This is a genomic window from Ralstonia pickettii, from assembly GCF_001699815.1.
GTDB lineage: Bacteria > Pseudomonadota > Gammaproteobacteria > Burkholderiales > Burkholderiaceae > Ralstonia > Ralstonia thomasii.
In genome coordinates this window covers 1-113,790 of sequence record NZ_MCGB01000086.1, presented here as the reverse complement: position 1 = coordinate 113,790, position 113,790 = coordinate 1, and the positions used below count along the sequence as shown (strand labels likewise).

At 65.3% G+C, this 113,790-nt stretch carries 102 protein-coding genes, 1 tRNA gene, 4 pseudogenes and 2 riboswitches (1 of these 109 only partly in view); of the genes and pseudogenes, 47 read left to right on the top strand and 60 right to left on the bottom strand.

Annotation, left to right across the window (positions count from 1 at the left end):
• From metX to gabT, 3 genes are all read right to left on the bottom strand, one after another.
• Window positions 1-838, bottom strand: partial view of a homoserine O-succinyltransferase MetX gene (metX, locus tag BEK68_RS18015; RefSeq protein WP_009239375.1) — the 5' portion only. It extends 377 nt beyond the left edge of the window; only the first 838 of its 1,215 coding nucleotides appear in the window; it begins with the start codon at window positions 836-838; the stop codon falls past the left edge of the window.
• A gap of 278 nt (window positions 839-1,116) precedes the next feature.
• Window positions 1,117-2,619 carry an NAD-dependent succinate-semialdehyde dehydrogenase gene (locus BEK68_RS18010; RefSeq protein WP_009239376.1) on the bottom strand — a complete coding sequence of 501 codons (1,503 nt, stop codon included), beginning with the start codon at window positions 2,617-2,619 and terminating at the stop codon, window positions 1,117-1,119.
• A gap of 4 nt (window positions 2,620-2,623) precedes the next feature.
• Window positions 2,624-3,904 (bottom strand): 4-aminobutyrate--2-oxoglutarate transaminase, encoded by a 1,281-nt coding sequence (gene gabT / locus BEK68_RS18005; protein WP_009239377.1) that lies wholly within the window; start codon window positions 3,902-3,904, stop codon window positions 2,624-2,626.
• 153 nt (window positions 3,905-4,057) lie between these two features.
• Between gabT and BEK68_RS18000 the strand changes: the two genes are divergently transcribed.
• Window positions 4,058-5,581 (top strand): PLP-dependent aminotransferase family protein, encoded by a 1,524-nt coding sequence (locus BEK68_RS18000; RefSeq protein ID WP_009239378.1) that lies wholly within the window; start codon window positions 4,058-4,060, stop codon window positions 5,579-5,581.
• Between the two features lie 62 nt (window positions 5,582-5,643).
• Here BEK68_RS18000 and slmA read toward each other — a convergent pair whose 3' ends face one another.
• From slmA to argB, 3 genes are read right to left on the bottom strand one after another with little or no spacing between them, the layout of a single operon-like run.
• A complete protein-coding gene (gene slmA, locus BEK68_RS17995) occupies window positions 5,644-6,294 on the bottom strand; it encodes a nucleoid occlusion factor SlmA (protein ID WP_004628236.1) in 651 nt (216 codons plus the stop codon).
• 45 nt (window positions 6,295-6,339) lie between these two features.
• Window positions 6,340-7,197 (bottom strand): HAD-IA family hydrolase, encoded by an 858-nt coding sequence (locus tag BEK68_RS17990; protein ID WP_009239379.1) that lies wholly within the window; start codon window positions 7,195-7,197, stop codon window positions 6,340-6,342.
• Window positions 7,197-8,123 (bottom strand): acetylglutamate kinase, encoded by a 927-nt coding sequence (gene argB, locus BEK68_RS17985; RefSeq protein WP_004628239.1) that lies wholly within the window; start codon window positions 8,121-8,123, stop codon window positions 7,197-7,199. Before argB ends, BEK68_RS17990 begins: the two co-directional genes overlap by 1 nt.
• 175 nt (window positions 8,124-8,298) lie before the next feature.
• On the opposite strand from argB, the gene BEK68_RS17980 reads away from it, so the two are divergent.
• Window positions 8,299-8,892 carry a sigma-70 family RNA polymerase sigma factor gene (locus BEK68_RS17980; protein WP_004628241.1) on the top strand — a complete coding sequence of 198 codons (594 nt, stop codon included), beginning with the start codon at window positions 8,299-8,301 and terminating at the stop codon, window positions 8,890-8,892.
• 34 nt (window positions 8,893-8,926) lie between these two features.
• Entirely contained in the window at window positions 8,927-9,139 is a 213-nt protein-coding gene (locus BEK68_RS17975) for a zf-HC2 domain-containing protein (RefSeq protein WP_004628245.1), read from the top strand.
• Between the two features lie 216 nt (window positions 9,140-9,355).
• Here the strand turns inward: BEK68_RS17975 and BEK68_RS17970 are convergent, their stop codons facing one another.
• The gene (locus BEK68_RS17970; protein WP_004628246.1) at window positions 9,356-9,577 is read right to left on the bottom strand and encodes a hypothetical protein; all 222 of its coding nucleotides are present in this window, start codon (window positions 9,575-9,577) and stop codon (window positions 9,356-9,358) included.
• Between the two features lie 46 nt (window positions 9,578-9,623).
• Window positions 9,624-10,118, bottom strand: coding sequence for a copper chaperone PCu(A)C (locus tag BEK68_RS17965; protein ID WP_009239380.1), 495 nt, complete (start codon window positions 10,116-10,118; stop codon window positions 9,624-9,626).
• Between the two features lie 141 nt (window positions 10,119-10,259).
• On the opposite strand from BEK68_RS17965, the gene BEK68_RS17960 reads away from it, so the two are divergent.
• Together BEK68_RS17960 and BEK68_RS17955 are read left to right on the top strand one after the other, a co-directional pair.
• The gene (locus BEK68_RS17960; RefSeq protein ID WP_009239381.1) at window positions 10,260-11,606 is read left to right on the top strand and encodes an ATP-binding protein; all 1,347 of its coding nucleotides are present in this window, start codon (window positions 10,260-10,262) and stop codon (window positions 11,604-11,606) included.
• A gap of 48 nt (window positions 11,607-11,654) precedes the next feature.
• The gene (locus BEK68_RS17955; protein WP_004628252.1) at window positions 11,655-12,233 is read left to right on the top strand and encodes a response regulator transcription factor; all 579 of its coding nucleotides are present in this window, start codon (window positions 11,655-11,657) and stop codon (window positions 12,231-12,233) included.
• Between the two features lie 33 nt (window positions 12,234-12,266).
• On the opposite strand, the gene BEK68_RS17950 is transcribed toward BEK68_RS17955, so the two are convergent.
• From BEK68_RS17950 to gatC, 20 genes are all read right to left on the bottom strand, one after another.
• Window positions 12,267-12,470, bottom strand: a complete 204-nt coding sequence (locus BEK68_RS17950; protein WP_004628255.1) for a CsbD family protein — start codon at window positions 12,468-12,470, stop codon at window positions 12,267-12,269.
• Between the two features lie 78 nt (window positions 12,471-12,548).
• A complete protein-coding gene (locus BEK68_RS17945) occupies window positions 12,549-13,163 on the bottom strand; it encodes a hypothetical protein (protein WP_009239382.1) in 615 nt (204 codons plus the stop codon).
• A 216-nt stretch (window positions 13,164-13,379) separates the two neighbouring features.
• Entirely contained in the window at window positions 13,380-14,711 is a 1,332-nt protein-coding gene (gene hslU / locus BEK68_RS17940) for an ATP-dependent protease ATPase subunit HslU (protein ID WP_004628260.1), read from the bottom strand.
• 26 nt (window positions 14,712-14,737) lie between these two features.
• On the bottom strand, window positions 14,738-15,274 hold the full coding sequence (gene hslV / locus BEK68_RS17935) for an ATP-dependent protease subunit HslV (protein ID WP_004628261.1): 537 nt from the start codon (window positions 15,272-15,274) through the stop codon (window positions 14,738-14,740).
• A gap of 157 nt (window positions 15,275-15,431) precedes the next feature.
• On the bottom strand, window positions 15,432-17,033 hold the full coding sequence (locus BEK68_RS17930; protein ID WP_009239383.1) for an ABC transporter substrate-binding protein: 1,602 nt from the start codon (window positions 17,031-17,033) through the stop codon (window positions 15,432-15,434).
• Window positions 17,034-17,133: 100 nt separating this feature from the next.
• Window positions 17,134-18,441 carry a zinc metallochaperone GTPase ZigA gene (gene zigA, locus BEK68_RS17925; RefSeq protein ID WP_009239384.1) on the bottom strand — a complete coding sequence of 436 codons (1,308 nt, stop codon included), beginning with the start codon at window positions 18,439-18,441 and terminating at the stop codon, window positions 17,134-17,136.
• A gap of 100 nt (window positions 18,442-18,541) precedes the next feature.
• A complete protein-coding gene (gene dksA, locus BEK68_RS17920) occupies window positions 18,542-18,961 on the bottom strand; it encodes an RNA polymerase-binding protein DksA (RefSeq protein ID WP_009277214.1) in 420 nt (139 codons plus the stop codon).
• 421 nt (window positions 18,962-19,382) lie between these two features.
• Entirely contained in the window at window positions 19,383-20,471 is a 1,089-nt protein-coding gene (locus tag BEK68_RS17915; protein ID WP_012436846.1) for a CobW family GTP-binding protein, read from the bottom strand.
• Window positions 20,459-20,986: a Fur family transcriptional regulator gene (locus BEK68_RS17910; RefSeq protein ID WP_004628269.1), complete on the bottom strand. Its 528-nt coding sequence runs from the start codon at window positions 20,984-20,986 to the stop codon at window positions 20,459-20,461. Before BEK68_RS17910 ends, BEK68_RS17915 begins: the two co-directional genes overlap by 13 nt.
• Before the next feature lie 96 nt (window positions 20,987-21,082).
• Entirely contained in the window at window positions 21,083-22,321 is a 1,239-nt protein-coding gene (locus BEK68_RS17905; RefSeq protein WP_012436845.1) for a lactonase family protein, read from the bottom strand.
• A gap of 12 nt (window positions 22,322-22,333) precedes the next feature.
• Window positions 22,334-23,860 (bottom strand): FAD-dependent oxidoreductase, encoded by a 1,527-nt coding sequence (locus BEK68_RS17900; RefSeq protein WP_012436844.1) that lies wholly within the window; start codon window positions 23,858-23,860, stop codon window positions 22,334-22,336.
• 132 nt (window positions 23,861-23,992) lie between these two features.
• Entirely contained in the window at window positions 23,993-24,511 is a 519-nt protein-coding gene (locus tag BEK68_RS17895; RefSeq protein ID WP_024541963.1) for a metal-dependent hydrolase, read from the bottom strand.
• Window positions 24,512-24,589: 78 nt separating this feature from the next.
• On the bottom strand, window positions 24,590-25,792 hold the full coding sequence (locus BEK68_RS17890; protein WP_012436843.1) for a class I SAM-dependent rRNA methyltransferase: 1,203 nt from the start codon (window positions 25,790-25,792) through the stop codon (window positions 24,590-24,592).
• Between the two features lie 39 nt (window positions 25,793-25,831).
• Entirely contained in the window at window positions 25,832-26,818 is a 987-nt protein-coding gene (gene xerC / locus BEK68_RS17885; protein ID WP_004628279.1) for a tyrosine recombinase XerC, read from the bottom strand.
• Between the two features lie 14 nt (window positions 26,819-26,832).
• Window positions 26,833-27,522, bottom strand: coding sequence for a DUF484 family protein (locus BEK68_RS17880; RefSeq protein WP_012436842.1), 690 nt, complete (start codon window positions 27,520-27,522; stop codon window positions 26,833-26,835).
• A 14-nt stretch (window positions 27,523-27,536) separates the two neighbouring features.
• Complete coding sequence (gene gatB / locus BEK68_RS17875; RefSeq protein WP_009239393.1) at window positions 27,537-29,003, bottom strand: Asp-tRNA(Asn)/Glu-tRNA(Gln) amidotransferase subunit GatB; 1,467 nt, start codon at window positions 29,001-29,003, stop codon at window positions 27,537-27,539.
• Between the two features lie 85 nt (window positions 29,004-29,088).
• Window positions 29,089-30,054, bottom strand: a complete 966-nt coding sequence (locus BEK68_RS17870) for a dienelactone hydrolase family protein (protein WP_004628285.1) — start codon at window positions 30,052-30,054, stop codon at window positions 29,089-29,091.
• Entirely contained in the window at window positions 30,051-30,536 is a 486-nt protein-coding gene (locus BEK68_RS17865) for a hypothetical protein (protein WP_004628287.1), read from the bottom strand. The genes BEK68_RS17870 and BEK68_RS17865 overlap by 4 nt, the downstream gene beginning before the upstream one ends.
• 39 nt (window positions 30,537-30,575) lie before the next feature.
• The gene (gatA, locus tag BEK68_RS17860) at window positions 30,576-32,075 is read right to left on the bottom strand and encodes an Asp-tRNA(Asn)/Glu-tRNA(Gln) amidotransferase subunit GatA (protein ID WP_009239396.1); all 1,500 of its coding nucleotides are present in this window, start codon (window positions 32,073-32,075) and stop codon (window positions 30,576-30,578) included.
• A 98-nt stretch (window positions 32,076-32,173) separates the two neighbouring features.
• Entirely contained in the window at window positions 32,174-32,473 is a 300-nt protein-coding gene (gene gatC / locus BEK68_RS17855; protein ID WP_004628291.1) for an Asp-tRNA(Asn)/Glu-tRNA(Gln) amidotransferase subunit GatC, read from the bottom strand.
• A 498-nt stretch (window positions 32,474-32,971) separates the two neighbouring features.
• Here gatC and BEK68_RS17850 point away from each other — a divergent pair, with 498 nt between their 5' ends.
• The 5 genes from BEK68_RS17850 (at window position 32,972) to rodA (ending at window position 39,453) form a co-directional block, all read left to right on the top strand.
• On the top strand, window positions 32,972-34,015 hold the full coding sequence (locus BEK68_RS17850; protein WP_004628293.1) for a rod shape-determining protein: 1,044 nt from the start codon (window positions 32,972-32,974) through the stop codon (window positions 34,013-34,015).
• 239 nt (window positions 34,016-34,254) lie between these two features.
• Window positions 34,255-35,301, top strand: a complete 1,047-nt coding sequence (gene mreC / locus BEK68_RS17845) for a rod shape-determining protein MreC (RefSeq protein WP_009239397.1) — start codon at window positions 34,255-34,257, stop codon at window positions 35,299-35,301.
• A gap of 16 nt (window positions 35,302-35,317) precedes the next feature.
• Window positions 35,318-35,830, top strand: a complete 513-nt coding sequence (gene mreD, locus BEK68_RS17840) for a rod shape-determining protein MreD (protein WP_004628297.1) — start codon at window positions 35,318-35,320, stop codon at window positions 35,828-35,830.
• A 42-nt stretch (window positions 35,831-35,872) separates the two neighbouring features.
• The gene (mrdA, locus tag BEK68_RS17835; protein WP_004628300.1) at window positions 35,873-38,278 is read left to right on the top strand and encodes a penicillin-binding protein 2; all 2,406 of its coding nucleotides are present in this window, start codon (window positions 35,873-35,875) and stop codon (window positions 38,276-38,278) included.
• Window positions 38,279-38,301: 23 nt separating this feature from the next.
• Window positions 38,302-39,453 carry a rod shape-determining protein RodA gene (rodA, locus tag BEK68_RS17830; protein WP_004628301.1) on the top strand — a complete coding sequence of 384 codons (1,152 nt, stop codon included), beginning with the start codon at window positions 38,302-38,304 and terminating at the stop codon, window positions 39,451-39,453.
• A gap of 36 nt (window positions 39,454-39,489) precedes the next feature.
• On the opposite strand, the gene BEK68_RS17825 is transcribed toward rodA, so the two are convergent.
• On the bottom strand, window positions 39,490-41,178 hold the full coding sequence (locus BEK68_RS17825) for an AMP-binding protein (RefSeq protein WP_009239398.1): 1,689 nt from the start codon (window positions 41,176-41,178) through the stop codon (window positions 39,490-39,492).
• Between the two features lie 452 nt (window positions 41,179-41,630).
• On the opposite strand from BEK68_RS17825, the gene BEK68_RS17820 reads away from it, so the two are divergent.
• Window positions 41,631-42,569 carry a LysR family transcriptional regulator gene (locus tag BEK68_RS17820; RefSeq protein ID WP_004628304.1) on the top strand — a complete coding sequence of 313 codons (939 nt, stop codon included), beginning with the start codon at window positions 41,631-41,633 and terminating at the stop codon, window positions 42,567-42,569.
• A gap of 74 nt (window positions 42,570-42,643) precedes the next feature.
• Here BEK68_RS17820 and BEK68_RS17815 read toward each other — a convergent pair whose 3' ends face one another.
• The 4 genes from BEK68_RS17815 to BEK68_RS17800 form a co-directional block, all read right to left on the bottom strand.
• A complete protein-coding gene (locus BEK68_RS17815) occupies window positions 42,644-45,274 on the bottom strand; it encodes a DNA topoisomerase III (protein ID WP_012436841.1) in 2,631 nt (876 codons plus the stop codon).
• A gap of 253 nt (window positions 45,275-45,527) precedes the next feature.
• Window positions 45,528-45,908 (bottom strand): thioredoxin family protein, encoded by a 381-nt coding sequence (locus BEK68_RS17810; RefSeq protein WP_012436840.1) that lies wholly within the window; start codon window positions 45,906-45,908, stop codon window positions 45,528-45,530.
• A 61-nt stretch (window positions 45,909-45,969) separates the two neighbouring features.
• Window positions 45,970-47,178, bottom strand: coding sequence for a DNA-processing protein DprA (dprA, locus tag BEK68_RS17805; RefSeq protein WP_065851843.1), 1,209 nt, complete (start codon window positions 47,176-47,178; stop codon window positions 45,970-45,972).
• Window positions 47,179-47,203: 25 nt separating this feature from the next.
• A complete protein-coding gene (locus tag BEK68_RS17800) occupies window positions 47,204-48,391 on the bottom strand; it encodes a LysM peptidoglycan-binding domain-containing protein (protein WP_012436838.1) in 1,188 nt (395 codons plus the stop codon).
• Between the two features lie 252 nt (window positions 48,392-48,643).
• On the opposite strand from BEK68_RS17800, the gene def reads away from it, so the two are divergent.
• The 15 genes and pseudogenes from def to BEK68_RS17725 all read left to right on the top strand — a co-directional run bounded on the left by def (window position 48,644) and on the right by BEK68_RS17725 (window position 64,355).
• Window positions 48,644-49,159 carry a peptide deformylase gene (def, locus tag BEK68_RS17795; protein WP_004628316.1) on the top strand — a complete coding sequence of 172 codons (516 nt, stop codon included), beginning with the start codon at window positions 48,644-48,646 and terminating at the stop codon, window positions 49,157-49,159.
• Between the two features lie 10 nt (window positions 49,160-49,169).
• Window positions 49,170-51,194: an ArnT family glycosyltransferase gene (locus tag BEK68_RS17790; protein ID WP_012436837.1), complete on the top strand. Its 2,025-nt coding sequence runs from the start codon at window positions 49,170-49,172 to the stop codon at window positions 51,192-51,194.
• Window positions 51,195-51,251: 57 nt separating this feature from the next.
• Window positions 51,252-52,235, top strand: a complete 984-nt coding sequence (fmt, locus tag BEK68_RS17785) for a methionyl-tRNA formyltransferase (protein WP_012436836.1) — start codon at window positions 51,252-51,254, stop codon at window positions 52,233-52,235.
• A 31-nt stretch (window positions 52,236-52,266) separates the two neighbouring features.
• Window positions 52,267-52,923, top strand: coding sequence for a LysE family translocator (locus BEK68_RS17780; RefSeq protein WP_012436835.1), 657 nt, complete (start codon window positions 52,267-52,269; stop codon window positions 52,921-52,923).
• A 120-nt stretch (window positions 52,924-53,043) separates the two neighbouring features.
• On the top strand, window positions 53,044-53,904 hold the full coding sequence (gene htpX / locus BEK68_RS17775; RefSeq protein WP_012436834.1) for a zinc metalloprotease HtpX: 861 nt from the start codon (window positions 53,044-53,046) through the stop codon (window positions 53,902-53,904).
• Window positions 53,905-54,007: 103 nt separating this feature from the next.
• Window positions 54,008-55,339 carry a 16S rRNA (cytosine(967)-C(5))-methyltransferase RsmB gene (rsmB, locus tag BEK68_RS17770; protein WP_012436833.1) on the top strand — a complete coding sequence of 444 codons (1,332 nt, stop codon included), beginning with the start codon at window positions 54,008-54,010 and terminating at the stop codon, window positions 55,337-55,339.
• A 13-nt stretch (window positions 55,340-55,352) separates the two neighbouring features.
• A complete protein-coding gene (locus BEK68_RS17765) occupies window positions 55,353-56,123 on the top strand; it encodes a DUF4390 domain-containing protein (RefSeq protein ID WP_012436832.1) in 771 nt (256 codons plus the stop codon).
• Window positions 56,120-58,590: pseudogene (locus tag BEK68_RS17760) on the top strand (sensor histidine kinase). The gene BEK68_RS17765 and the pseudogene BEK68_RS17760 overlap by 4 nt, the downstream one beginning before the upstream one ends.
• Before the next feature lie 36 nt (window positions 58,591-58,626).
• Window positions 58,627-59,337 carry a response regulator gene (locus BEK68_RS17755; RefSeq protein WP_004628331.1) on the top strand — a complete coding sequence of 237 codons (711 nt, stop codon included), beginning with the start codon at window positions 58,627-58,629 and terminating at the stop codon, window positions 59,335-59,337.
• 67 nt (window positions 59,338-59,404) lie between these two features.
• Window positions 59,405-59,480 (top strand) — tRNA-Phe (locus tag BEK68_RS17750).
• 286 nt (window positions 59,481-59,766) lie between these two features.
• The gene (locus BEK68_RS17745) at window positions 59,767-60,072 is read left to right on the top strand and encodes a hypothetical protein (protein ID WP_004628332.1); all 306 of its coding nucleotides are present in this window, start codon (window positions 59,767-59,769) and stop codon (window positions 60,070-60,072) included.
• Window positions 60,073-60,255: 183 nt separating this feature from the next.
• Window positions 60,256-61,164, top strand: a complete 909-nt coding sequence (locus tag BEK68_RS17740; RefSeq protein ID WP_012436830.1) for a MurR/RpiR family transcriptional regulator — start codon at window positions 60,256-60,258, stop codon at window positions 61,162-61,164.
• Window positions 61,165-61,180: 16 nt separating this feature from the next.
• Window positions 61,181-62,536: an aspartate aminotransferase family protein gene (locus BEK68_RS17735; RefSeq protein WP_012436829.1), complete on the top strand. Its 1,356-nt coding sequence runs from the start codon at window positions 61,181-61,183 to the stop codon at window positions 62,534-62,536.
• The gene (locus BEK68_RS17730; RefSeq protein WP_024542034.1) at window positions 62,533-63,366 is read left to right on the top strand and encodes a 3-keto-5-aminohexanoate cleavage protein; all 834 of its coding nucleotides are present in this window, start codon (window positions 62,533-62,535) and stop codon (window positions 63,364-63,366) included. Before BEK68_RS17735 ends, BEK68_RS17730 begins: the two co-directional genes overlap by 4 nt.
• Before the next feature lie 83 nt (window positions 63,367-63,449).
• Window positions 63,450-64,355 (top strand): glutamate/aspartate ABC transporter substrate-binding protein, encoded by a 906-nt coding sequence (locus BEK68_RS17725; RefSeq protein ID WP_012436827.1) that lies wholly within the window; start codon window positions 63,450-63,452, stop codon window positions 64,353-64,355.
• Between the two features lie 30 nt (window positions 64,356-64,385).
• On the opposite strand, the gene BEK68_RS17720 is transcribed toward BEK68_RS17725, so the two are convergent.
• The 4 genes from BEK68_RS17720 to BEK68_RS17705 all read right to left on the bottom strand — a co-directional run bounded on the left by BEK68_RS17720 (window position 64,386) and on the right by BEK68_RS17705 (window position 69,723).
• On the bottom strand, window positions 64,386-65,618 hold the full coding sequence (locus BEK68_RS17720; RefSeq protein WP_137910862.1) for a multifunctional CCA addition/repair protein: 1,233 nt from the start codon (window positions 65,616-65,618) through the stop codon (window positions 64,386-64,388).
• A 50-nt stretch (window positions 65,619-65,668) separates the two neighbouring features.
• On the bottom strand, window positions 65,669-66,358 hold the full coding sequence (locus BEK68_RS17715; protein ID WP_004628344.1) for a glutathione S-transferase family protein: 690 nt from the start codon (window positions 66,356-66,358) through the stop codon (window positions 65,669-65,671).
• Between the two features lie 224 nt (window positions 66,359-66,582).
• Window positions 66,583-67,587, bottom strand: coding sequence for a complex I NDUFA9 subunit family protein (locus tag BEK68_RS17710; protein WP_004628346.1), 1,005 nt, complete (start codon window positions 67,585-67,587; stop codon window positions 66,583-66,585).
• Between the two features lie 183 nt (window positions 67,588-67,770).
• Window positions 67,771-69,723: a lytic transglycosylase domain-containing protein gene (locus BEK68_RS17705; RefSeq protein WP_004628348.1), complete on the bottom strand. Its 1,953-nt coding sequence runs from the start codon at window positions 69,721-69,723 to the stop codon at window positions 67,771-67,773.
• Window positions 69,724-69,766: 43 nt separating this feature from the next.
• Between BEK68_RS17705 and BEK68_RS17700 the strand changes: the two genes are divergently transcribed.
• Together BEK68_RS17700 and BEK68_RS17695 are read left to right on the top strand one after the other, a co-directional pair.
• Entirely contained in the window at window positions 69,767-70,372 is a 606-nt protein-coding gene (locus BEK68_RS17700) for a 5-formyltetrahydrofolate cyclo-ligase (protein ID WP_012436825.1), read from the top strand.
• A gap of 17 nt (window positions 70,373-70,389) precedes the next feature.
• Entirely contained in the window at window positions 70,390-71,004 is a 615-nt protein-coding gene (locus tag BEK68_RS17695) for a pyridoxamine 5'-phosphate oxidase family protein (protein ID WP_012436824.1), read from the top strand.
• 4 nt (window positions 71,005-71,008) lie between these two features.
• Here the strand turns inward: BEK68_RS17695 and BEK68_RS17690 are convergent, their stop codons facing one another.
• From BEK68_RS17690 to BEK68_RS17670, 5 genes and pseudogenes are all read right to left on the bottom strand, one after another.
• Window positions 71,009-71,476 carry a TfoX/Sxy family protein gene (locus BEK68_RS17690; protein WP_012436823.1) on the bottom strand — a complete coding sequence of 156 codons (468 nt, stop codon included), beginning with the start codon at window positions 71,474-71,476 and terminating at the stop codon, window positions 71,009-71,011.
• A gap of 29 nt (window positions 71,477-71,505) precedes the next feature.
• Entirely contained in the window at window positions 71,506-72,336 is an 831-nt protein-coding gene (gene metF, locus BEK68_RS17685) for a methylenetetrahydrofolate reductase [NAD(P)H] (protein ID WP_004628355.1), read from the bottom strand.
• A gap of 10 nt (window positions 72,337-72,346) precedes the next feature.
• The gene (locus BEK68_RS17680; RefSeq protein WP_004628357.1) at window positions 72,347-72,691 is read right to left on the bottom strand and encodes a phage holin family protein; all 345 of its coding nucleotides are present in this window, start codon (window positions 72,689-72,691) and stop codon (window positions 72,347-72,349) included.
• A 54-nt stretch (window positions 72,692-72,745) separates the two neighbouring features.
• Window positions 72,746-74,170 carry an adenosylhomocysteinase gene (ahcY, locus tag BEK68_RS17675; RefSeq protein ID WP_004628358.1) on the bottom strand — a complete coding sequence of 475 codons (1,425 nt, stop codon included), beginning with the start codon at window positions 74,168-74,170 and terminating at the stop codon, window positions 72,746-72,748.
• 108 nt (window positions 74,171-74,278) lie between these two features.
• Window positions 74,279-74,362: riboswitch (S-adenosyl-L-homocysteine riboswitch) on the bottom strand.
• A gap of 42 nt (window positions 74,363-74,404) precedes the next feature.
• Window positions 74,405-75,150: pseudogene (locus BEK68_RS17670) on the bottom strand (AAA family ATPase).
• A 225-nt stretch (window positions 75,151-75,375) separates the two neighbouring features.
• Here BEK68_RS17670 and BEK68_RS17665 point away from each other — a divergent pair.
• The 5 genes from BEK68_RS17665 (at window position 75,376) to BEK68_RS17640 (ending at window position 80,565) form a co-directional block, all read left to right on the top strand.
• Window positions 75,376-76,833 carry an alkaline phosphatase gene (locus BEK68_RS17665; protein WP_012436822.1) on the top strand — a complete coding sequence of 486 codons (1,458 nt, stop codon included), beginning with the start codon at window positions 75,376-75,378 and terminating at the stop codon, window positions 76,831-76,833.
• Between the two features lie 16 nt (window positions 76,834-76,849).
• Window positions 76,850-78,244: an alkaline phosphatase gene (locus BEK68_RS17660; RefSeq protein WP_012436821.1), complete on the top strand. Its 1,395-nt coding sequence runs from the start codon at window positions 76,850-76,852 to the stop codon at window positions 78,242-78,244.
• Between the two features lie 75 nt (window positions 78,245-78,319).
• A complete protein-coding gene (locus tag BEK68_RS17655) occupies window positions 78,320-79,015 on the top strand; it encodes a hypothetical protein (RefSeq protein ID WP_012436820.1) in 696 nt (231 codons plus the stop codon).
• 264 nt (window positions 79,016-79,279) lie between these two features.
• Window positions 79,280-80,191, top strand: a complete 912-nt coding sequence (gene thiD / locus BEK68_RS17645; RefSeq protein WP_012436819.1) for a bifunctional hydroxymethylpyrimidine kinase/phosphomethylpyrimidine kinase — start codon at window positions 79,280-79,282, stop codon at window positions 80,189-80,191.
• 14 nt (window positions 80,192-80,205) lie between these two features.
• Window positions 80,206-80,565, top strand: a complete 360-nt coding sequence (locus BEK68_RS17640) for a DUF4369 domain-containing protein (RefSeq protein ID WP_012436818.1) — start codon at window positions 80,206-80,208, stop codon at window positions 80,563-80,565.
• 18 nt (window positions 80,566-80,583) lie between these two features.
• Here the strand turns inward: BEK68_RS17640 and BEK68_RS17635 are convergent, their stop codons facing one another.
• The 8 genes and pseudogenes from BEK68_RS17635 to thiC form a co-directional block, all read right to left on the bottom strand.
• Complete coding sequence (locus BEK68_RS17635) at window positions 80,584-82,182, bottom strand: hypothetical protein (RefSeq protein ID WP_024542039.1); 1,599 nt, start codon at window positions 82,180-82,182, stop codon at window positions 80,584-80,586.
• A 9-nt stretch (window positions 82,183-82,191) separates the two neighbouring features.
• Window positions 82,192-84,608 (bottom strand): annotated as a pseudogene (locus BEK68_RS26480) (T6SS effector phospholipase Tle3 domain-containing protein).
• Between the two features lie 223 nt (window positions 84,609-84,831).
• Window positions 84,832-85,311 carry a VOC family protein gene (locus tag BEK68_RS17625; protein WP_012436815.1) on the bottom strand — a complete coding sequence of 160 codons (480 nt, stop codon included), beginning with the start codon at window positions 85,309-85,311 and terminating at the stop codon, window positions 84,832-84,834.
• Window positions 85,312-85,436: 125 nt separating this feature from the next.
• Window positions 85,437-86,591, bottom strand: a complete 1,155-nt coding sequence (locus BEK68_RS17620) for a thiamine phosphate synthase (RefSeq protein ID WP_012436814.1) — start codon at window positions 86,589-86,591, stop codon at window positions 85,437-85,439.
• Window positions 86,588-87,415, bottom strand: a complete 828-nt coding sequence (locus BEK68_RS17615) for a thiazole synthase (protein WP_012436813.1) — start codon at window positions 87,413-87,415, stop codon at window positions 86,588-86,590. The genes BEK68_RS17620 and BEK68_RS17615 overlap by 4 nt, the downstream gene beginning before the upstream one ends.
• 9 nt (window positions 87,416-87,424) lie before the next feature.
• Complete coding sequence (gene thiS / locus BEK68_RS17610; RefSeq protein ID WP_004628385.1) at window positions 87,425-87,640, bottom strand: sulfur carrier protein ThiS; 216 nt, start codon at window positions 87,638-87,640, stop codon at window positions 87,425-87,427.
• A complete protein-coding gene (locus BEK68_RS17605; RefSeq protein ID WP_012436812.1) occupies window positions 87,637-88,782 on the bottom strand; it encodes an FAD-dependent oxidoreductase in 1,146 nt (381 codons plus the stop codon). The genes thiS and BEK68_RS17605 overlap by 4 nt, the downstream gene beginning before the upstream one ends.
• Window positions 88,783-88,794: 12 nt before the next feature.
• Window positions 88,795-90,702 (bottom strand): phosphomethylpyrimidine synthase ThiC, encoded by a 1,908-nt coding sequence (thiC, locus tag BEK68_RS17600; protein ID WP_012436811.1) that lies wholly within the window; start codon window positions 90,700-90,702, stop codon window positions 88,795-88,797.
• A 99-nt stretch (window positions 90,703-90,801) separates the two neighbouring features.
• Window positions 90,802-90,903: riboswitch (TPP riboswitch) on the bottom strand.
• A 215-nt stretch (window positions 90,904-91,118) separates the two neighbouring features.
• Between thiC and BEK68_RS17595 the strand changes: the two genes are divergently transcribed.
• Window positions 91,119-92,279: an NAD(P)H-dependent flavin oxidoreductase gene (locus tag BEK68_RS17595; protein ID WP_004628391.1), complete on the top strand. Its 1,161-nt coding sequence runs from the start codon at window positions 91,119-91,121 to the stop codon at window positions 92,277-92,279.
• A gap of 73 nt (window positions 92,280-92,352) precedes the next feature.
• Here BEK68_RS17595 and BEK68_RS17590 read toward each other — a convergent pair whose 3' ends face one another.
• A complete protein-coding gene (locus BEK68_RS17590) occupies window positions 92,353-97,374 on the bottom strand; it encodes a putative Ig domain-containing protein (protein ID WP_012436810.1) in 5,022 nt (1,673 codons plus the stop codon).
• Between the two features lie 626 nt (window positions 97,375-98,000).
• Between BEK68_RS17590 and BEK68_RS17585 the strand changes: the two genes are divergently transcribed.
• Window positions 98,001-99,662, top strand: a complete 1,662-nt coding sequence (locus tag BEK68_RS17585) for an acyl-CoA dehydrogenase family protein (protein ID WP_012436809.1) — start codon at window positions 98,001-98,003, stop codon at window positions 99,660-99,662.
• Window positions 99,663-99,985: 323 nt separating this feature from the next.
• A complete protein-coding gene (locus BEK68_RS17580) occupies window positions 99,986-100,894 on the top strand; it encodes an amino acid ABC transporter substrate-binding protein (RefSeq protein WP_012436808.1) in 909 nt (302 codons plus the stop codon).
• Window positions 100,895-101,177: 283 nt separating this feature from the next.
• Here BEK68_RS17580 and BEK68_RS17575 read toward each other — a convergent pair whose 3' ends face one another.
• The gene (locus BEK68_RS17575; RefSeq protein WP_012436807.1) at window positions 101,178-102,908 is read right to left on the bottom strand and encodes a GMC family oxidoreductase; all 1,731 of its coding nucleotides are present in this window, start codon (window positions 102,906-102,908) and stop codon (window positions 101,178-101,180) included.
• Between the two features lie 353 nt (window positions 102,909-103,261).
• Here BEK68_RS17575 and BEK68_RS17570 point away from each other — a divergent pair, with 353 nt between their 5' ends.
• On the top strand, window positions 103,262-104,149 hold the full coding sequence (locus BEK68_RS17570) for a LysR substrate-binding domain-containing protein (protein WP_012436806.1): 888 nt from the start codon (window positions 103,262-103,264) through the stop codon (window positions 104,147-104,149).
• A gap of 60 nt (window positions 104,150-104,209) precedes the next feature.
• Here the strand turns inward: BEK68_RS17570 and BEK68_RS17565 are convergent, their stop codons facing one another.
• A complete protein-coding gene (locus BEK68_RS17565; protein WP_012436805.1) occupies window positions 104,210-104,494 on the bottom strand; it encodes a hypothetical protein in 285 nt (94 codons plus the stop codon).
• A 475-nt stretch (window positions 104,495-104,969) separates the two neighbouring features.
• On the opposite strand from BEK68_RS17565, the gene BEK68_RS26225 reads away from it, so the two are divergent.
• From BEK68_RS26225 to BEK68_RS17545, 4 genes are all read left to right on the top strand, one after another.
• Window positions 104,970-105,254, top strand: coding sequence for a hypothetical protein (locus BEK68_RS26225; RefSeq protein ID WP_012436804.1), 285 nt, complete (start codon window positions 104,970-104,972; stop codon window positions 105,252-105,254).
• A 95-nt stretch (window positions 105,255-105,349) separates the two neighbouring features.
• Entirely contained in the window at window positions 105,350-105,655 is a 306-nt protein-coding gene (locus BEK68_RS17555; RefSeq protein ID WP_024542040.1) for a hypothetical protein, read from the top strand.
• Between the two features lie 28 nt (window positions 105,656-105,683).
• Window positions 105,684-105,989: a hypothetical protein gene (locus tag BEK68_RS17550; protein WP_012436802.1), complete on the top strand. Its 306-nt coding sequence runs from the start codon at window positions 105,684-105,686 to the stop codon at window positions 105,987-105,989.
• A gap of 24 nt (window positions 105,990-106,013) precedes the next feature.
• Complete coding sequence (locus tag BEK68_RS17545; protein ID WP_012436801.1) at window positions 106,014-106,613, top strand: hypothetical protein; 600 nt, start codon at window positions 106,014-106,016, stop codon at window positions 106,611-106,613.
• Window positions 106,614-106,677: 64 nt separating this feature from the next.
• On the opposite strand, the gene BEK68_RS17540 is transcribed toward BEK68_RS17545, so the two are convergent.
• Both BEK68_RS17540 and BEK68_RS17535 read right to left on the bottom strand, forming a co-directional pair.
• A complete protein-coding gene (locus BEK68_RS17540; RefSeq protein ID WP_009239453.1) occupies window positions 106,678-106,899 on the bottom strand; it encodes a hypothetical protein in 222 nt (73 codons plus the stop codon).
• Window positions 106,900-107,008: 109 nt separating this feature from the next.
• Complete coding sequence (locus BEK68_RS17535; protein ID WP_004628413.1) at window positions 107,009-107,452, bottom strand: acyl-CoA thioesterase; 444 nt, start codon at window positions 107,450-107,452, stop codon at window positions 107,009-107,011.
• Window positions 107,453-107,634: 182 nt separating this feature from the next.
• Here BEK68_RS17535 and BEK68_RS17530 point away from each other — a divergent pair, with 182 nt between their 5' ends.
• The 4 genes from BEK68_RS17530 to BEK68_RS17515 all read left to right on the top strand — a co-directional run bounded on the left by BEK68_RS17530 (window position 107,635) and on the right by BEK68_RS17515 (window position 110,693).
• Entirely contained in the window at window positions 107,635-108,072 is a 438-nt protein-coding gene (locus tag BEK68_RS17530; protein WP_012436800.1) for a universal stress protein, read from the top strand.
• A 102-nt stretch (window positions 108,073-108,174) separates the two neighbouring features.
• Window positions 108,175-108,564, top strand: coding sequence for a hypothetical protein (locus BEK68_RS17525; RefSeq protein ID WP_012436799.1), 390 nt, complete (start codon window positions 108,175-108,177; stop codon window positions 108,562-108,564).
• A 147-nt stretch (window positions 108,565-108,711) separates the two neighbouring features.
• Window positions 108,712-109,377: a response regulator transcription factor gene (locus tag BEK68_RS17520; RefSeq protein ID WP_004628419.1), complete on the top strand. Its 666-nt coding sequence runs from the start codon at window positions 108,712-108,714 to the stop codon at window positions 109,375-109,377.
• On the top strand, window positions 109,353-110,693 hold the full coding sequence (locus tag BEK68_RS17515) for an ATP-binding protein (protein WP_024542042.1): 1,341 nt from the start codon (window positions 109,353-109,355) through the stop codon (window positions 110,691-110,693). The genes BEK68_RS17520 and BEK68_RS17515 overlap by 25 nt, the downstream gene beginning before the upstream one ends.
• A gap of 18 nt (window positions 110,694-110,711) precedes the next feature.
• Here BEK68_RS17515 and BEK68_RS17510 read toward each other — a convergent pair whose 3' ends face one another.
• Window positions 110,712-111,575, bottom strand: a complete 864-nt coding sequence (locus tag BEK68_RS17510; protein WP_012436797.1) for a DMT family transporter — start codon at window positions 111,573-111,575, stop codon at window positions 110,712-110,714.
• 110 nt (window positions 111,576-111,685) lie between these two features.
• Window positions 111,686-111,841 (bottom strand): hypothetical protein, encoded by a 156-nt coding sequence (locus BEK68_RS25810; protein WP_170816395.1) that lies wholly within the window; start codon window positions 111,839-111,841, stop codon window positions 111,686-111,688.
• Window positions 111,842-112,284: 443 nt separating this feature from the next.
• Between BEK68_RS25810 and BEK68_RS17505 the strand changes: the two genes are divergently transcribed.
• A complete protein-coding gene (locus BEK68_RS17505; protein ID WP_004628426.1) occupies window positions 112,285-112,593 on the top strand; it encodes a hypothetical protein in 309 nt (102 codons plus the stop codon).
• A 55-nt stretch (window positions 112,594-112,648) separates the two neighbouring features.
• Here BEK68_RS17505 and BEK68_RS26475 read toward each other — a convergent pair whose 3' ends face one another.
• Together BEK68_RS26475 and BEK68_RS26470 are read right to left on the bottom strand one after the other, a co-directional pair.
• Window positions 112,649-112,786: a LysR family transcriptional regulator gene (locus BEK68_RS26475; protein WP_012436795.1), complete on the bottom strand. Its 138-nt coding sequence runs from the start codon at window positions 112,784-112,786 to the stop codon at window positions 112,649-112,651.
• Window positions 112,787-112,798: 12 nt separating this feature from the next.
• Entirely contained in the window at window positions 112,799-112,984 is a 186-nt protein-coding gene (locus BEK68_RS26470; RefSeq protein WP_316685374.1) for a LysR substrate-binding domain-containing protein, read from the bottom strand.
• Between BEK68_RS26470 and BEK68_RS17495 the strand changes: the two genes are divergently transcribed.
• Window positions 112,925-113,497, top strand: a complete 573-nt coding sequence (locus tag BEK68_RS17495; RefSeq protein ID WP_316685451.1) for a trans-aconitate methyltransferase — start codon at window positions 112,925-112,927, stop codon at window positions 113,495-113,497. The two genes, BEK68_RS26470 and BEK68_RS17495, sit on opposite strands and share 60 nt — an antisense overlap.
• Before the next feature lie 70 nt (window positions 113,498-113,567).
• On the opposite strand, the pseudogene BEK68_RS17490 reads toward BEK68_RS17495, so the two are convergent.
• Window positions 113,568-113,790, bottom strand: a pseudogene (locus BEK68_RS17490) (integrase core domain-containing protein); the annotation flags it as partial.

Here is a 113,790-nt window from a genome sequence, read left to right as displayed (position 1 = left end):
CGAACGAGAAGCGGATGTCTTCCGCCTTCAATTCGCGGCCGAATTTCGCGGCCATGTCTTCGTCCGACAGATACGTGATGTGGCCGATCATCCGGGCCACGCGCAAACCGCGCTTGGGCTTGACGTTGTGCGCGTAGTAATCGCCGCCGTGGAAATCGGGGTCGGACAGGATCGCGCTGCGCGCCACCTCGTTGAAGGCAATGTTCTGCGCCGACAGCTTGGGGGTGGACGCCACCACGACGCAATGCCGCAGCCGGTCCGGATACATCAGGCTCCAGGCCAGCGCCTGCATGCCGCCGAGGCTGCCGCCCATCACCGCCGCAAACTGCTCGATGCCGAAACGATCCGCCACGCGCGCCTGGGCGTTCACCCAGTCTTCCACCGTCACCACAGGGAAGCGCGCGCCATAGGGCAGGCCGGTTTCCGGATGCGGGCTCATGGGGCCCGTCGAGCCGAAACAAGACCCAAGGTTGTTCACCCCGATGACGAAGAAGCGGTTGGTGTCGACCGGCTTGCCGGGGCCGACCATGTTGTCCCACCAGCCGACTTCGCCCTCGGCGTGCACGCCCGCCACGTGGTGCGAAGCGTTGAGTGCGTGGCAGATGAGCACGGCGTTGGAACGGTCGGCATTGAGCGTGCCGTAGGTTTCGACCATCAGGTCGTAGCCGCAGATCTGCGAGCCGTTGCGCAGTTGCAGCGGCTCGGCAAAGTGCATGCGCTCGGGCACGACCAGGCCGATGGCGTTGGCCGGCTTGCCCTGGTGTGCCGTCGGAGAGGAAGTATCGGCCTGCGCCGCATCGGCTGCGGTGACCGCGGGGTCAGCCTGGATGTCTGTCATGGCACCAAATAAAAAACCCGACCGGCAACGCTGTTCACGCAACCAATCGGGTTCTCATGTGGCGCACGTGGGGCGCTTGCTTTCACCACCCCCGCTCTGACCGAACCTCTTTAGCCGCATTTGTAATGAGAGCCCAGAGCCACAATCGTGCAGCCTGGACTCCCGCGCGCCCGCAAGCCAGTCGTCAAATCGGCGCGCCAGAGAAGCGTGATTATAGAGCAAGCGGCGGCGGACGCATCATCGCAGCGTGATGCGCCCGATCCTCGCCCATACGCCGGTCAGAGGCCGGCCATGTTGATGTACTTGATCTCCAGGTACTCGTCGATGCCGTATTTGGAGCCTTCGCGGCCCAGACCCGATTGCTTGACGCCGCCAAACGGCGCTTCGGCCGTCGAGATCAGGCCCGTATTGACGCCGACCATGCCCGACTCCAGCGCATCCGAAACGCGCCACGCCCGGCCCAGATCGCGCGTGTAGAAATACGCAGCGAGACCGAACTCGGTGTCGTTGGCAGCGGCCACGGCTTCGTCTTCCGTGTCGAAGGGGATGAGCGCCGCCAGCGGGCCGAACGTTTCTTCATGCGCGACCAGCATGCCCGGCTTCGCATCGACCACGACGGTCGGCTCGAAAAACGCGCCGCCCTGCGCCGACAGGGCATGCGGCTTGCCGCCCACCAGCACGCGGGCGCCCTGGCGTACGGCGTCGTCCAGATGCTGCTGCACCTTGTCCATCGCGCGCATGTGGATCAGCGGCCCCTGCTGCACTCCGGGCTCCGTACCGTTGCCGACGCGCAGCGCACGCACGGCGTCAGCCAGCTTGGCAGCAAACGAGTCGTAGATGCCACGCTGCACGTAAAAGCGATTCGCGCACACGCAGGTTTGGCCTGCGTTGCGGTACTTGGCGATCATCGCGCCTTCCACCGCCGCATCGACGTCGGCATCATCAAACACGATGAACGGCGCGTTGCCGCCCAGTTCGAGCGACAGCTTCTTGATGTCGTCCGCGCACTGGCGCATCAGCAAGCGGCCAACGGCGGTCGAGCCCGTGAAACTCAGCTTGCGCACAATGGGGTTCGACGTCAGCTCGCCGCCAATCGCCTGAGAATCGCCGGTGACGATCGACAGCAGGCCCGCCGGCACACCGGCGCGCACTGCCAGCTCGGCAAACGCCAGCGCAGAGTAGGGCGTTTCCAGCGCGGGCTTCACCACCATCGAACAACCGGCTGCCAGCGCCGGGCCGACCTTGCGCGTCATCATCGCGATGGGGAAATTCCACGGCGTGATGGCCGCGCTCACGCCAATCGGCTCCTTCTGCACGACGATGCGGCGATCGCCCTGCGGCGAGGGAATCGTGTCGCCGTAAATGCGGCGCGCCTCTTCCGCAAACCATTCGATGAACGAGGCGGCGTAGGCAATTTCACCGGCGGCTTCCGGCAGCGGCTTGCCTTGCTCGGCCGTGAGGATCGCCGCAAGGTCCTGCTGGTGCTCGATCATCAGATCGGCCAGCTTGCGCAGAATCTTGGCGCGATCGCGTGCGCTCACCTTGCGCCAGGCACGTTGCGCAACCTGTGCGGCTTCGATGGCGCGGCGCGTTTCGGCGGCGCCCATGCCGGGCACAGTGCCGATGGTGCGGCCGGTGGCCGGGTCGGTCACGTCACGTGTGGCGCCGTCATCGGCATCGGCCCAGGTGCCGGCGACGAACGCTTGCGTGCGCCACAGGCCGGGGTCTTTCAGTGCGATCGGCGGCGTAACGGGCGCGCTCGGCAAGTCGGTGCGGGTCATGGTGTCAGCCCTCCAGTGCGCGTTGCAGGATGGCAAGGCCCTCTTCGAATACCGCGTCTTCAATCGTGAGCGGGAACAGGAAGCGGATCACGTTGCCGTACACACCGCACGACAGCAAAAGCAGGCCGGCTTCGAGCGCCCGTTGCTGCACGAGCTTGGTGAAGTCGGCGTCGGGCTTGCCGTCCGGCGTGTTGAATTCGACAGCAACCATCGCGCCCACGCCGCGCACTTCTGCAATGCGTGGCTGCTTGGCCTTGGCAGCGTTCAATGCATCGACCAGACGTGCGCCCAGGGCGGCAGAGCGCTCACAGAGTTTCTCGCCGGCAATGATGTCGAGCACCGCATGTGCGGACGCCACCGCCAGCGGGTTGCCGGCGTAGGTGCCGCCGAGCCCGCCCGGAGCAGGCGCGTCCATGATCTCTGCGCGGCCCGTGACGGCCGACAGCGGCAGGCCGCCGGCCAAGCCCTTGGCCATCGTCGTGATGTCGGGCAGCACGCCGGTGTGCTCCATGGCAAACAGCTTGCCGGTGCGGGCAAAGCCGGTTTGCACTTCGTCGGCGATCATCACGATGCCATGCTCGTCGCACAGCGCCCGGATGGCGCGCACAAAGTCGGCGGGCATCTGATAGAAGCCGCCCTCGCCCTGCACAGGCTCGAAAATGATGGCCGCCACCTGGCGCGGATCGATATCGGCCTTGAACAGGCGCTGAATGGCGTCAAGCGCATCCTGCGTGCTCACGCCGTGCAGCGCGACGGGCGCCGGCACGTGATAGATGCTACCCGGGAACGGTCCGAAGCCCGTCTTGTACGGCACCACCTTGCCCGTCAGCGACATGCCCATGAACGTACGACCGTGGAACGCGCCCGTGAGTGCGATCACACCTGGGCGGCCCGTGTGCGCCCGTGCGATCTTGATGGCGTTTTCCACTGCCTCTGCGCCAGTGGTGAAGAACGCGGTCTTCTTGGCGTGCGTGCCGGGCGTGATCGTATTCAGGCGCTCGGCCAACTCGACGTATGAGCCATACGGCACGATCTGGAAAGCGGTATGCGTGAAGTGATCCAGCTGCTCGCGCACGGCCTGCACCAGACGCGGGTGGCGATGCCCCGTGTTGACCACGGCAATGCCGGCCGCGAAGTCGACGTAGCGTCGGCCTTCCACGTCCCAGAACAGGGCGTTCTCGGCGCGCTCGGCGTAGCGATCGGTCATCACACCGACACCGCGCGGCGTAGCGGCGAGGCGGCGGGCATTCCATTGGGCGTTCTGTTGCGGGTCTCGGGCGTTCATGGCGGTCGTGTGCGTTGGGTCAAGAAAGAGGTGATGCGAGCCAGTGTGGCCTCATTGGCTCTGTACAATAAGACCCAATTAGGATTTTCTTTTGGAACCACTTTGGCTCCATCGCGCACCATGGCAGACCACTCACCCACACACCGCGCCAGTATGCTGGTCGACTACCTGCAACGCCGCTTCGACCGTGCAGAGCCGGGGGGCGAGCCCGACCACCGCCGCCTGTATCGCGTGTTGCAAGAGGGCATCCTGCGCGACGAGCTGCAGCCGGGCACGCGCCTGCCGTCGTCGCGGCAGCTGGCCACGGAGCTGGGCATCGCGCGCAACACGGTCATCCACGTCTATGAACAACTCGGCGTGGAAGGCTATGTCTCGGCGGGCGTGGGCAGCGGCACCTTCGTCGCCGATACCGCGCCGGACCGGTTGGACGCGGCGCCTGCACCGGCTGCAGCCGTGGCCGCAGTGGCAGCAGTGGCAGCAGCGCCGATAGCCGAGGCGGCCGCCCCGTCCGCGCCGATCCTTTCCACGCGCGGCCGTGCCCTGGTGCGCGATGCAGGCGCCAGTTCGCGCCAATGGGGCGCCTTCATGCCGGGCGTGCCCGAAGTGCGGATGTTTCCGGCGCGCATCTGGTCGCGCTTGCACAACCGGCTGCTGCGCAAGCCGTCGCCCGCACTGCTGACGTATCCCGTGGGCGCGGGCTACCTGCCGCTGCGCACCGCGCTGGCCGATTACCTGCGCACCGCGCGTGGCGTGCGCTGCGAGCCCGAGCAGATCATCATCACAGCCGGCATCCATCCTTCGCTCCAGCTCATCGCGCAGTTGCTGTGCGACGCCGGCGACAGCGCGTGGATCGAAGACCCGGGCTACTGGGGCGTGCGCAGCGTGCTCACCGCTGCGGGCGTGCGCACGGTGCCGCTGCCGGTGGACGACGAAGGCATGCGCTTCGACCTCCCCACGCGCGGGCGCCAGCGCAGCAAGCCGCCGAAGCTCATGGTGGTCTCGCCCTCGCACCAATATCCGCTCGGCTCGGTGATGAGCCTGGCGCGACGCCGCGCGCTGCTGGCCACCGCGCAGGCAACCGATGCGTGGATCGTCGAAGACGACTATGACAGCGAATTCCGCTACGGCAGCCGCCCGCTGCCTTCATTGCAAGGACTGGATGAGGGTGGGCGCGTGCTTTACATGGGCACGTTCTCGAAAGTGCTGTTCCCCAGCTTGCGGATTGGCTATCTGGTCGTGCCGCCGGCGCTGGCCGATGCGTTTGCGACGGGGCTGTCGGAGATGTTCCGCGGCGGCCAGATTCTCACGCAGGCCGTGCTGGCGGACTTCATTGCGGAGGGCCATTTCGTCTCCCACATCCGGCGCATGCGCGGTGTGTATGCGGAACGGCGCGAAACGCTGCTGGCTTCCATCGCCCACGAGTTTGGCGACGCACTGCCCGTGCATGACGGTGCGTCGGGCCTGCATCTCGTGCTGGGCTTGCCGGCCAGCACCAACGATGTGGCCGTTGCCGACCTGGCGCTCGCCAATGACGTCGTCACTCGCCCCCTCTCACGGTATTACCAGGACGATGCGCGTCGCCTGCCTGGGCTGCTGCTTGGCTATGGCCATGTGGAGACGGAGCAGATTGCGGCGCGCTTTCATACGTTGGCGGAGGCGGTACGCACCATCGGCTGACCCACGCGGCACACAACAAGAAAGCCCCGCATCGCGGGGCTTTTGCTTGGGGGGAAGCCCACTCAGGCCAACAGCACCCGCAACTGCGCGTCCGCGCCTTCCACCGGAGACTTCCGGAAACCGCTCTTGGCATACCGATGCCAACGCCCGAGCACCGCACACACGAGCAGGTTGGCGCGCGAAGCGATGTCGGTATCTGCCGGCCAGGCACCCTGCGTGACCGCCATGCGCAGGCTCTGCTTGAGCGATGCTTCGATGCGATCCAGGCACTGCGCCATGCGCTCGGGCAGGCGCTCGTCTTCGCCGACCAGCGCATCGCCCACCAGCACGCGTGTCATGCCCGGGTTCTTGTCGGCAAACGACAGCAGCATGTGCGCGATGGCATGCGCCTGGCGCAGGCCGTGTTCTTCACGCAGCGTGATCTGATTGATGAGGCCAAAGACGGTCTGCTCGATGAATTCGATCAACCCTTCGAACATCTGCGCCTTGCTGGCGAAGTGGCGGTACAGCGCCGCCTCGGATACGTCCAGCCGTGCCGCCAAGCCAGCGGTTGTGATCTTTTCACCACGCGGATGCTCGAGCATGCCGGCGAGCGTCTGCAGAATCTGCACACGGCGCTCGCCCGGGCGGGGGCGTTTGCGTACCGGCGGTGCTGCTATGGCGACGTCCGCGACCGGCTCGGCGGTCGGAAACTCCGTTTGCGCGTTGCTCATGACTTCCTGGCCCCTCTCCCGTTGCGAGCGCGGAGTTACCACTGCCTAGCCGCGTCGAACAAGCCTTCGTTTTAGTTGAAGCACCGATTTTACTTTCACGCTCACATAGCCGGGCCGGTTGGCGAACAAAATCGGTGTGGCGGCCGGTTGATGTGGTGAATTTGCACGCGCGCCCACGGCTGCCGCTTGCATTGGATGCAATGCATCGGCAGCGGAGGTCGGCTGGACGCCCGGCGGCACGCGCCGCAGATAGCCCGTCACCCAGACCGTGCCGATCCCCAGGCGTCGATAGCGTTTGAGGTGAGAAAGCGTGTCTTCGACGAGGATGGCGCGTGATGGCGCAATCCGTTCGCGTGCAAGCAGCAGCCGCAGCATCAGCGGATCGGGTTTCGGGCGCAGGCGCCGGTGCACCCACATGTGTTCGACGGCGATTTCGCGCAGGAATGCGCGTTTCAGGCCAATGAGGCGCAACACCTCGCGCGCGTAGGCGACGGGCGCGTTGGTCAGCAGAATCTTGCGCCCGGGCAGGGCGCGCAGCAGTTGGGCGAGGCCGCGTTCGGCGCGCACCATGGCGCGCAGGTCATCAAAGCGGTGGGCCTCGGCCAGGAAATCATCGGGGTCGACGCCGTGATGGCGCACCATGCCGAGAATCGTGGCGCCATAGCGGCGCCAATAGTCCACGCGCACTTGGCTGGCGGTGGCGTCGTCCGTGCCGAGCACGCGTGCCACGTACGCCGTCATCAGCCGGTTGATCTGCGGAAAGATCGCGTGCGATGCGTGGTGAAGGGTGTTGTCGAGGTCGAACAGCCAGACCGGCTGCCGGGCGGGCGCGGAGCCCGCCGGCACCTCGCGCGGGAAGGTGCGCGCAGCATGGCGCACGCGCACCGCCCGGGTGGTTCGCATCAGTGCGAGCGGATCATCGTGCCGAACGCCTGTTCGGTCAGGATTTCCAGCAGCAGCGAGTGCTCGATGCGGCCATCGACGATGTGCACCGAATTCACGCCGCTCTTGGCGGCATCCAGCGCCGACGAAATCTTCGGCAGCATGCCGCCCGAGATCGTGCCGTCGGCAAACAGCTCGTCGATCTCCCGCGCCGACAGGTCGGTCAGCAGGTTGCCCTGCTTGTCCATCACACCGGGAATGTTGGTCATCATGACAAGCTTCTCGGCCTTCAGGATCTCGGCCATCTTGCCGGCTACCACGTCGGCATTGATGTTGTAGGCCTGGCCTTCGTCAGAGAAACCGATGGGCGAAATGACCGGAATGAACGCGTCGTCCTGCAGCGCCTTGACCACGGCCGGGTTGATCGTCTCGATGTCGCCCACGAAACCGATGTCGATAAACTCGCCCGGCTTCTCCCGGTCCGGCATCTTCAGCTTCTTGGCGCGGATCAGACCGCCGTCCTTACCGGTCAGGCCGACTGCCTGGCCGCCGTATTGGTTGATCAGCATGACGATGTCCTGCTGGACTTCGCCGCCGAGCACCCACTCGACCACTTCCATGGTCTCTTCGTCGGTCACGCGCATGCCCTGGATGAAGGCGCCTTGCTTGCCGACCTTCTTCAGGGCTTCGTCAATTTGCGGGCCACCGCCGTGCACCACCACCGGGTTCATGCCGACCAGCTTGAGCAGGATCACGTCGCGCGCGAAGCTGTGCTTGAGCTTTTCTTCCGTCATGGCGTTGCCACCGTATTTGATGACGATGGTCTTGCCGTGGAACTTGCGAATGTAAGGCAGGGCCTGCGCAAGAATCTCAGCCTTCACCGGCGGCGCGATATGCGCGAGTTCGGGGTCGAGGCCAGCAGGGTCGGGGGCAGCAGAAGCGGTCATGACGGTGACATCCGGTTGGGCAGGTATGATGGAACGCCGAATGTCGCCTGCAACACAAAAAAACGAAGCAGCCCATTTTCGGCAGGCGCGATTTTACAAGAAAAGGCGCTACGGTCTGGTGGCGCACCTTGCGTGCCCGCCATACCGTTGCCACGAAAGAACACCCTGGGGAATCATGGCCATCGCACCCGACCAACTCGACGCGCTGCGCCCTCATCTGCTGCGCTTTGCGCAACTGCAATTGCGCGACACCGCCCTGGCTGAAGACACGGTGGCCGACACCATCCTGGCGGTGCTCGAACATCCCGAGCGCTTTGCCGGCAACGCCTCGCTCAAGACTTACGTCATCGGCATCCTTAAACACAAGATCATCGATGCGATCCGCTCGGGGCGGCGCGAAGTGCGCGTCTCGCTGCTTGCGGGCGGTGAGTCCGACGAGGCCGGCATGCGTTCCGACGAGGCCGTCTTCGACAGTCTGTTCGCCGCCGACGGCCACTACACGAGCCCACCGTCCGACTGGGGCGACCCCGATGCCGCGCTGTCACGGCGCGAGTTTTTCGACGTGCTGCAAATGTGCGTCGATCGCCTGCCGCCGCGCGTTGGGCGCGTCTTCATGATGCGTGAGTGGCTGGAGCTGGAAACCGACGAAATCTGTCAGGAATTGCAGATCACGGCGACCAATGCCTGGGCACTGCTCTACCGTGCCCGCATGCGCCTGCGCGAGTGCCTTGACCTGCACTGGTTCGGCAACCAGCCGGCCGCCGCCTGAACCGCATCGCTATCGCACCACCGAGAAAGACCACATGCCAAACCGTTGGGGAATGCTCACCTGCAAGGAAGCGCACCGCGTGCTGGTGAGCGCAATGGACCGCGACCTGCGCACCGGCGAACGCCTGCGCTTGCGCGTGCATCTGTTCGCGTGCGATGCCTGCACGCGGTTCTCACACCAGATGGGATTGCTGCGCCAGGCGATGCACAAGCTCGGGCAAGACGACGACGGGAGCAGCCAAGGGTGACCCCGTCCGCCGCCAACACCGTATGCGCGGTCTGCGGCGCGCAGATGCGCTGCGGAGCGATCGGCGACGGTAAGCAGCCCGACGCGACATGCTGGTGCACGACAGAAGAAATGCTACCTGCCAGCGCGCGGCGCCCGGGACAGGGCTGCCGCTGCCAGCGTTGCCTGCGCGAAGCGATTGCGCAGGCAAAGGCAGCGTCTGAATCCTGCTGACCGATCAGTCTTTGTCTTTGTTGTCGTCGTCCAGCGTGCGCAGTGCACGGCGGACGTCGGCCCGCCCGCGCTGGCGTTCAGCGTGGCCGCCTTCGGTGTGGGCCCCGGCCCTGCGGCCGCGGGTGAGCGGAACGAGAAAATTGCGCGGGCGCGCAGTACCGGCCTTCGTTGAAGGCTCGATGCGGAAGGTCAGTTTCTGGCGAGTGCCCAATGTCTTGTTAGCCATCGGAATGCTTCCTTACGTGGCTTGAAGCGACACTCGCCGCAAGCCATCAATGCTTGTGTTCGCCACCGTGGTTCATGGCGGGCATGTTGCCGGCGGTCAGGTCGCGCACGCGGGCCTCGACCTTCTGCTCGACGACGCGCTTGTCGGCCAGCTCCACCTTCAGCGTGAGCGGCACGGTGGCGTCCTTGGCCAGCGGCTGCTTCAGGTCCATGAGCATCACGTGGTAGCCACCCGGCTTGAGTTGCACCGTCTGGCCCTTCGGCAGCTCCAGCGACGGAACGGCGCGCATGCGCATCACGTCCCCCTCCATCTTCATCTCGTGGATCTCGGCCGTGCCCGCAACGGGCGTCGTCACACCCACCACCTTGGCGCCGTCCGCCGATTGCAGCGTCATGAACGCGCCGCTGGACGTCTGGCCCGGCACCGTGCCGCGCACCCAGGCGTCTTGCACCGTGACCTGTGCGAAAGCGGCGGCGCTGGCGAGCAGGCCAGCAGTGAGCACAGCCAGGCAAACGGAAGAACGGTTCGATCGGGACATCATCAGGGCTCCTGTCGGGGACAAACGTGCAGCGCATTAAAGCACAGCGCCTGCGGGGAGATAGGTTGGGTGCACAATTGTGCGGCCGATTGACGCATCGCCGCACGGAGAACCGCGCGGTGCGCACGTTTACACTTGTCCACCATGCTTTCCACTCTGTCTCTTGCCGCCCCGCTGCTGGACGCATCCAGTCTACGCCGCCTCTTCTGGCTGCGATGGAGCCTGCTGGCCACCCAACTGGTCCTGATGCTGCTCGCGCCGCTGGTATTTGGCGTGCAACTGCCGGTGGTGCCGCTGCTGAGCGTGATGGGCCTGCACGCGCTGTTCAACCTGCTGACCGGGTGGCGGGTGCGGCGCAACCGGCCCGTGCAGCATATCGAGATCACCGTTCAGCTACTGGTGGACCTGACCGCGCTGTCCGCCCTGTTGTATTTCACCGGCGGCGCGACCAACCCGTTCGTCTCGTTCTATCTGCCGGCGCTGGCGATCGCGGCGGCCATGCTGCCGCTCGCTCATGTGGTGGGCCTGACGCTGTACGCGCTGGCCGCCTACAGCATGATGCTCGGCAACTACATCCCGCTGAAGCTGGCGAACCCGGCAGATGCGTTGGCGTATCACCTGGCAGGCATGTGGATCGATTTCGTGGCAAGCAGCGCGATGATCGCCGGCTTTACGGCGCGCCTGTCGGCCGCACTGCGCGAGAGTGAGGCGCAGCTCACCGAAGCGCGCGAGCGGCTGCTGCGCGAGCAACGCATCGAAGCCTTGATGTCGCAAGGCGCGAGCGTGGCGCACGAGATGGGCACGCCGCTGTCTACCGTGGCCGTCATCACCGGCGAGCTGCAGCACGACGCGAAGCAGCCCGATTCACCGCTCGGCCCGTACCGTGAAGACTTGCGCGCCATCGAACAGCAACTCGAACTGTGCCGCGCCGCACTGGCGCGCCTGCAGCGCAAGCCCAACGACGGCGCACCCGAGCCGCTCGGCCAATGGCTACCGGATTTCACGCAGACTTGGCAGCTGCGGCATCCGGACATCCGCCTCCACACGGAGACGTCGCCTGCGGCACAAGCGGTGGAGCTCGATGCGGTGAACGTCGGCCAGATCCTCACGATCCTGCTGGACAACGCCGCCCGCAGCCAGCATCACGCTGGACGCGACCTGGTACCGCTGCTGCTGACCGCCAAGATCGACGCCAATCCGGATGTGCTCCGCGATATGCCGCCGCAGATCGTGCTGTCCATCGTCGATACGGGGTTGGGCTTGCCGGAAGACCTGAGGACCTCGCTCGGCCGCACGCCGGTGCCGAGCCGGCATGGCGGTCACGGCATCGGGCTGTACCTGGCCTCCACCACCGCGCGCCGCCTGGGTGGTACCGTGGTGCTACGCCCGAATCCGCCGCAAGGCGCCATTGCCGAACTCCGCCTGCCGGTTGGCGGTCCGATGGAACACGCCGCCGCCCCCATCATTGGCGCACCCACCCTCTTCACATAACGAGACGGCCTGACGCAGCCCCGTGCACGTACGGCCCCGGAGAACACCATGCAGCAGCCCGCCCCCTTTCTGATCCTCGATGACGACGACGTCTTTGCGCAGACGCTGGCGCGCGCGCTCACGCGTCGCGGCTTCGCTCCGCAGATCGCCCACACCGGCGGCGAAGCGTTGGCCCTGGCGCGCCAGACACGCTTCTCGTATGTCACTGTCGATCTACATCTGGCTGCTAGCGACAAGGGCCTCATGCCCCACGGCGGCACGGATTCCGGTCTGCACTGGATTGCCCCGCTACGTCAGGCGCTGCCCGAGGCGCGCATGCTGATCCTCACGGGCTACGCGAGCATTGCCACCGCCGTGCAGGCGGTCAAGTTGGGGGCTGACGAATACCTGGCCAAGCCGGCCAATGTCGATTCGATTCTGCTGGCGCTGCAGGTGGGCGTGTCTGAAGCCGTGGCCGAACAGACCATGGAAAACCCCGCGCCGCTGTCGGTCGCGCGCCTGGAGTGGGAACACATTCAGCGCGTGCTCGCCGAACACGGCGGCAATATCTCTGCGACCGCGCGGGCGCTCAACATGCACCGACGGACGCTGCAGCGCAAATTGGGCAAGCGGCCGGTCGCCAAATGAACGCCGGCCGCGTGAGGCTACATCAGCGCGGCATCACCAGCGGGTATCGCGCTCCCACGCCTTGAGTTCGTCTTCGGCACGTTCCTTCGTGTAGCCGTAGCGCTCCTGGATCTTGCCGGCAAGCTGGTCGCGCTTGCCGCGGATCACGGTCAGGTCATCGTCCGTGAGCTGCCCCCACTTCTCCTTGATCTTGCCCTTGGCCTGATCCCATTTACCTTCGATCTGATCCCAGTTCATACGTCCTCCGTTGCGAGTGAGAGATTGAGACAAAACAGGGGGTCCCGCAGGCCGCCCGTATGGACCCTTTCGTCCGGCTTACTTCTTGAACTTGGCTGCCACGTCGTTCTGGCACTTCGTCTTGGCATCGCCCGACATGGCGTCGCAGCGCTCCTTGGCGGCCTTGTAGTTGGCGTCGTTGGTGTCCTTGACGGCATCGCGGCGCGCTTCGCTGACGTCCTTCGCAGTGCCGGTCGCCTTGGCGTGACTCACCTCCTCACCGCCCTTGGCTCGCGTGTACGCGGCCTTGGCATCCTTCACGCAGGTGTCTTTGTCGTTACCCTTCATGGCATCGCACTTGGTCTTGGCGACGTCGTAATCAGCCTCGGCCTTTTCCTTGGCGGCGCGGTTGCGGGCGGCTTCAGTGCCATCGCGCTCCACCACCGCATTGGCCTTGGCGACGTTGTAATCGCCCTTGGCCTGCGCGCGGCAGACGTCGCGGTCGTTGCCCTTCATCGCATCGCACTTGTCCTTGGCAGCTTTGTAATTGGCATCGGCTTGCTTCACGGCACTGTCGTAGGCGGCGCGCTTGGCATCGTTCGGGGCTGAGGCGCCGGCGGGGCCGGTGGGCGCCGGTGTGGTCTGGGCGTGGGCAATGCCCAAGGGGGCGCAGGCAAGCACGCAACACAGGGCCAGGCGTTGGATCGGTTTCATACGTTTCTCTCCTTGTCGTGGTTGGAATCGCGCACGCCAGGTGCGCGGCGCGCATTTGTCTGTGCGGCACCACCTTCTTCAGCAGATAACGGACCTGACCCGGCACGATCCTGAGCAAACCCTTGCCCGGCTTGGCTTCGCGGGCGCCCAAACAAAACGGGCCGCATCGTCTCCGATGCGGCCCGCAGGGCATTTTGGAATGCGTTGCTTACACGCTTACAGCACGTAGCGCGACAGATCTTCGTTGCCCGACAGCTCGCTCAAGCGCTCGTCGACGTACGCGGCGTCGATGGTCACCGTCTCGCCCGACGATTTGTGCGCGTGGAACGACAGGTCTTCCAGCAGCCGCTCCATCACCGTGTACAAACGGCGTGCGCCGATGTTCTCGACCTTCTCGTTGACCGAGCATGCGATCTCGGCAAGGCGGCGGATACCGTCTTCGGCAAACACGAGATCAACACCTTCCGTCTTCAGCAGCGCCTGATATTGCTTGGTGAGGCTCGCATCGGTCTGCGTGAGAATCGCGCGAAAATCTTCCACCGACAGCGAATCCAGTTCCACGCGGATCGGGAAACGGCCCTGCAGTTCCGGAATCAGGTCGCTCGGCTTGGACAGATGGAACGCACCCGACGCGATGAACAGGATGTGATCGGTCTTGATCATCCCGTACTTCGTGTTGACGGTAGTGCCTTCCACCAGCGGCAGCAAGTCACGCTGCACGCCCTGACGTGACACCTCGCCGCCGCCGTATTCGCTGCGGCTGGCAATTTTGTCGATCTCGTCCAGGAACACGATGCCGTTCTGCTCGACGTTGGCCACCGCCTTCTGCTTCAGCTCGTCTTCGTTCACGAGTTTCGCCGCCTCTTCGTCGATCAGCAGCTTGAAGGCTTCGCTCACCTTCATCTTGCGACGGTTCTTCTTGCCTTGGCCCAGGCCCGCGAACATCGAGCGGATCTGCTCGGTCATGTCTTCCATGCCGGGCGGGCCCATGATGTCCATGCTCGGCGCGCCCGCCGACACTTCCAGCTCGATTTCCTTGTCGTCGAGCTGGCCTTCGCGCAGCTTCTTGCGGAAGGTCTGGCGCGCAGTCGAATCCTTCTCTTCCGGCTGCGCAAAGCCGATGTCGCGCGGCGGCGGGATCAGCACGTCGAGAATGCGGTCTTCGGCTGCATCTTCGGCCTTGGCGCGCACCTTCTTCATCTCGGATTCGCGCGTCTGCTTGACGGCCATCTCAGCCAGATCGCGCACGATGGTGTCGACGTCGCGGCCGACGTAGCCGACCTCGGTGAACTTGGTCGCTTCGATCTTGATGAACGGTGCGTCGGCCAGCTTGGCCAGGCGGCGCGCGATCTCGGTCTTGCCCACGCCAGTCGGCCCGATCATCAGGATGTTCTTGGGCGTGATTTCCTGGCGCAGCGGGTCTCCCACCTGCTGGCGGCGCCAGCGGTTGCGCAGCGCCACGGCCACGGCCTTCTTGGCCTTGTGCTGGCCGATGATGTGCTTGTCGAGTTCGGAGACGATTTCCGACGGCGTCATGGTTTCAGACATGGGAATCCTGTCGATGAAGGCGCTCGTTATTCGAGCGTCTCGATCACGAAATTGGTGTTGGTATAGATGCAGAGTTCGCCGGCAATGCGCAGCGATTTTTCCACCACATCGCGCGGCGCGAGGTCGGTGTTCTCCATCAGCGCCTTGGCGGCCGATTGGGCATACGAGCCGCCCGAGCCAATGGCAGCAATGCCGCCTTCCGGGTCCAGCACGTCGCCATTGCCGGTGATGACGAGGGTGGCTTCGCGGTCTGCGACGATCAGCATTGCCTCGAGGTGGCGCAGGGCGCGATCGGTACGCCAGTCCTTGGCGAGGTCGACGGCGGAGCGCAGCAGGTTGCCCTGGTGCTTCTGCAACTTGGCCTCAAAGCGGTCGAGCAGGGAGAAGGCGTCGGCGGTGGCGCCGGCAAAGCCGACCAGCACCTTGCCGTCGTAGATGGCGCGCACCTTGCGGGCCGAGCCTTTCATCACGATGTTGCCCAGCGTGACCTGACCATCGCCGCCGAGCGCGACCTGGTTGCCGCGCCGCACGCTGACGATGGTGGTGCCGTGATACTGTTCCATGCGCTTGTTCCTAGGGGTCCGGCTTGGCGCGGCCCCCAGCGGGCCGGCCAAAGAACTTCATACTTGACGCCAGCCCACAGGATTTCAACCCTGATTTCCGTCACGACGCACGCTTTTTGTGCGCCAAAAATCGCTTCTTACGGTGCTTCTTACCGTTTTAGTGCGTCACATCGAACGCGTAGGTCCGTTCATCCAGACGCGGCACCACCGTGTAACCCTTGCGCGCTGCCCACACGTTGATGTTGAAGTAGAGCGGAATCACACCGTCATCGCGGATCCCGATTTCCGTGGCCTCCTGCAGCAGCCTTTCGCGCTTGCTGTCGTCCAGGGTTTGCAGGGCTTCAGCCAGCTTGGCATCGAGCGCCGGGTTCGAATAGCGCCCGCGATTGGACGCCCCCCAGCCGCGGGCCGGATCAAAGGTGGCCAGCAGCGCCTTCAGGCTCGAACTGGCTTCACCCGTATCTGCTCCCCAGCCGGCCTGCAGGAACGAGAAATCCAGCTTGTTCGCCCGCGTGAAGAACGACGCTGACGGCAGCGTTTCGACCTTGGTGGCAATGCCCACCCGCGAAAGCATCGAAGCGATCACCTGAGCCACGCGGTCATCGTTCGGGTAGCGGTTATTGGTGGCGTGCAGCGTGATGGCAAAGCCATCGGGGTAGCCGGCCTGGGCGAGCAGTTTCTTCGCTGCGGGCAGGTCCGCCACCGGTGCCTTCAGGCCCGGCACGTGGCCGAACAGCGCACTGTTGACGAGTTGGCCCGTCGGTTCTGCCGCGCCTTCCATCACGCGGTCGACGATGGCCTGGCGTGAGATCGCCAGCGAAATCGCCTCGCGCACGCGGGCATCCTTGAGCGGGTTCTTCGGCAGCGGCTTGCCGGCTTTGTCGGTCACGAACGGCGACACATCGCGGTTCGAATCCATATGCAGATACATCATGCGGAACACCGGCATCTTGAATACCGACACCGCCGGGTCAGCCGACAGCTTCTTGATGTCCGAGCTCGGCACGTTCTCGATGACCTGCACATCGCCCGCCAACAGCGCTGCCACGCGCGGTGCGTCTGCCGTCAGAATGCGCAGCGTCACGTGCTGCCATTGCGGCTTCTTACCCCAGTAGCCGTCAAAGCGCGTCAGCTCCAGCCGATCGCCGCGCGTGAACGACGCGAACTTGTACGGCCCGGTGCCGATCATGGCGCGGCCATTGTTGAAATCGTCCGCGCCGGCTTTTTCGACGGCTTTTTTCGACACCATGTAGATGGTCGACAAGTCGTTCGGCACCAGCGGATAGGGGCCGTTGGTGGTGATGCGCACAGTCAGCTTGTCGAGGGCCGTCACCTCCTTGAAGCCACGCGTGTAGATCGTGAACGGCGATGGGCTGTTTTTGATCGTGGCCGGGCGCGCCAGCGAATACACGACGTCGGCCGAGGTGAACTCGCTGCCGTCATGGAAATGCACGCCGGGACGCAGCTTGACCTCCCACACCGTATCGCTCAGGGCTTTCCACGACACGGCGAGGCCAGGCTTGAGGCGCATCTTCTCGTCCTTGGCAATCAGCGCCTCGAACATATGCTCGGCCACGTTCGAATTTGGCGTGACGTTGTGGAAGTGCGGATCAAGCGAAGTGACATCGCTCGACAGCCCGATCACCAGCGTGGATGCCGGCTGAGCATGCGCCGCAATCGGCGCGAGCGCCGAGAGCGTCGTGGAAAAAGACAGCGCGGCAACAAGGTTCGCGGCGCGCAGCAGACGCAGGACCGGCATGACGACTCCCCGATGGTTCATGACGAAAGCAAAACGTTCGGGGATTGTCAGGACCGGATGACGCCGGTGTCAACGTCGATGAAGCAGGGGATCTGCGTGCTCAGTGATGGTGACCGCAGTCGCAGTCGTCACCGTGTTGGTGGTCGTGTTCGTCGTCGCCGTCTTCATCGCCGTGGTCGTCGTAGGCCCACGCGGGGAACGGATCGGCCAGCGCGACCCACGCTTCGGGTCCGGCAGCCATCTCCGCATCGGTCAGCAGGCAGGCGTCGAGTTGCGCGATCAGCGCGGCTTCATCCAGGTCCGTGCCGATAAAGACGAGTTCCTGACGACGGTCGCCCCAGCGTGCGGGCGCACCGTTGTCGTGCATCTTGTCGGCAATGTCTGCACGGGCTTCTTCTTCGTCGGGCCACTCGGCTTCATCCACCGCAGCCCACCATGCACCGGCGCCGCCGTGGCGCATCACGCCGCCGGCCTGCCCCCAGCTGCCAGCGGTGTCCATACGCGAAGCGAGCCAGAAATAGCCCTTCGAACGCAACACGCGGCCATGCTCGCGCAGCCATTCGGTGTGCATCAGGTTCCACAGACGCTGCGGGTGGAACGGCACGCGGCGGCGATAGACGAAACTGCCGATGCCGAGCGCCTCCGTCTCAGGCACATGTTCGCCGCGCAGCTCGGCCAGCCACGCCGGCGCGGCGGATGCGGCGTCGAAATCAAAGCGATGCGTATTGAGGATTTCGTCCAGCGGCACCGCGCCGAACGATGCCGGCACGATGCGCGCCCGCGGGTTCAGTGAATGCAGGATGCCGGCCAGGCGCTCGCGCTCGGCATCGCTCACGAGATCGATCTTGTTGAGCACGATCACGTCGCAAAACTCGACCTGTTCGATCAGCAAGTCGACCACGGTGCGGTCGTCGTCTTCATCACGCGCCTGGCCGCGATCGGACAGAAAATCAGCAGCGTCGTAGTCGGCCAGGAAGTGCTGCGCATCGACCACGGTGACCATGGTGTCCAGGCGCGCGAGGTCGGACAGCACGTCGCCTTCAGCGTCTTCAAACGTAAACGTCTCGGCAATCGGCAGCGGCTCGGCCACGCCGGTCGATTCGATGAGCAGATAGTCGAAGCGATCTTCGCGGGCCAGGCGCGCGATCTCGTCGAGCAGGTCTTCGCGCAGCGTGCAGCAGATGCAGCCGTTGGACAGCTCCACCATGCGCTCGTCGGTGCGCGAAAGCTGCGCACTGGTGGCCGTGCCATCGCCCACGAGCTGCGCGTCGATGTTGACGTCCGACAGGTCGTTGACGATCACGGCCACACGCTTGCCCTCGCGGTTGGCGAGTACGTGGTTGAGCAGCGTGGTCTTGCCGGCGCCCAGAAAGCCGGACAGCACGGTAACAGGAAGCGGACGGGACATGATCAGTGGCCTCGGTTCGTGGCCTAACAAAGCAAACAGCCCGGTGGATTACCGGGCTGCCAAACTCAAACAAACGCGTCAAACGCATGCGACGCGTGCGTCAGTCACCATGCATCTTCTGGCGCTTTTCGCGGCGCTCCTGCGCCTCCAGCGTCAGGTTGGCGGTGGGGCGGGCGATCAGGCGCGGCACGCCGATTGGCTCGCCGGTTTCATCGCAGTAGCCGTAGTCGCCAGCGTCGATACGGGCAATCGACTGCTCCACCTTCTTGAGCAGCTTGCGCTCACGATCCCGCGTGCGCAACTCCAGCGCGTGCTCTTCTTCGATGGTGGCACGGTCAGCCGGGTCCGGCACCACTACGGTCTCGCGCAGGTCGCTGACGGTCTGATTGGCGTTCGCGAGAATTTCGTCGCGCATTTTTACAAGCCGGTCTTTGAAGAAGGCGAGCTGCGCCTCGTTCATGTAATCCTTGTCGCCCATCTTCAGGATTTCGGCTTCGGTGAGTAGTTTCTTGCTGCTCATGGTTGCTGCGGATGATCCTGGTAAATCGCGCGCCGTGTCGGCTGTCGCGTCGTCCTCGCGCGGGGATGCGTCGGACTCATTCTGGCTGGCGGCGGACTTGCCGCCCCGCGCGCCTCCTTTTGCCTCTCCCGCAGCGGCGCCCCCTGCCGCTTTTTTTCGGGTGGCTGGCGCAGCCTGGGCTGCTGCCGACTCCGTTACGGACCGCCCGGCACCGCCGTTGGCGCCGCGTCCTTCCTTGGTCTTAGTCACCATCGCCTGCTCTCCTATCGGACGTGCTTCGGACGACGTGCTTCTAAACCGACCTATTGTAGCTGAACGATATTAACTGAACTATCGGAGAAACACGGACAGGAAATCCGGCCCGGATTCTGCCTGAAAGCGCGCGGCGGGGCCACCCAAAAGGAGGGGGAAAGCCGCCGAATCAGGCCAGGCAGTTCTCCAATCCTTTCAGAATCGTTTCGCGCGGCAGGTCGACACCGATAAACACCATCCGGTTGGAAGGGGTCTCGCCGTCCCATTTTCCGCCTACATCGCTACCCATGAGCTGGTGTACGCCCTGGAACACGACCTTGCGGTCGACACCCTCCATATAGAGCACGCCCTTGTAGCGCAGCAGCTTCTCGCCGTAGATGTTCAGCACACCCGAGAGGAATTCCTCCAGCTTGGTGTAATTGAACGGCCGTTCGCTGCGGAAGACGAACGAGGCGATGCGATCGGTATGGTGCGCGTGCCCGTGATGGTGGTGATGGCCGGGCGCGTGACCATGGTCGTGCTCGTGATCGTGATCGCGATCACAATCGGCCGAGCAGGCGTGGTCGTGATCATGATCGTGGTTGTGGTCATGATCGTCTTCGCGCAGGAAGTCGGGGTCGATCTCCAGCTTGGCATTCAGGTTGAAGCCCCGCAGGTCGAAGATGGTGTCGATCGGCGTTTCGCCAAAATTGGCGGTGCGGATCGGCGCGCGCGGGTTCATGTGCAGCAGGCGGTGGCGCAGCGCATCCACATCGGCGGCGGACACCAGGTCGCTCTTGGTGATGAAGATGGCGTCGGCAAAGCCCACCTGGCGCTGCGCCTCTTCCTGCTTGTCGAGCTGCATGTTGCCGTGCTTGGCGTCGACCAGCGTGATGACGGCATCCAGCAGGTAGCGGCTGGCGATCTCGTCGTCCATGAAGAACGTCTGGGCAACGGGTCCGGGGTTCGCAACGCCGGTGGTTTCGATGACCACGCGATCGAACTGGATCTGATCGTTGTCGCGGCGCGTGAGCAGGTCGGACAACCCCTTCACCAGATCGCCACGGATGGTGCAGCAGATGCAGCCGTTACTCATCTGCACGATCTGCTCGTTGCCGTCCTGCACGAGGATATCGTTGTCGATGTTCTCTTCGCCGAACTCGTTTTCGATCACGGCGATCTTCATGCCATGCTGTTCGGTCAGGATGCGCTTGAGCAGCGTGGTCTTACCGCTGCCGAGAAAGCCCGTCAGGATGGTAACGGGGATCATTTTGGACATGGTGCGTTTCCTGTCTTGTGATGGGGCGCCAGATGCGCGCAATCCGCGCAGGCGCCCTTGATGGTGAGTTCAGCATGGTCGGCCGCGAAGCCGGCGGGCAGGGCGGCCATCGGCATGGCCGGCGGCTCGGCGCCTTCCAGGCAGAAGTCGCGCCCGCATTGCGTGCAATGGAAGTGGCTGTGCGAGCGGTGCGCAGCTTCCCGCGCGGCATCGTGCTCGGCCAGGCTGAAGCGGAAGACGCGATCCGTCCCTGCCGTCTTGTGGACGATGCCGCCTGCCACGAGCCAGTCGAGCACGCGGTAGACCGTCACGCGGTCGATGCCGGAATCGTCCGGCAGCGCGTCGCATACAGCCTGGTGCGAGAGCGCATCGGCGCCCTGCATCAGCACGGCCAGCACGCGCACGCGAGGCTCGGTCACACGGCTGCCCAGGCCGCGCAGGCGTGCGCGGGCAGCCTCTTCAGGCGAATGGGGTTGCGGAGTGGCGAGATCGTCGCGCGAGGCCGGGGTATTCATGCGCGGGATTGTCCCACGGGGCGCGGGTTGCTGCAATTGAGTTGCAATTGGGCGGCCTTGCACCGCCCAGGGTTTCTTTTCGCGCGCCGGGAGCGCTTATGCCGTAAACACCAGACACACCGGCGTCGGCACCTTCGCCACCACCGCGGGCTGGTCCAGCTTGCCGGTCTGCCCGTCGATGCGCAGCCGCAGGATCGTGTCGCCCTTCTGGTTCAGCACGTAGAGGTGGCTGCCGTCGGGCGCCATCGCCATCGCCCGCGGAAAGCGCACTCCCTCGTTCCAGTACTGAAGCGGCGCGAGCTTGCCCGAGGCATCGATGCTGAACGCGGCCACGCTGTCGGCCAGCGGATGATCGGACTTCAGCTTCCGGTTGCTGGCGTAGAGGAAGCGCCCCGACGGGTGCACAAGAATCTCGGCGCCGCTCTTATGGCCGGTGTAGTCGGCGGGCGTTGTGGAGATGCGCTGGCGCTCCTCCGACACATGGCCGGTAGCGGAGTCGTAACCGTGGCAGGCGACCGATCCCTCGAGTTCGTTGATGACGTAGAGCAGCTTGCCCTGCGGATGCAGCGCCAGGTGGCGCGGGCCGCTGCCGGGCTTGAGCTGCGCGCGATCCCGCGGGGCGAGCTTGCCGCCTTCGATGGCGAACACGTTGATGCGGTCGGTGCCCAGATCGGTACCGATCACGTGCTGGCCGGTGGTGTCGAACAGCATCATGTGCGCGTGCGGCGCTTCCTGTTCGGGGCGGGGGCCGGAGCCGGTGTCCTTGAAGATGCCGGACACGGCGCCGAGCTTACCGTCCTCGCCGATCGGCAGGAGGTTGTACGCACCGCCGCTGTAGATCGACACGCACAGGTGTTTGCCGTCCGGCGACACCACCACGTGCGCAGGGTTCGTACCCGACAAAGAGAGCGGCTGGCGGTTGAGCAGCGTCAGCTTGCCGTCGTGCGGGTCGATCGCATAGGACTCGGCGCTGCCGCTTGGGCGACCCTCGTAGACCTCCAATTCATTGATGGCGTACAGGAACCGCTGGTTTGGGTGCACGGCCAGGAATGACGGATTGGCACTTTCGACCACCTGCACCTGGGTCCACGCTTCGCCGCGCGGCGCGAGCACGTAGATGCCACGTGCGGCCGGGCCGCCGGCGGTGCCGCCCGGTGCGTTGAACGTGTACGTGCCGACATAGGCAAAGCGGGAAGGGCGAGCATTGCCCGCAGGCTGCACACCCGACGCAGCGGGTTGCTCGCCCGCCTGGGCCATGACGGTTTTGGGAAGAGCGCCCAGCAAAGGCAAGCTACCAGTCCACTGCATGAAAGTTCGACGAAGACGATTGGTCATGGGATGGCTCCATCAAACACGCACGGACATCGCGTGGTGGAAGATGTTGTTCGGATCATACCGGCGCTTCACGTCCTGCAGAAACGCGTACAGGTCGCCGCTGCCGTAGTAGAGCTGCGGCCAGAACGGGTAGGCGAGCATGTCGACGTCGGGGTAGTTGATGTAGCAGCCCTCGTACCGGTCGCCGGGGTACGGCGTGCCGCTGTGCGGCGCGGGCACGTCGGGGGCGCCGTAGACGTCACGGTAGAAATCGCTGATCCAGCGCAGGTGGCCGGCGTCATCGGCAGGCGCGGCCCAATACGTCTGGTACTGCAGCTTCATGATGGAAGAGCGTTGCGGCACGGCCGTATCGCCAATGCGCTCCGCCTTGTTGACGGCGCCGCCGTACGAATCGACTTGCAGCAGCGACTGGCTCAGATCGACGCCCGGCATCGTCCGCGTGAGGTGGGTGTAGATGCGCTGCGCCTCGCGCGCCGTGAAGCCGCGCTTCATGTAGGCCGATTTGTACTTGCCACGCTGATTGGCACCCGAACCGTTCAGATACTGCGTGGCCGTCAGCCAGTCGTACTGCACGATGGTGTGCGGCTTGGAGCAGAGCAGCTGCCCCACGCCCTGTTTGTGCGCGGGGCCGTAGCCGGGCGGGCGCCCTTTGACCGGCGTGGGCGCGCAGGCCTGGAAGCGGTTCAGAAAATCATTGAGGACAGAGAGATCGCGGCACGTGCCGTCGGGGTTGCAGAACTGTGTGAGCAGGACGATCTGCCCCGACGATTTGTGCGTGAGCTTGAGCAGCGAAAACATGCCCCACGTGTCAGGGTCCTTGCCGCGCGTGTCCCAGTATTCGCCGTAGATGCGCAGCAGTTCTGCAAAGCGCTGCGGCGTCATGGTGGCCCAGTCGAAGGCCACGGTGGCGAGCGCGACTTCCTGCGGTGCCGTGGGCAGCTTGGCGAACGTGTAGCCGGTGATGACGCCGAAGTTGCCGCCGCCCGCACCGCGGCACGCACGGAACAGATCGGGATCGTGCGCTGCATCCACCGTGCGGGCAGCCGTCTTGCCGGTCTTGTCCACCGTGACGATGTCAACGGCCGAGAGCCAATCCACCGTCAGCCCTTGCAGCCGTGAGAGCAGTCCATACCCGCCGCCGCAAATATGCCCGCCCGCGCCCACCGAATAGCACGAGCCGCCGGGCAGCGTCACGTTGTGGCGTTTGTACAGTTCCAGGTAACCGTTCCAGTTCTGCGTACCGGCCGGAATGCGCACCGTGCCGTCGGCGTGCACCTCGGGCGTAGCGAGCAGGCTCAGATCGACGATCGTGCCGTCGGGGTTGTTGGAGACGAAATCCTCATAGCAATGCCCGCCGCTGCGCACCGTCGGGCGTTGGCCCGCGTTGATGATGCGCTGCACGGCGGGCGCCACATCGTCGGGCTTTTCTATGAGGGCGATGCGGCTGGCGGCCTGTGCATCCGTTGTGGGCCAGCGCAGGTTGAAGCCATGTTTGAGCGTGTTGTAGCGAGGGTCTTGGCGCGTCACATCCAGTGTCATCGACGACTCCCGGTGAGGGCGTTTGCGCAAGCGTTGCGCAAACGAAGTTGGATTCGGACGCGTGGCGTCCGGCGGTTCCAACTTAGTCGTTCGCGGGCCCGGCTTCCATCAGACGATGCCGATGCAGCCGGCTCATCGCGCCACGTGGGCGAACCATCCAACTACGCGCGTTGCCGTCGCCGCCCACAACGGCCGCACGAGCCAGCATGCCGCGGCCCATGCCAGGATCACCACAATCAGATCGCAGTGGCCGCTCTTCCACAAGTTCAGGGAATGGCGCCCCCAGATCCAGGGCACGCCCAACGGATTCGGCCAGTCCGCCAGCAGGTGCATCAGGCCGCCACAGGCGAAGCCGAACAGCAGCGGCGCCCACAGGTGCGCATGGCCCAGCGCCTGGTACGACAGAACAAGCACGGCTATCCAACCGATGCCCCAATGGGTGGCGGTGCGGTGCGTGATCCAGAGGCGGCGCGCACGGGTCCACCAGGCCACCTCCATCCAGTCAGGCGCGGTGCTGCCGGCCACCGCCGCGCAAAACGCCAGGATGCTGCCGAGATGTTCGAGAGACGTATGGGAAGCCTGTGCGACGAGGGTGGCGGCAATCAGGCCTGCTGCCCAGCCCGTCGCGTGATGGGCAGCATTGGAAGCCATCGACGAGATGCGGAAAACGAAGGACCGCATCTTCGCAATGGCGGCTTGCCGGGACAAGCCAAAAATTGCGACAAATTGCTAGCCAACTTGCAGCAGCAGCCCCTTGAGGTACTCGCCTTCCGGAAAGCTCGTCAGCAGCGGGTGGTCGACGCCGCCGGCCAGCCGGCGTTGGATGCGCGCCGTGACCTTGGCATCGGCCGCCGCGCCCGCGACGATTTTCTGGAACAGGTCTGCGTCGATCGCACCCGAGCACGAATACGTGAACAGCAGGCCACCCGGTCGCAGCAACTGCATGCCGACGAGGTTGATCTCCTTATATGCCCGCGCCGCACGATCGACCTGCTGCGCCGACGCCGCAAACTTGGGCGGATCCAGCACGATCAGGTCGAACTGGCGGCCTTCCGCGCGGAAGTTGCGCAGCGACTTGAAGACGTCCGCGTCCAGCCACTCGGCGCGCGCCGGATCGAAGCCGTTGAGCGTGACGTTGCGCTCAGCCACCGCCAATGCCTCGCCCGACGAGTCGATCGACACCACCGAGCGCGCCCCGCCCTTGAGCGCCGCCAGCGAAAACCCGCCGGTGTAACAGAAGCAGTTCAGCACATCGCGATCGCGCGCCAAGGCGCCAACGAGCGCGCGGTTGTCGCGCTGATCGATGTAGAAGCCCGTCTTGTGGCCTTCGCGCACATCCACGTAGTAGCGCACGCCGTGCTCGGTGGCAGACAGGTCGGCGGCAGGTTCCGCACCGGCCAGCACACCGGTCATCTGCTCCAGGCCTTCGCGCTCGCGCACGCTCACGTCCGACCGTTCGTAGACGTTCGGGCAACCCGTCTCGTTGAAGAGCGCGGCGATGATCGCCTGCTTCCAGTGCTCCACGCCCGCGGCGCTGAACTGGCAGACGAGTTGGCCCCCGTTACCATCCTTGCCTGCGCCGTACTGGTCGACGATCAACCCGGGCAGGCCGTCGGCTTCGCCCATGACGAGGCGCACGGCGTCGGTGTCGCGCACCCACGCGCGGCGGTACGCCACGGCGGCGGCAATGCGGCGCTTGAAGAATGCGTGGTCGACCGGCTCGGCTTCGTCGAACGACCACACGCGCGCGCGAATCTGCGAGACGGGGCTGAACGCGGCGCGCGCCAGAAACTGGCCGTTGTGCGCGCGCACGATGACGGTCGCACCGGAGGCCGGCTTGCCCTCCACGCGATCGATGGCGTTGGCGAAAATCCACGGGTGCCGGCGCAGCAGCGAGCGCTCCTTGCCGGGCTTCAGAATCAGGGTTTGCATACGACTGGGGATGGGGCGCCCGAAGGCTCGGGCAATGCGCTACTTCTTCTTCGCGCGGGGATGCGCCTGATCGTAGATCTTGGCCAGGTGCTGAAAATCGAGCGAAGTATAAACCTGCGTGCTGGCAATGCTGGCGTGCCCGAGCAGTTCCTGCACCGCGCGCAGGTCGCCGGACGACTGCAGCATGTGCGTGGCAAACGAATGCCGCAGCACGTGCGGGTGCACATCCGCCGGCACACCCGCCGCGATGGCGTTGCGCTTCATGCGCAATTGAATCTGCCGCTGCGCCAGCCGCTTGCCCCGCGGCGAGAGAAACAGCGCGTGCGCGTCTTCAGGTGCGGCGTCCGACTTGGCAAGCTGCGCGCGCACCGCCAGCCACGCAGCCAGCGCTTCCGTCGCCTTGGTGCCCACCGGCACGGTGCGCCGCTTGCTGCCCTTGCCGAGCACCTGCACCTCGCGCGCCTCCAGATCGAGCCAACTCGCCGATTCATACGCGCCGGCCTTCACGTGGCGCATGTCGAGGCTGACGAGCTCGGAGAGCCGCAACCCGCACGAATAGAACAGCTCGTTGACGGCGCGGTCGCGAATCGTCTCGGCGTCGTCGCCGGGCAATTGCTCCATCAGCGCGACGGCTTGCTCGACGGACAACGCTTTCGGCAGCCGCTTCGGGCTCTTCGGGGCGCGTACGCCATCGACGGGATTGGCGGTGACAGCGGCATCGCGCAGCGCCATCCATTTGAACCAGCCGCGCCACGCCGACAGCGCCCGCGCAATGCTGCGACCGGACAAACCGTCGCCATGCAGTTGCGCCATCATGCGGCGAATGTGGTGCGACTGCAGTTGCGTCAGGTCGATATTGGCGGCGTGCTGCGCACCCAGGCGCTGCAACACGGCCAGCTCGCGGGTGTAGCTCTGCAGCGTATGCGGCGAGAGCTGCCGCTCGAACTTCAGCGCATCCAGGTACGCCGCAATCTGCGGATGCGGCGCTTGGGCGCCATGGTCATCGACGGATGCGGATTGCGGCATGCGGCGGGCTGCGCTCAGTCGCGCAGGCGGTTGAGCGCGGCAGCGGCCAGTTCGCCGATCTGCGCGAGGTAGGTCGTGCCCATGCCGTCATGGAAGCGGCGGGCGTCCGGCGAGCCGAGCACCAGCAGGCCGAATGCTGGCGCGACGCTGGCGTCGGCATCACCACGCACCGGCACGCGCAGCGTGACGATGGCGAGCGATTCGATCGGTGCGCCGCCGGTATCCGACGTGTCGAGCCAGCCGGCGGCTTCAAAGCCCGCATTGGCGCCGCAATACGGCGCACGCAGGCCGGCCGCAAACAGGCGCACTTCCTCGCTCACGCCCTGCGCGACTTCCAGGTGCGCGAATTCTTCGCCGACCTGCCACACGCGCAGCGCGACAGCCGGCACGTCAAAGATTTCACGCAGACCATCCTGCACGGCATAAGGCAACGCATGCGTGTCGGCCTCCCCCAGCAGGCGCGCCGTCCATGCGTGCACGCGCTGCTGCGTGCGGTCGTTCTCGTTGCCGTGGCGCATCAGGTCCGACAGCTTGAGCTCGAGGTGCTTGTTCTTGTCGCGCAGGATTTCCATCTGGCGCTCCTGCAGCGACACCGCGCGATGGCTGTGCGGGCTCGTCAGTTGAATGGCGGCCAGCAGCTCGGCGTGCTCTTCAAAGAAGGCCGGATGCGCCTGCAGGTAGTTGGCGACGTCTTGTGCGTTCATCGTGGAGGTGCTCATCAGGCTGCGCCCAGTTTCTTCTTCAGCAAATCGTTAACTTGCGCGGGGTTGGCCTTGCCGCGCGTGGCCTTCATGGCCTGACCGACCAGCGCGTTGAATGCCTTCTCCTTGCCGGCGCGGAATTCCTCGACCGACTTGGCATTGGCTGCCAGCACGTCGTCGATGATCTTCTCCAGCTCGCCCGAATCCGACATCTGCTTCAGGCCCTTCTCGGCGATGATCGCGTCGGCATCGCCACCGTGCTCGCCTGCCCACATGGCGGGGAAGACGTCCTTCTTGGCGGTGTTGTTGCTGATCGTGCCGTCGGCAATGCGTGCGAGCAGCTTGGCCAGTTGCGCAGGCGACACCGGCGCAGCGTCGATGTCCAGATCGGCGCGGTTCAGGTTCGAGGCGACCTCGCCCATGATCCAGTTGGCGGCAGCCTTGGCGTTCGCAGCGCCCGCATCGGCCACGACGGCCTCGAAGTAGGCAGCCGTCGCTTTGGTGGCGGTCAGGATGCTGGCGTCGTACTTCGGCAGGCCGTACGCCGACTCAAAGCGCGCAGCCATGGCCGCCGGCAGTTCGGGCAGCGTGGCGCGCACACGCTCGATCCAGTCGTCGCCGATGACGAGCGGCAGCAGGTCGGGATCCGGGAAGTAACGGTAATCCTGCGCGTCTTCCTTGCTGCGCATCGAGCGCGTTTCCTTGCGGTCCGGGTCGTACAGGCGGGTTTCCTGCACCACGGTGCCGCCGTCTTCGATCAGCTCGATCTGGCGGCGCACTTCATAGTTGATCGCCTCTTCCAGGAAGCGGAACGAGTTGAGATTCTTGATTTCGCAGCGTGTGCCGAACGGTGCGTCCGGGCCGCGGCGCACCGACACGTTCGCGTCGCAGCGGAAGCTGCCTTCCTGCATGTTGCCGTCGCAGATGCCCAGCCACATCACCAGCGCGTGCAGCGCCTTGGCATAGGCCACGGCCTCGGCGGCGCTGCGCATGTCCGGCTCGGTCACGATTTCCAGCAGCGGCGTGCCGGCGCGGTTCAGGTCGATGCCGGTCATGCCGGCAAAGTCTTCGTGCAGCGATTTGCCGGCGTCCTCTTCCAGATGGGCGCGCGTGAGCTGCACGGTCTTCTCATAGCCGGGCTGGCCGTTCTTGCCTTCCACCTGGAAGGTCAGCGTGCCGCCCTGCACCACCGGAATTTCGTACTGGCTGATCTGGTAGCCCTTGGGCAGATCAGGGTAGAAATAATTCTTGCGCGCGAAGATGCTCTTGGGCGCGATCTTGGCGCCGATGGCCAGGCCGAACACGATGGCGCGCTCGACGGCGCCTTTGTTCAGCACCGGCAGCACGCCCGGCAGCGCCAGGTCAACGGGCGCCGCTTGCGTGTTGGGCGCCGCGCCAAAGGCGGTGGACGCGCCGGAGAAAATCTTCGAGACCGTCGAGAGCTGCGTGTGCGTCTCGAGGCCGATCACCACTTCCCATTGCATGTTGCGTGTGTCCTGTCGATTGTTGTGGTGTGAATGTCTAGGTACTCAGGTATTCCGGTATTCAGGTGTTCTTGCATGGCTGCGATCAGGGGTGCGGCGCATCGAGCCACGCCGCGAGCTTCGCGAACGCCGCTTCGCGCGCTGCCGGATCGCCGCCGACCGTGACCGTTCCGTAGCGACGTCCCTTCGGGACGCCGTTGCGCTCCGTGACCGGCGCCGTGCCGTCGAAGCCGTGATACGCACCGCCAAACATGTCCAGCTCGAAACGGGCCTGCGGCTGCCGCGCCAGTACGGCCGTCTGTAGCGCCTGGCAGTGATCAGCCGGCGTCCAGTCGTCGTTGCCGCCGGCCAGCAGCAGCAATGGCGCATTCAGCCGATAGTCCGGCCGCTTCTGCGCCGACGCACAGCCGGGATAGAACGCCACCGCGCGATTAACCGGGGGCGTATCTGCGGGCCAGGCGCGGCTGGCGTCGACGGCCTCCAGCACAGCCTGCGCGCCGTTGGACCAGCCGAGCAGTACGATGCGGCGCGCGTCCACGCCCGGCTGCCCCGCCACCCAGCGGATCGTTGCCAGCACGTCGGCGCGGCGCACCGCGCCATTGATATCGCGCGTGGCGGTGCGTTCGGTGCAGATGCCGTGCGGTTTGCCGCGCGGGCCGAAACTGTCGGGAAACACCACCGCGTAACCACGCGCACCCAGCCACTGCGCATAACCGCGATACCGCGAGCCCAGTGCCCTGACATCCGCCCCGGCCGGCGTGTAGAGGCCGCTGCAGCCGTGCAGCGCGATCACCACCGGCGCACCGGTCGCCGGCGCCTTGAGGGGCGATGCAACCCAGTAGGCGGTCAGCGTTTGCGGTGCATCCTCTGCGTCTTTCATGGACGCACGCGGAATTTCCACCGTCTGCACGCCAAGCTCCGCCGACGAGAGCGCACGCGCAGCGGGCATATCCGGCAGGGCACCTTCGGCGTCCGGCGTCGGTTGCGCGACGGCGTGCAACGCCAGCGCGCCCGCCAGCGCCGCCAGCACGCGAAGCGATGTCCGCGTCACCGGGCATTCCGGGCGCACTGGCCCGTTTGCGGGTCGAACATCACCGGCCAGGCTTCTTCGTAGATGCCGGGCGTGCAATGCGCCTCGCAGTTGGCGTGCGCCAGCGTGACGCGGCGCGGGTCCTGCCAGACCATCAGCGTGCAATTGCCGTAGCGCTCGCGCAGCTCGATGCTGGGGCGGCGCTTGGTCTGCCGGAACGTCGACAAATCGAACTGACACGAACCGCGCCGGCCGACCCACAACTGCCATTGCATGGCGCTGACATTGTTGTCGGCCACGGTCAGCGTCGCCTGCTCGCGGAAACCGTCTTCTTCGGTCTGGCTGCAGTAGCCGTTGACGTCGATGCGGCGGTCGGAAATCGGCGGCGGCTTGGTCGTCGGGCGGCTGATGCCCGGAATCGACGGCAGCGGAATCGGCACGCACGCCGCCAGCAGGCCGGCGGCAAGCGCCAGCCCGAGTGCAGTGCGGATGCAGTGGTTCATGCGTGCCTCCTGCATGGAGCGGATACGTCTGTACGGGCCTCAAGCCGCCGGCTGGCGGTGGTGCCAGTCGGTCGCCTGCTGGAACGCATGCGCAATCTGCAGCATGCGTGCCTCTTCAAAATAGTTGCCGATGATCTGCAAGCCAACCGGCAGACCGTTGGCGCCAAAACCGGCCGGCACGCTCATGCCCGGCAGGCCGGCCAGGCTGGTCGACAGCGTGAAGATGTCGGCCAGGTACATCTGCACGGGGTCGCTCGTCTTCTCGCCCAGTTTCCAGGCGACGGTCGGGGCCACGGGGCCCATGATCACGTCGCACTGGCGGTTGGCACCAGCCAGCACGTTCTGGAAATCCTGCGCGATGATCCGGCGAATCTTCTGCGCCTGCAGGTAATAGGCGTCGTAATAACCGTGGGACAGCACATAGGCACCCACCAGGATGCGGCGCTTGACCTCCCAGCCGAAACCTTCAGCACGGGACTTGCGGTACATGTCGGCCAGATCGCGGTATTCCGCCGCGCGGTGGCCGTAACGCACGCCGTCAAAGCGCGACAGGTTCGACGAAGCCTCTGCCGGAGCGATCACGTAGTACGTCGGGATCGACAGCTCGGTCTTCGGCAGGCTGATGTCGACCAGCGTGGCGCCGAGCTTTTCCAGCTCGGCCAGCGCGGCGCGTACCGTGGTGCGTACGTCATCGGCCAGGCCTTCGCCAAAATACTCCTTGGGCAGACCGATGCGCAGGCCGGCCAGCGGGCGTGCGGCATCTGCGCCTTGCAGCGGCTGGCCGAGCAGGCGGCCGAAGTCTTCCACGTCGCCACCGCGACCGGGTTCCAGACTGGTGGAATCGCGTGGGTCAAAGCCGGCCATGGCAGACAGCAGCAGCGCGCAATCTTCGGCCGTGCGCGCCATCGGGCCGCCCTGGTCCAGCGACGAAGCGAAAGCGATCATGCCGTAGCGCGACACGCGGCCGTACGTCGGCTTGATCCCGGTAATGCCCGAGAACGATGCCGGCTGGCGGATCGAGCCGCCGGTGTCCGTTCCGGTTGCAGCAGGCGCCAGATCGGCCGCCACCGCTGCCGCCGAGCCGCCCGACGAGCCGCCCGGCACGTGCTCGAGGTTCCACGGGTTCTTGACCGCGCCGAACGCCGAGTTCTCGTTGGACGAGCCCATCGCGAATTCGTCCATGTTGGTCTTGCCCAGCGTCACCATGCCGGCCGCGCCCAGGCGCTCGACCACGGTGGCGTCAAACGGGCTGACGTAGTTGCCGAGCATCTTGGAGCCCGCCGTGGCACGCCAGCCGCGGGTGACGAACACGTCCTTGTGCGCGATCGGGACGCCGGTCAGCGGCGCCGCGTTGCCGGCCGCAATGCGTGCGTCGGCGGCCCGCGCCTGGGCAAGCGTCGCCTCGGCGTCGACATGGGTAAAGGCGTTGAGATGCGCCCCGGCCTCGATGCGCGACAGGTAATGGCGCGCCAGTTCCTCCGCCGAAACCTCTTTGGCGGCGAGTTGGGCGGACAGGGCTTTGATCGTGGATGCGGTCATCGAATACGTTCGGATGGGCTGCCGGCAGCGGCCGGCGACGTCGAATGGAGTGGGCTCAAGACAAGCGCGGACGCGCCGTTTACGCGAATTACCGCGGGTTACTCGATCACCTTGGGCACAAGGTACAGGCCGGCCTCGGTGGCCGGGGCGCATTGCTGGTAGTCCGCACGGCGGTCGGCCTCGGTGACGGCATCGTCGCGCAGACGCTGGGCTTGCGCCTGGACCTGCTCGATCGGGTGGGCCATCGGCTCGATGCCGGTGGTGTCCACGGCCTGCATCTGCTCGACCAGCGAGAAAAACTGGTTGAGCTGCGTGAGGGTCTGCGCGGCCTCGCCTTCGGAGACTTCGATACGGGCGAGATGGGCGATGCGTTTGACGTCGGAGAGTTCGAGTGCCATCGGAGTGGATCAGTGAGTGCAGCGGCGGGCGGGCAGCATGTGCGGCTGCGGCAAGCGACGGGTACTGCGCGCAACGCACGCGCAGGTGGGCCCCGGATGTGCCGATTGGCCGCAAAATTGGAGGCAAACGCCCGCGAAACGCTCGAATTATAAGGTATGATTGCCGACTAAATTTCTAAGTCAGCAGGCGACTTCGTGCAGTCACGGACCCTCTGATTAAGTACCCCGGGAACCTCCCGGCAGTCGCACCGTCAGCATCAGGCGACACTTAATCAAAGGTTCCTTGGGGGCCCCCTCTCCGGGCGGCCCAGCCTCGGCAGGATGGCCAGTGCCACGGCACCCCACCGTCGATCACCACGGAGCCCGCGACATTCCCGGGAGCGCAGTAGCAGGATCGGACCGCATGGCATGCCCTTGCGACGTCCGCGCGTTGGTGCAGCCGTTGCGCCGCAATCCTGCTGCTGGGCCGCCCATGACTCGAAAAACAGGATTCATTCGATGTTCGGCTTTTTGCGCAGCTATTTCTCCAACGATCTCGCGATCGACCTCGGCACTGCCAACACCCTGATCTACGTCCGCGACAAGGGCATCGTCCTTGACGAGCCGTCGGTGGTGGCCATCCGCCAGGAAGGTGGCCCGAACGCCAAGAAGACCATCCAGGCTGTCGGTAAGGAAGCCAAGCAGATGCTGGGCAAGGTGCCGGGCAATATCGAGGCGATCCGCCCGATGAAAGACGGCGTGATCGCCGACTTCACCGTCACCGAGCAGATGCTCAAGCAGTTCATCAAGATGGTGCACGACACCAAGCTGCTGCGCCCGAGCCCGCGCATCATCATCTGCGTGCCGTGCGGTTCGACCCAGGTCGAGCGTCGCGCCATCCGTGAATCGGCGCTGGGTGCCGGCGCATCGCAGGTCTACCTGATTGAAGAACCGATGGCCGCTGCCATTGGCGCCGGTCTGCCGGTGTCGGAGCCGTCGGGCTCGATGGTGGTGGACATTGGCGGCGGCACCACCGAGGTGGGCATCATCTCGCTGGGCGGCATGGTCTACAAGGGCAGCGTGCGCGTGGGCGGCGACAAGTTCGACGAGGCCATCGTCAACTATATCCGCCGCAACTACGGCATGCTGATCGGCGAACAGACCGCCGAAGCCATCAAGAAGGAAATCGGCTCGGCCTTCCCGGGTTCGGAAGTGCGCGAGATGGAAGTGAAGGGCCGCAACCTGTCGGAGGGCATTCCGCGCGCCTTCACGGTGTCGTCCAACGAAATTCTGGAAGCGCTGACCGACCCGCTGAACCAGATCGTCTCGTCGGTGAAGATCGCGCTGGAACAAACCCCGCCGGAACTGGGCGCCGACATTGCCGAGCGCGGCATGATGCTCACCGGCGGCGGCGCACTGCTGCGCGACCTCGACCGCCTGCTGGCCGAAGAAACCGGTCTGCCGGTGCTGGTGGCCGAAGACCCGCTGACCTGCGTGGTGCGCGGCTCGGGCATGGCGCTTGAGCGCATGGACAAGCTCGGCAGCATCTTCTCGTACGAATAACGGGACCATGCGCCACGCCGATCCGCGTTCCGCTGTTGCGACCGATTTCGTGACTGCCGTTGTGGTCACGCCAGCCGCCTTCGCGGACCGCTGAGATGCGTCTCGCGCAGGTGCACCGTGCTCCGCCCACCCAGGGCTTGGGCACCGCACCAGCGCCACACCCAATCTGTTGCCGGCAGGCCGTTGACCTTGACGTTGACCGTCACGCGTCTGCCGTGCCCATTTGAAGCGTCCGGGTCATGGATTACTCCCCGCCGCCCCTCTTCAAGCAGGGTCCGTCCGCCACCGCGCGGCTGGTCGCTTTGCTCGCGCTTGCACTTGCCTTGCTGGTGATCGATGCCCGCATGTCCGTGCTGGGTGTAGTCCGGCAAGTCGTGTCGGTCATCCTGTACCCCGTCGAGCGCCTGGTGCTGATTCCACGCGATACGGCACGCGCCGCGCTCGATTACACCCAATCGTCCACCAGGCTGGCCGTCGATAACCGCAACCTGCGCGAATCGGCGGTTGCCCAGGCGCAGCAATCGCTGCGCGCCTCGCAGCTCGAAGCCGAGAACCGCAATCTGCGCACGCTGCTCAATCTGAAGCAGCACGCGGCGGTGCCCACGGTGGCGGCGGAAGTCCTCTACGAAGCACGTGACCCTTATACGCAGCGCATCGTGATCGATCGCGGCTCGAAGGACGGCGTGCGCGCCGGCTACCCGGTCATCGATGACCGCGGCGTGGTCGGCCAGGTGACGCGCGCGTCGCTGTTCGAATCGCAAGTCACGCTGCTAACCGACAAGGACCAGTCGATCCCCGTGGAGGTGGTGCGCAACGGCCTGCGCAGCGTCGCCTTTGGCGGTGCCCGACCGGGCGCGCTGGACCTGCGCTTCATGGCCGCCTCGGCGGATCTGCAGCAGGGCGACCTGCTCGTGACGTCGGGGCTGGACGGGGTCTATCCGGCGGGCCTGCCGGTGGCGCGCATTTCGCAAATCGAGCGCAAGGCTGATACCGCGTTCTCGCGCGTGATCTGCGAGCCGGTGGCCGGCATCCGCAGCAACCGGCACCTGCTGATCGTGAAGTACGAATCGGGCTTCCCGCCGCCGACGGATCTGTCGCCGCCGCCCGCAGCCAAAGGCAAGAACGCTGCCCGCGATGCCCGCGAAGAAAAGGACCGCGCCGCACGCGCCGCCGCCGAAGCCAATGTGCCGGCACCCGCGCCCGCAGCCGACGAAAACGCCCCGCCACCGCGCCCGACCGACGCCGACGGCAATCCGCTGGACACCGATTCAGCGCAAAAACGCTGAAGCGAGGCCATCGATCATGAACTCGCCCCAATATCTGCTGCGCCCGGTCAACCCTGGCTTCATCGCTTTCAGCTTCGTGCTGGCGTTCCTGTTCAACCTGATGCCGTGGGGCCACATGCAGTGGATTCCCGATCTGGTGGCACTGGTGCTGGTGTTCTGGAACATCCATCAGCCGCGCCGCGTGGGCATGGTGGTGGCTTTCCTGCTGGGCCTGTTGATGGACGTGCACGAAGCGCGCCTGCTTGGCGAACATGCGATGGCGTACACGATGCTGTCGTACTTCGCGATCACGATTCACCGGCGCGTGCTGTGGTTCACGGTGCTGTCGCAGGCGCTGCATGTGCTGCCGCTGCTGGTGCTGGCGCACGCCGTACCGATCGTCATCCGTCTGCTGATGGGCGCGCACCTGCCGGACTGGCAGGTCATCCTGCCGCCGCTGATCGAAGCCGCCCTGTGGCCGTTCGCCAACGCCTTCTTGCTGGCGCCGCAGCGTCGCCCGGAGAGCGTCGACGAAACCCGGCCCATCTAAGGCGGCCGACCTGATGCGCCCCGCTATTCGCCCTCACCTGGCATGACCGAAATCCGCAACGTCGAACAGGAGCTGTCGCGCTTCCGCCTGCGGCTGGCGGCGGCCGCCCTGTTCGTGCTCATCTGCTTCGGGCTGCTGCTGGCGCGTTTCTTCTGGCTGCAGCAGGTCAAGCACGAGCAGTACTCGGCCAAGGCGGAAGACAACCGCATCTCGGTCGCGCCCATCGAGCCCAACCGCGGCATCATCATGGACCGCAACGGCGTGGTGCTGGCGCGCAACTATTCGGCCTACACGCTGGAGATCACGCCGTCCAAGCTGCAGGACACGCTCGACAACACGATCGACCAGCTTGCCCAGGTCGTCGATATCCAGCCGCGCGACCGCCGCCGCTTCAAGCGCCTGATGGAAGACGCGCGCAGCTTCGAAAGTCTGCCGATCCGCAGTCAGCTGACGGACCAGGAAGTCGCGCGCTTCTCGGCGCAGCGTTTCCGCTTTCCGGGCGTGGACGTGCATGCGCGGCTGTTCCGCCAATACCCGCTTGGCGAATCGGCGTCGCACGTGATCGGCTACATCGGGCGCATCTCCGAGCGCGACCTGGACCGCATCGACAACATGAGCGATGCCAACAGCCAGCCTGGCGTGACGTATGACCCGCGCAAGGATTCCAACAACTACAGCGGCACGGAGTACATCGGCAAGGTCGGCATCGAGCAGAGCTACGAGACCGAGCTGCACGGCCTGACCGGCTACGAAGAGGTGGAGGTGAGCGCGGGCGGCCGGCCGATCCGGACGCTGTCGACCTCACAGGCAACGCCGGGCAACAACCTGATCCTGTCGCTCGACATCAACCTGCAGCGGCTGGCCGAGCAGCTCTTCGGCAACCGGCGCGGGGCGCTGGTGGCGATCGAGCCAGAGACGGGCGACATCCTGGCCTTTGTCTCCAAGCCGACGTTCGATCCGAACCTGTTCATTGAGGGTATCGACAGCACGACTTGGGGCGAACTGAACAACTCGCCGGACAAGCCGCTGCTGAACCGGCCACTGCGCGGCACGTATCCGCCGGGCTCGACGTACAAGCCGTTCATGGCGCTGGGCGCGCTGGAGCTGGGCAAGCGCACGCCGCAGTGGGGCATGGCTGATCCGGGCTCGTTCACGCTCGGCAACCACACCTTCCGCGACGACGTGCCGGGCGGGCACGGCTGGGTCGACATGTACCGCTCCATCGTGGCGTCGTGCGACACGTATTATTACCGGCTCGCCAACGACATGGGCGTCAATGCCATCCACGATTTCATGAAGCCGTTCGGCTTCGGGCAGGTGACGGGCATCGACATCGAGGGCGAGCGCACCGGCATCCTGCCGTCCACCGACTGGAAGCGCAAAGCCTACAAGCGCCCCGAGCAGCAGAAGTGGTACGACGGCGAAACCATCTCGCTGGGCATCGGCCAGGGCTACAACAACTTCACCATCCTGCAGCTCGCGCATGCGATTTCGACGCTGGCCAACAACGGCGTGGTGATGAAGCCCCACCTGGTAAAGGCGGTCGAAGATTCGCTGTCCAAGTCGCGTGCGCTGACGGTGCCGACCGAGAGCTACCGGATTCCGCTCAAGCAGGCGAACATCGACGTGATCAAGCGCGCCATGGTGGGCGTGAACCAGGCCGGCACGGCGGCCAAGGCGTTCATCGGCGCGCAGTACGTGTCGGCGGGCAAGACCGGTACGGCGCAGGTGTACTCGCTGGGCAAGAACGAGAAGTACAACCACCACGCCATTCCCGAAAACAAGCGCGACCATGCGCTGTTCGAGGCTTTCGCACCGGCGGACCATCCGAAGATCGCGCTGGCGCTGATCGTGGAAAACGCCGGCTTTGGTGCCGCATCGGCCGCACCCATCGCACGCGCGGTCATGGACTATTACCTGACCGGCAAGTGGCCTGCGGAACTGGCCGCCACCGCACCGAAGCCCCAGCAGCAACCGCCGGTGGATACGCCCAGTGTGTTCTCGACCGGCAAGACGGCCACCATCGCCAGCGCGACGGCTGCGCCGCAGGTGACCGCAGAGCCGGCATCCGGGGTCGCTGCTGCTTCGGGCGTGGCAGCCTCCGCCGCCAGTGCAGTGGCCGCCGCTTCGGCGCCGGCCGCGTCGTCGGTGGCAGGGGGCACCACACGCGGTGTGCCGCCGCTGTCGCCGGACCTGGTAGCCCCGGCCCTGCGCGAGGCTGGCACCAGCGCCGAAGCCGTCGCCCCGGCCACCCTGGACGCCCAGGTGCTGCAAGCGCTGTCGCATGCACAACCGGCGCCCGAACTGCCACCGCGCGGACGGGGCAACGCTGCCGCACCGGCTTCGGCTCCAGCGACCACGCCAAAGGGTGCGAAGGACACCAAGCCGGGCAACAAGCCGGCACCGAAGCCCGCGCAGAAACCGGCCTCCAAGCCGGCCGCGCCCTGATATTTGCGCTTGAGGATCTCGCCATGGACAAACTGGACAAGCGCCGCATATTCAACGTCATCAAATCGCTTTTCACCGGCTTCGATGGCCCGCTGGCGCTGATCGTCTTCCTGCTGCTCGGCACGGGATTGGTCGCGCTGTACTCGGCCGCCATCGACATGCCGGGCCGGGTGGAAGACCAGGTCCGCAACATCCTGCTGTCGTTCGTGCTGATGTGGATCATCGCCAACCTGCCGCAGCAGACGCTGATGCGCTTTGCGGTGCCGCTCTACACCGTCGGCGTGGCGTTGTTGATTGGCGTGGCGGCGTTCGGGCTGATCCGCAAGGGCGCGCGGCGGTGGCTCAATATCGGCGTGGTGGTACAGCCTTCCGAGATCATGAAGATCGCCATGCCGCTCATGCTGGCGTGGTACTTCCAGAAGCGCGAGGGCGTGATCCACTGGTACGACTATCTGGCGGCCGCCCTGCTGCTGCTGATTCCCGTGGGGTTGATTGCCAAACAGCCCGACCTGGGCACCGCGCTGCTGGTGCTGGCGGCAGGCATCTACGTGATCTACTTCGCCGGGCTGTCTTGGCGGCTGATCGTGCCGGTGCTGGTCATTGCTGTCACGGCGATCACGCTGGTGGTGTCGTTCGAATCGCGCATCTGCGCACCGGGCGTGAACTGGCCGATCCTGCACGATTACCAGCAACACCGCGTCTGTACGCTGCTCGACCCGACCACCGACCCGCTCGGTAAGGGCTTCCACACCATCCAGTCGATCATTGCCATCGGCTCGGGCGGCGTGACGGGCAAGGGGTGGCTGAAGGGCACGCAAACCCACCTTGAGTTCATCCCCGAGAAGCACACCGACTTCATCTTCGCGGTGTACTCGGAGGAATTCGGGCTGGTCGGCAACGGCGTGCTGCTGTTCCTGTATCTGCTGCTGGTTCTGCGTGGGCTGTTTATTGCCGCCAATGCGGGCACGCTGTTCGGGCGCCTGCTCGCCGGGTCCATCACGCTGATCTTCTTCACCTACGCCTTCGTCAACATGGGCATGGTGAGCGGCATCCTGCCTGTCGTGGGGGTGCCGCTGCCGCTCATCAGTTATGGGGGGACGGCGCTTGTCACGCTGGGCATGGGCATCGGCATCCTGATGAGCATCGCCCGACAGAAACGCTTCGTGCAGACCTGACAAAACGGCCGCCCAATTCTGGCGGCCGTTTTGCTTTCACGCGGCGATGGCGTCTTCGCGCAACAACCTTCGCAGCACCTTGCCCGTCGCGGTAGCCGGCAGCGCCTCATGGAACTTCACGCGCCGCGGCACCTTATACGGCGCCATGTTGTCGCGCGACCAGGCAATCAGTTCGGCTTCCGAGAGCGTTACACCGGTCATCGGCACCACGTGCGCGCAGACGACCTCGCCTTTTTCGGGATCGGGGATGGGCGTCACGGCCACTTGGCGGATGCCCGGATGGCGCGACAGCAGCGCCTCGACCTCTTCCGGAAACACGCTGTAGCCCGACACCTTGATCATTTCCTTGATGCGGCCCTGCCATTGAAGGTAGCCGTCGGGCGAGACCTGGCCGATGTCGCCGGTGCGCAGAAAGCCGTTGTGCAGGACGGCGCGCGTGGCCTCGTCTCGCTGCCAGTAGCCACGGAACACGCCGGGGCTGCGGATGGTGATTTCGCCAGCCTGGCCGGGTGGCAGTTCAGCGCCGGTATGCGGGTCGACGATGCGCACCTCAGTCTGCGGGACGATCTTGCCGTGCCAACCCCAGCGCGGGGCATCGGCGGGCGTGATGGCGTCGCAGGTGTGGGTTTCCGACAGGCCATAGGCGGCTTCGTAGATGCGGCACTGCGGGCCGGCAAAGGCACGCCACTGCTCGGCAATCGCTTCTGTCAGCGTGACGCCGAAGCTGGTGCACGGGTTGGCCACCAAGGATTCCATGCGGTACTGCGCCGCGTCCGGATGCGCCATGACCGCGAGGTTCATTGGCGTCATGCTGTACCAGCGTGTCACGCGGTAGCGGTCAATGGCCTGCAGCACCGCCAGGGGATCGAACCGATAGAGCAGGATGGTCGTCGCGCCGGAATACAGCATCACGTTCATGCCCATCAGCATGCCGGCGATATGAGACAGCGGCGCCACCGCCAGCATCACGTCCGAGGCGTGGATGCCGCTGACCTGCACCGTGACGGCGGTCTTGTACAGTGCGTTGCGATGCGTGAGCATGGCGCCCTTCGGGCGGCCGGTGGTGCCGGAGGTGTAGACCATCAGCGCGACGTCATCCAGGCTCACCTGGATAGCCGCCACGGCGTTGCGCTCAGCCACATCCACGGGCTCAGCCATCAGCTGCATCAGGTCAAGCTGCGCGGCGCCCGGCTTGTTCTTGAGCGGCGGCGCCGACGAGGCATCGGCGGCAATCAGTTCGGGCGGCACGGCCAGCGCCTTGCGGCAGGCCGGCTGCGCGGGCTGCAGATCGGCATAGCGCGTCGTGATGACGGTCATGACCGACGTGCCGGGCCGGGCGGCCTCGACGATCGGCATCAGGTCTGCCGCGGCCACCAGAATCTTGGCGCCAGAATCGGTCAGTTGGTCGCGCAGCTCGTGTTGACGCGACAGCGGCCCGCACGGCACGACGATGCCACCCAGCTTGGCCGTGGCCAGATGGGCAATGATGGCTTGCGGGCAGTTGTGCAGAAACAGTGCAACGCGATCGCCACGCGTCACGCCCAGCCGCTGCAACTGCACCGCCAGCCGCGTCGAGGCCTGATCCAGCTCGCGCCAGCAGATCGTGCGGCCGTACCACAACAGGGCGATGCGCTCGGGCGTTTGCTGCGCATGGTGGGCGCAATACCGGTGCAGCGGCATCTCGCCTGCCAGATAATTGACCGGTTCGCGGTTCTGGATGGTCATGTGGTGTCTCCTCGGCCGCCGGCATCGCGGGGCGATACATCGGCCGTGATGGCTGCCCTCGTTGCGGGGCGCTCATGCGGGTCAGGGTTCGCGGCATCCATCATTTGAGTATGGCGAAGCCGTCTGGCTACCGCCGCACCGATTTGCGCAAGACCCTGTTCCACCCACGATTTGGGCCGAACCTAACCTCGCGCAAGACGAATCCCACAAAAATCTACCGTTCGGTATAGAGTCTCGGCGCAAATCAGCTGTTGCGTCAATCGGTGAGAAGTCGGATACGCAGCCCCGGCAATGAAACATCGCAAACGCAAATTGCGTCGGCATTCTCACATGAGCGTGTGCTCACATTCAAGGATCGCTCCTAGGCAGTGAATTGCTTGTGACAATATTAAATATTTGCCGTCATGACAGATTTGTTCTATTTTTGACAACAAATTATGTGAGAGGCTGGAATGGATCGTTTGCAGTCGATGCGGGTGTTTTCCAAGGTGGTGGAGCTTGGCAGCTTCGCCCGGGCGGCCCAGCATCTGTCGATGAGCAATGCCGTGGTCACGCGTTACGTGGCCGACCTTGAGGCGCATCTCGGCACGCGCCTGCTCAACCGCACCACGCGCAGCCTGTCGCTGACCGACGTGGGCGAAACCTACCTGCAGCGCTGTGCGCAGATCCTGCTCGACATTGACGAGGCGGAATCGCTCGCCACCTCGCGCAGCCAGGCGCTGGTCGGCGGTCTGCGCATCGTCGCCCCCGTCATGTTCGGGCTACACGTGCTACCGATGCTGCTCGCGCGCTTCCAGCAGCTTTATCCCGAGGTCACGTTTGACGTGGCGCTGTCCGATCGCCCCATCGACATCGTCGAGGATGGCCGCGACGTCGGCATCATGGTCTCGGAGCTCGGCCTCGGCTCGCACCTGGTGGCGCGCCGCATGATTTCCGCCGAGATGGTCATGGCCGCCACGCCGGCCTACCTCCGCCAGCATTCCACGCCGCAGCGCGCCGAAGATATTGCCGAGCACCGCGTCATTGCGATGTGGCACCCGCAACTGCGTCACGAATGGGAGATGAGCACCGCCGACGGCCAGTCGATTTCGGTGCCGGTGCAGCCCTCACTCGTCACCAGCAATGCCGAACTGATGCACCGTGCCGTGCTCGCCGACATGGGCATCGCGATTCTGTCGTCGTACATGGCCCGGCCGGATCTGGAGTCCGGACGGCTGGTGCGCTTGCTGCCGCAGTACAAGCTGCCGCAGCGGTCGCTGTCGCTGGTGTACCCGAGCCGCAAGTTCCTGCCAACGAAGGTCCGCACGTTCATCGACTACATGCTGGCCCAAGCGATGGAGGTCAAGCACAGTGAGGCGCGCGCGGGCCGCGGCCTGAGTGAAGCCGCATAAGCGCAGAGCGTATTGCCAAAACAAAACGGGAGGACAGTGTCCTCCCGTTTGCGTGGGCGCCTGCGAAACCGCAATCAAGTTTCGCTGGTGCTTTCCTCGTCGGTCTCGGCTTCCGTGGCTTTCTTGCGCGCCGGAGCCTTCTTGGCGGCCGTCTTGCCCGCGGTCTTGGCCGGCGCCTTCTTGGCAGCGGGCGTTTTTGCCGCGGCCGTCGTCTTCTTCGCCGCGGTCTTGGCGCCGGGCTTGCCCTTGCCTTCGCCGCGCGGCTCGAATTCGAAGCCGATCTTGCCGTCCGGCTGCTTGACCAGGAACGCCTTGAAGTTGCGCCCCGTGCGCGCCGACTTGAAGCCCGTCAGCAGGTCGGTCTTGCCCTCGGTCAGCAGCTTGGCTAACTGCTCCCGGCTGATCTCCTGCTGCAGGATGATCTTGCCGGTGGTGAAGTCGCAGGTCTTGGGCTGCGCCACGGCGTTCTCGCACACGTACTTCAGACCGTGCTCGTAGACGTTGCCGTTGCACTTCGGGCAGTGGCCGACGCTTTCCTGGCCCGAGAAATCGACCGGCTCGCCATCGTCTTCGTCGTTCTGGCCGAAGTCGAACTCCATCTTCCAGTGACCATCTTCCTGCGCCAGCTTGAGGATGGCCGCAAACGGCCGGCCCATCTTGCTGCGGAAGCCCTGCAGCGGGCCGATGGTCTTGTTGGTCAGCAGCTCTTCCACCTCGTCCAGCTCGAACTGGCGGCCACCCGGGATCTTGCTGATCGAGAAGTCGCAGTGGCTGCAGGCGAAGCGGCGGTAGTTCTCCTTGACCACGTGGCCGCATTGCGGACACGGCGTGGAAAGCGTCGCGTAGTCGCCGGGGATGGTGTCGCTGTCGTATTCCTTGGCGCGCTTGACGATCTGCTGCGTCATCTGCGCGATCTCGCGCATGAATTCGTCACGCTCCAGCTGACCACGCTCGATGAGGGAAAGCTTGTGCTCCCAGCCGCCAGTCAACTCGGCTTGCGTCAGTTCTTCCACGCCCAGGCCGCGCAGCAGCGTCATCAGCTGGAACGCCTTGGCCGTCGGAATCAGCTCGCGGCCTTCACGCACGAGGTACTTTTCCGTCAGCAGCCCTTCGATGATGGCCGCGCGCGTGGCTGGCGTGCCCAGGCCTTTGCCGGCCATGGCTTCGCGCAACGCATCGTCGTCGACGAGCTTGCCGGCACCTTCCATGGCAGACAGCAGCGTCGCTTCGTTGTAGCGTGCGGGCGGCTTGGTGGTCAGGCCGACCGGCTCGACCTTGTCAGTCTTGACTTTCTCGTCCTTGGCGACCGGCACGAGGTTGGCATCTTCGCCTTGTGCCTCGCGGCCATAGACGACCAGCCAGCCCGGGTTCACCAGCACCTTGCCTTCGGTCTTGAAGTGATGCCCGGCCACCTCGGTCACGCGGGTGGTGACCTGGTATTCGGCCGCCGGGAAGAACACCGCCAGGAAGCGGCGCACCACCAGGTCGTACAGCTTCTGCTCCGGCTCCGACAGGTTCTTCGGTGCCTGCAGCGTCGGGATGATGGCGAAGTGATCGCTGATCTTGCTGTTGTCGAAGATCCGCTTGTTCGGCTTGACCCACTGGTTGGCGAGAATCTTCTTCGCGTGCGTCAGGTAGTTGGGCGAGCTTTCGCCCAACATGTCGAGGGTCTGCTTGACCGTGCCCATGTAGTCTTCGGGCAGCGCGCGCGAATCGGTACGCGGATAGGTCAGCACCTTGTGCTTTTCATACAGCGCCTGCGCCAGGCCCAGCGTGTTCTTGGCCGAGAAGCCGAAGCGGCCGTTGGCCTCGCGCTGCAGGCTGGTCAGGTCGAACAGTGCCGGCGACATCTGCGTCGATGGCTTCGATTCTTCCGTCACCGAACCCGGCTTGTCGCGACACGCGGCAACGATGCTCTTGGCCTCGGCCTCGCTCCACAGGCGCGAATCCCGGCGTTCGGGATCGAACTCGTCCTTCTTGAACTTCGGGTCGAACCAGCGGCCTTCGTACAGGCCGGCCGCGGCGATGAATTCGGCGCGTACTTCCCAGTAATCGCGCGGGACGAAGCGCTTGATCTTCTCTTCACGCTCCACCACGATCGACAGCGTGGGCGTTTGCACGCGGCCCACAGTGGTCAGGAAGAAGCCGCCACCCTTGCTGTTGAACGCGGTCATGGCGCGCGTGCCGTTGATGCCGACCAGCCAGTCGGCCTCGGAGCGGCAGCGCGCGGCATCCGCCAACGGCATCATGTCCTCGTTGCTGCGCAGCTTGCCAAAGCCATCACGGATGGATTGCGGCGTCATCGACTGCAGCCACAGGCGCTTCACCGGCAGCTTGGTGTTCGCGTGTTGCGCGATCAGGCGGAAGATCAATTCACCTTCGCGCCCCGCGTCACAGGCGTTGATCAGGCCCGTGACGTCCTTGCGCTTGATCAGGCGCGTCAGCACCTTCAGGCGCGACTCCGACTTGGCGATCGGGCGCAGATCAAAGTGCGGCGGGATCACCGGCAGATGGGCGAAGCTCCATTTCCCGCGCTTGACTTCATATTCGTCGGGGGCAGCAATCTCGACCAGGTGGCCAACCGCCGACGAGAGGACGTATTCGTCGCTCTCAAAGTACTCGTCGTGCTTGGTGAAGCCACCCAGCGCGCGCGCGATATCAGCGGCGACCGACGGTTTTTCGGCAATGATGAGAGCCTTGGACATGTGAGCGGATCCTGGCGATCGCAAGTGATCGGGTAAAGAAGAAGTCGCTTTTCTATAACGACCGTTCGCGTGTTTTTTAGAGTCTTATGGCAACGCCTGCCGACTTCAAGTGCCGCGGGCGCTTGTCAGCGTGCCCGTTAGGCGGCCTTCAATAACCCGTCGGCCCCAAATTTGGCCGCCAATCATAAGCGCGGTTCCTTTTCAGGCGCAATAGAGTGGCGCATGCTTCGCTTGAGGTTGTCAAGGCCGGCGATCACGCCGATTCCAACAGCCAGCCTCGCAAGTCCGGGGCCGCTGGCACCGCGGGCGCAACGTGCAGATCACGCGAAAGTAATCCCTCAACGACACCCGCGTGAGGCAAGACGGGGCCGAAAAACAACACATCGTTCCCACGCTGCACCTGCAGGGTCGGAAAGTTCTCAACATCGAAATCGCCTAGCGCGTCGGCATGGTCTTCCACATCGACCCAGACGAAGCAGCACTCCGGGTGCCGCGCCGCGAGTTCAGTGAAGGTTTTGCGATAGCTGCGGCACGTGCCGCACCACTCAGCGCACAGGCACGCCACCAGCAGTTGGCCCGAGCGAATGCGCGCGTGCAGCGTGGCGGCGTCGGTGTCAGGCAAGAGCAGTGGCATGAAAAAAGGCGCTGAGCGACCAGCGGGGTGACGAAGAGGCGCACCTATTGTAGGCACGCTTTCACGGAAGCCGCAGGAAGCGCCCGCCGGGCCGACGCTCGACGCGGCCATCGAGCTCCAGCGCCAGAAGCTGTGCGGACAGCGCAGCAGCGCCCTGACCGGTGCGCTCACACAAGGTATCGAGATCGACGGGATCAAAGCCGAGCGCATCGAGCAATGCGGCCTCAGAAGCACTTGGCGCCGGGCTTGCAACAGTGACAGGTGCGCCAGCAGGCGCTTGTGCCGTGGCCGCACGCGTCGCACGTTTAGCAGGCGCAGCCGCCCGGCCCCAGCCGAGTTCGTCGAGGATATCGGCGGCGGTTTCCACTAGCTTGGCGCCCTGCTTGATCAGCAGGTGGCAGCCCTTGGCCAGTGGCGAATGGATCGACCCCGGAATCGCGAACACATCGCGCCCCTGCTCGGCCGCCAGCCGCGCGGTGATCAGCGAGCCGGACTGCGCCGCCGCCTCTACCACCAGCAGCCCACGCGCCAAACCCGAGATCAGGCGATTGCGGCGCGGGAAGTTCTCGGCGCGTGCGCCCATGCCAAGCGGGTATTCGGAGATGATGACGCCAGCCTCGGCAATGCGATGCGCCAGCGCCCGATTGCGGGCCGGGTAAACAATATCCAGCCCCGTACCCACGACTGCGATGGTGCTTCCCGGGCCGGCCAGCGCGCCCTCATGCGCCGCCGCATCGATGCCGAGCGCCAGGCCCGACACGACGGTCACGCTCGCCGCCGACAGCGCCTGGGAAAACGCCCGGGCGTTGTCGATACCGGCCGCCGTGGCGCTGCGCGCGCCCACCACACCCACCGCGGCGGCGCGCAGCAGGGAGGCGTCGCCCTTGGTGTACAGGAGGGTCGGCGGGTCCGGCAGTTCGAGCAGGCGGGGCGGGTAGCCGCGATCAGCCAGCGTGAAAATGGCGTTGCCCGGCTCGTTCACCCAGGCGACGGTGCACTCGATCAGCGCCGCGAGCGTGTCGTCGGGCTCGGCGAGCACCGCGCGCGCTTGCCGCTCCGGGAGCACCTTGGCGAGCGCGGCATATGGCTGGGCGAAGATGTCTTGCGGCAACCCGAAAGCCGCCAGCAATTGCCGCGCGGCAACGGGCCCAACGCCGGGGGTTTCAGTCAGACGAAGCCACCCGGCCAGTTCAGTCGGATCGCGCGTGCAGGAGAGGGCGGCAGTGGAATCGGCCGCGGCGGACGCCGCGGCCTGAGAGGCATCGGTCAAATCGAGGACTGCGGTAGCGCGTAGTTCAGGGTTGCTGCGACATCGGGTTGCTGACGCTATCGCCCACTTCCACGGCGTTCGATGCGTCCGTCACCAGCGCATAGGCCACGTGCGGGAACACGCGGAACACGAAGGCCAGGCCGTAGCGCTCTGCGGGCAGCTGCACGGCTTCATTGCCGCCCGTCGCGTCCTTCACGACGGCGCCGGCGCGTGCCAGCGACAGCACGTGACCCGGCTCGAGCCCCTGCTGGCTGCCGATGTTCAGCACAACCACCTGGTCGGTACCGCCAAAGCGTACGCCGCCGGTCACCTTGGCGACCGCGCCGTGCATGTCGCCTTCCGGCGCATGCGGCACATAGCGCACCGGCACGCGCGGGGGCAGTGGCATCAGTTGCGAGCCGACGCCCATTTCTTCCTTGGACGACAGCACTTCCATCTTGGTCACCGCCTGCGGGCCGGTCGCCGCGCGCACCACGCGCAGCGTACCGAGGAAGTCGGCTTCGTAGCCGAGCACGTTGCCCGTCACCGGATCCTTGAGCGGACGGACTGGGCGATACGCCTGCCATTCGCTACCGGCCTGGCCGCCTTCGCCCTGCGGCAGGCCGCGGGCGTAGGCGTTTTCGCCCTTGCCCAGATAAACGCGGCCTTCGGGCAGCGAGAAGATGCGCGCCGGCGTGGCCAGCGTGTCTTCATCCACCACGATCGGCTGGGTCAGGAACGGCTCGATGGCGGCGGCGGGAATGCTTGAGATGGCGTCACCGTCCTGCCCCGACACGCGGGTATGCGGCGACAGGCGCACCGTGCTGCCATCCGCCGATGCCGGCGAACTCGACAGCCATGCGCGGCCATTCGCGTGATGCAGATACAGGATCTGGCCCGGATAGATCAGATGCGGGTTGCGGATCTGCTCGCGGTTCATGCCCCACAGCTCGGGCCAGCGATATGGCCGCTTGAGGTACTTGCCCGAGATTGCCCACAGCGTGTCGCCACGGCGCACGGTGTACTGTGCGGGCGCGGTGGCGGCCAGTTCGGATTCGGGGATGCCAGCTTGGGCGGCAGTCGCGGCCTGCGCCTGTTGCGCCGGCGTCACAGTGCGCTCGGCGGCGTGGGCGGCACCCATGCAGAAAAGCGCTACCGCGGCAACCGCCGACAGGGCGCAAACGTAAGGCTGGCGCGCTTTCGTGGCGGCTTGCATGGCGGGCTGAGAGAGCATCGGTGTGTTACGATGGCGCATTATTCTATGAAGAATCGGCGAGTGGTCCGCGTGCCTGTTCGACGCCTCACCGCCGCGGCTGTACGCAGTTCTGCGCTGCAGCAAGAGGGGTATGGCATCCAACATTCGTCAGGCTTTTTCCTAAGCCATGTGGCGGATAGCGCCCCCGATTCTGCATGACATTCCAAGCGATCGCAATTGAAGGCAACCCCTCGTTAGCGTGGCCTTCTGCAACCGTTGTTGCCAAGCATCATGGCCCTACTGAATATCCTGCAATACCCTGACCCGAGGCTGCACAAAGTCGCCAAACCGGTTGCCGTTGTGGATGACCGCATCCGCAAACTGGTGGCCGACATGGCCGAGACCATGTACGAGGCGCCGGGCGTTGGCCTGGCTGCCACGCAGGTCGACGTGCACGAGCGCGTGATCACCATCGACGTGTCGGAGTCGCGCGACGAGCTGCGCGTGTTCATCAACCCGGAGATCCTCTGGGCAAGTGACGAGCACAAGGTCTGGGACGAAGGCTGCCTGTCGGTGCCCGATATCTATGACAAGGTCGACCGCCCGGCGCGAGTGCGCGTGCGCGCACTAAACGAGAAGGGCGACACCTTCGAGCTTGAGGCAGACGACCTGTTGGCCGTGTGCATCCAGCATGAGATGGATCACCTGATGGGCAAGGTCTTCGTCGAATACCTCTCGCCGCTCAAGCAGACGCGCATCCGGTCCAAGCTCAAGAAGCACCAACGCGACGCGGCGCCCCACCGTTGAACGCGTTCCGATGCCTGCCGACGCCGACGCGCGCCCTCGCTCCATCCCGCTGATGCCGATCGCTCCCGCCAAAGCAGGCACCAACGTAAGCCCGCGTCGCCTGTCGGCGCTGCTGGTGAGGCGTTGGCGCGCCGTCGTCGTGCTGATGCTGTGCGCGTATTTTGTTGCCGGCACGTTCTGGCGCGCGCCGTGGAAGGCCGACGAGCCGTATTCCTTCGGCATCGTCATCAACATCATCGAGCGTGGCGACTGGGTCATCCCCAATGTCGCCTTCGAGCCGTTCGTCGAAAAACCCCCGCTGATGTACTGGACGGGCGCGCTGGCCGCGCTGGCGCTGCCCGACATGCCGCCCCACGAAGCCGTGCGCGTGGCGGTGCTGTTCTGGATGGCGCTGACGTGCTGGGCGGTCTGGCGCACGGCGCGCCTGCTGCGCAGCGAAGCGCGCGACTGGCGCTTGCGCGTCGGTGCGGATCTGGCGCGCGGACGTCCGGGGCTGACGCTGTCCGCACGCCGCGAAGCCGGTCTCGACGCCGGCGGTGCTGCGCTGCGCGACTATGCGCTGGGCGCGCTGCTTCTGTTTGCCGGCTGCATCGGGCTGGTCGAGCACGTCCACAAGTTCATTGCCGATGTGCCGCAGTTGGCCGGCGCGGCGATCGCCCTGTATGGCGTCGTGCGCTTCGTCAAAGAGAGCGAAGCCGGTGGCGCAAAGGGCGTCGATGTGCTGCGCCCAGCGCTTTGGTTCGGCACGGGCATCGGTGTGGCCTTCCTGGGCAAGGGCGTGCTTGTGCCGGGACTGTTCGCGATCACGCTGCTGGCGGCGATCGCGCTGCTGCCGGATTTCCGCAACCGCCAGGCATGGCGTTTTTATGGCCTATCGCTGCTGGTGGCGCTGCCATGGCTGGCGATCTGGCCGGCCATCTTCTGGCACGAATCGCCGGACCTGTTCATCGAATGGTTCTGGGTCAACAACCTGGGCCGCTTCTTCGGCTTCTCACATCTGGGCGGCGAGAAAGGGTCGCTGACGACCACCATCCGATCGATCTTCCTGACCGGCACGCCCGCTGTGTGGCCGGCGGTGGCCGTGCTGGGCGTGTCGCTGTACAAGCTCGCGCGGCAACGCGGACGCGGCGCGCGCACGGCGTGGCTGCTGCCATATCAGGGGCACCTTGTCGTTTCGCTGTTCGTGCTGGTGACGATTGCCGTGGTGCTGCGCTCGGCCGTGCTGCGCGATGTTTACTTGATGCCGCTGCAGCCGGCGCTGGCCGTGCTGGGCGCGCCGATGCTGCTGCTGATTGCGCCCGCATGGCGTGCGCGTGCATGGGGCGCGGCGGTAACGTTGTTTGGTGTGCTCGGGCTGGTGGTCTGGGCCGTGTGGGGCGCGCTCGTTACCAGCGGCGGGCAGCTGCTGCCGGGCTGGCTGGCCAAGGTGCTGGGCCGCGTGCTGCCATTGCCGTATGACATGCTGGTCCACCCGTTTGCCGTATTGGCGGCAGGGGCAATCACGGCGCTGTGGGCCGTCTGCGTGTGGCTGCGGCCCGCGCGCTCGGGCGTGGTCGCATGGGCGGCAGGCCTGGGTATGGTGTGGGGCCTGCTCGGCACCCTGCTGATGCCGTGGGTGGATGACGCCCGCAGCTACCGACCGCTGTTCCAGGCGATCAAGCCGGTGCTCGAATCCGCGCAGATCTGCGTGGCCACACGCGGCATGGGCGAAAGCGAGCGCGCGCTGATGCACTACGAAACCGGCGTGCGCCCCGTCAAATGGCTGCTGGGCCACAGCGGCGCCGGCGACGATCACCGCCCCAACCCGATCGCGCGCACCTGCGACCTGATACTGGTGCTCGAAAAACGACCGGAACACGCCCGACGCCGCCCCCACGGAAACAACTGGGAAATGGTGTGGCGCGGCAGCCGTCCGGGCGACACGAACGAAACCTTCTCGCTGTTCCAGCGGCGCGGCAATGGCGTGTCTGAGGCGCTGCCGTCGCCCGAGCCCATTGTGCCGCTGACCGACACCCCGTATCGCGGCCGTCGTTAGGCCCAATGCGCTACGCTGTCGTGTAGCGCGCTTCCCCTCGTTTTCCGTTTCCCATCCATGACGTCCACCCTTCGCGTAGCGTTTGCCGGCACGCCTGAATTTGCGCAGATTGCCCTGGCGGCGATCCACCAGGCCGGCTTTCCCGTGGTTGCCGTGCTGAGTCAGCCGGATCGCCCGGCTGGCCGCGGCATGCAATTGCAGGCAAGCCCCGTCACGCAGTACGCAGTCACGCATGGATTCGCGCCCATCCTCCAGCCGCCGTCGCTACGTCGCACTGGCAAGTATCCACAGGAAGCCGCCGAAGCCATCGATGCACTGACCGCCCAGCGCCCCGACGTGATGGTCGTCGCGGCCTACGGCCTGATCCTGCCGCAGGAAGTGCTCGATCTGCCGCGCTTTGGCTGCATCAACATCCACGCATCGCTGCTGCCGCGCTGGCGTGGCGCCGCGCCCATCCACCGTGCGATCGAAGCGGGCGACGCCGAATCCGGCATCACGCTCATGCAGATGGATGCGGGACTGGATACCGGCGACATGATCGCCATGGAGCGCGTGCCCATCGGCCTGACCGACACGACCGGCACGCTGCACGACACGCTGGCCGCGCTCGGCGGACGCATGGTGGTGGAGGCGCTCGCCAAACTGGCGCAAGACGGCAAGCTCCACGCCACGCCGCAGCCGGCCGAAGGCATCACGTATGCGGAGAAGATCGCCAAGGACGAAGCCGCGCTCGACTGGTCGCGCCACGCCGCCGCGCTGCTGCGCCAGGTGCATGCGTTCAATCCGTTTCCTGGCGCCTCGGCCGCGCTGGATGGCGTGGCGATCAAGTTCTGGCAGGCGGAGGTGCTGGCCGATCGCCCGGCTGAGGCGGAACCCGGCGTGGTACTCGCCGCCAATGCCGAGGGCGTCACCATCGCCTGCGGCGCCGGCGCGCTACGCGTGACGCAACTGCAAAAGCCAGGCGGCAAGCGCCTGCCCGCACGCGAATTCCTGCAAGGCCTGGCGATCCAGCCCGGCCAGCGCTTCGCATCGCGCGGCTAACCGCCCCCTCTATATAGAAGAGGATTTCGTCATGACCGCGCTGGGCATCGTCAATCTGCCGCTCTTCATGCTGGCCGTATTTCTGCTGAATGTAACGCCGGGGCCCGACACGGCCTATATCGTCGGGCGCAGCGTCTCGCAAGGACGCGCGGCGGGGCTGCTGTCGTCGCTGGGGGTATCGGCGGGCTGCTGCGTGCACGTGCTGGCGGTCGCGTTCGGGCTGACGGCGCTGCTGGCCGCGTCCACCGTGGCGTTCACGGTCATCAAGGTGGTGGGCGCGGCGTACTTGATCTACCTGGGTGGCCGCATGCTGCTGGCGCCGCCCGAACGCGACGACGCCCCGGCCGAAGAAGCGGAAACGCCCGCCGCCAAACGCCCGCGTCCGCTCAAGTCGTTGTTCATGCAGGGTTTTCTCACCAATGTGCTGAACCCGAAGGTCGTGCTGTTCTTCCTGTCGTTCTTCCCGCAGTTCGTTGATCCGCACGCCGCGCACAAGGCGCTGGCGTTCCTGGCACTGGGCGCGGTGTTCATTGTCATGTCGACGATCTGGAATAGCCTCGTGGCGTGGGTAGCCGCCAGCGTCACGCGCCGGGTGGCGGGCAAGCCCGGCATCAAGCGCTGGCTCGATCGCGTGGTCGGCACGGCGTTCATCGGCCTGGGCGCGCGGCTGGCGTTCACCACCCGTTGATGCGTCAAGCGCCATCTGCGGCGAAATATCGCGCAAGTGCCGCGCAAACCCTTGAATTCTCAGCGATTATCGCGATCTAACGCATTCACAAGACCCGAGACCCACAGGAGCCACGCCCCCATGTTCAACTGGATCAAGACCTTCATGTTGATGGCAGCGATCACCGCGCTGTTCATCGTCATCGGCGGCATGATCGGCGGACGCAGCGGGATGATGCTGGCGCTGCTGTTCGCGCTGGGCATGAATTTCTTCTCGTACTGGTTCTCCGACAAGATGGTCCTGCGCATGTACAACGCGCAGGAAGTCAACGAGACCAGCGCGCCGCAGTTCTACCGCATGGTGCAGGAGCTTGCCGGCCGCGCCGGCCTGCCGATGCCGCGCGTCTACCTGATCGACGAAGCCCAGCCCAACGCCTTCGCCACCGGCCGCAACCCCGAGCACGCCGCCGTGGCGGCCACGACTGGCATCCTCAACATCCTGTCGGAGCGTGAACTGCGCGGCGTGATGGCCCATGAACTGGCACATGTGCAGCACCGCGACATCCTGATCTCGACCATCTCGGCCACCATGGCCGGCGCGATTTCGGCGCTGGCGAACTTTGCCGTGTTCTTCGGCGGGCGCGACAGCGAAGGCCGTCCCGCCAACCCGATCGCCGGGATTGCGGTGGCGATCCTCGCGCCGCTGGCGGCCGCGATGATCCAGATGGCGATTTCCCGCGCGCGTGAGTTCGAGGCCGATCGCGGGGGCGCGACCATCAGCGGCGACCCGCAGGCGCTGGCCTCAGCGCTGGACAAGATCCACCGCTATGCGGCCGGCATTCCGTTTGCCGCCGCTGAAGCCCACCCGGCTACCGCGCAGATGATGATCATGAACCCGCTGCACGGCGGGGGCCTGGCCAACCTGTTCAGCACGCACCCGGCCACGGAAGAGCGCATCGCGCGCCTGATGCAGATGGCGCAGACGGGTCAATATCCGGCGTAAAAGCGGCAGCCCGGCCGGGCGCTTCCTTTATACTTCCGCAGTCCGCACGAGCCCGCCCATCGCGGGCTCGTTGCATTTTGTCCGCCTGATTTCCTGCTGTCTGATGCGCCTGCCGTCCGATTCCCTCGCCCACGCCTTGTCGCTTGCTGCTGCCGCACTGGGCAAGCTGCGGCAGGGCACAGCATTGCCGCAGGCCATCGATGCCGTGTGCCACGGCCAGCCCGCGCCGGCGCGGGGTGCCGTGCAGGATCTCGCCTACCGCGCCACGCGCTGGCTCGGCAGCACCGATTGGCTGATCCGCACGCTGATCCCGCGCCCGCCAGCCGAAGGCGCCGCCAATCTGCTGCGCGTGGCGCTCGCGCAATTGCTGGACGATCCACAGCCGTATGCACCGTTCACGGTGGTCGATCAGACCGTGACGGCCGCCTCGGCCGACCCGAAGCTTTCGCACGGCAAGGGCATGATCAATGGCGTGCTGCGCCGGTTCCTGCGCGAGCAACCTGCGCTGGTCGCAGACATGCAGGCGGATCCGTCGGCCGCCACCAACTACCCGATGTGGTGGATCGACGCCGTACGCAGCGCGTATCCCGACGCCTGGCAAACCATCCTGGCCGCCGGCAACCGCCGCCCGCCGATGGTGCTGCGCGTGAACCCGCGCCGCATTGCCGTCGACGCGTATCTCGCGCGCCTGGCCGAAGCAGGCATCGACGCCGAGCGCATCGGCGAACAGGCTGTACGCCTTGCGCGTGCCATTCCCGTTTCCGATGTGCCCGGTTTTGCCGATGGCGATGTCTCGGTGCAGGACGCCGGGGCGCAACTGGCGGCAACGCTGCTCGACGTGGCACCCGGCCAACGCGTGCTCGATGCCTGCGCCGCACCCGGCGGCAAGACGGGCCATCTGCTTGAGCTAGCCGACCGCCTGGACGCAACGGCGCTAGAGTCGGATGCCGCACGCGCCGTGCGCATCAGCGAAAATCTCACCCGCCTGAACCAGACCGCCACCATTTGCGTTGGCGACGCGGCGAAACCCGACACCTGGTGGGACGGCCGACCGTTCGACCGCATCCTGGCCGATGTGCCGTGCTCGGCCGCCGGCATCGTGCGGCGCCATCCGGACATCCGCTGGCTGCGTCGCCCGGCCGACCTCAAGGCGCTGGTCGCGCTGCAGCGGGACATCGTGCGCGCCCTGTGGGCATGCCTGAAGCCCGGTGGCAAGCTGGTTTATGTCACCTGTTCGATTTTTCCGACGGAAGGCGAGGACCAGGCCCGATGGTTTGAACGCCATCTGGAAGATGCGATACGATTGCACGCGCCCGGCCAGTTGCTGCCGGTCTCGCCCGACGCGGCGCAGGCCAGCGGGTTCGCCTCCGGCGCGTCGCCCATGCCGCTCGATCACGACGGCTTCTTTTACGCGGTTTTCCAGAAACGGCCCTGATGCACCGACCGTTGTGACTGTCATCCTTCGCCCATCGATCCGGCTGCTGCAAACCCGGTTCCGGCAGATTCTGCAACGGCTGGTCGCGCTGGTCGCATTGAGCATGCTGTTCCTGTGGTGCCCGGTCACGGCATCCGCACAGTCCATCGAAATCAACCGGGCCCAACTCGAATACGCCGACGGCGGCTGGAACCTGTCCGCCGATTTCGATTTCGACCTGCCCAGCAACCTCGAAGACGCGGTCAACAAGGGCATCGCGCTCTACTTCCTGGTCGAATTCGAACTGATCCGCCCGCGCTGGTATTGGTTTGACGACCACGCCATCAGCGCCACGCGCGTGGTGCGGCTGTCGTATCACCCGCTCACACGCCAATACCGCGTATCGACCGGCGGCCTGCAGGTGCCGTTCTCGCGGCTGAAAGACGCCGTCGACTTCATGCAGCACGTGCGCGGCTGGCGCGTGTTCGAGCAGCGCGCCGTCAAGGCCGGCGAAACCGTGCAGGCCGAGGTACGCATGCGCCTGGACGTGACGCAGTTGCCCAAGCCATTCCAGATCAACGCAGTCAACACGCGCGACTGGAATCTCAGTTCAGAGTGGAGGCGCTTCAGCCTGCTGGTGCCGAACGAGCCGCCTGCCCCGGCGCCCACGCCTGCTGCGCCACCGGCCAGCCCACCGGCATCCTCGCCGCCTGCTTCCGGTTCGTCGGGCCTGTCGCCCAATCCGGGCTGGGGGATGAGCGCCGGCCCGTCCAGCGCAGGCACGTTGCTGGCGCCCGCCAAATGATCTTCGATCGCAGCTACAAGCGGCTGCTCTATCAGGTGGTGGCCGGCACCATCGTCTTCCTGGCGATCGTGCTGGTCGGGCTGCTGGCTGCCGCATCGGCCAACACCGAGTTCTTCGACCGGTATTTCGCGCTGCTCTACAAGGTCAACCTCGTCATCGGGGTGCTGCTGGTGGTGATCATCGGCGGGCTGATGCTGGCGCTGGCGCTGCGCGCGCGGCGCGGCAAGTTCGGCACGCGGCTGATGACCAAGCTGGCGGTGTTCTTCGGCGTGGTGGGCGTCCTGCCGGGGGTGCTGATCTATCTGGTGTCGCTGCAGTTCGTGTCGCGCAGTATCGAGTCGTGGTTTGACGTGAAGGTCGAATCGGCGCTGGAGGCCGGCCTGAACCTTGGCCGCTCGACCATGGACACGGCGCTGGCCGATCTGCAGAACAAGGGCCGCCTGATCGCGGAGCAGGTGGGCGATGGGTCCACCTCGGCCACGGCCATCACGCTCAATCGATTGCGCGAGCAGTTCGGCGTGCAGGAGGCGACCATCTTCACGGCCAGCGGCCGCGTGATCGCCACCGCGTCAAACAGCTACGACACACTTGTGCCGAACCTGCCCGACCAGGCAGTGCTCGAACAGGCCCGCGCGCCGGGCGGCTATGCCAGCGTGGAAGGCGGCAGCGATACCGAAACCGATGGCGCCTCCGCGCCGGCCGCCGCGGCGCCATCGGCACGCAACAGTGGCCGCCGCAGCGATCTATACCAACTGCATGTGGTGGTGGCGCTGGGCACGTCGTTCCGCGAAGAGCCGAGCCTCGGGCTGAGCACGCCCGCACGCAAATGGGCCGGCACCGGTTTGCTGGCAGACCGCCGGCCGGACGATGGCAGCAGCACTTCGCGCGGCTTCGGGCTGATCGGCGAGAGCGGCCGCGACGAACGCTTCCTGCAGCTCGTGCAACCGGTGCCGCAGGCGCTCGCCCGCAATGCCGATGCCGTCCAGCGCGCCTACCAGGAATACCAGGAGAAAGCGCTCGGCCGCACGGGCCTGCGCAAGATGTACATCGGCACGCTCACGCTCACGCTGTTCCTGGCGGTGTTCATCGCGGTGATGCTCGCGCTGCTGCTCGGCGCACAGCTGGCACGGCCGCTGCTGATGCTGCTCCAGGGCACGCGCGAAGTGGCCGAGGGCGACCTCTCGCCCAAGCGAGAGCTGCATACGCGCGACGAACTCGGCGTGCTCACCCAACAGTTCAACCAGATGACGCGGCAGCTGGCCGACGCGCGCCGCGCCGTAGAGCAGAATCGAGCGGCACTTGAGCAATCGAAGGCCTATCTTGAGAGCGTGCTGACCAACCTGACCGCCGGCGTCTTCGTGTTCGACCATCGCTTCGTGCTGCTGACTGCAACCCGGGTGCCGAGCGCATCTTCAAACAGCCCTTCGGCGCGTGGGTCGGCCAGGCGCTGACCAGCATCACGCCGGTGGCCGCCTTCGCACCGGTGGTCGAACAGGCCTTTGCCGAACAAGACGCAAGCACGGCCGCCGGCGGCGCAGCAGCCCACTGGCAGAAGCAGGTCGAAATTCCGCTTGAAGACGAAGATGAACCCCTCACGCTGCTGGTGCGCGGCACGCGCCTGCCCGGCCCGTCGGTGGGCGCACACGGCACCGAGCGCGGCTACGTGGTGGTGTTCGACGATATTTCCGACGTGATCTCGGCGCAGCGCTCGGTGGCGTGGGGGGAGGTCGCGCGGCGCCTCGCGCACGAGATCAAGAATCCGCTCACGCCCATCCAGCTCTCTGCCGAGCGCCTGGAGATGAAGCTCTCGCCCAAGTTGTCGGACACCGACGCCGAAGTGCTGCGGCGCGGCGCCACCACCATCGTCAACCAGGTGGCGGCGATGAAGCGCATGGTCGATGACTTCCGGGACTACGCCCGCACACCGCCGGCCATGCTGCAGGACCTGGACCTCAACGCGCTTGCCGCCGAGGTGCTGCACCTGTACGGCATCGATCACCCTGACCGCCGCGACCATCCCGTCATCGAGGCCAAGCTGGGCGCCAATCTGCCGCTCATCAAGGGCGACCCGACGCAACTGCGCCAGGTCATCCACAACCTCCTGCAGAATGCGCAGGACGCCGTGGCAGAGAACGAAGCGGCCGGGCGACCTGCTCCGCATGTCATGTTGCAAACTGACACGGTAGAATACGACGACGCCTCGGGCGCGCGGCGGCAGGCCGTGCGGCTTGCGATCGCGGACAACGGCGGCGGGTTCTCTTCCCGCATCCTCAACCGCGCCTTCGAGCCGTACGTCACGACCAAAGCCAAGGGCACAGGATTGGGCTTGGCCATGGTGAAGAAAATCATGGACGAGCACGGGGCGCGCATCGAATTGCGCAACCGCCAGTCCAGCACAACATCGGGCACATCGGGTACCGACATCGTCGGCGCCCAGGTTTCCATACTGTTCGTAAAACTCGCGTAGCGCGGACGGCAATCCCGCCGCACATAGAGGAAAAGCATGGCCACCATCCTCGTTGTCGACGACGAAATGGGTATCCGGGAGTTGCTCTCCGAAATCCTCGGAGACGAAGGGCACGTTGTTGAAGTCGCCGAGAACGCGCAGCGCGCGCGCGAATACCGCGCGAACGCAACGCCCGACCTCGTCCTGCTCGATATCTGGATGCCGGATACCGACGGCGTGACGCTGCTCAAGGAATGGGCATCGCAAGGTCTGCTGACCATGCCCGTCATCATGATGTCGGGCCACGCCACCATCGACACTGCTGTCGAGGCGACCAAGATCGGCGCGCTGAATTTCCTGGAGAAGCCCATCGCGCTGCAGAAACTGCTGACCGCGGTGGAGCAGGGGCTGTCGCGCAGCAAGGAAAAGCCGCGCTCGGCCACACCGGCTGCCGCTCCGGTGGCGGGACTCGCAGGCGCCATGCCAAACGCCGCCGCAGGTACACCCGCCGCGCTCGAGCGCACCGACATCAATGGCGTACCGACCCGTGCAGCCGAAAGCGGCGGCATGCAGTTCTCGTTCGACATGCCGCTGCGCGAGGCGCGCGACCTGTTTGAGCGCGCGTACTTCGAATATCACCTGCAGCGTGAAGGCGGCAGCATGACGCGCGTAGCAGAAAAGACCGGTCTGGAGCGGACTCACCTGTACCGAAAGCTCAAGCAACTGGGCGTCGAACTCTCGCGTAACAAGGGCGAACCGGCGACCTGATCATCAAAGTGCTCGGAGGTACTTGACGACAAGGCGCACACCCTGTCATACTTGCTTTTCTTTGCTTGGCCCGGTAGCTCAGTTGGTAGAGCAGCGGATTGAAAATCCGCGTGTCGGTGGTTCGATTCCGCCCCAGGCCACCAAAATTCTTCGCTCTTCAAGATCGATTGATTTTGCAGAGCAACAAAAAAGACCTCCTCGCGAGGTCTTTTTTCATTCCTGCGGCGCCATTCGCAGGCGCCCGCCCTCTCCCTTTTGCCGCTCCAGCCGCCGATCTGCGGCGCAGTGTCGCACTCACAAAAAATGTACCCGCACCTCTTGACGCAGCGCAGCTCAGGGTATACCTAGCGGCGCAAACTGCGCCAAACTGTCGCAGGTCTCGGTATAGTGACTCAACGCTATCAAACGGCAAGCACAAGGAGATTCTCCATGGCACTCGTTGGCACCGGTCACCACCACTTCCATTTCCACGCTTTCGACGGCATCAGCCGCAAGACGCGGTTGACGTGGTTGCGCAATGCCGCAGCGCTGATGTGTTTGATGGCCCTCGTCGCGGCCATGTGGGTGGGCGGCAATCTGTCAGCCTTGATGCATACGCCGCTCATGAGCGGGATCTCGTCGCTGGGCGCGGTGATGATTCTTGCCTGTACGTGCATGGCGCTGAGCCTGCTTGGCCTGATCGGGGCTGGGTTCTTCCAGCTCCGCATGGAGCAGGTCGACGCACCGGCAACCTGAGACACGCGCGCATCACACGCACAACGGAGGCTTCGGCCTCCGTTTTTGTTTGCCCGCCACGGCCGTACGCCTTGAGATGCGGCCGTTTTATTTTTTGCGCACCGCCGCCAAGGTGAATTCGGTATTGACTCAACTGTTTCAAATAAGTAGTTTACGAAACAGTTGAATCACCACGATCACCTCATGACATTCGATGGGCTCATGCAGACGCTGCGCGACCGCGCGGGCGATCTGTCCCCGCAATTGCAGCGCGCCGCCATGTTGCTTGAGACGCACCAGCGCGACATCGCGCTGCTCTCGATGCGGGACCTGGCGCGCCGCTGCGACCTGCCGCCGGCCACGTTCTCGCGCCTGGCACGCGCGCTGGGCTTTGATGACTTTGCCGCCCTGCGCGACATCTGCGTGAACCACCTGCGCCAACAGGCCGATGGCTTTGCCGGCCGCGCCAGCGCGTTGCAGGGCGACGATGCGGCAGGCGCATCAGACGCCGAGCGCATCGGCATGACCATCGGTGCGCATGTGCAATCGGCGTTTTCGCCGGCCAACCTGGCGGCACTCGACACGGTGGCCGCCGCCCTCTGCAGGGCGCGCCGCGTCTTTTTGCTGGGCGCGCGCAGCTGCCTGGCGCTGACGCATGCGTTCGGCTATGCCGCCCAGCTGTTCGACGAGAAAGTCACGTTGTGCGCTGGCAGCGGCAACACGCTGGCCGACCCGCTGCGCTTTTGCGGCGAGGGCGACATTGTGGTGGCTGTCACCTTTGATCCCTACACGCGCGAAGTCATCGAGGCGATGCAGTACGCGCATGCGCGCGGGGCGCGCCTCGTGTACGTGACCGACAGCGCCATCGCCCCCGGCGCTGAACTGGCGTGGCAACACCTCGTCGCGCCTGTCGCCATTCCGTCGTTCTTCCATTCGCTGGCCGCACCGATGGCGCTGCTCGACGCGCTGCTGATGACGTGGTTCCGCCACGCCGGCCCAACGGCGCTCGCCCACCTGGCCGACAGCGACGCCCAGCTCAAGCAACAAGCCGCCTACGTGCGCAGCGCCCGCCGCAGTGAAGCGGCTGTCGCCGTGCCGCCCACCCAACGTTGACCGTTCCCGATCGCCCATGACACCGTCCACCACCTCCGTCTTCCACCGCGACCCACGCAAGACGCTGCCCACCGCTGTCGGCGGCGATGGCATGACCCTCATCGACTCCGACGGCAAGCGCTATCTCGACGCCTGCGGCGGTGCCGCCGTTTCGTGTCTCGGCCACGGCCACCCGCGCGTGGTGGACGCCATCTGCAAGCAGGTGCGCGCGCTGGCTTATGCGCACACGTCTTTCTTCACGACGGACGCGGCCGAAGAACTGGCCGCACGCCTGGCCGCTGCGGCACCGGGCGATCTGGACCACGTGTACTTCGTCTCCGGCGGTTCGGAAGCGATTGAAGCGGCGCTGAAACTCGCACGCCAATACTTCGTTGAGATCGGCCAGCCGCAGCGCCAGTACTTCATCGCACGGCGCCAGAGCTATCACGGCAACACGCTGGGCGCACTGGCGATTGGCGGTAACGCATGGCGCCGGGAACCCTTCCTGCCGCTGCTAGTGCCTGCCCACCATGTATCCCCTTGCTATGCGTATCGCGAGCGCCTGGATGGCGAGAGCGACGCGCAATACGTGCAGCGCCTGGCCGATGAACTGGACGCGAAGATCGTCGAACTCGGCACGGAGAACGTCGCGGCCTTCGTCGCCGAGACGGTGGTGGGCGCCACGGCCGGCGCGGTGCCGCCGGTGGGTGACTACTTCCGCAAGATCCGCACAGTGTGCGATCGCCACGGCGTGCTGCTGTTGCTCGATGAGGTGATGTCCGGCATGGGGCGCACCGGCTACCTGTTCGCCTGCGAGGAAGATGGTGTGGTGCCAGACATGGTCGCCATTGCCAAGGGGCTGGGCGGCGGGTATCAGCCGATCGGCGCGACGCTGGTGAATCGCCGCATTGTCGACGCGATCACGAAAGGCAGCGGCTTCTTCCAGCATGGCCACACTTACATTGGCCACGCGACTGCGTGCGCGGCGGCGCTGGAAGTGCAGAAGGTGATCGAAGAAGAGAACCTGCTTGCCAACGTGCAGGCGCGTGGCGAGCAACTGCGTGCAGCGCTGCGTGCACGCTTTGCCGACCACGCCCACGTAGGCGACGTACGCGGGCGCGGGCTGTTCATCGGCGTGGAGCTGGTAGCGGATCGCGCAACCAAGGCGCCGCTGGCACCTGCATGCAAGACGCACGCGCGCGTGAAGGCCGAAGCGATGCAGCGCGGCCTGATGGTGTATCCGATGGGCGGCACGATTGACGGACGGCGCGGTGACCACATCCTGCTGGCGCCGCCGTTCATCGCCACCGCTCAGGACATCGACGCCATCGTCGAACGCTTGGGCGATGCGGTTGACGCCGCCACCACCAAGGCGCTGGAGGCCGCGTGGTGACCCGGCCCATCGCCATCGCCGTTGCGCCCAACGGTGCGCGCAAGACGCACGCCGATCATCCCGCACTGCCGATCACGCCCGACGAACTGGCCGCCTGCGCACGCCAATGCGTGGATGCCGGCGCCGCGATGCTGCATCTGCATGTGCGCCGCGCCGACGGCACGCATAGCCTGGAGCCTGACGACTACCGTCCGGCCATCGCCGCCGTGCAACGAGCCGTGGGCGATGCGCTGGTGATTCAGATCACCACCGAGGCCGTTGGCATCTACACGCCCGAACAGCAGATGGCATCGGTGCGTGCGCTGCAGCCCGAAGCGATTTCCGCCGCGCTGCGCGAACTGGCACCGGATGCCGCGCACGACGCGCAAGCCGCGCGTTTCTTTGGTGAGCTTGCCGCCGCGCACACGGCGATCCAGTACATCCTCTATTCCGCTGACGACGTGATGCGCTACCGCGACCTGCGCACACGCGGCGTGCTGCCCGACACGCCGCACTGGGTGCTGTTCGTGCTCGGCCGCTACAGCGCCGGCCAGCGCTCCGATCCCACCGACCTGTTGCCCTTCCTGCAAGCGTGGACCGACGGCGGTGCCATCACCGCCAACGTGCCTTGGGCGATGTGTGCGTTCGGCCCGCGTGAAGCCGAATGCGCGCTCAGCGCAGCGCTGCTCGGCGGCCATGCGCGCCTGGGGTTCGAAAACAACATGGCGCTGCCCGACGGCAGCACGGCGCCCGACAACGCGGCGCTCGTCCGCAACCTGCGGCGGCATCTCGACGCGCTGCACCTGCCGCTGGCCAGCGCGGCAGAGTTGCGCAACTGGTTCGGCCGATAAGACGCTCCGCATTCATCGCCACGAAGTCAAAGCACAGACGGCCGCAACACAACAGGCCGCGCACCACAACCATTGGAGGAAAGATGCGTTTGACCACCCGCTGTATCCGAACCTTCCCGCTGGCACTGGCCAGCCTACTCGCGATCGGCGCGCACGCGCAGGCGCTGGACGGCACGCTGAAGAAAATCCAGGACAGCAACACGATCCTGATCGGCGTGCGCGAATCGTCGATTCCGTTTTCTTACCGCGACAGCAAGAACGAGATCGTCGGTTTCTCGGCAGACCTCTGCTCGCGCGTGATCGACGCCGTCAGGAAGAAGACGGGCAAGCCCAACCTGGACATCAAGCACATTCCGGTGACGTCGCAGAACCGGACATCGCTGGTGCAGAACGGCTCGGTGGACCTCGAGTGCGGCGTGACCACGCACCTGAAATCACGCGAGCAGCAGACGGCGTTTTCGACCACCTTCTTCATCGCCGGCACGCGCCTGCTGACCAACGTGAAATCGGGCGTAAAGGATTTCCCGGACCTGGCGGGCAAGTCGGTGATCACCAACGCGGGCACGACGTCGGAACGCATCCTGCGCAGGATGAACGACGAGAAGAAGATGAACATGAACGTGATCAGCGGCAAGGATTACGGTGAATCGTTCCTCACGCTGCAGAGCGGCCGCGTGGCGGCGTTCATGATGGATGACGTGCTGCTGGCCGGCGCACGCACGCTGGCGCAGAAGCCCGACGACTGGGTCGTGACCGGCACGCCGCAGTCGTTCGAAGCCTACGGCTTCATGCTGCGCCGCGACGATCCTCAGTTCAAGAAGCTGGTGGACGACACGATGGCCGGCGTGATGAAAAGCGGCGAGGTCAAAGCACTGTACGCCAAGTGGTTCGAGAAGCCGGTACCGCCCAAGAACCTGAACTTCAATTTCCCGATGAACGATCAGTTGAAGGCGCTGTACGCCAACCCGAACGACACGCCGTTCGAGTGAGCGGCCGCATGGCCGGCTCCGGTTGACGACCTAGACGCCGGCCTGTGCAACGGCCTCGATGCGCGCCTGATGCACGGCCTGCTTGATGTGCGCCGGGTTGTCGGCATAGCGCTTTGCGACGGCGCCAGCATCGATCGACGATGCAGCCGCCAGCGCGCGCAGCAGGCGCTCCGTCTGTGGATAGCTGCGGTCTTCAAACCCGAGACGACCGCGCGCATCGGCCTCGCACGCCTGCAGGGCCTGACGAAAACGATCGGGCTTGCGCAGGGCGTCGCAACGCTCAAGCAGGCGTACCAGCGCTGCCGCATCAAAGCCATCGCAGCGGTGAATGTTGCCGTGCTCGCGCGCCACCACCAGGGCGAGCTCGCGGCACTCTGTCGGCACACGCAGGCGCTGGCAGACGGCTTCGATCAGCGGCACGCTGCGCCCTTCGTGGCCGATGTGGCGCGGCAAGATGTCGTCGGGGGTGGTGCCCTTACCGAGGTCATGCACCAGCGCGGCAAAGCGTACCGGCAGCGACGTCGCCATCGCAGCAGCGGTTTCGATCACCATCATGGTGTGCACGCCGGTGTCGACTTCGGGGTGGTAGTCGGCGCGCTGCGGCACGCCCCACAGCCGGTCAAGTTCGGGCAGCAGGCGCACCAGCGCACCGCAGTCACGCAGCACGGCAAACATGCGCTGCGGATGCGCCTCCATCAGGCCTCGGGCAATTTCCTGCCACACCCGCTCGGGCACCAGCGCATCGACTTCGCCGGCCTGCACCATGCGCTGCATCAGCGCGTTGGTTTCGGGTGCGACATGAAAATCGGCAAAGCGCGCAGCAAACCGCGCCAGCCGCAGGATGCGCACCGGATCCTCCATGAACGCATCGGATACATGCCGGAACGTGCGCGAGGCCAGATCAGCCTGCCCTCCATACGGATCGACGACGGGGCCCACCAGCGCGCCGTCTTCCGCCACGCGCTGCGCCATCGCGTTGATGGTCAGGTCGCGGCGGATGAGGTCGTCTTCGAGCGTGACGTCCGGTGCGTAGTAGACCGAAAAACCCTTGTAACCGGCAGCCGTCTTGCGCTCGGTGCGGGCGAGCGCGTATTCGGCTTGCGTGGCCGGGTGCAGGAACACCGGAAAATCCTTGCCGACGGCGCGGAAGCCACGCGCCTCCATATCTTCGGGCGTGGCCCCGACCACAACGTAGTCCCGGTCCTGCACCGGCAACCCGAGCAGCGCGTCACGAATGGCGCCGCCCACGGCATACACATCCAGCCCGTGCGTGGCTGGATCGACGATGGCTTCCGTCTGTGATGCGCGTTCCGTCATTGATTGGCGGCAACCAGCGTGTCTTCGTCCGGCGCAGTGCGGTACGGCTCGTCGTCGGCGAGGAAGTCATGCTCGGCGCGCGCACCGTCGATCCATTCCTGCATGGCGGGCAGGTTGAGGATGGAGTCGGCGTAGGCCTTGGCGGCCTCCGGCAGACGTACACCATACGTGGCGAAGCGGCTGACCACCGGCGCGTAGAACGCATCGGCCACCGTGAAGTGGCCGAACAGGAACGGGCCTTCTGCCGCGTACTTCTGGCGCAGCTCGGTCCACATAGCGGCAATGCGGTCGATGTCGCGCTGCACCGCCACGTTCCAGCCCATGCCGGGCAGCACGGCCGTCACGTTCATCGGCATGTTGTTGCGCAGGTTGGTGAAGCCGCTGTGCATTTCAGCGCAGATCGAGCGGGCATGCGCGCGGGCCTTCGGGTCAGCCGGCCACAGTTGCGCGCGCGGAAAGCGCTCAGCCAGCGTCTCGCAGATGGCGAGCGAATCCCACACGTTCATGTCGCCGTCCACCAAGACCGGCACGCGGCCGGCGGGCGAATGGCGTGCCACGTCGGCGGCAAAGGTCTCGCTCAGCAGGCGCACGCGGATCTCTTCGAACGGAATGCCGGCCTGCTTGGCGAGCAGCCACGGCCGTAGCGACCACGACGAATAGTTCTTGTTGCCGATGACCAGTTTCATGATTCCCGTCCTTGGAGAGTGCACTGCAATTGTTGTGGGAGCCCGCCAGCATCGCGCAGGAATGCCGGGCGCTCTAGTTTTGTTGTATCGGAAGCGGCGAGCGGCAGCGCGAAGGCGAGCGAACCATTCTAGCCCTGCGCTGCAGCGCCACAAAATGAAACGGATTGGCCACGGTTGTGAAGCGGATTCACAAACAGGGCGAATCCTCCGCGTTTCCGTAGCGGCTAGCGATGGACCCGCGTACGTGCAGCACGCAATCCGCGGTCCGGCCCCAAGCCGGCCAGGGCCGGCAGCATCACGGCCTCCATGCCGAGCGGGTGGATGCCGAGTTCGGGCGCGACCGGTTCCATGCTGACGTTGTCCACACGCATGGAGTCGAGGTTGTCCCGCGAGATCGGCGCGCCGGGCAGGTGCTCCAGCAGCGCGGCCTGCATGCGACCCAGGCCTTCGGGCAGCGGCACGATCCAGCGCGGGTGGCCGCTGGCACGTCCGGCAAAGCGCATCAGTTCGGCCAACGTATAGACGCGCGGCCCGACCAGCGGGTAAGCATGCCGGATCGTCGCCGGCTTCTTGAGCGCATTGATGAACGCGGCGGCCACGTCGTCCACGTACACGGGCTGGAAGCGCGCATCGGCACAGGCCAGCGGCACAAACGGCGCCATCCGCTGCATGCTCGCGAACAGATTCAGGAAGTGGTCCTGCGGCCCGAACACTACCGAGGGACGGAACACCGTCCAGTCAAGCTCGCTGTTCATGACCACGCGTTCGCCGTCGCCCTTGCTGCGCAGGTACATCGATGGGCCGGCCGGGTCGGCGCCCAGCGCGCTCATGTGCAGCAGCCGGTTCACGCCATGGCGTCGGCATGCGGCGACGATGCGGCGGGGCAGGTCGACATGCACGCGCTGGAAGTTCGGCCCGTACGGCATCTCGCGCGCATCCTGCAGCACGCCGACGAGGTTGATGACGGCACAGTGCTCGCCGCCGCGCTCGGTCAGCGCCAGGAACAGCGCGTCGAGGGCGTCGTCGGCGTAGATGTCGGCATCCATTACGTCCACACGGGGCAGCAGCGTGAGGTTGTGCGCGCGGGACGACTCAGGATCGCGCGTGGGCACGATCATGCGGCCTTCGGGCAGGCCCGGCGCAGAAAATGTCTCCGTCACGAGCCGCGACAGCAACTGCGAACCGATAAAACCGGTACCGCCAAAGATGAGCAGATTGGAGGGCTGCATGGAGGCATCTCCAAGACGGGTGGGGGGGCAACACCACAATACATCCCGAACGCGATCGCCCCCAAGGTAAGTCGACACGGCGTGCCGCAGGCCACACTTCTGTGCGCCAGCCAGCGCACGCGCCCATGAAAAATGCCCGCGTTGCGGCGGGCATTGGGTGACAACCGGATGACGATGATGCGCTTACGGCAGATCGTCCGGCGTCACGGATTCCGGCACCACCTTGCCCAGGCGGTCCTTCAAGGACTGCGGGCGACCGGTCAGCAATGCGCTGTAGTACGTCGCGTTCGACAGCACGTTTTTCACATACGTGCGCGTCTCGTTGAACGGAATCGTCTCGGCGAAGATCGCGCCTTCCACCGGGCGCGCGAGCGTCGAGCGCCAGCGTTTCGGGCGGCCTGGGCCCGCGTTGTAGCCGGCAGTCGCCAGCGTGACCGAACTGTCCAGGTTGGTCAGGATCATCGACAGGTAGGCCGTACCCAGCAGCACGTTGGTATCGATGTCGCTCATCTGCGAAACGCGGAACCCCGGCAGGCCAATCTTCTTGGCAATGTGCTTGGCGGTTTCCGGCATCACCTGCATCAGGCCCGAGGCACCCACCGACGAACGTGCGTCCATGATGAAGCGGGATTCCTGGCGGATCAGGCCGTAGGCCCAGGCAATGTCCAACCCCACCGCATCGGCGTTGCGCTGGACCACATTGAGGTACGGCGTCGGGAAGCGCAGCGAGAAATCGTGCTCAGTCTTGGTCTTGTCCGCCGAATTGACGGTGCGATCGAGCAGGCCGAGCTTGCGGCCATATTCGGCTGCGGCCAGCAACTCGCGGTCGCTCATGTTGCGCAGCTCCCAGTTCCACTCGCGGTTGCCTTCGAAGCGCAGATTCAGGTCGTACAGCTTCTTGGCACGCCCAAAGCCCGGGTGGTTGCGGCCCATCACGTCGATCTCGGCGTCGGCCACGGTCGTGCGGGGCGGCACGGTGATGCGCTGACCGAGTTCTTCCTGCGCCAACTGGCCATAGAAGTTGAACTGGCCGGCAATCGACTGGAACTGCTGGCGAGCTTCATCGTTGCGATTGTCGGCCTTGAGCGCACGGCCATACCAGTACGTCCAGGCGGGGTCTCGATCGCGCAGGCTGGGACGCATTTTTTCAACGGCCTGACGCACCATCTTCCAATCCCCCGCGCGCAGGGCCGCGCGCACGCGCCACTCCTGCGACTCGTCGGAGAGGTAGGCATCGCCGCCGAGCGTCAGCTGGCGACGGTAGGCGTCCAGCGCATCCGGCGTCTGCTTCTTGGCGGCGTACTGGCCGATGACGCCCCAGCCCGCGCCTTGCTCTTCGCGCGACAGGCTGCCGGTTTGCGCCAACAGATACGCCGTCGCCTGCGACGGATCGTTGCGCGCCATGCGTGTCACGTTGGCCAGCGTATCGTTGTCCACGCGATCGCCGTCGGGCAGCAGCGCGGCAATGCGCGACGCCTGCGTGACGAGGTTCTGCTCCAGCGACAGCCGCGCCGCAAAGGCCACATCCGCACGGGTGAACTGCTTGGACTGCGCCAGATAGCCGATCAGGTCGACACACCCTTCGCCATAGCCCTTGGGATCCGACAGCGTGTTCCGTGCATCGGCTGCCACGTTCTGGCCCTTCATCGCGCGCGAGAGCAGGGCATAGCACTCGACCTGCGCGTCGTCCTTCAGCACAAAGTTGGGGTACTCGGCATCGAAGGTGGCCCAATCGCGCTTCTTGCCGAGCACAAGCAGCCAGTCGTTGCGCAGCCGGTCGGCGATCGCCTCGCCCTTGTAGCGCTGCAGGAACGAGCGGATCTCATCTTCCGGGGCATCGGTACGCGCATAGCCGCTGGCATCGTACAGCTGCGGCTTGATGCGGAAGTACTGCACGTAGGACTGGATCGGGTAATCGGAGAGGCTGTCGGCCAGCTCCCAGCTGCGCGACACATCGTTGCGGCGCGCCGCGTTGCGCAGCTCGACAAACGCGTCATCCGGATTGGCTGGAATGCCCTGCGGCGCCTGGCGCTTTGCGGCCACCGCCAGCGGCGTCGGGCCGACCACACTCATGCCCACCACGCCCGCAAAAGCCAGCGCGACCGCGCGATATACTGCCTTGGCCTTCAATGTCATCTCCTGCCCCATCCAATCACTGTTAGGTCTGCCGAATTATCCCATGCCAGCCTTAGGCAACCCGCACGATCCGGCCAATCCCACCACGCCAATCGAATCGCGCCGCACGCTGCGCACCATGTTGCTCGATGCACGCGCCGCGCTGCCGGATCGCATTGCCCACGATGCTGCGCTGGCGCATCACCTGGCTGGGTTGCTGAATACACTGCCCGTCAAGCGCCTGGCCGCCTACTGGCCAACGCAGGGAGAGTTCGATGCGTTGACCGTGCTGGACCACTGGCTGGCGGCCGACGCCACGCGCCATGCACTGCTGCCTGTAGTGACTGACAAAGTTTCGCCACTTCAGTTTCGGCGATGGACGCCCAATTGTGAAATGACGCCCGGCGCGTACAACATCCCCATCCCCCGCTCGGGTGAGACGGAAACGCCCGATGCCTTGCTGATCCCCTGCGTGGGCTTTGACGCGCAGCGCTATCGCATTGGCTACGGCGGCGGCTTCTATGACCGCACGCTCGCTGCGCTGCATGCCGCCGGACACCGCCCCCGCACGATTGGCGTGGCATACGAAGTGAGCCGCGTGGAATCCATCGCACCGCAATCGCACGACATCGCGATGGACTGCATCGTCACCGAGTGCGGCGCGTTTTAATCCGCCACAGGAAGACCATGTCCCACACGCTGAAAACCTTTGCCGACCTTGAAGCGGTGTATGGCGCCCCGAACCCGCGCTCGCTGCTCAAGGAGATCGACCACCTGAACGCCGACTACCGCGCGTTCGTGGAGGCGTCGCCGTTCATCGTGCTGTCATCGGTGGGCGCGCAGGGCACGGATGCCTCGCCGAAGGGCGACGCGCCGGGCTTCGTCCGCATCCTGAACGAACGCCTACTGGCGATTCCCGATCGACCCGGCAACAATCGCATCGACAACCTGCGCAACATCGTCGAAGACGGCCGCGTGTCGGTGCTCTTCATCGTGCCGGGCGTGGGTGAAACATTGCGCGTGAATGGCACAGCCACCATCTCGGCCGATCCGGAGCTGCTCGCGTCATTTGCGGTGCAGGGCAGGCTGCCGCGCAGCGTGATCCTCGTGCAGGTGCAGACGGTGTATTTCCACTGTTCGAAGGCGCTGGTGCGCTCAAAGCTGTGGGAACGCGGCGCGCAGGAAAACAAACCGGCCGTACCCACCGCAGGCAAGATCCTGCAGCACATCAGCGGTGGTGCATTTGATGGCGACGCCTATGATCGCGAATTGCCCGAGCGCCTGAAGACCACGCTGTACTGAGGGTTCAGCGCTTGGCTGTCTTTTTTTCGGCGACCTTCTTGGTCGCCGTTGTCTTTGTTGCCTTGGGCACATTAGGCGCCTTGGCAGTCTTCGCTGCGGCGCGCTTCGGCTTGGCCGCCTTGGCATTCGCGTCACGCAGCGCCGCTTCAATAGCCAGCCGCGCCCAGTCGCGCAATGGCTGTCCACCATCGAGCGCCTCTGCCGGCGTGCTCAGATAGCCCGTCATGCTGATGGTGCGGCCGTTGCGCTCGTAGCTGAACGGCGTGCATTTCTCAGCGAGAAAACGTTCGCGCGTGAGGTCGTCCACGCGCAGGTAAGACGTGCCGCGCAGCACGAGCGCAAACACGATGTCGTCGTAATACAGCGCCGCGCCGCTGAACATCCGGCGGGCGCGGATCTCGCCGATCTGTGCCGCGAGCGGCCGGAGTTCGTCAAGCAACCAGGCGATCAGCGGATCGGGTGCGGCTGCCATGACGATCTCCTTTGCTGTGCTCTTGCTGGTTACAGGCCCAGCCGCTGCCAGATCGCCCGCGTGGAGCCGGCGGCGTTGAGCGTGTAAAAGTGCAGGCCCGGCGCGCCGCCTTGCAGCAGGCGGTCACACATGGCCGTCACCACGTCCAGACCGAAGGCGCGGATCGATTCACGGTCGTCGCCGAAGCCTTCGAGGCGCTTGGCGATCCAGCGCGGCACTTCCGCACCGCACATCTCGGAAAAGCGCATGAGCTGCGACGAATTCGTGATCGGCATGATGCCGGGCACGATGGGCACGTCCACGCCGAGCTTGCGTGCGTCGTCGACGAACTGGAAATACGCGTCGGCGTTGAAGAAGTATTGCGTGATAGCGGAGTCCGCACCGGACTTCACCTTGCGGGCGAAGTTCTCCAGATCGTGCCGGGCGGAGCGCGACTGCGGGTGGTATTCCGGATACGCCGCCACTTCGATGTGGAACGCCTCGCCGGTTTCCTGGCGGATGAATTCGACCAGCTCATTGGCGAAGCGAAATTCACCGATCTCGCCCATGCCTGACGGCATATCGCCGCGCAGCGCCACGATGCGGCGGATGCCGTGCTCGCGATACGTGTTGAGAATGCCGCGGATGCTCTCGCGCGACGAGCCCACGCACGACAGGTGCGGCGCCGCCTCGATGCCTTCGCGCTGGATTTCCACCACGGCGTCGAGCGTGCCCTGCTGCGTGGTGCCGCCCGCGCCAAACGTCACGGAAATAAAGCGCGGCTTGAGCGGCGAAAGCTGCGCGCGTGTGTTGCGCAGCTTCTCGGCGCCTTCCGCCGTCTTGGGCGGGAAGAATTCGAAACTGAATTGACGGTCTTGCATGACAGAAACCTTAAGCCTCGCGCAGCAACAGGCTCGAGAGCAGCCACGAGATCACGCTGTACAGGATGGAACCCAGCAGCGCGGCGCCAAAGCTGGCCACCTGGAAGCCCGCCAGCAGGTTGCCGACAAACAGGAACAGCAGCGCGTTGATGATGAAGATGAACAGCCCGAGCGTGAGCAGCGTCACCGGCAGGGTGAGGATCACCAGGATCGGGCGGATCAGCGTGTTGACCAGACCCAGCACGAGCGCCGCGATCAGCGCGGAGCCGAAGCCGTTGACGTGAATGCCTTTGAGCAGATAGGCGACAAGAAGCAACGCCAGCGCGTTGATGACCCAGACAGCGAGCAGTCTCATGGGGAGTCCTCGGGTTGAATGCCGGCGGCGGAGATTGCCGCCGGCAGGTACGGCTTAGTAGCGGTAGTGGTCAGCCTTGTACGGGCCTTCCTTGCTTACGCCAATGTACGCAGCTTGCTGGTCGGTCAGCTCGGTCAGTTGCGCGTTCAGCTTCTTGAGTTGCAGGCGCGCGACCTTCTCGTCCAGGTGCTTGGGCAGCGTGTAGACGCCCACCGGGTACTTGTTCGAGCCCTTCACCGCTTCCGTCCACAACTCGATCTGCGCGATGGTCTGGTTGGCAAACGAGCTGCTCATCACGTACGACGGGTGGCCCGTAGCGCAGCCCAGGTTCACCAGGCGGCCCTTGGCCAGGATGATGATCTTCTTGCCGTCGGGGAAGATCACGTGATCGACCTGCGGCTTGATCTCTTCCCACTGGTACTTCTCAACGGAGGCGATGTCGATCTCGTTGTCGAAGTGGCCGATGTTGCAGACGATGGCCTGGTCCTTCATCTTGGCCATGTGATCGTGCGTGATGACGTGGTAGTTGCCCGTGCAGGTCACGAAGATGTCGCCGTGCTCGGCAGCGTAGTCCATCGTGACCACGCGGTAGCCTTCCATGGCGGCCTGCAGCGCGCAGATCGGGTCGATCTCGGTCACCCACACTTGCGCCGACAGTGCGCGCAGTGCCTGTGCCGAGCCCTTGCCCACGTCGCCGTAGCCGGCCACGATCGCCACCTTGCCGGCGATCATCACGTCGGTGGCGCGCTTGATGCCGTCGACCAGCGATTCACGGCAGCCGTACAGGTTGTCGAACTTGCTCTTGGTGACCGAGTCGTTGACGTTGATGGCCGGGAAGCGCAGTTCGCCGCGCTGGGCCATCTGGTACAGGCGGTGCACGCCCGTGGTGGTTTCTTCGGTCACGCCCTTGATGGCGTCGAGGTTGCGGCTGTAGAACGTTGCGTCCTTGGCCAGCTTTTCCTTGATGGCGGCAAACAGAAAGGTTTCTTCTTCGCTGCCCGGATGGGCAAGCACGGAGACGTCCTTCTCGGCCTTGGCGCCCAGATGCAGCAGCAGCGTTGCGTCGCCGCCGTCGTCCAGGATCATGTTGGGGGTGCCGCCATCGGCCCATTCGAAGATGCGGTGGGTGAAGTCCCAGTATTCCTGGAGCGATTCGCCCTTGAACGCAAACACCGGCGTGCCCGTTGCGGCAATCGCGGCGGCAGCGTGGTCCTGCGTCGAGAAGATGTTGCACGAGGCCCAGCGCACGTCGGCGCCGAGTGCCTTGAGCGTCTCGATTAGCACGGCGGTCTGGATGGTCATGTGCAGCGAGCCGGCAATGCGCGCGCCCTTGAGCGGCTGGCTCGCGGCAAACTCATCGCGAATCGCCATCAGGCCGGGCATTTCGGTCTCGGCAATGGCGATTTCCTTGCGGCCCCAGTCGGCCAGCTTGATGTCGGCGACGAGGTAGTCGTGTTTCAGATCGGTGACAGCGTTCATTGGATCACTCCGAAAAAGAGGGGTGACCGCACGCGGGGAGATGACCACTGGGACAGGGCCCATGCTGGGGCCCCGGATAGAAGCGTTCTCGCCATCGTGTCAGCCACGATACTGCGAGCGCCGTTTGAACTTCCGAGCCTGGCGGCCGCCCCGTCTGAACTTGGGCCGGTCGTTGCAACGCTCCTCGGAATGGGCTGGATTGTAGCGGATTCGGCCGTCCGCCACCACGGCCGTTCATTGCTCCAGCAGCATATTCAGCATCCGCTGCGGATTCGCCAGAAAGTCCCGCGTGACCTCAAAGTGTTCGGTCCCTTCGTAGGCGATGCGCCGGATGCCGCCGCCGTCACATTGGTAGATCCACGCGTCGGGATAGGCCATCAGGATGGGCGAGTGCGTGGCGATCACGAACCGGCTTTCCGCCTGCACCAGACCATGCAGGCGCGAGAGCACCGCCAGTTGCCGCTGCGGTGACAGCGCCGCCCTCCGGTTCGTCGAGCAGGTACGGGCCGTTCGGGCCGAAGCGGTTCATCAGCAGCGCGAGAAACGATTCCCCATGCGATTGCGCATGCAGCGACCGGCCGCCGTAGGCATCGATCACGCGCCCGCCCAGGCCGGGCTCGTCATCCATCTGTTGGATATTCGTGGCCACGTTGAAGAAGCTCTCGGCGCGCAGGAAGAACTCGGTGCGCGGCTTGCGAAAGCCCCTGGCAATGCGCAGATGCGCGTGCAGCTCGGAGTGCGACGCATGCGTGCTGAAGTGGAAGTTAGCCGCCCTCGGCGTTGAAGACGAGCGCCACGGCAATCGCCTCCATGAGCGTGGATTTGCCTGAGCCGTTTTCGCCAACGAGGAACGTGACTTTGGGATGCAACTCCAGCGTATTGAGGGCGCGCACGGCCGGCAGGCTGAACGGATCGGCGTCGAAGGCGGTAACGGTCTCGCGCCGCAGCGTGACATGGCTGACGAACTGGCGAGTGAGCATGGAAAGCGCGGGCCGAATCGCAGATGCCGCATCGTATCGCGCCGCCTGCTGGCCCGGGACCGGTTGCCTGCTCAGGCAATCGACCCTCCGTAGCGTGCACCACGCCGCAGTGTCAATGCGCTGTCAGAGGCGAACCTTGCGATCCGGTTAGGAAGTGGCGCACCCGCATCACGGACATGCAACACGCGGCCTCCAAAGTGCCGGGCATCGTTCAGGGAGCCAACGATGCACAACCACAAACTTACGAAGTACGCCGCCGCCGTGGCAGCCGCGCTCGCCATGGCAGCGTGCGGCAGCGACGGCACATCCAGCAACGCCGGCACCGCAGCGCCCGACGCCGGTACGCCCACCACGCCCGCCAAGAACGTCGTGTTCTTCCTGGGCGACGGCATGGGCATGACCACCATGACCGCCGCGCGCATCTACAAGGTGGGCGAAGACGGCGAGCTGACCATGGACACGCTGCCGGAAACCGGCTTCGTGCGCACGTTCTCGAACAACGCGCAGGTGACCGACTCGGCGCCGTCGATGTCGGCCTACATGACCGGCGTGAAGATGAACAACGAGGTCATCTCGATGTCGCCGGACACGATGGCCTATGACGCGGGCGGCAAGGATTACCTCTCGGGCGCCGACAGCACCTGCCCGAGCGGCAACGGCAAGCCCGTCACGACGCTGCTCGAACTGATGAAGGCCGCGGGCTACGGCACGGGCGTGGTCACCACCACGCGCATCACGCACGCCACGCCGGCCGCTACGTATTCGCACATCTGCCACCGCGACGGCGAGAACACCATCGCCGCGCAACTCACGCCGGCCGGCAAGGGCTTCAACGCTGCGCTGGGCGATGGTGTGGACGTGGTCTTCGGCGGTGGCCGCAAGCACTTCCAGCCGACCACCGCAGGCGGCGCACGCACCGATGGCCGTGACCTGATCGCCGAACTCAAGGCGGGCGGCTACCGCTATGCCAGCAACAAGGCCGAGTTCGACACGCTGCAAGCCACCGACGGCAAGGTCGTGGGCCTGTTCACCAGCAGCCACATGTCGTACGACCTGGACCGCGACCCGAGCAAGGAGCCGAGCCTGGGTGAGATGACCAACAAGGCCATCGACGTGCTCGCCGCCAAGAAGAAGGGCTTCTTCCTGATGGTGGAAGGAGGCCGCATCGACCACGCGCTGCACGAGACCACCGCCCGCAAGGCACTGCAGGACACCGTGGCGTTCGACTCCGCCATCCGCGGCGCGATCGACAAGCTCAACACGATCGACCCGGGCCTGAAGAACACGCTGATCGTCGTCACGGCTGACCACGACCACACGCTGGTGCTCAACGGCTACGCCAAGCGCACGGGCCCGACCAGCGACAGCAACCCCGGCGTGCTCGGCCTGCTGAAGAACTACGTGACGGGCGCCAACGCCACCGACACCGGCGGCAACCCGTTCACGATCATCGGCTTCGGCACCGGCGAGAACCGCCCGGCCACGCGCGGCGCACTGACGGATGCCGCCGTGTACGACAAGAGCTACCACCAGGAAGCCGTGATCCCGGTTGCACCGGGCGGCGAAACGCACGGCGGCACCGATGTCTTCATCGGCGCACGCGGCTTGGGTGCCGAGCGCTTTACCGGCACGATGGACAACACCGAGGTCTTCGGCCTCATCAAGCAGGCCGTGGGTCTGTAAGAGGGAGAGGGCAATCATGAACACGCAATCGAACCGCATCTTCCGCGCCGGCCTGCTGGCACTGGCAGCCGCTGCCTGCGCCCAGGCGCACGCCGCCGGTGAAGCCAAGAACGTGATCTTCTTCCTGGGCGATGGCATGGGTCCAACCACCGTCACTGCCACGCGCATCTACAAGGTGGGCGAGGCCGGCCGCCTGACGATGGAATCGCTCAAGCGCACGGCCCGCATCAAGACGTACTCCAACGATGCGCAGACCACCGACAGCGCGCCGTCGATGTCGGCATACATGACCGGCGTGAAGATGAACAACGAAGTCATCTCCATGTCGGCCGACACCAAGGCCAGCGATGCCACGGGCAAGGGCTACGTGAGCGGTGCAGACAGCACGTGCCCAGCCAACAACGGCACGCCGGCCGTGACGCTGCTGGAGCTGGCCAAGGGTGCCGGCAAGTCGGTGGGTGCGGTCACGACCACGCGCGTCACGCACGCCACGCCGGCCGCCACGTACTCGCACATCTGCCACCGCGACGGTGAAAACCAAATCGCCGCGCAAGGCACGCCTGGCAACGCGCTGTACAACGCCGCGCTCAAGGATGGCCTGGACGTGCTGCTCGGCGGCGGCCGCCGTCACTACCTGCCGCAAGGCACGACGGGCAGCAAGCGCACCGACACGACCGACCTGACCGCGCAGTTCCAGACCGCCGGCTACACGTACGTGACCACTGGCACGGCACTGACGGCCGTCAACCCGGCCACGACGAACAAGCTGCTCGGTCTGTTCAACCTGGACCACATGAACTACGACCTGGACCGCAAGAAGAACAATGTGGATGAGCCCAGCCTGGCCGACATGACCGAGAAGGCCATCCGCGTGCTGCAGAAAAACGGCAAGGGCTACTTCCTGATGGTGGAAGGTGGCCGTATCGACCATGCGCTACACGGCACCAATGCCAAGCGCGCACTGGAAGATGCCGGCGCATTCGACGAAGCCATCAAGCGTGCGCTGGGCACGGCGGATCTGTCGAACACGCTCATCGTCGTCACAGCCGACCACGACCACACGATGACGATCAACGGCTACCCCCGCAAAGGCAACCCGATCCTCGGCGTGTCGAACGACATCAAGACCGGCCAGCCGCAATTGGCCGCCGACGGCCTGCCGTACACCACGCTGGTATTCGGCAACGGCGGCACAACGCGCAAGGCCACCCGCGACAACGTGGCCGCGGTCGATACGGCTGCAGACGATTACCTCCAGGAAGTGGGTGTGCAGCTCGGCACGCCTGGTTCGGAAACGCACGGCGGCGGGGATGTGATGCTGTTCTCCTCTGGTCCGGGCAGCGCACCGCTGAAGGGCACGCTGGACAACACGAAAGTGTTCGGCGTGGTCAAGACGGCCATGGGCCTCTGATTCCTGCGTTTCCATTGATGCGCATGCCGTGGCAATCGGCATGCGCTTTTTTCGTTTCAGCCTGACCGCATTCGTATGACCCGATCTGTCCGCATTCTGTTTTCGTTTGCCCTCGCTGCGCTCGCTGCCACGGCACAGGCCGCCGGGCCGGCTTCGTCCAACTCGCTGACCGCCCTGCGCGTCGAACACCAACTGTCGTCGCTCGGCGCCGACGGCATTCAGCGCGACGTCCGCTTTGCCGAGCGCGTCTACCGGCAGGGCGACCGCGTCTGGATCGCCCGCGAACTGCCGCCCGCGTCGGCGCACGCCGAGCATGACCACGCCAATGCCCACGCCGGCCACAAACACGCCGATACCGACACTGCCCCGCGCTGGATTGAGCGCGACGCCAAGGGCGCGCTGACCGTGCGCGTGGTGAGCGCCTCGCAGCAGAAAAACTACGCCGTGGAACCGGCCGAATATTCCAACATCGGCTTCGACGGCTCGTGGGCGACGGCCTATCACCTGCTCGACCCGGCCGCGCTCAAAGGCATGCGTGCCGAAGGCCCGGTACGCAATGGCGTGCAGACCTACCGCGCGACGCGGGGCGAGCGCACCGTCACCGTCGATTGGGACGTGGCCGGCCAATACCCGCGTCGCGTGGAATCGCGCAACGCCACCGGCACGCAACGCAAGCTCACGCGCGTGACGGCATTGCCGGCGCCCGCCGCGGCTCCGTGGGAACGCGCCCAACGCTACGCCGCCGCCGATTACACCGACCTGATGGACTGAAGTGCCGCCGTCTGCAGCTCGAGCGGCCGGACGTTGCGTTCGAGCCTGAAGGCACGGCGTCCCATCCTGCGACCCTGGCGTGTCAGGCTGAAACTGTCGCGTTCGACGGTCAGAGCCTCGCGTTCGAGCCAAAAACCGTCGCGTTCCACGGTCTGAGCCTCGCGCTTGAGGCGGAAACCCTCGCCAATCAGGTTCAGGACCCCGCACATCGATCCGGCCGCGATAGCGCTATAGTGCGAAACACCCCCCAAACATTCGCACGACATGACGATCACCGACCCGACCCTCGCTGCGTTTGCCGCTCCCGCCTCGCACGTGCCGCGCGTGCTCACCATCGCCGGTTCGGACAGCGGCGGCGGCGCGGGCATCCAGGCTGACCTGAAGACGTTTGCCGCGCTCGGCTGCTACGGCATGTCGGCCATCACCGCTATCACCGCGCAGAACACGCTGGGCGTGACGGCGGTGGAATCGCTCACCCCAGACATCGTCGCCGCGCAGATCGACGCCGTGGCAAGCGACATTGGCGTGGACGCCGCCAAGACCGGCATGCTCGGCACGCCGCAGGTGGTGGAAGCGATTCTCTCGGCGCTGGACCGCCACCCGATCGCTAACCTCGTCGTCGATCCGGTCATGGTCAGCACCAGCGGCGCGCAGCTTGGTAGCGACGCCACGGCGCAGGCGATGGCGAAATGGCTGTTCCCGCGCGCGTTGCTTGTCACGCCGAACCTGCCGGAAGCCAGCGCGCTGCTCGGCCGCGAGGTGCGCACCGCCGACGACATGCTGCCCGCCGCGCGCGACCTGCTGGCGCTTGGGCCCCGCGCCGTGCTGCTCAAGGGTGGGCATCTGGCCGGCGCGTCTACCGCCAGCGAAGACGGCGTGCTGCAAGACGTGCTCGTCACCGCCGACGGCGCCGAGCGCATCTACGCCCACACCTACATCGACACGCCGCACACGCACGGCACGGGCTGCACGCTGTCGGCCGCCATTGCCGCACATCTGGCGCGTGGCGATGCGCTGGAAGCGGCCATCGAAGCCTCGCTCGATTACCTGCTGCACGCAATTGGCGCGGGCCGGCATCTGGCCCTTGGGCGCGGGGCGGGTCCGTTGAACCACGGGTTCGCACCGCGACCGCTCGCAGCGCCGCGTTCACTCGACGTGGATGTCGAGGAAGACTGATCAGGGGAGCCGCCATGAAACGCCTGCCGATCCCGCTGGTGCGCTGTCTGCCAGTGGCAGCGCTGTGCGCCCTGCTCGGTGCCTGCAATGGCTACATCAGCCTGGGCTCGCCCATCGGCAGCGCTTTCTCGATTGGCGGCACGTTGTCCGGACTGCCCGGCGGGCAGTCGATCGTATTGCTCAACAACGGCCGCGATTCGCTCACGCTGGCCGCTAACGGCCCGTTCGTGTTTGGCGGGCTGGTGCCGTTCGACGGCAGCTATGTGGTGACGATCAGCACGCAGCCCGCATCGGCCAACTGCGTGGTGACGAATGGCAGCGGCACGGTCAATGGCGATGTGAACAATGTGCAGGTGACGTGTCAGGCGCGCTGAACCTGTCTCGTACCGGGCTCATTGAACGTTGGCCTTATTGCCGTCGGTCCGTTCCCCAAACCAAGCCCAGTACGCCCGGTTCTCGCCTCGTGCGCGCGGCCAGTACGTCACGGGCGGCTTGGGCTGCCAACCCGGCGGCGGCCCAATCAGCACTGCCCAGCTGTCGGTGGAATCCGCCACACTGGTGACGACAGCACTCTTGCCGCTCTGGTCGGCATACGCCGCCGCAAACGCGGCATTGACGGCAAAGCTGGCTGCCCGCGCCGGTCCCTCCATGTGCTCCGCCACGCTATATACGTTGGCGATCTGGTCCAGGTCGGGCCACTGCTGGTGAATAGCGGCGCGCAACGGCCGCATCAAGGAAGTGACATTGTCGGCATGCTTTGGCACGTCGTAGTAGACGCGCTCGACCGGATGCTGTTCTGCGGCCTGCGCTTGCACGGCTTGCATGAGACCGGTCCATGCTCCACCTGGGTTGGCCGCCTTGTTGCCAATGGCGCCTTGGTGTTGATGCGGGGTGTAGAACGAGGCCAGTGCTGTGTAGCCCCAGTCGGCGCTCGGGTGGCCGAGGATCAACAGGGCGGTGTTTTCGTTGGTCTGCTCGCCCATGGGGTAGTTGGGCGCGTCTACGTTCCATACCCACGCCAGCTTGTCAGGGTGTTGCGCCAAGAACTTGAGGGCGTCTTGGAGGTTGTAGAAACCGACGTTGGTGTCGCCTGCCGACACGGTGACGTTGGGCAACCTGCCTTCGGGGTTGAGCAGCATGCTTTTGGCTTGGGCGTCGCTTGCGATCTCGTGAAACACCAGCCGCCGCACTGCCTGCAGTGACAGGGTGCGCTCGCCAATAATCATTTCCGGAAAGACGCGCGTACCGCGTACGGTCCTACCCCTGTCGTCTTTGTGCAGCGTGACCCAGTAGTCGCGCATGCGTTCTTCGGCATGGGCGGCGTCGTAGGCGAGGATGCTGGGCGCGGGCATGCCCATGGCCTTTTGCTCTTCAAGAAGGTCTTTCTGTCCCGTACTGGGGTGAGTGTCGTCAAGGTAGGTTGGCGTGTTCAACCACTCGCGCGGCAAGCCAAAGAACACGTTCGGGTCGAAGTAGTTAGGGCGGCTGGTACCCCGCTTGAGGGAATAGAAATAATTCGCGTCCTCCAGGTAGTCGTTGAAGGTGAGCAGTGGGGCGGTAATCAATTTGCTCAATGCCGACTCGAATCTGTCGCGCTTTACATGTGGAAAATCCTCCAATCGTTCATGGCGCGACAAGCCGAGCGTCAGCTGCCCCACTGCATCGCCCAGCTTGAAGCGCTTCGCCTGCAGGTCGTCGTCATTGGGCTGTGCGAGCCCTTGTGCCCACAGCAGATTCCATTGGGTTGGGTAGTCCCGCCACATCAGCGGGTTAAGCCATTGCACCCCCAGCAGGACTGCGGCGGGGGCCTGGCCCTGATCACCTTGTTGTGCTTGCTTTTGCATGCGCGGCCAGGCGATGGGTTGGCGGTAGTAGGTTTTGTTATTGGGCATCTGGACTCCGGATTGACAGGCAGAAAGCAACAAGCAGGCGGCTGCGAGCACGTGGGTGACGGCACGCCGATAAGCGATGAGATGAAATGAATCGCGCATGTGGGTTCCTCAGGCGTAGCGTGGTCCGTCTGGCGACGTGTGGTACGCATCTAAGCGCCCGGGATTTCGCGCGTCGTCAATGCCAATAGCCCTGACAGCGCCCTTGATAGCCGCTAGGTTTTTGTGTTGCTCCAACGGGCCGTTGTCGTAGAGCGCTGCCTTCGTGCCGTAGTACGTGAACTCGCTGTCGTTCTTGGGATCGCGCCCCGGCGGGTATTCGTCCTTGTCTACTGGCTCACACCACCGCCAATCCGCCATCCGCCGCAACTGGTTCATCAACAACTCATCGAAGTGGCACAAGCCCACGTCCACGTCATACGCGAGCACATGTTCGGCATGCATGGCGTTGGTGAGGATGGTGGAGTGGTTGGTGGCTTGCGCGTCTTCGCCGTCCTTCATCAGCGCCGTGCGCTCTTGCTGTTCGAAAGCGCCAAACGTGGTGCCGCGCAAGGTGTGGTGTTGTGCGGCGTTCATCTTCTCGACGTCGTCTTCCGCAAAGAGCACGCCCTTTCTGAGGAAGCCGTCGTCGTTGTAGAGTTCGCGCCGCGCGCGCTGGCGCACCCCGGCGTTCTGGTCGTAGCGCATGGCGGCTTCGCTGGCGGCATTGCCGTGGCCGGTCTTGCGTTGCTCGGCGTAGGGGTCGAACTGGCCTTCTGGAATGCTCCGCTTGCGGTTCAGCGCATCGCTGGCGGATTCCTTGTGCGCGTTGAAGGGGCCGATGGTGCGCACGCCATCCGGATGTGAGGTCTCGCCGGGTCGAGGCGCGCCGTGCGGCAGGTAGACGGCTTGGGGCACGATGCCGCCGCCGGGCACCTTGGGGGCATTGACCAGCACGGCCCAGTCATCCGCTGGGTCGGCATTGACGTTGGTGGCGCCCTTCACGGCTTGGCCGCCCCACATGATGGCTTGGATTGGAACGCCGGCAGCGCTGGCGACCAGCTTGCCCCAAATGCTCTTGCGCGAATCGCCCCAGATCCTGGCGAAGGAAACGCCCGCGGTGTCAGGGGACGGCGTCCAGAAGGTGGGCTTGGTGTTCCGCGGTTTGAAGGTGCCGGTGGTGTCATCCCAACCGCTGCCCACATCGGCCGGCGTGGCGCCGATGGTGTCGTGCCAATAGCGGTAACGGTAGCCGGGTTCTGCCCCAACCTTGTACGGGGTACCCGGCTTGGTTTGCGCCCAGACGCGTTGGAACAGAATGCGCTGAGCCCCGGTGGCTTGCACATCCTTGTCGTTCAAGCCAAGCCAGCCCATGCCCTGCACCGGTGAGACAGAGATGACGCGGTCGTGCGGGCAGCAATAGAGGAAGACGCGCCCCCTGGTCTGGTGGTCAGCGCTGTCCTGTGCGGCAGTGCGCGGGGTGTCGCCATTCTTGGGGCACGCGTTGAATCCGAGCTGATCCACGGCGTGGTGGCTGTAGTGTTGGGCCGGGCCCGGAAGTGGCGCACGATGTCGAAGAAGCCCTTGAGGCCTGCAACGCGCGCGTCGTAGGTGACGCGGCCTGCGCCGTCAAATTGGCTGAAGTTATCCAGGCGGCTACCGCGCAGGCTGTAAGGCGGGTTGGCGAGGACGTAGGTGTCGGCTACGCCCCAACCTTTGGCGCCGGTTTCTTTGTTCGCTCCGAATTCAATATGGTTGGCGCCGAAGTAGGCAGAGGCCAAGCCCACCATGTTGCCCTGGCTATGGCAGACGACGGTGACGGGGCAATCGCGTTCGAAGATGTCGCGGTGCAGCTCGCGGATGCGAGCGACCAGTTTGGCTAACCGCCACGCGGCAAAGGCCTGGTAGTGGCGCGTGGGCGCGCTATAGATCTGGCGGTCACTGGTCTGCAAGTGCTGAAGTTCAAACAGACCGCCCAAAACTTCGCTGTCAGTGCCCTTGCCGAACAGATCCGGCAGAGCGGAGGCGCCATTCACGAACGGACCGCCGCCCCAGGCGTTTTTCTCGTCGAGCAGAATATTGCCGCCCACACTCGCAAGCTCGTTGCGGACGGTGCCATCTTCCTGGACGACGTCTTCGCTGCTGGCTTTGTAGCCCCAGCGGAAACGGATGACGGGGCTGGTGCCGCTGCCCGGTTCAATGAAGGTGTTGGCTTTGAGGTCGCGGCGTATATAGCCGTCTTCCGTCAGCTCGGCTGTATAGCGCATGGGGCGGAGCTTGCCGCTCTCCTTGGGGTAGGCGACCTGCTCGTCGTTGCGTTGTAGGCGGGCGTTGAGCCCCTTGCAAAGGCCTTCCTCTGCGGCGTCGAACCATTCGCCGGTGGAGTTGACGCCATGGACGAAGATGATGACGCCGGGCAGCGGTGCGGGATAGACGACCTTGCGGCATGGGCCGCCGGGTAGGGTGATATCCGTCACCTTGATGCCGTAGAACGAGCGGCGGCGGGCGGTGACGGTAGTTTCGGGCAGAGCCTGTTCAGGGATAGTCATCGTGCAGGACTCAGGGTGGAAGATGCAAATGCACACAGATCCACCAGTGTCGGAGCGGCGCGCACGAAATCGACGAGACTCAACACTCTTTGACTTCATCGCCCCTGAGGCCGGCACGAATGAACAACGATGGGATATGTTCGACGCGGCAGTTAGTCGAGAACGCAGGAACAAAAAAAAAAGCGCGGCTCTCGTCCGCGCTTTTTTCTTTGCACCGCCGATATCAGGCCGACGCTGCCGCCTGCTCCTTCGTCCACTTCTCCATGCGCCTGGCCATCTCGTCGGGCGCCACGTCTTCCACATGCGTGGACACCGTCCACACGTGACCGAACGGGTCTTTAAGCGTGCCGGAGCGGTCGCCGTAGAACTGGTCCACCACGGGGCGCACTTCCGTGCCGCCGGCCTTCAGGGCATTGGCAAACACGGTATCGACGTTGGGCACATAGATCATCAGCCCCACCGACGTGCTCTGCAGCGTGTCGGGGCTGGCGCAGACCGTGTCCGGCGCTTCGTCCGACATCATGATGGGGGAATCGCCGATGCGGATTTCAGCGTGCGCGATGGTGCCGTTGGGGCCATCCATGCGAACGAGTTCGGTGGCGCCGAAGGCTTGCTTATAGAAATCGAGCGCGCGCGCGGCGCCTTTGATGCTCAGGTACGGGGTGACGCTGTGGTAACCCTCGGGGATGGGCTGGACCGCCATGTCTTGTCTCCTGCAGCGTGTGTTGGAAAGCCGCTGCGACGACAACCGCAGCGGCGCACGAACAGGATAGGTCAGCAAAAGCGCGGGTGCGCGGCGCAGGCGCACAGAGGTGCGGCGGACGATGCTTACGCGCGCACGTGCGCCGCGAACGTCGCTTGCAGTGCGTCCACCGCAGCCGGCACATCGGCCGCCTGGGTGATGGCGCGCACCACCGCCACACAGCCCACGCCCGATTCCAGCACGCGCGGCATCGCTGGCAGATCGATGCCACCGATGGCCACCAGCGGCGGTGCCGGCTCGCGCGTGCGCATGGCCGCCGCGTAGGCGAACAGGCGGCCGAGGCCCTGCGGCACGGTCGGCATGGTCTTGGTGGGCGTGGCAAACACAGCGCCGAGTGCAAGGTAGCTCGGGTTCAGCGGTGCGACGCGCAGCATTTCGGCAAAGCCGTGCGTGCTGATGCCAAGGCGCAAACCGGCCGAGCGGATCGCCACCAGGTCAGCTTCGTCGATGTCTTCCTGGCCGAGGTGAATGCCGTAGATGCCGCTGTCGGGCGCCTGAGTGTGCACGTCAAGCGCGACTTGCCAGTGGTCGTTGATGAACAGGCGCGTGGCACTGCCGCGTGCGGCGGCTTCTGCCCGGCGCACCTGGTCGACCACGGCTTGCGCGTCGTCCGACTTGAAGCGCAACTGCAACGTCGGCACCTTGAGCGCGACGAGGCGCGCCACCCAATCCGCATCCGGCACGACGGCGTAGATACCGAGCTGCGTCGGGCACGGCGCAAAGGCAAGGTCCGCTGCGGTCGGGCAAGGCAACGCTGGTTCGAGCACGCGGGGCAGGGCATCGAATTGCGTGGGCCAAGCGAGGGCATCGGCATTGCCTTCGGCAATCCACGCGCGCGCCACGCACAGCGCATCGCGCGGTTCGAATGCCAGCGCGAGTGCCGCACCGAAGATGGCGACGAAGCGCACATCGAATGCATCGCCTTGCGCCGCAGACGTGAAGCGGTACGTGCCGAGGCGGTCGTACACGGTGTCGATGCGTTGATCGCCTTCCACTGCAGTCAACACAACAGCGGCGCCAGCAGAGCGAGCACGTTCGGCTTGCGCCGTATCGGTCGTCAGCAGGACCGTGGCGGTGCTCGTGGCTTCGTCAGCGTGGTCGGTCACGCTCCAGGCGTGCGGCGCGCGGCCGAAGGCTTCCACATGGCGATCGACGATCTGCGCAGCAAGGGCTGCAGCTTCCGGCCACGCGGCGGAAAAACGCAAGGCGGATGCACTCATGCCTGCTTCTCTTCCGCATGCCAGAACGGCAACCCAACAACCGGCGTGCTGGCCTGCGCGACATCACGCTCAGGCATCGGGCCCGACAGCCGCGCAAGGCGACCGGCCTGCGTGGCCATCGCAAACGCCTGCGCCATCGCCACCGGGTCGCCCGCCTGCGCGACAGCGGTGTTCAGCAGCACGGCGTCGTAGCCCCATTCCATGACTTGCGTGGCGTGTGACGGCACACCCAGGCCCGCATCGACGATCAGCGGCACGTTGGGCAGGCGCTCGCGCAGCAGGCGCAGGCCATACGGGTTGGTGGGCCCGCGGCCGGTACCGATGGGTGCAGCCCACGGCATCAGCGCCTGGCAGCCGACGTCGAGCAGGCGGCGGCACAGCACGAGGTCTTCGGTGCAATACGGCAACACCTTGAAGCCGTCGCGGATGAGGCGTTCGGCAGCGGCCGGCAGCGCGAGTGTATCGGGCTGCAGCGTGTAGTCGTCGCCGATGACTTCGAGCTTGATCCAGTCGGTCTCGAACAATTCGCGCGACATCTGCGCGAGGGTATAAGCCTCGTCGGCGGAATAGCAGCCAGCGGTGTTCGGCAGCACGGGCACGCCGAGTTCGCGCAGCATCTTCCAGAAGCCGGCGCCGCCCTCGGGCGAGCCCGCGCTCTGGCGGCGCAGCGCCACCGTCAGCATGGCCGGGTTGGACACACGCACGGCGTCTTCCAGCGATTGCGGCGACGGGTAGCGCGCCGTGCCGAGCAGCAGGCGCGAGGCGAAGGTTTCGTCGTAGAGGCGCAGCGGATCAGCCACGGCGGAAAGGTTCGTAGTGGTCATCGAAGACTCCTAGCCGCCCACGACGGGCTGCACGAGTGCAATGCGGTCGCCTGTCTTGAGCGCGTGCTGCGCATGGCGCGCCTTGGGCACGAAATCGCCATTCACGGATGCGGCAAACGGCGGCGCGATCTGCAGTTGCGGCGTGGCCGCACCAATGGCGTCGGCCAGCGTGCTGCCCAAAGGCAGGGCCAGCGACAGGTCGTTGAGGGTGACGTTCAGCGTCATGACAAAACAGGTTCAGGCGATGCAGCGGCGGCGAATAGCTCGGGCCATTCGCAGTCGTCCGTATCGAAGGCACAGCCGTCCAGCACGTCGCACGCCGCTGCCACCGCGGCTTGGGTGACGGCGGGCGCGATCATGTAGCCGTGCCGGTACAGGCCATTGACCGACAACGTGCCAGCGCCATCCCAGCGGACGGCCGGACGGTGGTCCGGCAGCGTCGGGCGGCACTGCGTGTTCAGCTCCAGCACGCGCGCCTCGCCAAACGCGGGGTGCACGGCGTAGGCCGCAGACAGCAATTCCAGCGTGGAGCGCACGCTTGCTGGCGACATGTCGTCGGATTCCAGCTCGGTCGCGCCGATCACGTAGACATTGCCCGGCTTGGGCGCGATGTAGAGCGGGTAGCGCGGATGCAGCATGCGCACCGGCCGCGTGAGCGACACGTCCGGCGCATGGATGCGCGCCACTTCGCCGCGCAGGCCACGCAGTCGCGGCCACTGCGGCTTGGCACCGAGGCCCCGGCAATCGAGCACCAGGCGCGCACCCAGCCCGGCGGCAGCCAGTGCGTCGGGGCTCGGATCGACAACCTCGGTATTCCAGCGCAGTTGCACGCCGAGCGCTTCCAGCTCGGTCGCCAGCGCATCCAGCACGCCGCGCGGGTCAAGCTGACCTTCGCCTGCCAGATACAGCCCCTGCGTGAAGCGTTGTGCGAGCAGCGGCTCGAGTTGGGCAATGCCGGACGCGTCCACGGCACGCAGATCGGCGGCCACGCGCTCGGGCGGCGCGGCATTGCGCACGTGGTTGGCAAACAACGACGCCTCACCACGGTCCGCCGCATGCCACACCACCAGCGTGCCGGCCTCCTGGAAGAAGACCGGCGTGCGCAGCTTGGGCAACCAATCGCGCCACAGCGCCAGGCTTGCCAACCCCAAGTCCACGACAAAACGATCGGCCACGGCGGCTTCGGCAAGCGGCGCCAGCATGGCCGCGGCAACGTACGCCGCGGCACCGCTGCCGTCACGCGGACCGCGCTCCACCAAGGCAATGCGCGCGGGGGGCACCCCCGTCTGCGCGAGTTGCCAGGCACACAGGCGGCCGGCGAGGCCGCCACCGAGGATCGTTACGTCGAATGAAGTTGAGGTTGGCATTGCACCGGTGGGTTAGCTGTAGATCTTGCTGCCGCTCTTGCGGAACTCGATCGACTTCTCTTCCATGCCCGCAGTTGGGTTAACTGCGGCGGCGGTGGCGTTGGCGTCGAGCGTGGCCGCGTAGTCGCGCACTTCCTGCGTGATCTTCATCGAGCAGAACTTCGGACCGCACATCGAACAGAAGTGCGCGATCTTGGCGCCCTCGGCCGGCAGCGTTTCATCGTGGAAGGCGCGTGCCTTCTCCGGATCGAGGCCGAGGTTGAACTGGTCTTCCCAGCGGAATTCGAAGCGTGCCTTCGACAGCGCGTTGTCACGCAGCTGCGCACCCGGCCAGCCCTTGGCAAGGTCGGCTGCATGCGCGGCGATCTTGTAGGTGATGATGCCTTCGCGCACGTCTTCCTTGTCCGGCAGGCCCAGGTGTTCCTTGGGCGTGACGTAGCAGAGCATGGCCGTGCCGTACCAGCCGATGTTGGCCGCGCCGATGCCGCTGGTGATGTGGTCGTAGCCCGGGGCGATGTCGGTCACAAGCGGGCCCAGCGTATAGAACGGGGCTTCGAAGCAGTGCTTCAGCTCTTCGTCCATGTTGGCCTGCACGCGCTGCAGCGGCACGTGGCCCGGGCCTTCGATCATGACCTGCACGTCGTGCTCCCACGCCTTCTTGGTGAGCTCGCCCAGCGTGTGCAGCTCGCCGAATTGCGCGGCGTCGTTCGAGTCGGCAATGCAACCGGGGCGCAGACCATCGCCCAGGCTGAACGACACGTCGTACGCCTTCATGATTTCGCAGATCTCGTCGAAGTGCGTGTACAGGAAGTTTTCCTTGTGATGCGCGAGGCACCACTTGGCCATGATCGAGCCACCGCGCGAGACAATGCCCGTGATGCGGTCGGCCGTGAGCGGCACGTAGCGCAGCAGCACGCCCGCGTGGATGGTGAAGTAGTCCACGCCTTGCTCGGCTTGCTCGATGAGCGTGTCGCGGAACATCTCCCACGTCAGGTCTTCAGCCACGCCGCCGGTCTTGTCCAGCGCCTGGTAGATGGGCACCGTGCCGATGGGCACCGGCGAGTTGCGCAGGATCCATTCGCGCGTCTCGTGGATGTGCTTGCCGGTGGACAAATCCATGATCGTGTCGGCGCCCCAGCGGATCGCCCACACCATCTTTTCCACTTCCTCGGCCAGCGACGAGGTGACCGCCGAGTTGCCGAGATTGCCGTTGATCTTCACGCGGAAGTTGCGGCCGATGGCCATCGGCTCCAGCTCGGTATGGTTGATGTTGGCGGGGATGATCGCGCGGCCCGCGGCGACTTCGGCACGGACGAATTCCGGCGTGATGTCTTCCGGGCGCTGCGGCAGGTTCGCGCCGTACGAGAAGCCCGGATGCTGCTTGAGCAGTTGGCGGTACTCGGGCTTGTCTTGCAGTGCCTGCAGGTTCAGCGATTCGCGCAGCGCGACGTATTCCATCTCGGGCGTGATGATGCCGCGGCGCGCGTAGTGCATCTGGCTCACGTTGGCGCCGGCCTTGGCGCGGCGCGGCTTGGAGATGTGCGAGAAGCGCAGGTGCGCCGTGGCCGGGTCGTTGGCGCGCGTCTGGCCGTATTCGGACGACAGGCCCGAGAGGATTTCCGTATCGCCACGCTCGTCGATCCACTTGGCGCGCAGCGGGGCGAGGCCCGCCTGCAGGTCGATGTGCACATCGGGATCGGAGTACGGGCCCGACGTGTCGTACACCGGCACCGGCGGGTTCAGCATCTCGCCCTTGTCGGTGCGCGTGGCGGTCTGCTTGATGGTGCGCATCGGCACGCGGATGTCCGGGCGGCTGCCGACGATGTACGTCTTGCTGGAGGCCGGATAGGCGAACTTCTGGTCGAGCTCGGACTGCAGCGAGTCGAACGATGCGGCGGGGGCGTTTTTGGCTTGGGGCATGGTCTCGTCCTTGATTCTGTGGCCTGGTGGAGCAGGCAGTGGACGAAACCGGGAGAGGTGGCGTGACCCGAAGAACTGAGGGGGTGGCTGCCAGAGACTACGCGGTGTTCTGAAACTTCCCACGCCGGTACGAACCGGATCGGGTGCGAAGGGACTCTCTCAGCCGCACGGCCCATCCGTACGGCACCCCTGTTTCATCCAACGAGGCTGAATTTAAGCACAGGGCTGCCGGCGTTGCCAGCACGAAAACCAGTGAGATGACGGTCGACGGGTCATTTCAGTCCAAACCGCCACGCAATGTGCGGCGGCGCGCACCGGCGCGGCCCGCCTTGATCTTGCGCAACCCCGCCGCGTTTCACCTGTGCGACCCTCAATCCCTTTTCTATTGCATTGCGGCACGGCCGCTGGGAGTTGTCATGCTGGAGCGTCGGTTCACACTCGCGGGGCGCAGCCTCGTACCCATCGTGCAGGGCGGGATGGGCGTGGGTATTTCGGCGCACCGGCTGGCCGGCGCCGTGGCGCGCGAAGGCGGCGTCGGCACCATCGCCAGCATCGACTTGCGGCATCACCACGCAGATCTCGTCGCCGCAACCGAGAAATCGCGCGACAAGGACGCCATCAACGCCGCCAACCTCGTTGCGCTGGACCGCGAGATTCGCGCCGCGCGTGAAGGCAGCCAAGGCAACGGCATGATCGCCGTGAACGTGATGAAGGCGGTGGAATCGCATCCTGCGCTGGTGCGCCAGGCGTGCGAGAGCGGCGCCGATGCGATCGTCATGGGCGCGGGCCTGCCGCTCGACCTGCCGGAGATGACGGCCGAGCATCCGAAGGTGGCGCTCATCCCGATTCTTTCCGACTCGCGCGGCGTAGGCGTCGTGCTCAAACGGTGGATGAAGAAGGCGCGGCTGCCCGACGCGGTGGTGATCGAGCATCCGACACATGCGGGCGGCCACCTGGGCGCAGCTCGCATCGAAGATCTGCGAGACGAGCGGTTCTCGTTTGCGCGCGTGCTGGATGAATGCCGTGAATTGTTCATCAAGCTGGGACTGGCGGCGGAGCAGATTCCGATCATCCTCGCGGGCGGCATCGATTCGCATGCCAAGGTGAAGCACTGGCTCGACAAGGGCGCCGCTGCGGTGCAGCTCGGCACTGCATTTGCCGTGACGGAGGAGGGCGATGCGCACGTGCGCTTCAAGCGGGTGCTGACGGGCGCGGAGCAAGGGGATATCGGCGAGTTTGTCAGCGTGGCTGGGTTGCCGGCGCGGGCAGTGATGACGCCGTGGTTGTCGCGGTATCTCTCACGCGAAAGCGCGCTGCAGGCCAAGGCCAAGGTGCGGGATTGTCTGCAGGGGTTCGATTGTTTGCAGACCTGCGGGCTGCGGGATGGGATTGGCAAGGTCGGGCAGTTCTGCATTGACCTGAAGCTTGCGCAGGCGCTGCGTGGGGATGTGGAGCGCGGATTGTTTTTCCGCGGTGCGGGCAAGCTCCCATTTGGGCAGGCGATTCGGCCGGTGCGGGAACTGATGCATTACTTGCTGACTGGGGAAAAGCCGGCGGTATCCTCGACTTCACCCTGATGCGCTGACATTTCGCCCAGCAAAAAAGCCAGCCCGAAGGCTGGCTTTTTGTTAGCGCTTACCGCTTGTTGCTTCAGAACGGTGCAGCAAACGTCAACCGAACCCCCTGCTGCAAGCCCCCCATGCCCGCCATCACGCTGTAGTCCAACCCAAACGTGAGCGGGCCAGTCCGGAACTTTGTCCCCAACCCGATCTGCATTCGATCGCGCCCAAACGGTGTACCCGGCACGTAATAAGCAGGGCCTGCCGATGCCAGATCGGCATACGCCAAACCTGCATTGCTCTGCCCATTGAAGTCGTGCTGGTACTCCACCCGTGCGAACGGCAGGAACGTGCCCCACTTGGTCTTCTGCGTGTATTCCGCACGCAGGCCGAGCGTGCCGGATACCGTCGTCACCGTCTGGTCGAAATACGTCAGCGCGTTGATGCCGGCGCCCGATTCGGTGAACTGATCCAGCGTCGATTGCGAGACCGACAGGCGCCCGTAAGGCGAGATCAGCCACGCACGATCGCGATGCTCATAGCCGGCCGACACGGAGGCGAAAACCTGCTTGCCGCTGCGCTTGCCGGTGGCGAAGTCGTTGGAGTCCGTCACCCAGCGGCGCGAGTCGAAACTGAGCGTGCCGAAGCCGGCCACACCATCGACGAACAACGAAGGCAGCGGGCGATAGCTGCCGTACAGCGCGAGGCTATAGCTGTCGCCCGTGCTCCTGGTGCCCGCGTTGCCGATGTCGGTGGAGTCACGCCCGTAACCAAACCCACCCCCGATCGAGAGCTGATCGGACACGCGGTAGTCCGCGCCGGCCGTCACACCGCCTGTGGTGAAGCGGAAACCGGAGCGTTGCGTGCCAGCGCTGGCAAAACCAAAGTCCAGCGTACCGGCGCTCCAGAACGCGAGATTCGGGTCGGTGTTGTCCGGGCCCGCGCTGGCGGCATCAGCGCCGGGCAGATCGGGGCCGGCATCGGCGGTCGACTTGTCGGTGCTGCCGCTGGCCGCATCGGCGTTGCGCTTGCCGCGTGCGAATGGCCGCACGCCCTGACCGTCACCGCGCATGCAGGCATCGTGCGCGGAAATGCCGGCCACATCCTGGCAACGCGCTTGCATGTCTGCGCGCTGGCCCGGCATGGCGACCGTCAAACCGTTGCTCGAGGGTGGCCGGCCAGTGCCGTGCAGCGCTTCCAGGCGGCGGTTGTAGTTGTCAATCTGCGTGGTGGCGAAGCGGCGCGCGGCCTGCACTTGCGCGTTGATCAGACCTGCCACATCAGGATCGGCCGAGGGGTCCTTGCGCGGCGCCACGCTCACCTGCACCGTTGCAGCCGTCGAGGTGGCGAACGCGTTGGACAGCGTGTACGTCAGCACGGCCTGGCCGCTGTAGGTGCCTGACGGGGTGAAGTTCAGCACGTACGTCGATGCCGCCACTGCCTGCGGCTTCAGGCCGGCCGGTGTCTGGATCGCCTTCTGCACGATGCTGGCCGTACCCGCGTTGTAGGGCACCACCGACACCAGCGTCGCCGCCGTGAAGGGGCCACCCGTGGCGCCTTCGGTCAAGTCCACGCTCACCCCCTGGCCCGACGACGTGATGGCCTGCCTCTGCGCCACCGCAATCGGCACGGCGTTCACGTTGACCGTTACCGGAATCGGCGCGGACGTGCCGGCCGTGTTGATCAGCGCATAAGTGAAATTGACTGCGCCGGAGGTGGTCTGGGTCGGCGTGTAGACGATGTCCAGACCGTTGACGACGGCAGTGCCGCTGGCAGGCGGATTGACAATCGTGACGGACGAGAACGGACCGCCGGTTGCATTGGCCGTTGCATGCAGCGTGATCGGTGCCGTCGACATGGTGGTGGCCGTGATTGCCGGCGCGGTGCCGATCACCTGGCCCACCGTGATCGTGAAGCTGCGCGTACCGCTGTACGGGGCGCCAGTGCCCGTGCTGCTGTCGGTGGCCCTCACTGTGAATGAGCTGCTGCCCAGCGTAGTGGGCGTGCCCGACAGAACGCCAGTGCTGGCGTTCAAGCTCAGGCCCGCAGGCAACGTGCCGGTGGTGACGGCGTACGTGTAGGGCGCGGTACCGCCGGTAGCTGTGAAGGTCTGGCTGTAGGCCGTGGTGACTTGGGCCGACGTTGCGGCCGCCGGATTCACCGTGACCGTGGGCGCACCGATGGTGACGCTGTAAGCACGGCTGGCCGTGAAGCTGTTGGCATCCGTTGTCGTGATGGTGAAGTTGAACGTTCCGCCTGCGGTGGGTGTACCCGACAGGAACCCGGAGGTGTTCAGGCTCAGGCCAGCCGGCAATGCGCCCGCCGTAACAGCATAGGTGTACGGCGCGGTGCCGTTGGCCGCCGTTATGGTTTGGCTGTACGCCGTTGCAATCCCCGGGTTGGGGAGCGTGGCCGGCGATACCGTCAGGCTAGGCGCGGCAATGGTAAGCGTGTAGACACCGCTTACCGCAAACGGAGCACCCGTCCCCGTCGAACTGTCGGTAGCGGTGACGGTAAAGCTGACCGTGCCGGCCGTGGTTGGGGTCCCTGCCAGCCTGCCGGTGGTGCCGTTCCACGTAAGGCCCGTGGGGACAGTGCCGCTATTCACCACGAAGCCATAGGTGTATGGGTTCGTACCACCACTTGCCGTGAAGTTGCGGCTGTAAGCGGTGCCTGCGACACCGCTGAGAGAGCCCGAGGCCGGCGTGATGGTCAAGGTGGGCGACCCAATCGTCAGCGAGTAGGCACGGCTACCCGTGTAAGGGCCGGTTCCGGTACTGCTGTCAGTCGCGGTGACGGTGAAGTTGAACACCCCACCCGCCGTGGGCGTACCCGACAGCGTGCCGTTGCTGGACAGCGTCAGCCCCGTCGGCAGCGAACCTGCCGTGACGGCATACGTGTAGGGACCTGTGCCGCCGCTGGCCAACATGGTCTGGCTGTATGCCGTAGCGATGGTGCCGCCCGGCAACGTGCTCGGGCTGACCGAGACGGTAGCTGCGTTGACCGTCAGGGTGTACGCGCGCGAGCCGGTATAGCTGTTGGCATCAGTAGCCGTGACCGCGAAGTTGAAGGTGCCGCCCGCCGTGGGCGTACCAGTGATCGCGCCAGTGCTGCCGTTCAAGCTCAGGCCCGTCGGCAGCGCACCGGCAGTCAGCGCGTAGCTGTAAGGCGCGGCACCCCCGCCGGCCGCGGCAGTCTGGCCGTAGGCGGCGCCGACAGTCGCCGCACTCAGGGTGGTGGGCGACACGGTAATGGTGGGCGCCGAGGTGGTCAGCGTGTAGGTGCCAGACGTGCTGTACGGCCCCGCGCCCGTTGCGTGGTCGGTGGCAGTCACCGAGAAGTTGACCACGCCCGTGGTGGTCGGCGTACCGGACAACACGCCGGTTCCGGTGTTGAACGAGAGACCGGTCGGCATCGTCCCGCTATGGACCGCAAGGCTATAGGTGTATGGCGCCAGACCGCCGCTGCCTGTGAAGGTCTGGCTGTACGCCACGCCGGTTGAAGCACTGAGACTGCCCGATGCCGGGGTGAGCGCCAACGTGGGTGCATTGACGACCAGCGTATAGGTACGGCTGCCCGTATATGGGCCAGTACCGGTGCTGCTGTCGGTGGTGGTCACGGTGAAGTTGAACGTGCCGCCCGCCGTGGGCGTCCCCGACAGCACGCCGCCCGAACTGAGCGTGAGCCCGGCGGGCAGCGCACCGGAGGTGATGGCATAGGTGTATGGCCCTGTGCCACCGCTGGCCGTTATCGTCTGGCTGTAAGCCGCAGCCACCGTCGCGTTCGTCAACGAAACCGGCGATACGGTAATAGTTGGCGTGCCGATCACCAGCGACAGCGTGCTGCTGGTGGCAGAGAACGGGCCCGTGCCCGTACTGCTGTCGGTGGCGGTTACCGCAAAGTTGAAGCTGCCATCGGCGGTTGGTGTACCCGATAGCATGCCGTTGCTTGTCAGCGTCAGCCCTGGCGGCAACGCGCCGGACGCGATCGTATAGGTGTACGGCGCCGTGCCGCCACTGGCCGACGCCAGTGACTGGCTGTAGGCCGCACCGACAGTGCCGCCAGCGGGTGAGGACGGCGCGTAGTTGACCGTCGCATTCGACACGGTGACGGTGATTGTGGCCGGCGCCGTCGTGCCGCCCGCATTGCTAGCCGTGTAGGTGAACGAGTCCATGCCTGAGTACGACGGGTTGGGCGTGTAGGTGATCGACCCGCCCGAGACCGTGGCCGTGCCGTGGGTCGGCTGCGTGCCGACAGCCACGCTGGTTGCACCGGTGACGTCCACCGTAGCGTGGTTGTTAGTACTGCCGTGCGCCACGGTAATGCTGGTCGGACCGGCGGTTGGCGGCAGCACGTAGGTAAACCGGTCAGCCGCGCTGGTGGTACTGGTGCCGCCGCCGTTGGTCACCGTCACATCAACAACGCCAGTACTGCCCGCCGGTGATGTTGCCGTGATCTGCGTGGCGCTGTTGACGGTGAAGTTGGTGGCGTTGGTCGCGCCAAACTTGACGGCCGTGGCGACGGTGAAATTGGTGCCGCTGATGTTGACCGAGGTGCCGCCGCCGGTCGTCCCTGTGTTCGGCGCAATGCCCGTCACCGTCGGCGCAGTTGGGATTACAGCAATGCTCACGATACCGTTAGGCACCCAGGTGACGCTGTCATTGCTGGTGTAGAACGTGGCGGTATCAGTGCCGCTGAAGTTACTCGGCGGCGTGTAAACGAAACCATTGGTATACGGATCCCCCGATGGCGGTACCGAACCGCTGTAGATGGCGACTTTGCCGCCTTGGGCGGTCGCCGTAAGAAAGAGCGGGCCGGATGAACTGTTTGTACCGCCGGAAGAATCGTAAGCAATGCCGGACAGGAAGGGGTCGCAGTTGCTCGTGTCCGCAGCCGTAAAGACATAGGACTTCTGCGCATTCATGTTGGTCGAGAATGAGACGGTGCAGGCAGCGGCGAGCGCTCCTTGCGACAACACCGTCAGCCAGATCGCCAGCACGGCCAGCAGGCCCTGGCGCAGCCATTCCCGCCCCTGCGCCTCCAGACGCCGGAACATCGACCATCCGGCAACCCCACGCCGGCCAAACGGGCTGTTTTGTGTGAGCACGCGCATTTCTCCCTCGTTCAGGCCCGCTGTCTTGCGAGCTTTTTCTCTCGAGCGTTCTTGCGAAATTCAGAGCCTGACTGCTGCCAGGCACTCCCCCGTCACGAGGGAATAGCGCGTGGGATTTGCATACCGGCACCGACAATCGGTGCAATGGCTGCGTGTTATCCCTTGGAAATCCCCCGTCAGACCAGCGCAGCCTTTCTTATTTATTTTGACTGGCACATTGATCCGGACGCGATGCTAAGAAAAGCCTCCCCATCCGTCAATACTGGTCGCCGGTGAAACCGTTACCACACAAGGCTTTTTAGGCTTTTTTTCCCTTTATATCGCGGCGCTATCTCGTTAATAGAACGCATATTGAGACGGCATGACCGGGCGTTGAGACACAGAGACCATTTATCACTCAAATATCGGACGCCGATCATTTTGGAATTTTCGAATGAATAAGCGCTTGTGGAGTGGCGGTCTAAATAAACCCGCCTCTTCGCATTTGTATTTCCATTACGAGGGTGGGCGGCGCGCAATGGCGAGCGGTCGACCAACCAGCCACCCGCCACGGAGTCCGTTTACGCAGCCGAACCGCCACGGGTCTACCATGTGTTCACAAACAAAGGTGACCCAGGAGACCCCCAATGCCCACCGAGGCCACGCACCGCGTCTTCAACCAAGTCCCGGACCTGACCGGCTTCAACCCGTTTACGTCCGACGCCACGCTGCAAGGCGCGCTCGAACGTCTGGGCGGCGGCTGGAACGCCAGCGCGCTGCAAGCCTTCGGCGACCAACTCGGCGCGCCCGAGACGCTGCAGTGGGCCGCCGAGGCCAACTCCTACCACCCGGAACTCCACACCCACAGCCGCACTGGCGAGCGCATCGACGCCATCCGCTTCGACCCCGCGTGGCATGCGCTGCTCGGCCTGATGCGCAGCCAGGGGCTGCAGGCCCTGCCGTTTGCCGACCCGCGCCCCGGCGCATGGGCCGCCCGCACCGCGGGCTATTTCATGCAGGCGCAGATCGAATCCGGCACGCTGTGCCCGGCGACAATGACATTCGCCAGCATCCCCGTGCTGCAGAACGAGACCGCGCTGTTTGCCGATCTGGGGCCGCGTCTCTACGCCCGCGAACATGACGCACGTGACCTGCCGTGGCGCCAGAAGACCGCCATCCTCGTCGGCATGGGCATGACCGAAAAGCAGGGCGGCTCCGATGTGCGCAGCAACACCACGGTGGCAACGCCCTTGCGTGGCGAGGGCCGTGGCGCGACGTACGCCATCACCGGGCACAAGTGGTTCTTCTCTGCACCGATGTGCGATGCGCACCTGGTAGTCGCGCGCATGGGCGCGGAAGACGGGCCGCTGTCGTGCTTCTTTGTCCCGCGCTTTCGCGATGACGGCAGCAAGAACCCGATCCAGATCCAGCGTCTGAAAGACAAGCTCGGCAACCGCTCGAACGCGAGCAGCGAAGTGGAATTCCGCGGCGCAGAAGGCATCCTCATCGGCGAGGAAGGACGCGGCATTCCGACCATCATCGAGATGGCGACACACACGCGGCTGGATTGCGTGATCGGCAGCGCGGCCATCCTGCGCCACGCTCTGATGCAGGCGCTGCACCACGCACGCCACCGCATGGCGTTCGGCCGCCTGCTGGCCGACCAACCGCTGATGCGCAACGTACTGGCCGATCTCGCGCTCGAATCGCAAGCGGCGACGTTGCTGATGATGGAACTGGGCAACGCGTTCGAGCGTGCCGATGTCGATCCGCTGGCCGCAGCGTGGAAGCGCATCGTCACGCCCGCGGCTAAGTTCTGGGTCTGCAAGCGCACCGTCGAAGCAACCGGCGAGGCAATGGAAGTCTGGGGCGGCAACGGCTATGTCGAAGAAGGCCCGATGGCACGCCTGTACCGCGAGGCGCCGGTCAATTCCATCTGGGAAGGCTCGGGCAACGTGATGTGCCTGGACGTGCTGCGCGCCATCGCCCGCACGCCGGACGATGCGTTGCGCCTGGTGCACGACATTGGCGAGCGCGCGCACGGCCACCGTGCCGTGCGTGCGGAGCTGGCCGCGCTGCAGGCGATGCTGCATCAGCCGGGCGACATCCAGGAAACCTCCGCACGCCGCATCGCGCAGGGGCTGGCACTTACGGCACAGGCTGCGCTGATGCTGGCGTACGCCCACCCGGACGACGCCGAGCGCTTTATCGCCAGCCGCTTCCATCATCAACATGGCCGCGTGTTTGGCACGCTCGACGGACACGCGCAGGAACTGGGCGCAGTGCTGCAACGCGCGTGGCCCGTGTAGCACACCCTGGGGATGCAGTCAAATGTGAGCGCACGCTTTCGTGTAACGCTGAAAACCACATCGCGACCTCCGGCCGCTTATCCACGCACCGAACAGGTGCTTGAGGGTATACCCGCATTCAGCGCATAATGCGCGCCCATGGCGGCGCGTGACATTGCTTCACGCTTTGGCATTCCCCGGGGGAGTGACGGCGCGCCCCAGCCAATGCTGCGCAGCCGGGCGGACGTCGCCTGGCAATCGATTGCGCGCACCGCCGCGTCGATAGGGCCCCGATGCGGTCGGCTGGCCATTAGAAGCCCGAACCTCTCCTAGGACCTTTGACGATGCCGTTCGCTGCGCGCACGTGGCTGCTGGCCGCGCTTGCCGTTCCCGCTGCTGTTTCCACCGCCTTCTTCCCGTCCAACGCCGTTGCCGCTACCCCGGCGCTCGATCGCATCCGCGACTCGGGCACGGTGCATGTGGCGTATCGGGAAGACTCCATTCCTTTTTCGTACCTCGATGGCAGCAAGCCGGTCGGCTACGCCATCGACATCTGCTCGCGGCTGATCGATTCGATCAAGACCTCGCTCAAGCGCCCTGACCTGAAGGTGCAGTACGTGCCGGTGACAGCCGCCACGCGCATGGACGTGGTCGCTTCGGGCAAGGCCGACCTGGAATGCGGCTCGACCAACAACTCACGCGAGCGCCGTGAGAAGGTCGCCTTCACGATTCCGCATTACATCACCAAGGGCCGCATGCTGGTAAGGACCGGCTCGCCGATCCAGCAATGGGAAGACCTCAACGGCAAGACGGTAGTGGCCGCGCGCGGCTCGACCAATGCCGACCTCGCACGCAAGCTCAACGAGACGGGCATGACGATGCAGGTGGTCGATGCCAACGATCTGCGCAGCGCGTTTGCGATGCTGGCCGATGGCCGCGCCAACGCGTTTGCCGGTGACGACATCCTGCTCTCGGGCATGCGCGCCACGGCCAAGAACCCGGCCGACTACCGCCTGGCGGGCAAGACGCAGCTCGTGTCGTCGTACGCGATCATGCTGAGCAAGCAGGACCCGGAGTTCAAGAAGCTGATCGACCAGTCGATGACGCGGCTGATTGTCGATGGCGAGGTGCCGAAGCTCTACAAGAAGTGGTTCCAGCAGCCGATTCCGCCCAACGGGGTGAATCTGGAGGTGCCGATGAGTTATTTGCTGCGGGATTCGTTTAATACGCCTACGGATAGTGCTGGCAACTAATGTCTTGCTTACGCGGGGTGGCTATGGGTGTTGTTGGTCCATCCCTTGTTTCATCCCCTGCCGGGGCTGACTCGCTTTCTTTGTCTTGCCAAAGAAAGGCGCGCCCGAGATGGCGAAAGACTCGTTGAATTTATGTCGCAGAGAGGGGAAGGGAAAAACTCGTTTCGCTCAGACAGTTTCCCTTCCTTTTTCCTCTCTGCAACAGAAATTCAAGGCGCCATCTAGGGCTCCAACGGCCAAACCACCGGTGTGCGTGCGTTTGCGCCAGGATGTGGCTTGTTGCTCAATGCACCTCGGCCGGTACTGCTTGCGCGGGGATGCCGCTCACCACATTCAACGTCAGGCGTCCGCCCTGGCGCATCAGGTCGGCAGCGCGCTCGGCAATCATGATGATCGGGGCGTTGGTGTTGCCGCCGATCAGCGTCGGCATGACGGAGCCGTCGATCACGCGCAGGCCTGTCAGGCCACGCACGCGCAGTTCCGGGTCCACGACGGCCATTGCGTCGTCGGCGCTGCCCATCTTGCAGGTGCCGACGGGGTGATAGATGGTGTCGGCATGCTGGCGGATCAGGGCGCGCACGGCTTCGTCGTCGGAGCCGTCGCCGCGGATGTTTCCGGAATACAACTCGCGCCCGCCCAGGTCGGCCAGCGGGCGCTGCGCGAAGATGCTCTTCACGGCGCGGAAGCCGGCGAGCATGCCGGTCATGTCATCGGGGTCGGACAGGAAACGCGGGTCGATCAGCGGTGCGTCGCGCGTGTCGGCGGAGGCCAGGCGCACTTCGCCGCGGCTCTTCGGGCGCAGCACGCACACGTGGCATGAATAGCCGTGGCCGTAGTTGAACGTGCGGTTGTGGTTGTCGGCCATGGCCACCACGAAGTGCAATTGCAGATCGGGATCGGCCAGATCGGGCCGGCTCTTGATGAAGCCGCCGGCTTCAGCAAAGTTGGTTGCCAGCATGCCGCGACGCTCGCGCCGGTAGCGCAGGATCTCGCTCAGCATGCGGGCGCTGCCGCGCGCGGAATAGCCGATCAGGTCCAGGTTGAAGACCTTCTTGTGCAGGATGATGTCGAGGTGGTCCTGCAGGTTCTGGCCGACGCCGGGCAGGTCGTGTACGACCGGAATGCCCAGCGAGCGCAGATGCTCCGCCGGGCCCACGCCCGAGGCCATCAGCAACTGCGGCGACCCAAACGCGCCCGATGAGACGATCACCTCGCGGCGCGCGCGCAGCGTTTCTGTGCGGCCCGCCCGCTCGACCACCACGCCTGCCGCGCGCTTGCCGTCGAACACGATCCGCAGGGCCTGCGTGTCGGGCAACACCGTCAACTGGCGGCGATTGCGGCTGAAGGTGGCGTCGGCCTTGTCCCCGCCATGCAGGTAGGCGCGCGCGGCATTCCAGCGCTCGCCGTTGTATTGCGTGACCTGGTACGGGCCGACGCCTTCCTGGTCGGGGCCGTTGAAATCGTTGTTGCGGCGATAGCCTGCCGCCACGCCGGCCTCGACAAAGCGCTGTGCGATGGGGTTGCCGGTGCGCAGGTCGCTCACGTGCAGCGGGCCGGTGCCGCCGTGCAGCGCGTCGTCATCACGGCCGGCAAAACGCTCGTTGCCTTCGGAGCGCTTGAAGTAGGGCAGCACATCGCTCCAACCCCAGCCGGTGCAGCCGAGCGCCGCCCAGTGGTTGTAGTCGCTGGGCGTGCCGCGGATGTAGATCATGGCGTTGAGCGACGAGCTGCCGCCCAGCCCCCGCCCGCGCGGCTGATAGCCCTGGCGGCCGCCCAGCCCCGCTTGCGGCACGGTCTGGAATCCATAGTTGCGCTTGTTCTTGAACGGCAGCGATGCCGCACAACCGGCCGGCACCCAGACCGACAGGTGATGATCGTGCGGGCCGGCTTCGAGCAGCGCGACCGTCACGTCCGGGTCTTCGGTCAACCGGCTGGCGAGCGCGCAACCGGCCGAACCGGCGCCGACGATGACGTAATCGAAGGTGAGGGCCGAGGTGGGCAAATCGTTGGCCATGGATGTCTCCGGATGGTTTTCTAATGGGCGAGCGACGCCGCCGGCTTGTTGCCGGTCACGACTTCACATCGTAGGCGCGCCGGGTTGTTTCAAACGACCGGGCTTACCCGCATTAGAGGCATCGCTCGACGGCATGCAGCAAACCCGCACGCTGCAGTTGGCAGACCGTTGCCTTGGTGGCGATTGCGACATGCTGCAATGCAGCAATTCCGCACTGGCACACGGTTGCGCGCGACCCTGGCAGCGGGGCAGGCCGCACACAGCGGGCCACCGATCCGCCCGCCCCGTGCGCTGACAAGCCATTAGCAACGATGCGGTTTTTGCGGCAATGCATTAGCTTCTAGAATGCCGCCATGGCCAAGAACCTCGACATCACCCTCGTCCGTACCTTCATTGCCGTGGCCGAAAACGCCAGCATGACGGTGGCGGCCAACGCACTGCACCTCACGCAGGGCGCCATCAGCCAGCAGATCAAGCGGCTCGAAGATGCCTTCGAGTGCCGCCTGTTCGAGCGCGACGGCCGGCGGCTCGAACTCACCCACGCAGGTGAACGCTTCCTCGGCCGCGCCAAACGCCTGCTCGCCCTCAACGACGAAATCTGGACCGATATGGCGGCGCGCCCGCTGCAGGGGCCGGTGCGCCTGGGCGTGCCTTACGACCTGGTCGGCACCGTTTTCCCGCCGATCTTCAAGGCCTTTACCGAAGCGTGGCCGTCGGTGGAGTTGACCATCGTCTGCGGCACCTCGCCCGAGTTGACGGAGCGCATTGCGCGCGGCGAGCTGGACGTCGCCGTGGTCGAAGCGCCGGTGGACGAAGCCACGGGCGACTGCCTGTGCGTGGAGCGTCTGGTGTGGGTCGGCCCGCGCGGCGGCAACGTGCATGCGAAGCGCCCGCTACCGCTATCGATGGTGGACGAGAGCTGCGCCTTCCGCGCCCGTGTGCTCAAGGCGCTCGGCGAGCAGGGCATTGAATGGCGCACGGTGTTCGAGAGCGGCAACATCGAAGCGACCACCGCCACGGTGCGCACCGGGCTGGCCGTCACGGCATGGCTGACGCCGACGGTGCCGGCGGACCTGGACATTCTCGGGCCCGAAGCCGGCCTGCCGGAACTGCCGATGTTTGCGATCAGCCTACTGTTGCCGGCACAAGGCGCGAGCCAGGCAACACAAGCGCTGGCGCAATCTATTCGAGACGGATTTTCTACGCGGCAGAGGGCGCTGGAGCGCAAGCGCGCGGCTTGATCTGCGATCGGCTGCCTATCTGGCATCCCCGGCCCGCCCCGGGGATACGTCCATCTGTTGTTATGCGGCGGTGATCTGCCGTCGCTCGATGGCGGCCAACACCTCCCACGTGTGCGGATCCACGTCGCTCCCCCCGAGCGACATCGACAGATACGCGTCGATGGCATCGATAAAGCCTTTCACAAATGCCGGCGGATACGCGTGTTCCGAAAAGTACGTGAGCTGCTCCCGCAGCCTGCCGGGCCGGCAATGCCCAGGGTCACGCATGACGCTGTGCGTGCGGCACAGAAACGCGCGCGCCGAGACGGCACCGTCAAGGTAGAGGCGGTTTTTGGTCAGCGACATGCGGCACCTCCCGGTTGCGTGGGAAGCCTGCAGCGCCAAGGTGGAGGGGAAGGATAAGACGCGGGGCGATACCCGCTGAGTGCGGTAGCCATGTGGCCTCCGGGGATAGGTTGAGGGAGGCTCGCCGCTCGCTGCTAAACGAGGGTGGCGGGCCTGACGACGGCGTTAGCAGACCGGCCCTATCCCAGCTACCGGCAGACCCGAAGGTCTCACCGCCCGGCCCGCCATGAAACACATAGGCGTGCACAAGCACCGGACACAAAAATGCCGCGCGAAAGGCGGCTGTCCGTCTGGGAAAAAGGGATGGGCTGCTAAACCCAGTCACCGTTGGTGCGGTGACGGTGGGGATTATAGGTGCCGAAGTCCAACTGTGGCGCCCCAAAGCGTCCAGTTGAGGCCGATTCCTATAGTGACCGTCTACAGCGGCGGCTAAGTTCATGTCCGATTTCTGCTCGGCTGGCCTATGGAGATTGGAATGACTAAAACGCGATTCAAGAGCGACGCATCTGAGGCTATTTACAGCACAGCATCCGATTTGCATCGCGCCGGTCTCATCAATACAAAAACCCTGCGTGAATACCACGAGCTGTGTGTCGTGCCCGTACAGCAGCCAATTTACAAACCGGATGATTCGTCGCCGCTGGACTATGAAGCCCCACTGAGGGCGATTGATTTTGCAAACCCAGCCTCGGAGAATGTGTGCGGTTTTCGCCAGCATTTCAACCGTTCAAACCTCTTCCACTCGATCGCATACGCATGAAGCGACCTATTTCCCTAACTGTCGTTAGCTGGCTTCTGCTCTTCAGCGCAGTGGCCTCCCTAATCTCTACGGTGAATTCACTGCGTAGCTGGCAAATGCTGGAATCGCTGGGTGTCCATGCAGAAGCGAACTGGACGTTGATCGGTCTCGGGGTGCTGACAAATCTGCTCGCAATCGCGTCGGGCGTCGGCATCCTGAAAGGACAAGGATGGGGTCGCAAGGTATGCCTTGGTTTTCTGCTGCTGAGTGTGTTCGTATCGCTGGTGTCGTTCTTCTATATCCAAGCGATTGGCGTGTTGGTCGCGCGACTGGCTGTCTTTGCAGCCCTCGCATTCATCCTGCAACGGGCATCAGCCCGCGCTTATTTTCGGCAGGGCAGTAATACCACCGCCACCGCGTAAGCGTTCTCACTCGGCACCCCCAACGACCTTGCATACACATACCTTCACTCACCCAATCCTCCCGGAGCGCAAGGTCAGAACCGGCTTCCATTGGTCGGCGCTGGTGTTTGGCACGCTCTGGGCTTTCTCGGAAGGCTTGATCGCGCAAGGGGGGCGACTAGCCGGCGTCGACGCTATTGCCGCACTCCTGGTGACGCTGGACCGAAATGCAACACCGGAAGTGACCGTAGCTGCCACAGGCCTGTTCTTCGTCAAGAACGTCTACTGCGGTATTCGCGCCAGTGATTGGCTTGAGGACGCATTGCGCCAAGCCGGATACCGGCGCATCCCCTAAAGTTCATCCCACCGACGAGGCACGATGTTGAAGACCATTTGGACAATGTTGCCCCGCAAGCGGGTTACGACAACGGCCGAAGCACCGGAGAACAACCATGTTCGGCACGTGGCGGCGGCCTTCCATAACCGTGAGGAATTCCAGCGACGGGCTGCGGCGGCCGCCTTGGTACTCGGCAGCAATACGATCGACACGCTCGTTGGTCTACTGCGCAGTGAACATACGCCACCTGACGCACTGGCACCTCAATTCGCTGGGCTTGGTGCTTGGCTAACCGCCCGTCAGTTCGCGATCTTCGAGGTTTTCTACCACTTCGGTGCACCTGCCGTTCCTACCTTGCTGAGTGTTATCCGTGGGGATTACGACTGGACGCAGGGCAACGCCATTGAAATACTGTGCAGGCTCTATGCAAAGGGCGCAGCACCGGCATCAGCCTTTGAATTGCTGAAGGAAACGATTCCGTCGATGCGCGAGGAGGCGTTGACTTATGCCGCCGGCCCGCTGCACATGCTCCGGCAGCAGGACACAACGCTCAGCGACGTTCTGGAAGAGCTTTTGGAGATACCCCAGTTTTCCGACGCGTACCAATACAGGGTGACGGGCATGTGGCCATCGGCTGAGTAGCACCAATAAACAAAAACCCCGCCAACCGGCGGGGTCCCCCAAATCCTTTTGAGCCTGCAAGCGATCAAGCCTGCGGCGCAGCCCCATCTTCCGGAGCTGCCTCGGCGCCTTCGGCCTTGGCTTCGTCCTTCTTTTCGATCATCTCTTCCAGTGCGCCCGCGCCTTTGAAACCGGCGACGGCGGCGACGGCCTTGGTCAGCAGGCCGGCATCCGGATCGACTTTCTCGGCGGCTTCAACCGCGGCGACGGCGCCGGCGATCTTGCCCACTTCATCCAACAGTCCCATGGTCACCTCCGCGTGATTGAACGGGAGAGCCATCTTCCCACCGGCAAGGGGCGCAAGTGCAAGCAAAGTTAAAAATTTTCTGCGGGCGTTCGTTTGCGTACAGCGCGCGTCACTCCGCTTCAGCGCCGGCGGGGGTGGCGGTAAGCGCAGCCAAACGCTGGCGGGCGCTGTCGGTAATGGGGCTTGATTGGCGCGTGGCAACGTCGATCTGCACGATCACCGATTGCGATGTCGCGGCGCATTCGCCATTCTGGAAGATGGCCTGCTCGAGCTTGACCGAACTGCGCCCGACGCTCGCCACGCGCGTGCCGATCTGCACGGAGCCGGGCCAGAGGATTTCGTTGCGGAAGTCGAGCACGAGCTGCGCGATGACGAACTCGCAGCCGGGCGCCGCCAGCGGGTTGTCGGGCGAGAAGAGCATCTCTACGCGGCCCGTTTCCAGGTACGTGGCGAAGACGGCGTTGTTGATGTGGCCCTGGCGGTCGGTGTCGCCGTAGCGGAGCTTGTCGGTCGACTGCAGCGGGTAATCGGAAAGGGATGGTGTGGTCGTCATGTGGGGCGCGGCGTCTGGGTCAACTTGCGCATTTTGCCTGCCTTCCTGTGCAAGCGCTGACAGCGTAATCGCACCGGGTGCTTCCGTTGACTCGTATCAACGCGCCGCTTTCAGCAGCGCTTACCGTGGAAACAGATACCAGCCGCGCACGGGCGCGGCGGCACACACGGCAAGGAGGCCACATGAAAACCCTGGTGCTGGCAACGGACGGATCGAACTACTCCGATGCGGCCGCCCGCTGCATTGCCGACAAGACGCTCTTCGGCAGCGACGTGACGGTACACGTCGTGCATTGCATGCCGGACCTCTCCGGCGACATCAAATCGCTCGTCGGCAAGGCAGAGGTTGATGCGTGGTACGCGGAGGAAAGCACCGGCGCCATGGCCTCGGTCTGCGCGATCCTGGGTGCGGCTGGCGTGCCGTTCGAGCGGCACGCACTCGTGGGCTTTCCACCGGAGCGCATCGTGCATCACGCGCAAGGTGCGGGAGCGGCGGCCATCGTCATGGGCTCGCATGGTCGGGGCGTGTTCGTCGAGGCGCTGATGGGCTCGGTGGCAGGCCGGGTGCTCGCCCATGCCGAATGCCCGGTGGTGCTCGTGAAGGCGCCCAAGGCTCGATAGTGGCGGGGCGGTCGCAGCTACGCTCCGCTGCGCGCGCCCCCACAGCCCGACGCGGCATGGTCTAGGATGAAGGCTTCTTTTCGTCACATCCTTGGGGGACCCATGTCACATCGCCGCCGTCTTGCGCTCGCTTTCGCGGGCGCCGCGCTGTTTGCTGCCGCCACGCCGTCGCTTGCCTATTTCCGCAACGTGCTGGCCAGCACGATCATTGGCTCGATGAGCCCAACGGAGTTGAAGTCGTTCACCAAGGCCATCGGCGATGTGCTGAGGAACACCGCCGACAACACGCCCGCCCAATGGACGTCTGCGGCGACGGGCAAGCAGCCCGCCATCGACGCGACCATTACGCCGCTGGAGTCGAAGACCGACGCCGGCCAATCGTGCCGACGCCTGCAGAGCGAACTCGCGCGCGGCAGCAGCAAAGAGCAGTGGACCGCGTGGCTGTGCAAACAGCCAAGCGGGGAATGGAAGTTGCGGCAGCTGGCGCAGTAAGGCATCGGCCACCGGGCGGCTATGGCTCGTCTAAGTCTGCCTCGGCAGACTGGTGCGGAATCTTCCTCCATCGCTCTGGAGAATCCGCCGAGTTGGCAGGCCCGGCGCGGTGCGCTGCAATCGGTCTGACCGTTCACCCGACACTGAATGCGAGTCCTCCTAGTTGAAGACGACCCGATGATTGGCGCGGCCGTGGAAGCCGCGCTGCAGGACGCCGCCTACGCGGTGGACTGGGTGCGTAACGGTCAGACCGCGTTGGATGTGGCCGCGCACCAACACTACGACCTGCTGCTGCTCGATCTCGGCCTGCCCGGAAAGGACGGCCATGCAGTGCTCGGCAGCCTGCGCGCCCGCGACAATCCTGTCCCGGTGCTGATCCTGACCGCGCGCGATGCGGTGGATGAGCGCGTACGCGGTCTCGACGGCGGCGCCGATGACTACATCCTCAAGCCCTTCGAGATGGTTGAACTGCTCGCCCGCATGCGCGCCGTCCTGCGCCGCAAGGGTGGGGCAGCGAGCCCCGTGCTCACCAATGGCGTGCTGACGCTCGATCCCGCCGCGCACGAAGCGCGCATGGGCGATGCCGAGCCGGTACGCCTGTCCGCGCGCGAGTTTGCATTGCTGCAAGCGCTCATGCTGCGGCCGGGCGCCATCCTTTCGCGCACGGAGCTGGAAGAGCGTATCTACGGCTGGGGCCACGAGGTAGCGAGCAACGCGGTCGAATTCCTCATCCACGCACTGCGCAAAAAGCTCGGCGCGCAGGCCATCAAGAACGTCAGGGGAGTGGGATGGATGGTGCCGAGGGGCCAATGACAGCAGCCACATCTGCGGCTGCATCCGTGCAGCAGCGGCTATCGGTGTGGCTGTCGGTGATCATCGTGGCGGTGGCGGTGCTGGCCGGCGGCTTTGCGTTTGCCTCGGCTTTTCGCGAAGCGCATGAATTGCAGGACGACGTCTTGCGCCAGGTCGGGGCGATGTTCGACCCCGGCCACCTGCCCGCACCAGGCGAGGCGGCCGACGCGCCCAAGGTCTCGGACACGGAGGCGCGCGTGATCGTGCAGGTGTTGCCGCCGGCCGGCGCGGTGCCTGCGGCCAGCCCGCCCGTGCTGACCGACGGCATGCAGACCGCACGCCTGGGCAAACGCGACTACCGCGTGTGGATCCGCACGCTCGCCAACGGCCAGCGCATCGCTGTGGCGCAGGAAACCGCCGTGCGAGACGAAACCGCCCGCGACAGCGCTCTGCGCACGTTGATGCCGTTCCTGATACTTGTGCCGATCCTGCTGCTGGCCGTCGCCCACGTGTTGCGCAAGATGTTCGCGCCCATCAAGCGGCTCGCGCATGAGGTGGACCAACGCGACGAGCGCCAACTGCACGCCATCGCCCCCGAAGCCGTGCCCGACGAGGTGCGCCCGTTCGTGGTGGCGATCAACCGCCTGCTCGCGCGCGTGCAACAGTCCATGGACGCCCAGCACCGCTTTGTCGCCGATGCCGCGCACGAACTGCGCACGCCCCTTTCCGCACTGTCGTTGCAGGCCGAGCGGCTCGGGCAGGCCGCGATGTCGCCCGACGCGCAGGCGCGGCTTGGCACGCTGCGCCAGGGCATCGAGCGTAGCCGTGGGCTGCTCGAACAGCTCCTCACCCTGGCGCGCGCGCAAGAGGCCACCGGCGTGCCAACGGGCACCGTCTCCGTCCAGAGCGTGTTCCGCAGCGTGCTGGAAGACCTCATGCCGCTTGCCGACGCCAAGCAGCTCGACATGGGCGTCACCACCGAAGCCGATGCGCGCGTGCATGCCAACGAGCTCGATCTCTTCGTCGTGGTGCGCAACCTCGTGGACAACGCCATCCGCTACACACCGGAAGGCGGTCGCATCGACCTGTCGGTGGCCATTGACGCGGAGGTTGTGTCGATTGCCGTGCAGGACACCGGCCCCGGCATCCCCATCGACGAACGCGCACGCGTGTTCGACCCGTTCTATCGCGTGCTCGGCAACGAGGCGACCGGCTCGGGGCTCGGGTTGTCGATCGTGAGTACGGTGGTGCGGCGACTCGGCGGGGAGGTTGACCTCGGCGAGCCGGATGATCGTGCCAGCGGGTTGCGGGTGACGGTGCGGTTGCCGACCGCCTAGCGGCAACCGCACACCAATCTACCGCCGCACCCGGAATACCACCGCCAACCCCAGCAGAATCATCGCCATCCCCGCCACTGCAACGGGCGCAAGGCGATGCCCCAGCACGAGGTTATCCAGCAGCGCCGTCACCAGCGGCACGAGGTAGAACAGGCTTGTCACGTTGACGAGATTGCCGCGCTGCATGAGCCGGTAGAACAGCAACTGCGCACCCACTGACATCACCACGCCCATCCACAACAAGGCGGCGATGCCGGGCAGGCCGGGTGTGAAGGCCAGTGATTGCGTGGGCAGCGCAAAAGCAAACCCCGCACACAGAACGAGGCTCACCGCATTCTGCAGCGGCAGCGTATCGATGGGCGACTGGTCCAGCCGCTTCTGGCAGATGGCGCCCACCGTCATGCTGAAGAGCGCGGCCCATGCGTAGCCGAGACCGGCCATCGGCACCTGATGCGCATCGGCTCCGCCCACCACGAACGATAGGCCGCCCAGCGCGAGCACCAGGCCGGCCGTCCGCCGTGCAGACCACGTGCGCTCGGTCACCAGCAGCGTGAGCAGCGGCTGCACGCCGAGCACCGTGGCCAGCAGCCCGGGCGTGAGGCCGGAGTCGAGCGCGAGCAGATAGCAAATCGAATAGCCGCCGGTCAGCAATGCACCGGTGGCGGCTACCTTCAGCCGTGATCCCGGCGCCGGCCACCACTGCCCGCGCCGGAGGCGGAGGCCCGCCAGCACCAAAGACGCGAGCGCAAAGCGCCCAACCAGAAACGCGAACGCGGGGACATGCTGCACCCCGATCTCCGCAAAGATTGCGCCGCTGCTCCACAGCAGCACGAATAGAACCGTCGCGCCGGAGCCTGCCAGCGCGGCTTGCATGGAACGCATACCACTCACCTGTCGAATAGAGATGTCGGGTTCCGGCGCGCAGGCAGGCGCCTGCCTCGGGCGTGTGCCCGAGCCTGGTTCAGGTCAACCGGAAACGAAGCGGCTGGGAGTCAGCCGAGCGCGGGCAGATGTGGCGGCGGCGGTGCGCCGATCACGTCGTAGCCCGACGAGACGACAGGAGGAGGGAGGGGCCCGGGCTGCACGCACACGTCATCCACGCGAGCGCGATGGCCGGCAGCGAGGAGGGTGGCGTGAAGTCGTGACATGAAGACGAGGGTCTCTGGGAATCGGTGAAGCGGCACGGCCGATGGCGTTGCGGCAGCCTAGCGGGATCGGCCGCACGGCGCAAGAGGCCCGGCGCGCACGACTGCAGATACGACTTGATCACCTGCATCACTGCATCGGGATCTTCCTGGCGCTGCGCCTCGGCAGGTTCCTTTATCACGTGATCGCTCAGGTGGCCCTCGATGACCACCGCCATCAGCCCGTTGACCGCACCAACGTCCACGCGTTTTTCGCGAGGCTGCATCCATTGCCGCGTGGCCTGCGTATCTGCAGGTACAGGCTGGTGCGGCAATTTTTTTCGTCGATGCAGTGTCAGGTTTGCATGTGCACCGCGACCAACCTGTGGGATCCGAGCGGCCACGCTCCGCCAGCGATCCAATGGATGCCGCCTCCGGCGGCACGTTCACTGTACGAGGAGTTCACCATGCATACCCGCCGCATTACTCTGGCCTTGCTCGCCACGCTTTCCGCTTCTGCCGCACTGTTCATCGCGCAACCGGCTGCCGCCGCGCAGGCCAAGTTCGATCCGTATACGCAAGGCGCCGTCGACAAGACGGACCCGTTCACGCAAGGTGCGGATCGCCAGGCCGACACCTATGGCTATCTGTCGTGGAAGTACGATCGCTTCGATCCGTATGCGCAAGGCGCGGATCGGCAAGCCAGCGCACACGATGTGCTGGCATGGCGCGGCGATACGAGCTACCCCGGCGGCAACGACGGCTCGCGTGCGTGAATGGCCGCGGTTGCATGAGCGGGGCGCTGGACGACACGCCCCCTCTGCGCCAGCATCAGGCCGCCGGCGTTGCCCCCTCGACGATGCGGTCGTATAGGGCACGCGCCGCAGGCGACAGCTGCGCCGCCTTGCGCGTGACGAGCACCAGCGTGCGCGACACTTCCGGCTCGACCAGTTCGACTGTGCGGATCATCGGGTACGCGCTCTACTGAAGCGCGAGCCGCAGCACCACCGCCGCGCCCAGCCCTTCCGCCACCAACTCGAGCGCCGTTGAGCTGCGCTGCACTTCGTAGAACGAATGCAGCATCACGCCGCTCGCCTTGAGCGCGCCATCGAGCAGGCTGCGGTTGCCGCTGACCTCGCCGGCAAAGATGAGCGGGTGGGGCTGCAAGGCTTGTCACCGGATGCGGCGCCGCTTGGCCAGCGGATGATCGTCGCGGCAGACGAGGACATACGGATCGTTCGTCAGCGGCCGAAGCTGATCGGCAAGCTGGCGGCGGGTGGCCACCTGGCTGTGCAGATGCCGGACAACCTTGACGAACCGGCGCACCGCCTGATGCGCGAAGTGGCCGCTGTGGGGCCGTGGGCCGGCAAGCTCAAGGGGGTGGAACGGACGGAGCGCTTCGATGCGCGCCGCTATTACGCGCTGCTCTCGCCGCTGTGCTCGCGCGTCGACGTGTGGCGCACCACGTACATGCATCCGCTGCAAGGCGGCGCCGATGCGGTGGTCGAATGGTTCAAGGGCAGCGCGCTGCGGCCATTCCTCGCAGCGCTGAGCGAGGACGAGCGCCCCGTATTCCTCACGCGCTATCGCGACATGATTGCCCAGGCCTATCCGGCACTCGACGATGGCACGGTGCTGCTGCCGTTTCCGCGCCTGTTCATCGTGGCGACACGCAAGTAGGCGCAATCGCAGAGGCAGAAACGCCGGTGTCAAGTCCTGCCATAGGTTGACACTGTGCTCAGTCTCCGAGCGCCCGATGCACCGCATCGGGCGTTTTGTATTTCAAGGCCAGATGAGGCCGTTCGTGGTTGTAGATATGCACGGCCTGCGCCACCATGCGTGCGGCCTGCTCTAGGTCGGCGGGGCGCTTGAGCAGCAACTCCCCTTTGAGGATGCCGTTGACCCGTTCGGCCAGGGCATTCTGGTAGCAGTCGTAGCCATCGGTCATGGAGCACGTGATGCCGTGCCGCTGA

Bases quoted from the DNA above. Each gene is read 5' to 3' on its own strand.
- BEK68_RS17595 (WP_004628391.1), top strand. From the start codon at position 91,119: ATGCTGGAGCGTCGGTTCACACTCGCGGGGCGCAGCCTCGTACCCATC.
- BEK68_RS17605 (WP_012436812.1), bottom strand. From the start codon at position 88,782: ATGCCAACCTCAACTTCATTCGACGTAACGATCCTCGGTGGCGGCCTC.
- BEK68_RS17825 (WP_009239398.1), bottom strand. From the start codon at position 41,178: ATGACCATCCAGAACCGCGAACCGGTCAATTATCTGGCAGGCGAGATG.
- BEK68_RS17945 (WP_009239382.1), bottom strand. From the start codon at position 13,163: ATGAAACCGATCCAACGCCTGGCCCTGTGTTGCGTGCTTGCCTGCGCC.
- mreD (WP_004628297.1), top strand. From the start codon at position 35,318: ATGAACTCGCCCCAATATCTGCTGCGCCCGGTCAACCCTGGCTTCATC.
- BEK68_RS17545 (WP_012436801.1), top strand. From the start codon at position 106,014: ATGTTGAAGACCATTTGGACAATGTTGCCCCGCAAGCGGGTTACGACA.
- BEK68_RS17900 (WP_012436844.1), bottom strand. From the start codon at position 23,860: ATGACACTGGATGTGACGCGCCAAGACCCTCGCTACAACACGCTCAAA.
- BEK68_RS17700 (WP_012436825.1), top strand. From the start codon at position 69,767: ATGCCAGCCTTAGGCAACCCGCACGATCCGGCCAATCCCACCACGCCA.
- fmt (WP_012436836.1), top strand. From the start codon at position 51,252: ATGACGTCCACCCTTCGCGTAGCGTTTGCCGGCACGCCTGAATTTGCG.
- BEK68_RS17965 (WP_009239380.1), bottom strand. From the start codon at position 10,118: ATGATGTCCCGATCGAACCGTTCTTCCGTTTGCCTGGCTGTGCTCACT.
- BEK68_RS17635 (WP_024542039.1), bottom strand. From the start codon at position 82,182: ATGCGCGATTCATTTCATCTCATCGCTTATCGGCGTGCCGTCACCCAC.
- BEK68_RS17665 (WP_012436822.1), top strand. From the start codon at position 75,376: ATGCACAACCACAAACTTACGAAGTACGCCGCCGCCGTGGCAGCCGCG.
- BEK68_RS17735 (WP_012436829.1), top strand. From the start codon at position 61,181: ATGACACCGTCCACCACCTCCGTCTTCCACCGCGACCCACGCAAGACG.
- BEK68_RS17620 (WP_012436814.1), bottom strand. From the start codon at position 86,591: ATGAGTGCATCCGCCTTGCGTTTTTCCGCCGCGTGGCCGGAAGCTGCA.
- BEK68_RS17950 (WP_004628255.1), bottom strand. From the start codon at position 12,470: ATGAACTGGGATCAGATCGAAGGTAAATGGGATCAGGCCAAGGGCAAG.
- zigA (WP_009239384.1), bottom strand. From the start codon at position 18,441: ATGTCCCGTCCGCTTCCTGTTACCGTGCTGTCCGGCTTTCTGGGCGCC.
- slmA (WP_004628236.1), bottom strand. From the start codon at position 6,294: ATGAGCAACGCGCAAACGGAGTTTCCGACCGCCGAGCCGGTCGCGGAC.
- BEK68_RS17540 (WP_009239453.1), bottom strand. From the start codon at position 106,899: ATGGGACTGTTGGATGAAGTGGGCAAGATCGCCGGCGCCGTCGCCGCG.
- BEK68_RS17580 (WP_012436808.1), top strand. From the start codon at position 99,986: ATGCCGTTCGCTGCGCGCACGTGGCTGCTGGCCGCGCTTGCCGTTCCC.
- BEK68_RS17905 (WP_012436845.1), bottom strand. From the start codon at position 22,321: ATGACCAATCGTCTTCGTCGAACTTTCATGCAGTGGACTGGTAGCTTG.
- BEK68_RS17640 (WP_012436818.1), top strand. From the start codon at position 80,206: ATGAAACGCCTGCCGATCCCGCTGGTGCGCTGTCTGCCAGTGGCAGCG.
- BEK68_RS17525 (WP_012436799.1), top strand. From the start codon at position 108,175: ATGTCACATCGCCGCCGTCTTGCGCTCGCTTTCGCGGGCGCCGCGCTG.
- BEK68_RS17745 (WP_004628332.1), top strand. From the start codon at position 59,767: ATGGCACTCGTTGGCACCGGTCACCACCACTTCCATTTCCACGCTTTC.
- dksA (WP_009277214.1), bottom strand. From the start codon at position 18,961: ATGAGCAGCAAGAAACTACTCACCGAAGCCGAAATCCTGAAGATGGGC.
- BEK68_RS17575 (WP_012436807.1), bottom strand. From the start codon at position 102,908: ATGGCCAACGATTTGCCCACCTCGGCCCTCACCTTCGATTACGTCATC.
- gatB (WP_009239393.1), bottom strand. From the start codon at position 29,003: ATGCAATGGGAAGTGGTGATCGGCCTCGAGACGCACACGCAGCTCTCG.
- thiD (WP_012436819.1), top strand. From the start codon at position 79,280: ATGACGATCACCGACCCGACCCTCGCTGCGTTTGCCGCTCCCGCCTCG.
- BEK68_RS18000 (WP_009239378.1), top strand. From the start codon at position 4,058: ATGCTGGTCGACTACCTGCAACGCCGCTTCGACCGTGCAGAGCCGGGG.
- BEK68_RS17790 (WP_012436837.1), top strand. From the start codon at position 49,170: ATGCCTGCCGACGCCGACGCGCGCCCTCGCTCCATCCCGCTGATGCCG.
- metF (WP_004628355.1), bottom strand. From the start codon at position 72,336: ATGCAAGACCGTCAATTCAGTTTCGAATTCTTCCCGCCCAAGACGGCG.
- mrdA (WP_004628300.1), top strand. From the start codon at position 35,873: ATGACCGAAATCCGCAACGTCGAACAGGAGCTGTCGCGCTTCCGCCTG.
- def (WP_004628316.1), top strand. From the start codon at position 48,644: ATGGCCCTACTGAATATCCTGCAATACCCTGACCCGAGGCTGCACAAA.
- BEK68_RS17615 (WP_012436813.1), bottom strand. From the start codon at position 87,415: ATGACCACTACGAACCTTTCCGCCGTGGCTGATCCGCTGCGCCTCTAC.
- BEK68_RS17850 (WP_004628293.1), top strand. From the start codon at position 32,972: ATGTTCGGCTTTTTGCGCAGCTATTTCTCCAACGATCTCGCGATCGAC.
- BEK68_RS17695 (WP_012436824.1), top strand. From the start codon at position 70,390: ATGTCCCACACGCTGAAAACCTTTGCCGACCTTGAAGCGGTGTATGGC.
- BEK68_RS17590 (WP_012436810.1), bottom strand. From the start codon at position 97,374: ATGCGCGTGCTCACACAAAACAGCCCGTTTGGCCGGCGTGGGGTTGCC.
- BEK68_RS17510 (WP_012436797.1), bottom strand. From the start codon at position 111,575: ATGCGTTCCATGCAAGCCGCGCTGGCAGGCTCCGGCGCGACGGTTCTA.
- BEK68_RS17800 (WP_012436838.1), bottom strand. From the start codon at position 48,391: ATGCTCTCTCAGCCCGCCATGCAAGCCGCCACGAAAGCGCGCCAGCCT.
- BEK68_RS17680 (WP_004628357.1), bottom strand. From the start codon at position 72,691: ATGAGACTGCTCGCTGTCTGGGTCATCAACGCGCTGGCGTTGCTTCTT.
- BEK68_RS17715 (WP_004628344.1), bottom strand. From the start codon at position 66,358: ATGAAACTGGTCATCGGCAACAAGAACTATTCGTCGTGGTCGCTACGG.
- gabT (WP_009239377.1), bottom strand. From the start codon at position 3,904: ATGAACGCCCGAGACCCGCAACAGAACGCCCAATGGAATGCCCGCCGC.
- BEK68_RS17955 (WP_004628252.1), top strand. From the start codon at position 11,655: ATGCAGCAGCCCGCCCCCTTTCTGATCCTCGATGACGACGACGTCTTT.
- BEK68_RS17755 (WP_004628331.1), top strand. From the start codon at position 58,627: ATGGCCACCATCCTCGTTGTCGACGACGAAATGGGTATCCGGGAGTTG.
- BEK68_RS17815 (WP_012436841.1), bottom strand. From the start codon at position 45,274: ATGTCCAAGGCTCTCATCATTGCCGAAAAACCGTCGGTCGCCGCTGAT.
- hslV (WP_004628261.1), bottom strand. From the start codon at position 15,274: ATGGAACAGTATCACGGCACCACCATCGTCAGCGTGCGGCGCGGCAAC.
- rsmB (WP_012436833.1), top strand. From the start codon at position 54,008: ATGCGCCTGCCGTCCGATTCCCTCGCCCACGCCTTGTCGCTTGCTGCT.
- BEK68_RS18010 (WP_009239376.1), bottom strand. From the start codon at position 2,619: ATGACCCGCACCGACTTGCCGAGCGCGCCCGTTACGCCGCCGATCGCA.
- BEK68_RS17740 (WP_012436830.1), top strand. From the start codon at position 60,256: ATGACATTCGATGGGCTCATGCAGACGCTGCGCGACCGCGCGGGCGAT.
- BEK68_RS17960 (WP_009239381.1), top strand. From the start codon at position 10,260: ATGCTTTCCACTCTGTCTCTTGCCGCCCCGCTGCTGGACGCATCCAGT.
- BEK68_RS17530 (WP_012436800.1), top strand. From the start codon at position 107,635: ATGAAAACCCTGGTGCTGGCAACGGACGGATCGAACTACTCCGATGCG.
- BEK68_RS17975 (WP_004628245.1), top strand. From the start codon at position 8,927: ATGCCAAACCGTTGGGGAATGCTCACCTGCAAGGAAGCGCACCGCGTG.
- BEK68_RS17625 (WP_012436815.1), bottom strand. From the start codon at position 85,311: ATGGCGGTCCAGCCCATCCCCGAGGGTTACCACAGCGTCACCCCGTAC.
- BEK68_RS17880 (WP_012436842.1), bottom strand. From the start codon at position 27,522: ATGAACGCACAAGACGTCGCCAACTACCTGCAGGCGCATCCGGCCTTC.
- argB (WP_004628239.1), bottom strand. From the start codon at position 8,123: ATGACCGCTTCTGCTGCCCCCGACCCTGCTGGCCTCGACCCCGAACTC.
- htpX (WP_012436834.1), top strand. From the start codon at position 53,044: ATGTTCAACTGGATCAAGACCTTCATGTTGATGGCAGCGATCACCGCG.
- BEK68_RS17515 (WP_024542042.1), top strand. From the start codon at position 109,353: ATGGATGGTGCCGAGGGGCCAATGACAGCAGCCACATCTGCGGCTGCA.
- gatC (WP_004628291.1), bottom strand. From the start codon at position 32,473: ATGGCACTCGAACTCTCCGACGTCAAACGCATCGCCCATCTCGCCCGT.
- BEK68_RS17655 (WP_012436820.1), top strand. From the start codon at position 78,320: ATGACCCGATCTGTCCGCATTCTGTTTTCGTTTGCCCTCGCTGCGCTC.
- BEK68_RS17725 (WP_012436827.1), top strand. From the start codon at position 63,450: ATGCGTTTGACCACCCGCTGTATCCGAACCTTCCCGCTGGCACTGGCC.
- BEK68_RS17690 (WP_012436823.1), bottom strand. From the start codon at position 71,476: ATGGCAGCCGCACCCGATCCGCTGATCGCCTGGTTGCTTGACGAACTC.
- BEK68_RS17570 (WP_012436806.1), top strand. From the start codon at position 103,262: ATGGCCAAGAACCTCGACATCACCCTCGTCCGTACCTTCATTGCCGTG.
- thiS (WP_004628385.1), bottom strand. From the start codon at position 87,640: ATGACGCTGAACGTCACCCTCAACGACCTGTCGCTGGCCCTGCCTTTG.
- rodA (WP_004628301.1), top strand. From the start codon at position 38,302: ATGGACAAACTGGACAAGCGCCGCATATTCAACGTCATCAAATCGCTT.
- BEK68_RS17990 (WP_009239379.1), bottom strand. From the start codon at position 7,197: ATGCGAACCACCCGGGCGGTGCGCGTGCGCCATGCTGCGCGCACCTTC.
- BEK68_RS26225 (WP_012436804.1), top strand. From the start codon at position 104,970: ATGACTAAAACGCGATTCAAGAGCGACGCATCTGAGGCTATTTACAGC.
- BEK68_RS17970 (WP_004628246.1), bottom strand. From the start codon at position 9,577: ATGGCTAACAAGACATTGGGCACTCGCCAGAAACTGACCTTCCGCATC.
- BEK68_RS17980 (WP_004628241.1), top strand. From the start codon at position 8,299: ATGGCCATCGCACCCGACCAACTCGACGCGCTGCGCCCTCATCTGCTG.
- thiC (WP_012436811.1), bottom strand. From the start codon at position 90,702: ATGCCCCAAGCCAAAAACGCCCCCGCCGCATCGTTCGACTCGCTGCAG.
- BEK68_RS17910 (WP_004628269.1), bottom strand. From the start codon at position 20,986: ATGAATACCCCGGCCTCGCGCGACGATCTCGCCACTCCGCAACCCCAT.
- BEK68_RS17930 (WP_009239383.1), bottom strand. From the start codon at position 17,033: ATGCCGGTCCTGCGTCTGCTGCGCGCCGCGAACCTTGTTGCCGCGCTG.
- BEK68_RS17520 (WP_004628419.1), top strand. From the start codon at position 108,712: ATGCGAGTCCTCCTAGTTGAAGACGACCCGATGATTGGCGCGGCCGTG.
- ahcY (WP_004628358.1), bottom strand. From the start codon at position 74,170: ATGAACGCTGTCACCGATCTGAAACACGACTACCTCGTCGCCGACATC.
- BEK68_RS17865 (WP_004628287.1), bottom strand. From the start codon at position 30,536: ATGAACCACTGCATCCGCACTGCACTCGGGCTGGCGCTTGCCGCCGGC.
- gatA (WP_009239396.1), bottom strand. From the start codon at position 32,075: ATGACCGCATCCACGATCAAAGCCCTGTCCGCCCAACTCGCCGCCAAA.
- BEK68_RS17780 (WP_012436835.1), top strand. From the start codon at position 52,267: ATGACCGCGCTGGGCATCGTCAATCTGCCGCTCTTCATGCTGGCCGTA.
- BEK68_RS25810 (WP_170816395.1), bottom strand. From the start codon at position 111,841: ATGTCACGACTTCACGCCACCCTCCTCGCTGCCGGCCATCGCGCTCGC.
- BEK68_RS17505 (WP_004628426.1), top strand. From the start codon at position 112,285: ATGCATACCCGCCGCATTACTCTGGCCTTGCTCGCCACGCTTTCCGCT.
- BEK68_RS17810 (WP_012436840.1), bottom strand. From the start codon at position 45,908: ATGCCACTGCTCTTGCCTGACACCGACGCCGCCACGCTGCACGCGCGC.
- BEK68_RS17565 (WP_012436805.1), bottom strand. From the start codon at position 104,494: ATGTCGCTGACCAAAAACCGCCTCTACCTTGACGGTGCCGTCTCGGCG.
- hslU (WP_004628260.1), bottom strand. From the start codon at position 14,711: ATGTCTGAAACCATGACGCCGTCGGAAATCGTCTCCGAACTCGACAAG.
- xerC (WP_004628279.1), bottom strand. From the start codon at position 26,818: ATGCCGCAATCCGCATCCGTCGATGACCATGGCGCCCAAGCGCCGCAT.
- BEK68_RS17820 (WP_004628304.1), top strand. From the start codon at position 41,631: ATGGATCGTTTGCAGTCGATGCGGGTGTTTTCCAAGGTGGTGGAGCTT.
- BEK68_RS17555 (WP_024542040.1), top strand. From the start codon at position 105,350: ATGCTGGAATCGCTGGGTGTCCATGCAGAAGCGAACTGGACGTTGATC.
- BEK68_RS17915 (WP_012436846.1), bottom strand. From the start codon at position 20,471: ATGTCCAAAATGATCCCCGTTACCATCCTGACGGGCTTTCTCGGCAGC.
- BEK68_RS17895 (WP_024541963.1), bottom strand. From the start codon at position 24,511: ATGGCTTCCAATGCTGCCCATCACGCGACGGGCTGGGCAGCAGGCCTG.
- BEK68_RS17660 (WP_012436821.1), top strand. From the start codon at position 76,850: ATGAACACGCAATCGAACCGCATCTTCCGCGCCGGCCTGCTGGCACTG.
- BEK68_RS17890 (WP_012436843.1), bottom strand. From the start codon at position 25,792: ATGCAAACCCTGATTCTGAAGCCCGGCAAGGAGCGCTCGCTGCTGCGC.
- BEK68_RS26475 (WP_012436795.1), bottom strand. From the start codon at position 112,786: ATGATCCGCACAGTCGAACTGGTCGAGCCGGAAGTGTCGCGCACGCTG.
- BEK68_RS17710 (WP_004628346.1), bottom strand. From the start codon at position 67,587: ATGCAGCCCTCCAATCTGCTCATCTTTGGCGGTACCGGTTTTATCGGT.
- BEK68_RS17705 (WP_004628348.1), bottom strand. From the start codon at position 69,723: ATGACATTGAAGGCCAAGGCAGTATATCGCGCGGTCGCGCTGGCTTTT.
- BEK68_RS17585 (WP_012436809.1), top strand. From the start codon at position 98,001: ATGCCCACCGAGGCCACGCACCGCGTCTTCAACCAAGTCCCGGACCTG.
- BEK68_RS17535 (WP_004628413.1), bottom strand. From the start codon at position 107,452: ATGACGACCACACCATCCCTTTCCGATTACCCGCTGCAGTCGACCGAC.
- mreC (WP_009239397.1), top strand. From the start codon at position 34,255: ATGGATTACTCCCCGCCGCCCCTCTTCAAGCAGGGTCCGTCCGCCACC.